Below are 101,393 nucleotides of genomic sequence, written 5' to 3'. Positions count from 1 at the left end.
CTAGGAGCGTGTCTGAGTAACGGGCAACTGGCCGGGAGGTCGTGATGGGCGGGATCGGTCGTGGTCGCTCGGTCAGCGCCTGTGGGGCCGATGAGCGGGTCGGTCGGAGGGGGATTTCGGCCCGCTGAGGCCGGTGTGGCCGGATGGTCAGCCGGCCAGGACGGCGAGTCCTGCGGTTCCGGCGTGTCGGAAGATCTTGCGGAGGTTGTGGCAGGCGGCCAGCAGTCGCCACTCGCCGCGGGCTCCGTCCTCGCCGCGGAGGAGGAGTTGGCGGCCGTTCTGGCAGGTCATGATCTGGCCGAAGACGGGTTCGACGATCGCTTTGCGGCGGCTGTAGGCGGCCTTGCCGGGCTTCGTCCGCAGTGTGCGGGCCATGCGCTCCTTGAGGGTGGCGCTGGCGGGGATGCGTCCGCGGGGTGCGGGCGGGACCTGTTCGTCGTGGCCGAGTCGGCCGGTGGCCATGAACGTATCGGTGCCGCAGGCGAGTTGGCGCTCTTTGGAGGCCTGCAGGTTGGTCTCGGAGCAGTAGCCGGCATCGACGAGGGCCTGCCCCGGGTGGACGCCGGTGTTCTGCGCGGACTGGTCGAGCATCGGGGTGTAGTTCAGCGCGTCCGAGGCGTTGGTGGTGATGTCGGCGGCCGTGATGACCTGGTGCTCTTCATCGACGACGGCCTGGGCGTTGTAGGCCTGGATGTAGGCGCCGTCGCTGTTCTTCATGATCCGCGAGTCGGGGTCGGTGAAGTTGGCCTGGGCCTTGGGCTTGGGCCGGGCCTTGGCTGCTGCCTGCTCGCCCGCGTCGGTGACGGCCCGCTCGTCGCTGGTCCCGGCGCGTTCCTGACGGCGGCGTTCCTTGTCTTCGGCGTGAGCGCGGGCCTTGTCGGCGGCCTCGGTCTCGATCTGCGCGCGGGCGGCCTGCAGCCTGGCCAGGCGCTTCTCGCGCCGGTCCAGCTCGGCGGGCAGGTCGGCCTCTTTGCCGTCCACGCCGAACCGGGCATCTTCGGCGGTATCGACTGCTTCGGCGTCGTCCAGCAGGGACCGGGCCGTGGCCTCCAGGGCGGCGATCTCGGCTTCGATCTGCTCTTCCTTGCCGATCAGGCGGCCGTAGCTCATCGCCTTGTGCTTGGATGCGCTGGCCTCCAGCTTGGTGCCGTCCAGCGCGACGCGGCCCATCTTGACCATGTCCAGCTTCCGCGCCAGGTGCAGCGACTGCAGGAACAGGCCGGCGAGCGCGTCCAGGTGGCGGCGGCGGAACCGGGCGATCGAGCGGAAGTCCGGAGCCTGGTCGGCGGCCAGGAACCGGAACGCGACGTCATCGACACACTTACGCGTGATCGCCCGCGAGGAGCGCACCCCGGTGGTGTAGCCGTAGATCAGCAGCCGCACCATCAGCCGCGGATCGTAGGGCGGGTAGCCGCGCTTTTCGGTGTAGTCCGCCAGGATCGGCGACAGGTCGAGCACCTCGTCGACCAGGTCGGCAACGAACCGGGCCAGGTGATCCTCGGGCAGCCAGTCGTCCAGCGACGGCGGCAGCAGCAGGACCTGGTGCGGGTCGAACGCCCGGAACGTCTTGTCCACCGCCGCCGGACGACCCTGCGGCTGCTCCTTCTCACCCGGCTCGATCTCGAACAGACCATCCCGATCACGCATACCGAGATCATCCCGCATGAATGATCACGAACCGCAAGCGGGGTGTCCGTTACTGAGACACGCTCCTAGCCAGCGGCGGACGGTGGAGGCGGAGATCGAGCTGGCGATGCGGCGGACGACGACCTCACGTGCCAGTTCCGGGCACGACCAGCGCGACAGCGGGGTGCCGGTCTCGGCGGGCAGTTGGCAGGCCAGGGCCTTGACCTCGGCGACCTGCACCGGGGTGAAGCATCGTGGACGGCCGCAGCGCCTGCGATCGGCCAGGGCAGCCAGGCCGCCGTCGGCGAAGCGGACCCGCCAGGTGCGCACGGTGTCCAGGTGCGCTCCCGTTTCGCGGGCGATCGCTGCGTTGCCCCGCCCCCGGGCAGCCTGCAGCACGATCTGCGCCCGCAGGCGGTCACGGTGCGGGGTGCTGTGGCCGTAGGCAGCTTTCTTGAGCCGGTGCCGTTCGGCGGCGGTCAGGACGATCGGGCGCGCGGTGGCTACGGGCAAGGCAGGCAGGCCGTTCAGTAGAAGCGGATCAGAGCACCCGGAGCCTCCCGCATCTAGCCCGGCTGTTGGCCGCCCAGGTCCATCAGATGATGAACAAGCTGTCCGGCCCGCCGATCCGGCGGATCGCCTCCAGGGGATACGGGGTCTGCCTGCTCTCAAAACGGAACTCGCGGTAGTAGTCCGTCATCACTGCGGCGATCGGGGCGTGGCGGGTGAGGATCGCCGCGACCTGCGACGGAATTCCCGTCGGAGGTTCCCCTCGGGCGCAGGCGTGCACGAACGCGCTGCGCTCGTCCCGCTCGTACCCGTACAGGGCAGTGACGAGCCACTGCACAAGGTGGGTGACGGTGTAGCAGCGGTCATAGGTCTGGTGTTCGGCGAAGAAGTCGGCCTCCTCCTTCGACAGGTCGAACCGGGAGGAGATCGCGAGGCCGTAGTCCGTGAAGAACAGACGCTTGCCGTCGGTGAGGATGTTCTGGAAGTGGCCATCGAAATGCAGGAGCCCGCGGGCGTTCATGAAAGAGGTTCCGGCCTCAAGTTCCTTCGCCACCATGGTGCATGCCTGCTCGGCAGTCTCATCGTCGGCTTTGACCTGAATGTCCAGCCAGTCGTGCAGGTTCTGCGGGATGTACTCCAGGAACAGTGCGACGCTCGCCGAGGAGTCCCGTAGCGCCTCGATCCGGTGGCGCACTTGCGGTCCGCCTCCCCAGTAGGCGACAGCCTTCTCCACGTCGGCCAGTTGCTCGGGCAGCACCTGCCCGGGGTGCGGCAGCACCCGCCAGTGGTACATCAATGGAAAGCCTTCATGGTCCTGTGCGAGCACCCAGTTCGTCGTCATGGTGTGCACGGCCAACTCTCGCCAGGCCCCCCATCCAGGGCTTCCGGGAACCCCGAGGCCGGGATGGCAGAAGGTCGGTAGCTCGAAGAGGTTCGCCGTGGATTGGACGTTCTCCGGCTGCCTTTCCAGATCGGTCAGCGGCAGCCGCTTAACCTTGATCCACCGACGTGGTCTGAAAATGATCTTCTGACTGATCCTGAGCCGGTTTCGGGGCGGTGATTGTGGGCGGGCAGGTGGCACCCGCTGGTCTGCCCAGCATTTCCACGTTGTTCGGTTCCGGTTGGGCCTTGGCGGGCGGGGTGGGCAGGGTCGTCAGGCGGGTCCGGGTGGGTCGTGGGCGGCGTCGAAAAGATGTGTCCAGGCGTGCTGCCAGGGCCAGTTGTGTGGCAGGTGCAGGGTGATACGCCGTGCGGAGCGGGCGATCCGGGCCGGAATCTGGACCAGGTGGGCACGGAGAGTGGCGGTGGTGGCCTTGGCGTGGAAGGCGGAGGTGAGCGCGCCGGTGGCCCGCAGCAGGTTGTAGGTCATGGCCCACAGGGTGAGCCAGGCGGCGTTGGCGTGGAAGTGTCCGGAAGGCAGGTGGGTCAGTGCGGAGGCTTTGCTGTCGGCGATGACCTGTTCGACCACCGCGTGGTGGCGGTGTTCCCGCTCGGCCTGGAGGGTGGGGGCGGGGTTGTCGGTGAAGAACGGGTGGTAACGCCAGACGGGGAACAGTTCGCCCTGCTCACCTACGACGGCGGGTTTGGCGAGGTCACGGACCCGGCGGACGATCAGCCGGGCGGTGACTTGCTCGCTCTTCTTGCGGCTCGCGAAGGCGGTGTAGGCGGGCATCTCGGCGACTTCGGCGTCCGAAATGAGTTCGCCGGTCTCGGGGTCTGGCACCGCGGTCGGGTAGGTGATCTGCTGCCATGCTTCGGTGGGAATGGCGAGGACGGCCCGTTTGATGGAGGGGTTCATGCCGGTGGTGATCGAGAAGTGGGCTCCGGCCCGGCGGCAGGCGGCGATCACACCGGCGTTGTAGAACTGCGAATCGGCGCGCAGGATGCGGGTGCCGGTGCAGCCGGCCTCCCGGGCGGTGGCCAGGGCTTCGCTGACGAACTTCGGGGCGCCGCGGGAGTCGGCTGCCTTGCCGCGGCGCATGCGGACTCCGGCGATCACCGGGCGGGAGCCGGGCGTGCAGATGGTGGCGAGCAGGGGGTGGAGGGTGCGGATGCCCTTGAACCGGCCGTACTCGGCACCCTGTTTGGCCCGGCCGTAGACCCGTTTATGGGTGGAGTCGACATCAATGAATGCCATCGCGTCGGCGCCGGGCAGCAGCGGGGTATGCGCGGCCAGCGCGCCAAGGAACCGGCCGTGAACGGCGTGCAGTTGGAGAGCGTGACCGTGGGTGAACGAGCGCAGGAACGTGCCCAGCGTGGACGGGGCACGAATGCCCGCGAACACGGCCGTCATCGCACCATGGCGCAGAACGTTCAGGTCGTCGATGCTGTCCGCACCTGCGGCCATGCCCGCGACGATGCTGGTGACCTTGGCGTCCGCCGCCGCCCCCGCGCTGTTGCTCGCGCCGGTCAGCTTCACGTTCTCGGCCACCAGACGCGAAAGACCGCCCCGCTCGGCCAGGCGCATCACCGGGACCAGCCCGGCATACGCGATCAGATTCGGGTCATCGAACGCAGCGGAGACCGCCGCCGATGTATGGGAAACTTTCATCTCGGAAGTGCCTTGCCGATCGTGCGTGCTGGAAGCCTGAAGAACTCCCATCATCGCAGGTCACAAGGCACTTCCTCGTTTTTCTAGCCGCTATCCACAAGACGCCGGCCGGTGGATCAAGGCTTAACGAAGACTGGGGTTCCGCCGACCTCCAGCAACGCTGAGGTCCCGCCGATGCCAGAACCCATCGGCGCAGCCGTATCCACAAGGTCGCGCAGTTCGCGATCACTGCACAGCGCCAGCGATGTGGAGACGGCACTGTAGGCCGCCAAACGCGCACCACGCGACGCGTCGAAGCTCTCGACGGCTACCTCCACCAGGGCACCAACCTCTCTGAAATACCTGGGCCCGTCCAAAGGGCGCGCACACGCGACGCATAGCCCTGCGGTTCGCCGCCTGGCACGGGCGAAGGGCATCCAGGACTCGTTTGTGAACACGGATCCGAACACCCTTTGGCCGCACTGTACGTGGAGATCGACAACAAGGTCGGGCGAACACGATGCCCCGGCAGACCGCCGCTGCTCAGCGGCTCGGATCTGGTCTGTCTCGCCGTGGTCGAGTTCCATCCGCACCGTCTTCGACGCCCGGACCGCGAACACACCCTCCAGGCCCAGGGGTCAACCCCCGAAGGACTTCCGGAGCCAACCACTTAGTTCGCACCCAGCGATGCCATGGCGAATCCAACGGCTGCTCAGAGCTCATCACCATCATGTGAAAGCAAGGTATTGCAGTGCACAAGCGCAAGCCGCGATGGCGGCTGCCACTCATGATCACGGCAGGTGTGCTGGCAGCAGCGAGTATCACCGCCGTTCCACTGCTGGCCCAAGCCTCCGAAACGGACGGGCAGACTGCCGACCGCCAGCAGGCGTTCGAGCACGCCGCAGCCGAGTACGACGTTCCCGTGTCGGTCCTTCTCGGTGTGGCCTACCACGAGTCGGCCTGGGAAGCGCACCGCGGCGAACACAGCACCAGCGGCGGCTACGGTCCGATGCATCTGACGGACGTGACCCCCGAGATGATGGCCAGTGGTGACGCGGGAGCGGTCGGCCGCGGAGATGTGAAGGAGATGGCCGCCGACCCCTCCCTGCACACCCTCCAGGCGGCGGCGAAGCTGACCGGACTGCCCGCGGAGAAGCTGCGCGACGATGAGGTCGCCAACATACGTGGCGGCGCCGCTCTGCTGGCCTCCTACGCGAAGGCCACGACCGGCGCCAGCCGTCGAACTTCGTCTACCTGCGCACAGCACCCAGCAGCACCGCCCCGCTCTTCGGTGACCAGGCCATTCACACGGACGGTGTCGGCACCAACCGGGTCAACGACTGGGGTAGCACCGCGCAGGCAGGGCAACAGTTCGTCGTCGCGGGCCGCCAGGGTGACTGGACAGCCATTTGGTTCAGCGGTACCAAGGTGTGGTTCCACAACCCGAAGGGATGCAACACGACCCCTGCCCGCGGTGTGACCGTGGTCAAGGCTGCCGGGGCCTCGCCCTCGGCGGTGTACGGCAGCAGCTACCCGGACAAGGACGAATATCCCACCGGGCTTTCGCCCTCCACCCAGGCTCCGTTGAGCTTCTACACCGTTCCCGCTGGTCAGGCGTACGTCGCGACCAGTGACGCTGCGGCCACCGACGACTACTTCCCCTCCAGCGGCAGTGTCGTGACCGGTGGCAAGAAGATGTACACCATTCAGTACAACCATCGAGTCGGGCTGGTGTACGAGTCCGACGTGATCACCGCAGACTGACCGTCTGACTGAGCGTCTTGGGCCGATAGGTGGATCAGGCACAGCGGCCCCGCGGGCGGCGCCGTTCCTTCGGGCGGCGCCGTTTCCGCGTTCGTCCGGCCGTGTGCCGCTCTGTCGTTCCGACAGGCTGGATCCCATGGTGTGATTGCACCGTGTTACAGGCATCCGCCTGGTCCGGACGTAGACCGACCCAACCAATGACCAACAACGTGGCAGTGCTTTAATGACGCCGTTGGGAACGATTCCACGGTCATGGGTCGGCACTATGTGCGGCTTGGTCCTCGTGTGAACCTTTTACCTGAAGGTATGTTTTGACTCGATGAGCCGACGATGAGCCCAGGAAAACACTGTGTTTCTGCCTGATGTCTGCCGTCTTGGTGACGGTCGGCAGCAGCCGACTGCCCCAGTTCTGTCACAGGAACGGGTCGATCCCGGTCTATGGAGCAGAGGCGATTGGAGCAGGCGTGACTATCAGTGACCACAGTCGCAGCACCCGGACAAGCCGTGCGGCGCATATCACCCGGCAGCGCCGCAGCACCCAGAAACATGTCCTGGGACCGATTGTCGGAGCTGTCCGTGCCCACTAGGCCCTGTCGTCAAATTCCCGTCTGCCCTGCGACGCCATGCACGCTCCCCCACTGCCTGAAGGGCGTGGGAGGTGCCCTCACTCGCCGCACCGGGCACAGACCCGAGTACATCCAGTACGAGGGTCTGCGCCCGGCACGCCGAGAGCACGCACCTGACGCCGCCGGGCCCGCCCTCGGGGCGGACGACGGGAATTCGACGACAGGACCTAGGTCGCCGCGTGGGCACGTCATGAGGCAGCCGCAACCGGAGGAACGGAGACCACAGGAGTATGCATTCCGAGCTGTGCCCCACGACAAGCACTCTTGAAGAGGCGGTCGCTGTATTTGTGCAGCACCGGACACGTCTTTTCGGAATCGCCTACCGCGTGCTGGGCAGTGTGGTCGAGGCTGAAGACGTGGTCCAGGAAGTGTGGTTGCGCTGGCAGAAGACCGACCGCTCCGTGGTGATCAGCCCGGTGGCCTTCCTCTCGAGTACGACGACCCGCTTGGCCATCAACGTCGCGCAGTCCGCGCGGGTGCGTCGGGAAACCTACGTCGGACCGTGGCTGCCTGAGCCCATCGACACGAGCTCGGACCCGGAGGTGGGCGCGCAACGTGCGGAGGCTCTGGAGCTGGCTCTGCTGCTGGTCTTGGAGAAGTTGAGTCCCACTGAGCGTGCCGCATACGTACTGCGCGAAGCGTTCGACTACGGCTATCCCGAGATCGCTGAAATCCTTCAACTCAGCCTCGTCAACGTGCGGAAGATCGTAAGCCGTGCTCGCAAGCACCTGTCGGCCGAGCAGCGGGAGAGCGTGGACACGGCAGAGCACCGACGTCTTCTGCACGCCTTCGTCTCAGCGGCCCGAACGGGGGATGTGGCCTCACTGGAGGCCCTCCTCGCCCCGGATGCCGTCAGTCTGTCCGATGGCAACGGTATCCGTGGTGCCGCTCGTATACCCGTCCAGGGCCGTGCACGCGTGGCCAACCTGGCGACCGCCACTCCGAGGTTCTGGCGGGAAGCGGACCCCAGGTTGGTCGACGCCAACGGCCGTACAGGCATGATGATCTACCGAGACGGCGATCCTGCCACGTTCGTGACGATAGCCGCTTCGAAGGAAGGCATCTACAAGCTGATGTGGGTGTTCAACCCGAGCAAGATCGCCGCGTTCTTTGATTCGCGCTCCCGCTTCGCAGTAGCTCAGTCCCCGGCAGATGCTCTGTGACTGCGATGGTGTGATGAGGCGGTCATTGCGGAACAGCTGCCGGGAAGTCACAACCTTCTGCACTGGCCGTCACCCTGTTTCGGTCGGCGTTGGTGTGATCGGGCCATGCCGGGTTTGGGGGTGGGGGTTGGTTCCAGGAGCGGAGTTTGTCGGGGTTGAGGACGACCCAGATCTGGGTGATGTGGTGGTCGGCGATGTCGAGGCTGATGACGGCGGCGACCTGGTGGCCGTAGCGGGCGACGAGGCCGGTGCGGCCGTTGACGGAGTGGGTGGTCAGTGTGGTGTGGGGGCGGCGGGCGAGGAGTGTGAGCAGGCTGTGTGCGACCTGTTCACCGCCGTGTACGGGTCGTACCAGCGCGCGGACCTTGCCGCCGCCGTCGAAGAACGCCGTGGCGTCCGGGCAGAGCAGTGAGGCCAGCAGGTCGGCGTCCTCGGTCAGGCAGGCCTGACGGACGGTACGGGCGAGGGCGTCGTGCTCCTGCGGCGTGGTGGGACGTGAACGCTGTGCCCGAAGGCAGTGGCGTGCCCGGTCGGCGAGTTCGGCGACCTCCGGCTCGGTGCGTCCCACGATGTCGGCGACCGTATCGGGTGCCATCCCGAAGAGATCGTTGAGCACGAACGCCGCCCGCTCGGCCGGGGACAGAGAGTCCAGAGCATCCAGCAGAACCCGGCTGGCCTCTTCCTCCGGTGTGGAAACAGGATGTCCAGCCGCCCGGGACCCTACAGCGGCCCCCGCCGTCCGGCCGGCGTCATCAGCCCGGCCGGGCAGGGCGAGCCGGCTCAGACAGATGCCACCCGCCACCTTCGCGAGCCAGGACCGGGGCGTCGTGATCTGCTCACGGGCCGCCTCGGCCAGCTCGTACCACCGCCGATAGGTCTCATCGACAGCGCTCTCCGCCTCACTGCCGCTGCCCAGCATCCAACGGGCGACGTCCAGCAGATACCGACGCTCCTCAAGCAACTCCGCGATCGGCACCGCGTCACCATGGTCCATACGGCATCCTCACTCTCGCACGGCACCAACACGGCCGCACATATCGACCGCGTCGTAGTTCAGGCGGGCTTGATCGACAACGGCGTAGCGACGGCAGGATGCCACCATGCGTGCTCCGGCACCCCGGGAACGGGGTTGCAGTAGCCAATGGCTGAGTCCTTGCGTACGACGCATCTCTTTCATTTCTCTGCTCAACCCGTTAGACCGAGCATGTATGGATCGTGTGACATGGGCTTCCACGCACGATCATGTGGACTCCGGCACCACCCGCTTACGCCGCGTGCGCTGAGACGCTGATCCCGCACGATTTCTCCGGCATCCCGGCAGGGGGCGGCATAGGCGGGGCTCACCAGCGTGGCTGTCCCCGCGGCTGCGTCCCGGCCAGTCGGCCCAGTGCAGATCATCGCCTTCAGCGCCACGCGGCTGTATGTCACAGATGCGTCGGTCACCCGGTCTCACGTGACAGCTCCCGGCAACTCCTTCTACGGACGCGAAAGACCATGATCGAACTCGGGGGCTTCCTGCCGAATTTCGCGATCACCCGGAACTGTGGAGGTTTCCTGTCCCATGACTGTCGAACGAGCGGATTACACCGTGTACTGGCGCGAACGGGCAGCTTGCCTCCATGAAGACCCTGATCTGTTCTTCCCCATAGGAAACAGTGGTCCGACACTTGAGCAGATCGACGGAGCGAAGGCCGTGTGTGGCCGTTGCCCGGTCGTGGAGCAGTGCCTCAACTGGGCCGTGCAGGTGGGGGAGATGGAAGGTATCTGGGGCGGTACGACGGGGAGCGAACGCCGCGCGATGAGGCGGCGTCAGGCCTACCGGGCCAAGGGCACGGTCGCAACGGCTGCGTGATGTTCCCAGCACCCGTACCGTGCCGGCCTCGAAACGAGACAGCTTCAACGGGCCTGCGACCACAGACTCCGGGAGGAAGCCTGCCGGGGAACGGCCTGGCAGTGCCACGACGGGCGTGTCACATTCACGCCTCATGCCCGGTCATATGGGTGGAAGCAGTCCAGGAGCCTGCCGACGCTAGGAGTGCAGTGATGAGCATGGCCGTTCTTGAGCCCGCGGCTCAGGAGCTTATGGCGGTGACGGGCGGCCCGTCGTTCCCCCATGTGCCCGGTCCAGGAGATGCCCGGCGGGTGCTGGATGACGGGCATTTCGTAAGCGGATGTCACGCATATCGACCGTGACGGGCCGCGTGAAAACGGACGGAAACAAACGCGATGCCCAGCCCGTCTCAAATTCGCGACCAGTAGGAACCGGCGCTGCCGCAGGAGACGTGAAATCTGCGAAATCTGACGCATTTCCTTTTTGGCGATTTACGAATGGTGGTAGAGGCATGGGTGACGGGAGTCAGGAAAAAGAAGTGCGGCAAGAACGCAAGGGTGAAAAGGTTGCAGAATGGGCCGATGGGCGCCTGGGTGTATACAGCCGAGTCAGGGCAAATGCGCGAAGAGCGTTCCCTGACCACTGGTCGTTCATGCTGGGCGAGATATGCCTCTACAGCTTCATTATCATCGTGGTCACAGGTGTGTATCTGACGCTGTACTTCCATCCGTCGATGAAGGAAGTGACATATCAAGGCAGCTATGCGCCACTGAAGGGCCAGATGGTGTCAGAGGCGTTCGCCTCAACTATGCACATATCTTTTGATGTGCGTGGTGGCCTGCTGATCCGACAGATCCACCACTGGGCAGCCCTGGTCTTTGTCGCCGCCATACTCGTCCACATGATGCGCGTATTCTTTACGGGCGCGTTCCGTAAGCCTCGTGAGCTCAACTGGATTTTCGGATTCCTGCTGCTGGTGTTGGGAATGTTCGGAGGGCTGACGGGATATGACCTTCCGGATGACCTCCTGTCCGGGACCGGACTCGCGGTCGTGAACGGAACAATCCTTTCCATCCCGATCGTCGGAACCTACCTCTCGATGTTCCTTTTCGGAGGCGAGTTTCCGGGAAACGATCTAGTGGCGCGCTTCAATGCAATCCACGTTCTGCTCATCCCCGCCCTCATGGTGGGACTGCTTGCGGCCCATCTGGTGTTGGTCCTCTACCACAAGCACACACAGTATCCGGGTCCGGGACGCAGCAACAAGAATGTTGTGGGCCTGCCGCTTCAGGTGCGCGCCGTGAAGTCCGCAGGATTCTTCTTCCTGGTTGCCGGCGGCATCTTCATCATCGCTTCCGCCGTGCAGATCAACCCCATCTGGCAGTATGGCCCCCACCGTGCCGACCAGGTTTCGGCAGGCTCGCAGCCCGACTGGTACATGGGCGTGGCAGATGGACTTCTGCGCGTCATGCCTGGCTGGGAAATCGCCTTCTGGGGCCACACCCTGGCTCTGGACAACCTGATCCCGCTGTTGGCGGGCGTTGGTCTCTTCCTTGCCATGGGTGCGTACCCGTTCATCGAGTCCTGGGTGACCGGTGACGATCGTGACCAGCATCTCCTCGACAGACCACGCAACCGCCCGGTACGAACGGGACTTGGCGTCGCGTGGATCAGTTTCTATCTGGTAGCCCTGATCGGTGCCGCGAACGACATCATTGCCATTCGTCTTCACGTCGCGGTTGAGTCGGTGACGTGGGCAGTTCGGATCGGTCTCTTCATCGTGCCCCTCCTGGCCTACGTCGTGGCGAAACGGTGCGCACTCGGGCTCCAGCGTCAAGACCGCGAGAAAGTGCTGCACGGTCGCGAGACCGGCATGATCAAGCGTTTGCCGAACGGCGAGTTCATCGAAGTGCACGAGCCACTCGGGCAGGAACAACTGCACGTTCTCACACAGCATGAGCAATACAAGCCGATCGGTCCCGACTCCACGGGAAACGAGGGAGGACCGGATACCAACTCCAGCCTTACCCGGCGTCTGCGTGCCCGCCTCAGCCAGAGGCTCTACGGTGAAGGCACGCAGATCACCAAGCCGACGGCGCAGGAGTACGAGGAGATCACCAGCGGGCACCGACACTGATCACATCGCGGGTGCCGGTCCTACCTCGCCGGGGTACGGACCGTTGCTCGCTCCGGGGCCCGTGTTGCTCGGGGCGGTGTCTCTGCGCTGTCCGCACAGCGCCGTCGAGGGCCGTCGCACCCAGCAGCAGGTCTGGACGGTCACAGCAGAGCCGCCCTCGTGGGGGCCATACATCTGCCCGCCTGCTGCTCCTCTGGGAGTTCCTCGCTTTTGCGTCGGCGGTGCGGCATCACCAGCCGGTGCCGGGACAGCCGCCGTCGGCGATTGTGGTCGCCCGGCCGACGGCGGCCTCCGCGCCGGATTCCGCGCATGCCTTGCAGTCGTTGCGGTTGCCCGGCAGTGGCCCGCCGACCACCACGACCAGGCGACGGTGTCGGCGTCGGCGACGACCTGATGGTTGGTGGAGTACCGATAGTTCTTGGACCGCTCGGCCACCGTGTGGTCGTGGGTGGGCACCAGAGTTCCGTCCACGATGAGCACGGTGTCCGTGTGGAACCGCTTGCGGGGCTGAAGCGCCAGTAGCGGACCGAGGTGGTCGACTATTCGGTCAGCCGCGGACTTTGAGATACCGAACGCTGGGGCGAACTGGCGCAATGTCAGTGACAAAGCAGCGTGGGTTCAGTCCGGTGAACGGGGAAATCCAGGACGGCTCCGACGCCGTGATCACAGCAGCCACGCCTTGATAGTCTCACCGCGCCTGCACGCTCCCTTCGGAGCCTCAACGGCGGACCACGGTGGGAAGGGCGGCCTCGTGACGGACCCTGCAGACCTGGAACTGGCGCACCGCCTCGCCGACCAGGCGAATGCCATCGCCCGACGCTACTTCTCGACCGCCACCATCGAATCCCGGACCAAGAGCGACGGGAGCCCCGTCACCGACGCCGACCGGGAGATCGAAATCGTCCTTCGCTCCTTGATCCGCCAGGAGCATCCCGACGACGCGTTCATCGGTGAGGAGTTCGGCGCCCATGGGCACGGCAGACGGCGTTGGATCATCGACGCCATCGACGGCACCGCGAGCTTCCTCGCCGGTGAACCGGAGTGGAGCACACTGATCGCTGTCGAGGAGGATGGCCGCATCACCCTGGGCATGGCCTCCGCCCCTGCCCTGGGCCGTCGGTGGTGGGCTAGGCCGGACTCGGGCTCCTGGACAGGGCCATGCCCCTCCAACCCGGCGGCACCGGCGCACCGGTTGGCCCTCATCGAAGGCGGTAATGCCCAGAACGCAGCCATCGGCATCTGGCCGCCTCCGTCCAGACTGAACCAGCGGGAACGAGTCGTGGCCGCGAGACTGACCAGTGAACGTCCCGATGTGCGGCCGCCTTCCCGTTCGCGGCGTCCGTCGGCTGTACGGGTAGCCGTCTTTGGGCCGTCGCTCCGCGGCCGACCGTGACGGAACCTCTGCCGCCGCCGCTGCCGCTGTCGCGGTTCTCGGCGAGTGGGTGTTGACGGTGCTTACATCGCGGGTTAGCCTCATGTGGGCACTGCTAACATGTGAGTGAGGGAGCTGCACGGCTGCCATCGCCTCAGCAGGAAACAATCAAGGTCGACCTGGGTGGCCGTACGGTCAGGGTCCCCAGGGGGGGTCTGTACGACCGCTATCGGATGAACACGGAACTCGACGCGGTCGCGCGTGATCCATGCGTCAGCGGAGTGGACTTCTTCCGGCGGTTACCGAGGCCGCCGTCGGGATCGGCGCCACCGTCCTTGCCGGCGGTAGGGCGCGGCCGGACCTGGGGCCGCTGTTCTACGAACCGACCATCCTCACTTCGGGTCCGTCGTCTCGGTCCACCCCTTCCGCACCGTGGATGAAGCGGTCGCGCGGGCCAACGCCACGCCGTACGGGGTCAACGTCAGCGTCTGGACCCGCGACGGAGCCCGGGGCCGGGCCGTAGCCGCCCGCGTGCACGCGGGCACCGTCAACGTCAATGCGGCTTTCGCCGCCACGTGGGGGAGCATCTTCCCGCAGCGTTGGTCCCGCGACGCGCGCCCCGAGGCCTTCGCGGCCTCGGCGCTTCCCTGTGCTGATCGACGATCCGCGCCCTACCGGCCCAGGCCGGTCGGCCTCTGACGCCCGCCGCAGGAGGAGACCGGCCGGAACCTCGGGGCGCGCATGCGGCCGCCTTGTTGAAGGTGTAGATGCACGGGGGCGGGGCGCGGCAAGCTCCGGCGCGCGGGCTTTCGGCCGATGCCGCTGGAACTCCACGACCCCGAGGACTTGGACAGCGAGAGTGGCCACCCGCCTGCGCTTGATTTCACGCGGCGGATGGCCACCGGGGTTTCACGGGGGAGGAGTTCGCCCGCCGCCGCACCGTCGGGTGGGCCGTGAACCGGTTCAAAAGTCCCGAGCCGCTGGTCCCGCTCGCGATGAGCGCGGCAGATGCGGCCGGGGGTGGGTACGGGTTCGCCCGCTGGATCGGCTATGCGCGGCTCGCGGTGGTGGTTTCCCGCGAGGTGAGCCACGCGCGGTAGTGGCGCAGCGCCTTTCGCTGCCGGCACCATTCGGTGAGCAGGGCGTACGCGGGGTGGGTGTTGGGCCTGGGGCGGCTTCCGCGCGCGATGCGGCGCAGCTGGTGACGGACCTGCGCGATGCTCGCGGCGGAAGCCAGCGCCTTGTCGGACCAGGTCACCGGCCGCAGCTGCCGGTCGGCCTCACGGTCGTGGCTCCAGCGGTCCGGCAGGTTCGGGGTGAGGGCGAGAGCGGTGCCCATCCCGACGAGCGCCACGCCACTGCCGAGGACCTTCTCGGCGGTGTCGCGCCGGCTGATGCCGCCGGTGAGCATCAGCGGGAGTGGACTGGTCGTGACCAGGTCCCTGGCCAGGTCCAGGAAGTACGCCTCACGGGCCTGGGCGCGCGCGTCGGCGGGGCGGCCGGACATCGCGGGACTCTCGTAACTGCCGCCAGAAAGTTCGACCAGGTCGACGCCGAGCCGTTCGAGCATCGCGATCACCTGTCGCGCGTCGTCGGCGTCGAATCCGCCGCGCTGGAAGTCGGCGGAGTTGAGCTTCACCGCGACCGCGATGGACGGCGAGACTGCGGCGCGCACGGCGCGGACGACGTCCAGCAGCATCCGGGCCCGGTTCTCCAGGGACCCGCCCCACTGGTCGGTGCGCTGGTTGACCAGGGGGGACAGGAACTGCGAGAGCAGGTAGCCGTGCGCGGCGTGGATCTCCACACCGTCGAACCCCGCCTTATCGGCACGGTGGGCCGTGACCGCGTACCGCGTCACGGTGGCCTCGATCTGCTCGGGGGTCATGGCGACAGGGCGGCCGAAACGGCTGCTGTGTTTTCCCAGGTCGACTCCCACCGCGGACGGGCCCCATACGACTCAGGGCATGTCCGCCTGGATCTGGCGGCCCGGGTGATTGATCTGCATCCATATCGCTCCGCCGCCGGACTTGCCGGCCCTGGCCCATTCGGTGAACGGCTCCAGCGGGACGGCGTCGTCGAGCACGACGCCGGCGGGACCGGTCAGCGCCTCGGCGTGCACCATGACGTTCCCGGTGATCAGCAGTCCGGCGCCGCCGGTGGCCCAGTGCCGGTACAGCGACAACAGCTGCCCGTCGGGCAGCTGGCCGTCGCCGGCCATGTTCTCCTCCATGGCCGCCTTCGCGATCCGGTTGCCCAATACCTGCCCGGAGCGCAGGGGCAGCGGTGAGAACAGCTCGCTGGCCATCCGGATTCTCCTCTTCATCGACTACAATGTTTGCACCGTTCACATTTGGCGCCCAATGTTCACGGTGTAAACATGAGAGAGAGTGTCCCATGCCACAAGCGAGCGACTCGTACCACCACGGCGATCTGCGCGCCGCCTGCCTGCGCGCTGCACGGGAACTACTGGAGGAGGACGGCAGCGCCGGACTGTCCCTGCGCGCGGTCGCGCGGCGGGCCGGTGTGTCGGCGACGGCCCCGTACCGTCACTACGCGGACCGCGACGCACTTGTCTCCTCGGTCGCCGCCGAGGGATACCGGGAACTCGCCGGATATCTGTCCGTGGCCCATCCCTCGCCGGCGACACCTGACGACCTCGCCGCGGTCGCCGTCGCCTACGTCCGCTTCGCACTCGACCATCCGGCGATGTTCCGGGTGATGTTCGCCGAACCCTGCGATCCCGGCAACGAGGAACGCGCCGCCGCGACCGCCGCCCTCTCCGAGTACGTCCGCGCCCTCGTCCGCAGCGTCTTCCCCGGCGCCGACCCGGAGGCGCTGGCGACCCCGGTGTGGGCCCTGGTCCACGGCCTGGCCTTCCTGCACCTCGACGGCAAGCTCGACACCTCCACCCCCGAAGTGGTCGCCCACCAGGTCCGTACAGCCGTTTCTGCGCTGATCGCCATCTCCCAGGTGACGTCAAAAGCGGTGGCCGCGGCGCCGGAGCAGGCAACGGCGTAGTCGGCGCATGACCGCGGGGCCGCCCAGGCGGGCAGGAGAGGCGGTCTCAGCGGTAGGTGAGCAGCCGACGCTGGTGACCGGCGAAGTGGGCGTGATCGTTGAAGGTCAACAGGCTGGTCCCGGATCTGCCCACCGCAAGCGTCGTGATGGAGGCGTTGACGGTGACACGGTTGAGCGCGACGACCCCCTCGGGTGCCAGTGGCAGCAAGGTCCCGCACAGCGCGGCGAGAAGGCCGCCAGAGGTGACGACGACCGCGTCACGGCCCCGCCCGAGCGTGGCGGACAACTCGGCTTGGGCGGCCGCCGCCCCCTCGGCGAAGGAGTCCCAGGTCGTGCCGTCGACCGCGCCGGGCTCCGCCATCCATGCCAGCAACGCGCGATCGAGCACATCCTGAACGGAATGGGTGTGGCTCGCCGATGGTGCGTAACGGGCAAGCAGGGCGACGTGGTCGTACTCGTTCCAGCGCGGATCCTGGCGGAGAGGCTGCCTGAAGCGGGCAGTCTCCGCGATGAGGCGCGCCGTATCGCGTTGGCGGGTGAGAGTTCCCGATACGAGGTGCGGGTCGCGCAGGTCGCGGCGGGCCAACTCCCGTCCGACCGCGACGGCTTGGGCGCGGCCGAGGTCGGACAGGGCGTCGTAGTCCTCCGCACCGAAGGACGCCTGACCATGACGGACGAGACGGATGAGCGGCACAGAGATACTCCCGCGTCGGCCTGCTGATGTGCGCAGTGTACACATCGTGTTCCCCGGTGAACCACGGCACCCGCCGGACGTTATCGGGCGTCTCGTGCCGCCGCTCATCTCCGTGTCGGCGACCGACCTCGCGCACCGATGGCAGCGACGGGATGCCGCGCCAGATCCGCGAACGGCGACATTCGTGGGGTTCAGGCTGTCGCCGCCGCGCTGCGCAGCGGGGTTGCGTACCCCGTGCCGCCGGGAACGTCGCCGTATCCGGGACTGGAGGTCTCCGGCCGCATCGGCGCCCTGAGCGAGAACGTATCCGGCTGGCAGGTGGGCGATGAGGTCTGCGCATTGCTGACAGGCGGCGGCTACGCGCAGAAGGTCTCCGTCCCGGCAGGGCAACTGCTGACGGTGCCCAAGTCAATCGGACTGGTCGAGGCTGCGGGCCTGCCGGAGGCGGCCGCCACGGGGTGGTCAAACATCGTCATGACCGCAGTACTGAAGGAGGGTGAGACCTTCCTCATGCACGGCGGCGCCGGAGGGGTCGGCACCTTGGCGATCAGATCGCCAAGGCGCTGGGCGCCCACGTCGTCACCACCGTCGGCAGCTCTGAGAAGGCCGCCCGGGCGCGGGAGTTGGGCGCTGATGTGACGATCGACCACCGTCGGCAGGACTTCGCCGAGTACGGCCCCTACGACGTGATCCTGGATGTCATCGGCGGCCAGTACCTCGAACGGAACGTCCGGACCCTGGCCGCCGACGGACGGCTGGTCATCATTGGCCTGCAGAACGGTCTGGAAGGCCAACTCAACCTTGCCGAGCTGGTGTTCAAACGCATTTCGGTGCATGGCACCACCCTGCGCACCCGGTCTGCGGCGCAGAAGGCCGCAATCATTGCCGAAGTCCAGAAGGAAGTCTGGCCGATGATCGAGAACGGATCGGTGCAGCTGGTTGCCGACCGGACCCTGCCCATGGCAGAAGCCGCCGAAGCGCACCGTCTCATGGAGACAGGCCGGCACGTCGGCAAAATCCTGCTGGTGAACGGCTGAAACGCAATCCCAGGCCAGGGTGATCGAACAGCGACGCCCTGTCCGTCTGGGAGGGAGTGCCATACCCGGACCTGGTCGACCTGCACCTGGCCCACACCCGCACCTACCGGGCCCTGGTCAGTGCGTCTCCTGGCTCACGGCCGCTGAACGGGGGGAAGCTGCTGCAGAGCGTCGGAGACGGTTCTCATCCGCTCGGTGAGGTGTACGAGTTGCCGACGAAGCTCGTTGACACGGGCCTCCAACTCGGTCGCTTCAGCGGCTAGCGACACGACTGTGGCTGCGATGTCGCTTCGGATCTCAGTGGCTCGGCTCATCGTATGTCCTTCTGCGGCAGGGACCGGATGAATGTGGGTATCACGCCCCCACGGAATCGTGTGACGCGTGGGAAGGCCTGTCCCGGCCGGGGACCGGGCGGAGACGGTATGGCGCGGCATCCCATAGGGGTGCCCGGTGAGAAGTGCTGCCGGCGCATGTCACGCTTGCTGAGCCGGGCAGCTGATGCTCTGACAGGCGCTTCCCGGTCTAGGCGGCTTCTGTCTGGACCAGTTGTACAGCGGAGACGCCGAGAACCAACTGCACCTTGTCGCTGACCAGGACCCCACCTGTCGCCAGTGCCGTGTTCCAGCCAAGCCCCCAGTCGGAGCGGTTCAGGGTGGCCGTACCCTCGAAGCCGACACGGTTCTGTCCATGGACGTCCCGGCTCGCTCCACCGCACTCGAGGTCGATGTGAAGGGGCAGTTCGATGTCCTTGATCCGGAGGTAACCCAACAGGCGGAATCGGTCGTCTCCGGCATCGACGATTCCGGCGGAACGGAAGCTCATGAGAGGGAACGACGCTGAGTCGAGGAAGTCCGGGCCGGTGATGTGCGCGTCCCGTTCCTGAAACCCCGTGTCCACACTGCCGGTCTGGACACTGAGATAGGCCTCGGAGCGGGCGGGATGGAGCCCATCGAGCTTGAGGAGCCCTTCGAAGGCGGTGAATCTTCCACGCACGTCGGTGATCATGGCGTGCCGGATGGAAAATCCGATCGTGCTGTGGACCGGGTCAATGGCGTAGACGCCGGTCAGCCCTTCAAAGGGAGCTGTACGAGAAATAGTGGTTTCCTTGCGGTTGAACATGGGGAGCCGGTTCCTTCGTGCGGGGAGTTCAGATAGGGGCGAATTTCGGTGCACTGCGGCCGTACAGTCGAATTCAGGGCTGCTTTTCGAGCGAAGTGCTGCCGGTCATGAACGTCGAAGCCTGGACCCACGAGAGATGAAGAAACGGATCGTCCTGGCAAGGAAGGCCAAGGCAGTGGCCGTGTATGCGGTGGAGTGAACCTGCGGCCGGAGCGCAGGGGTGGCCCCTGCGCTCCAGCAGGGGCCACCCGCAGGACTTACGGCTGCTGCGCGACCCAGTCGGCGAACCGGGTCTCGGCGATGTGCGCGTCCGGACCGGGCAGGAGCGTGGTCTCCTGCAGCTGGGCACCGGAGTACGGGGCCTTCGGGTCCGTAACGACCGTGCGGGGGTCGTTCTTGCTGGCGAGTGCCTTGCGGAGGAGCTCGTCGAGCTGGAACACGTCGGGGCCGGCGACCTCCACCACGCCGTTGGCCGGGGCGCCGACCGCAGCGCGGCCGACAGCGGCGGCCACGTCGTCGGAGTGGATGGGCTGGATCTTGACGGGGGCCAGAAGCACGGTGTCGCCCTCGGTCGAGATGTCCGCGAGCCCCTTCATGAACTCGAAGAACTGCGTGGCGTGGACGATGGAGTACGGGACGCCCGACGCCTTGATCAGCTCTTCCTGGGCCTGCTTGGCACGGAAGTACCCGCTCTCCTGCAGGCGGTCGGTGCCGACCACGGACAGCGCCACGTGGTGTGTCACGCCGGCCTCGGCCTCCGCCTTCAGGAGGTTGGCCGTGGAGGTGCGGAAGAAGTTCATGACGTCTTCGTCCGACCACGAGGGGGAGTTCGACACGTCGACCACGACCGACGCACCCTGCAGAACCTCGGCCAGACCCTCGCCCGTCAGAGTGTTGACGCCGGTGTTGGGCGAAGCCGCGACCGCCTCGTGACCGTGCTCGTTGAGCTTGCCGACCAGCTTCGAACCGATGAGCCCGGTTCCACCGATCACTACGACCTTCATAATGGATTCCTCTCGGAGGTTTTCATGGTGCGGCGCGCATCCTGGGATGAGTTGCTCGCCGTGACTGAAAAAATTCTGTCTGCACTAGAAGTGACAGGACAGCGGATCTACTTGTGACGCGGGTTCGCCGGCATCGAGAAAATTTCTTGACGCGGCCCTCAGAGGCCCGGCTGTACGAGGCAGCGCTGCTGTTCATTCGCTCGCCTCACGACTCCGTCGGAGGTCACTTGGCGTGCTCGAGCCAGGGCACACGGTCATGCCGCCCTTGCGTGCCTCGTAGGGTTGTACAAGGGTTATTCGACGAGCTTTCCATGGGTCGAGACCTCCTGCATCAGAGAGGCAACCTCGTCCGGGATGGCCGGAATGCTCTCGCGGGTGATCCCAGTCGTCGGAGACCACACGAGATTGACCTGCAGAGCGGGATCCATGTCCGGATAGTCGCTGCGGTTGTGGCAGCCCCGGGTCTCACGACGCTCAAGCGCTGCTTCGAGCGTGGCCCGGGCTGCCAGAGCGGAGGACTTGAGGTCGAAGGCGTGCGCGAGATCCTGGTAGCCGGCGATGTCGGGATGGATGCCGACGTTCTCCATCCTCTTCTCGATCGCACCGAGCTCTGCCAGTCCGGCGCCCAGGCCCTCTTCGTCGCGTACGACTCCCGCATGCTCGGTCATGGTGTTGCGGATGGCACGCTGCAAGGCGCGCACGTTCTCCGGCCCGTCGGCTGCGAGAAGATCGTCGATTTCCGCGCGAGCCTGCGCTATCGCCGATGCCGACCGCGGCTGTGCCGTCAGTGACTGCGAGTAGGCGGCGGCCGCCTGGCCCGTGATGCGGCCAAAGACCAGCAGCTCTATGAGGCTGTTCCCACCGAGGCGGTTGGCGCCGTGCAGCCCGCTCGATGCCTCACCGATGGCGTACAGGCCACGGACGTCGGTGCTGTGGTCCTCGGGACGCACCCACACCCCGCCCATCGAGTAGTGCGCGGTGGGTGCGATCTCGATCGGTTCGCGGGTGATGTCCAGCATCTGCAGGTCCAGAAGAGTCTGGTAGACGCGGGGGAGCCGTGTCATGATCGTCTGCCGTGGCAGGTGCGAGACGTCGAGCCACACACCTCCCTTGGGGGTCCCCCGCCCCTCCTTGATCTCCGTGTAGGCGGCCAGCGCCACGCGGTCGCGGGTGGACAGTTCCATCCGGACGGGGTCGTAGCGGTTCATGAACCGTTCCCCGAGCGCGTTGCGCAGAATCCCGCCTTCACCCCGGGCGGCCTCGCTGACCAGGGTGCCGGCCGCGTTCTCCGGCTCGATGATCCCGGACGGGTGGAACTGGACCAGTTCAGGGTCGCGCAGGCGGGCTCCGGCCTCCACGGCCAGGCGGAAGGAGTCACCCGTGTTCTCGTCGCGGCGTGAGGACGTACGCCGCCAGATACGGGTATGGCCACCCGCCGCAAGAATCACGGCGTCGGCGTGGATCAGGTAACGCTTTCCATTCGTGAGGTCGAAGCCATAGGCACCGAAGACAGCGCCGTCATGCACCAGGAGCCGGGTGATGTAGACGCCGTCGAGCACGGGGATCTTGAGCTGGTCCGCGCGCCTGATGAGCGTGCGCTGGATCTCCAGACCGGTGTAGTCGCCGGCGAAGGCGGTCCGCCGGAACTTGTGGGCGCCGAAGAAGCGCTGGGAGATACGGCCGTCCTCTTCCCTGGCGAAGGCCATGCCGTAGCGCTCCAGGTCGCCGATGCCCCGGGCGGCACCCTGAGTGACGATCTCGGTGGTGCGAGGGTCGGCGAGGAGATAACTCTCCTTGAGAGTGTCCGCTGCGTGCTGCTGCCAGCTGTCCTCGGGATCCATGGTGGCCAGGGCAGCGTTGATTCCCCCGGCAGCGAGTGCCGTATGGGCGTCCTCCTTGGGGCGCTTGCCGACCGCGAGGACGTCGATGCCGGACTCAGCCAGTTCGATTGCCGCTCGCAGCCCAGCGCCTCCGGTGCCGATCACCAGCACCATGGTGGAAAGATGTTGTTCGGCGATAGCCACGGTCCACTCCGATCGTCTGGGTTGTCACCCACTACGACCGGATCGTCCCCGGGTTTGTGACAGCCCTCCGCTGTCGGTGCGCCGGTGAATCCGTGGCGGGCAGTGCCCACCGACGCCGACGAGAGCGAGAGCCGACCTGCGTCCGGCCCGCTCTCGCTCGGGCCGCGGCGTCACGGCAGGATGTGGTCCAGGGGTACGTCCGGGTCGGCGAGAAGCGCGTCGTCGATGTCCGAGCCCGATGTGATGAGGGACCGGATCGGGTCAATGACATCCCACACGTTGACGTTCATGCCTGCCAGCACGCGGTTCCCCGCCATCCAGAACGCGATGAACCGCCGTTCGGACGGCTCACCGCGGAACACCACGCGGTCGTAGCCCCCTGGTTTCGTGTAACCCGTGTACTCCATTCCGAGGTCGTACTGATCGGTGTAGAAGTACGGCAGCCTGTCGTAGACAGCGTCCTTGCCGAGCATGCTGAGCGCGGCCACCTCCGGCTGATGCAATGCGTTGGCCCAGTGCTCGACCCGGAGGTGGCGGCCGAGCCGCGGGTGGTACGCGTTGGCGACATCGCCGGCGGCGTAGATGTCGGCTGCTGAAGTCCGCAGATGCTCGTCGGTGACGATGCCGTTCTGCACGTCCAGGCCCGCCTCCTGGGCCAGTTGGACGTTGGGGGTGATGCCGACGCCCACGACCACGGCATCCGCGGCGAGGTGTCTGCCGTCGGCGAGCCGCACCCCGTCCACCTGGCCGTGCGTTCCGGTGAGGGACTCCACCTGCACGTTGGGCAGCAGATGGACTCCGTGATCGGTATGGAGAGCGGCGAACACTTCGGCCGCTTCGCGCCCGAGTACCTTCAGCAGGGGAAGCTCCGAGTGCTCGAGCACAGTTACCTCGGCGCCGGCCATCCGGGCGGCCGCGGCGGTCTCGAGACCGATCCATCCTGCACCGATCACGACGATCTTCGCCCCTGCGGTGAAGGCGGACTTGAGCCGTTCGCTGTCTCCCACACGGCGCAGATACAGAACGTTGTCGAGGTCCGCTCCGGGGACGGTCAGACGACGTGGGGACGAGCCAGTGGCCAGGAGCAGCTTGGTGTAGGAGACCTGACGTCCGTCGTCCAGGTGCACCTGCCGTGCCCGAATGTCGACCGTGCGCGCAGGGGTGTCCAGCATGAGTTCGACGTTGTGCTCCCTGTACCAGTCATCAGGGTGCACGAAGATCGAGTCGCGCTCCTCTTTGCCCAGCAGGTAGCCCTTGGAGAGGGGCGGCCGGATGTAGGGCTTCTCACTCTCGTCGCCGATGATGACGAGCGGGCCGTTGTGGCCGTGCTCGCGCAGCGCCTCGGCCGCCTTGGCCGCAGCCAGACCGCCACCGACAATCACGAAAGTGTTCATAGGGTTCCTCATCTCAGATGTCGCATGCTGCGAGTCATGTTGGAATGGTCATCCATCGGACCGTGAAGTCCTTCGTACTGTGACAACTCCGCCACCGCCCGGGCGGGATACACGCCGACTGTCACAACATCTTGAGCGTCATGGTCATACTTTCAGCCGGATGACTGCCCGTCGTGAGCCGGCCGACCGCTGATGATCTCCGTCGGACGGAGGGGGAGAAGATGACGTACGTGATTGCGGAGCCTTGCGTCGACGTCAAGGACAGAGCGTGCCTCGCCGAGTGCCCTGTGGACTGCATCTATGAGGGCGGTCGGACGTTCTACATCAACCCCGCGGAGTGCGTGGACTGCCATGCTTGCGAGCCGGTCTGCCCGGTCGAGGCCATCTTCTACGAAGAGGACGTCCCACAGCACTGGGCGCAGTACACAACCATCAACGCCGAGTACTTCGAGACGTCCTCCGGTCAGCAGAGCGAGCCGTACGTCGTTGAGGGCGATCACCGCCTGATCGCCCAGTTGCCACCGCGGAGTTCACACAAGAAGGACAGGCGGAGTCAACCGGTTGATGCAACAGCTGCCGCGAGCCTATCAGCGGGAGTTTCGAACCCGAGGGTCTGCCGGGGGCGGGTGTTCAGCTTGAGGGCGACGGCATCCAACTCGGCCTGGGAGTATCCGGACAGGTCGGTTCCCTTGGGAAAGTACTGGCGGAGGAGTCTATTGGTGTTCTCATTCGATCCCCGCTGCCAGGGGCTTTTCGGATCGGCGCAGTAGACCTTGACGTCGGTGGCCATCGTGAACCGCTTGTGGTCGGCCAGCTCAGTACCCCGGTGCCAGGTCAGTGAAGTCATCAACCCATCGGGCAGATAACGGACTTGATGACTCAGTGCGGAGATCACACTGGTGGTGTCCTTGCCTGCGACCCGGACGAGCATGACGTAGCGGGAGTGCCGTTCGACCAGTGTCGCGATATGACTGTTCTTCGCACCGGTGATCAGTCGGGTAGCGGGGACGCATTACTGCGTCCCCGCCCCCTCAGAACCGTGCAAGCAGCTATTCACCGCACACGGCTCAAGCAAGTCCCGGAGGCTCGCTGGCAGGCAAAAGTGCTGGTCTCGTCATCGCAGCGGCTCCATTCCGCCGTTGACAATGGGTGTGGAGGAGACGGAGTCGTTGACCGTCCGGCGTGCTCCAGTTCCGGAAGGCGATGTATTGCTTGGAGATCGCCTTCCGGATGACAACCCGCCACGCTTCCCATTCTCCTGGGCTTTGCGGCGGGTGGTCGGCGTGCAGCAGGAGCCCTCCGCAGATCGAGCAACGGCCGTGCTGTGCCTGTAGTAGACGCACGGTCATAGCATCGACTGGTAAAGGGGTTCCTTTGCGGCGACGCTGAGCCCAATAGGATTCCAGAGCAGGGTCGTCCGGGGACGCCTTCCCCTTGACTAACTGGTGCCGGACTATCTTCGTCCAGGAGAACTTGAGCAGGTAGGCGCCGCTGTCGCGGTCACCGAACACCCACCGGTCGTTCCTGGACTTGTTGAACCGGCCGAAGTACTTGTCGGATATCCAGTGCTTCGGCTTGTTCGGATGGCTGTGTTTGGCCCACTTGTAGGCGAGCTTCCACATGTGATTGTCCAGCGCCGTGAAGATCTCGCTGGACACCACCGTCCGGTAATAGGCTGACCAACCCCGCACGATCGGGTTGATCTTCTTGAGTACCGCACCGGCGTTGGCCCCTCGCAGGGCCACCATTTCGGTGCTGAGCCGTTCCCGGATCCGTCTCTGAGCCGCTCTGCTCGGCTTGATCAGCAGTTTGCCGTGATAGCGGCGGACGTTGAACCCCAGGAAGTCGAACCCGCTCTCCGCGTGGACGATTCGTGTCTTGTCCTCGTGGAAGGCGAGTCCCCTGGGCGTCAGCCATGCAGCCAGCCGTTCCTTGACCTGTTCGGCCTGTTCACGACTGGTGCACATCGCGACAAAATCATCTGCGTACCGCACCAGCACGGGGCTGCCGCTCTGTGCACTCCCGACATCTCTGCCGGTGGTGTAATAGCGGACCCCTGCGGCTTCCTCCATCCCGTGCAGGGCCACGTTGAAGAGCAACGGGCTGATCACCCCACCCTGCGGAGTTCCCTCCTCGGTCGGGGCGAACCGACCGCGATTCACAACCCCGGCCTTCAGCCACTGACGGACCAGTCCCCGGGCGGGGAAGGTGCCGAGAGCGGCCATGAGCCGATCATGGTCGATGCGGTCGAACGCCGCCGTCAGGTCTGCGTCGAGTACCCACGCACGCTGCGGGTTCTTCCCGTTGAGCGTGGAGTAGATGGCCCCGATCGCGTCGTGACAGCCGCGGCCGGGCCGAAAGCCGTACGACTTCGGCTCGAACCGCGCTTCCCACTCGGGCTCCAATGCTCCCAATGCCACAGTTTGCAGACACCGGTCAACAATCACGGGAATTCCGAGTCCGCGCTTCTTCATGGTCCCCGGTTTGGGGATAAACACCCGCTTGACGGGCTTGGGAATCCACGGTCGGGCGCGATGCTGGACCCATTTGACCAATGCGGCCTTGGACTGGGAAAGCAACACGACTTTTCCGTCGACTCCCGCCGTCGCGCGTCCAGCATTGATCTCCGTGACCCGTCGCACGCTCAGGAGCGTGTTCGAGCGGGACCGGAGCATCAGCTTCTGCAAATTGCGGACCTTCTTCAGGTCCCCTGCCTGCGATGCCGTGAAGATTCTCTGCCGCAGACGCCGTACGTCCTCCTCGACCCGCCGCCAGTCAATCGACGCCCAGTCCAAGTCTTCGCCCTCGGGTCCGTTCACCGGCACAGAAGCAGTCGGAAGGGCCGAGGCCGGTTCGTCCGCTATCTGCATTGTGTCCAACTTGCCCCTCGGTTCCGTCGTCGTCGTTCAGTGATTCTCCACAGGCTCACCCGGCCCACGTCAGCACCCTTTCGGGTCCGGGCAGTTCACCCGTATCCGGACGGTTGTGCGGGGCGACCGGCGGAGAGTCCGATCGTCCGCCCCGGGTTCCCGATTCCTTTCGGCTTCCGGCATTGGCTTCTTGGGCCGTCCTGTTCCCGCTGGGGAGTTGAGCCTTCCTTACGGTCGGCTGACCAAGCCAAAAAAAGGCCCGGACCCCAACGGGGTTTCCACGTTCCACACGAATGAGATACGACCGGGGTGGGTGCTCCCTTTACCCCGAGGCGACGGTGTCTACCTGGCCGGAGTGACCTCTACCGGCCAGCGCCTGCCGCTTCTCAACGGCTAGCCATACACCCCACTCACACATTCCATCGGCAGGGCTTGGGATCACGAGGCATCATCGGGAGTTCATGTACTTCACCCGTCCGGTCTTCCCCTTGCCGGTAACTCCCGGATGGAACGGAAGTCCTTGGGCTTTCCCCTGAGCTTCGCACCACGCCGTTACCGGCATCGCACGTCAAGGGTGGGGACGGGTCATACGGACACGGACCCGTGACTGCACCTACAGCTTCATCAACTGCCTCTCCAATCGGTCAGTCCACTCAAATTCGTGCAACTTCGTGTCGCACGGTCGCCTTCCCAGTGGCCGGGAACAGCCCGGTCCTCGGCCTCGGCCGGACGCTCGCGGATGGAGACCGCGTCACGGATGCAGCCGCGCTGCTGACCTGCGGTGGAGGCGTTCTTCGAGCGGCGCATCGTGCGTCGGCGGCGCAGATGGGAGACGAGCTCCTTCTTCAGTACGCCTCGAGCCTGGATGAACAGGCTCTTGTAGATCGTCTCGTGAGACACGTACATACCGTCCTTGGGCGCGAACGTGCGGGCGAGCCAGCCTGCGATCTGACGCGGCGACCAGTCCTCCTTCAGCTTGCCCGCGACCGTGTCCCGCAGGGCCGGACTCTGTTGCAGCAGACAGGACTTCGGGCGCCGGGCATTGCCCCAGGCCCCCTCGTCCGCGCGAGCAGCCCGGTACTTCTCACGCCCGCCGTGACGCCCCACCTCGCGGCTGATCGTGGACGGCGCCCGCCCCACCCGGCCCGCGATCGCCCGGAAGGAGTCGCCGGCGGCCAGACCCCGGGAGATCTCCTCCCGCTCCGCCAGCGACAGCACTCCGGCCGATCGGGTCCTGACCGCCGGGACGAAACCGCCGTTCGCCGCGACCACTCCGTGGATTGACCCGGGCACCTTGCCCAGCGCACGCCCGATCTCGCTCAGCGACTGCCCGTCACGCCATCGCCGCCACACTTCACGCTTCTGCTCGTCCGACAACCCCGGACGCCCGATCCTCGCCACCCAGCAACACCTCCAGTAGCCGTTCTACCTGGGATGTTGCACCGACCCATTGACCTCACCCATCGCTGTTTTCAGCATTCGCAAGGAAGAGGCTGACCACGCCCCCAACGTAATGGGTAACTTCTGCTTCGAGGTGACGCTCAGCTACCGTCGGCTGGAACTCCTTCCCCGCGCGGAGGGTAAGGGGCGTCACAATGGGTAGTAGGTTTGTGACATGGTGCGTGGTGATCGTGTCGATAGCGTCGAGTACGCCCGGCGGGTCAACGCCGCCGCGGATCTGGCCACAGCGGGTGTGCCCGTGGCCGCAGCCGCCCGCACGTTGGCGAGCAGGTACGGGGTGTCGGTGCGTCAGGCACGCCGGTATCTGGAGCAGGCCGTGGCTGCTGGACATCTCGAAGTCCCCGAGTCGAGCGTGGTGTTCACCGTCAAGCTGCCGGAATCTCTGGCAGGACAGATCCGCGCCCGTGCCCACGAGAGCGACCGGGCGATCTCCGCGGTGGTGGCCCAGGCTCTGGCCGAGTTCCTGCAGCGGGATGCCCCGGAGGGCCGGCCGGGCAGGTGAGCGACCGGCCGGTGGAGGTGGAGGCGGTCTTGGACCGCCATGCGGCGGCGGACTTGGCCGCGGCCTACGCGGCATTGGTTCCGCAGCGGCGAGCCCGGATACCGGATCGCCTGGAGCAGGCAGGAGTGAGCGATGACCAGCGTGGCGATCTACGCCCGGGTGTCCTCGGCCCGGCAGAAGAAGGACCAGACGATCGGCTCGCAGACCGCGGCCCTGCGCGCGCACGCCGCCGAACAGCGTCTTGAGCTGCCCGAGGAGTGGGTGTTCGAGGACGAGGGACATTCCGGGGCGACCCTGGTGCGGCCCGCGCTGGAGCGGCTGCGTGACCTGGTCGCCCAGGTCGGTGTGGACGTCGTGCTGTGCTACGCGCCTGACCGCCTCGCCCGTAAGTTCGCCTACCAGGCCCTGCTGATCGAGGAGTTCGCCCGCGCCGGCACCCGGGTGGAGTTCGTCCGCGGCCCGCGCGGCGACAGCCCCGAAGACCAGCTGATGGTCCAGTTCCAGGGCATGTTCGCCGAATACGAGAAGGCCCAGCTGATGGAGCGCTACCGGCGCGGGAAGACCTACCGGGCCCGCTCCGGATCGGTCAACGTGCTGGGCGGCGCTCCGTTCGGCTACCGCTACCTGCGCAAAACCCCTGAATGCGGGGCCACCTACGAGATCGTCGAGTCCGAGGCGATGCTGGTGGTGGAGCTGTTTCGCCGCTACACCGACGACGGGGCCTCCATCGCGGACCTGACCCGCTGGCTCACCAGCAGCAACACCCACACCCGCACCGGCAAGACCCGTTGGGACCGCAGTGTGGTCTGGGGCATGCTCCGCAACCCCGCCTACGCAGGCCAGGCGGCCTTCGGCAAGACCCAGATCCTCCACGAGTCCCCGGCCCTCAACCGCCGGGCCCGCCTGGAGGGCCGCTCCACCCCGCGCGCCGTCAAGGCTGCCGACCGCCCCCACGAGGAGTGGATCACCATTCCCGTTCCCGCGCTCATCACCCCGGCCACCTTCGAACGCGCCGCCCAGCGGCTCGCCGACAACAAACGCTTCGCCTCCCGCAACAGCAAGATCCCTTCCCTCCTTCAGGGTCTGTCGGCCTGCGTGAGCTGCGGATACGGCTACTACCGCACCTCGACCACCACCTCCTCCGGCAAGAAGATCTACTACTACCGGTGCCTGGGCTCCGACGACTACCGCTACGAGGGCGGCCGGGTCTGCACCAACAAGCCCGTCCGCGCCGACTACCTCGACACCGTCGTCTGGGACCACATCATCGGCATGATCGCCGACCCTCACCTGATCCGGACCGAGATCGACAAGCGGCTGGAACGAGCCCGCACGTCCGACCCCGCCACGCGGCAGCGCGGCCGGCTCGAACTGGCCCTGGCCAAGGCCACCGCAGCGATCACCCGCGTGATCGAAGCGTTCCAGGAACAGCTGGTCACCCTCGACGAACTCCGCTCCCGGATGCCCGATCTGCGCGCCCGCGAGAGCAACCTGCGCGGCCAGCTCGCTGCTCTGGACGCATCGATCGCCGACCGGGACGCCTACCTCAAGGTCGCCGACGACCTTGAAGGCTTCCTCGCCCAGCTCCGCGACAACGCCGAAAGCGCCGAGGTTCCCGAGCGTCAGCGCGTCCTGCGACTCCTCGTCAAGGACGTGCTCATCGGCCCCGAGAAGATCACCATCCGGCACCGCATCCCCGTCCGCGAACACGCCGCCAACGACGGCCAACATCAAGATCAAGACGCTACGGAGGGTGACTCATGCCCGGGTTACCCATTGCGTTGGGGGCGTGCTGACGCCGACCTGTGGTTCCCGTCCTGACAAGACGCCGTCCAGGGCCCGTCTCATGGTCGACTCCTGGGGTCATCCCGGCAGTGTCCGGCCGCGGGATACGCGGGGCCTCGTCAGAACAGTGGGAACCGTGACGATCGAGACCTCCCTGGACAGGAGACGTTGCACAGGACAGCGACCGGCGACCGCCAGCAGTTGCCTTATGTGGTCAGGCTCCAGATCGCCGGTCAACTGAACGTTCTTGACGATCTGCCCTTGCGCATCGAACCGCACTGCGACCTCGACATGGTCGAGCGGCCAGCTGTGCCTGTCCGCGAACGCCCGGACGGTCATGGAGGTACAGGACCCGAGCGCGGCCAGGAGCAACTCTTTGGGGGTGGGGCCGGTATCGGTGCTGATGGGCTGTGGTTCGTCCGCGGTCAGCGTGTGAGGGCCTACTGTAATGGAGCGGGCGAGACGCGGGCCCTCTTCTACTGACACGGTGCGTGCGCTCATCAGTCTTCCTTTCGGGGGAGGTATACCGCTGTGCGACCGGTGATCACCAAGCGGGGTGGCGGGTTACGGCGGGGTGCAGTGACTCGCCCTTCACTGCTAAGACAGGAGGGCTCGCGCTCGTGTGACACATTCCCCGGACGACTCCGGGCGAGGCGTCGCCGCCAGGTGCCGGCGGCGGGGTGAACGAGGCCTGCCACAACGAAGATGGTCGGAGACTGTCGCACCGCGCAGCACTGCCTGGTCTTACAGACGGACCAGGCCCGAACGACACTGCGGAGAGAGAGAACCACGCGCGACGAATCCCGAGTCATCGGTATCGGGCCTGAGGACGTCGAACGCGCTGCGGCCATGCACCTCAGGTGCTCCGTGCATACGTTGTGGAGCCGGTATCACCGGGCGATGGGTGATCCCCGTTCCCACCTGCGTACACTCCTGACACGTCCGGGCTCGGCGCATCGCGCGGTGTAGCAGACGTCGTGCAACATCGTGGCGGTGGGACATCTGATGCCAGACAGACGGAGCGCAGAGGCGGCACTCCTTGTGGAGGACGCGAGGCAGGACAGCGGGCTCGGCACCCGTCTCCTGCACCATGCCGGTCGGTAGCGGAGCGTTGTTGCGCAGAGCCGTCGTGTGCTGTCGTGCTGCACACGACGGCTACGTAAACAGCCTGAAACGGCGCGCAGTCGAGCAACCGGCGCCGATGTCCTTGGCCGACGGCCGTGTGGTCATCAGCATCGGGCGATCGGGGACCTGCCCGGCTAGGTCCTGTCGTCAAATTCCCGTCGTCCGCCCGGAGGGCGGGCCTTGCGGCGTCAGGTGCGTGCTCTCGGTGTGCCGGGCGCAGACCCTCGTACTGGATGTACTCGGGTCTGTGCCCGGTGCGGCGAGTGGGGGCACCTCCCACGCCCTTCAGGCAGTGGGAGAGCGTGCATGGCGTCGCAGGGCAGACGGGAATTTGACGACAGGGCCTAGGAAGCCAGGGTGATGGTCGTCGGCGTTCCCTGCCAGGCCATCCTCGCGTAAGGGCACAGCGAATCGGCCTTCTTCAGGAGCGGAGAGGCGACCTCGGAATCGATGCCCGGCCACTTGACCACCAGGTCCACGCACAACAAGTAGCCGCCGTCTTCCGGGTCCCGCCCGAATGCCACGGTCGCGTCCACGCAGATCGCGGCAGGATCGAGAGCCGCCTGTCGTGCCACCAGGCTCAGTGCTCCGTGGAAGCAGGCGGCGAAGCCGGCGGCGAACAACTGCTCGGGATTCGTCCCCTGGCCGTCTCCTCCCAGTTCGGCAGGCATGCGCAGGTTGAGATCCAAGAGTCCGTCGTCCGAGCGCGCTCTCCCCGATGCCCGCCCGTGACTCGCTACCCCGCCACTCACCGTCACCGTCGTGGTGTAGATGGGGGCGAAGGACTCTCCGTCGAAGTCCTTGTCGGTGGACAGATCGGGCAAGCGGATCTGCTCGTTCATCGCGCGGCTCCGTCAACGGTGCCACACACGGTCGGGCGCGGAGCCGGTATCCGTGCGGAAAGGCCGGTGTCCGTCGGTGCCGGCATCTCAGGCTTACCCGCGATGCCGGACTCACGACCATGGGCAGAGCGCTCCAAGCCAGCTATTCTAAATGCCATACTTTATTCACCTTTCGGCGCGGCGAACTTCCGGGTTCCACTTCCAGACAATTAGTTGACCGACAAGCCGCTCTGCTTGTGACACCCCGGCCGAGAGGAGATCGGCCGATGTCGGGACCGCGGCGGAGAACGCGAGCCCATTTCCGGGCACTCGGGCGCAGAGCCGGTGGAGAAGCCGCCTCAGCTGCCGAGTGAAGACACGTAGGGGGCCAGTTTGGCTGGATTCATTACCCACATGATGCGTTCGATTCCTTCTGCCGACACATCGATGGACAGCAGCGCCACCGTGTTTCCATCGGCTGAAATCAGGACGGACGGACTGCCGTTGGCCTCGACCCAGCGAACGTCTGCCTGCGGCCAGAAACGTGGGGCGAAAGCGACAAGGTACTTGGAGACGTGTGGACGCCCGACGACCGGAATCTTGGATGCGCCACGCATCCCTCCGCCGTCGGTGTAGCTGACCACGTCCGCGGCGAGAACGTCCTCGAGCGCGGACAGACTGCCGGTCTGTGCCGCGGTGAGGAAGACCTCCAACAGCCTCCGGTGAGCGGTGGAGTCGACCGGCTCTCTGCGTTCCGCCGTCAGATGCTTCCGAGCGCGGCTCACCAACTGACGCGTATTGGCTTCGCTTGTCTCCAGGATGTCCGCGATCCGCTTGTACGGGTAGTCGAAGGCTTCCCGCAGAACGTAGGCGGCCCGTTCCACGGGGTTCAGCTTCTCCAGGAGGAAGAGAACCGCCAGGTCGAGTGCCTCTGCCCGTTCCGCACCCAACTGTGGATCCACGCTTGTGTCGACCGGCTCCGGAAGCCAGGGGCCGATGTAGGCCTCACGCCGCATCCTGGCGGACTGGGCGTAGTTGATCGCCAGACGGGCGGTGACCGTAGCCAGGAACGCCCCCGGATCCTGGATGCCGGAGCGGTCGGTGTTCTGCCACCGCAGCCACGCCTCTTGCACGATGTCCTCGGCTTCCACAGAGCTGCCGAGCACGCGGTACGCGATGCCGAAGAGCCGAGGACGTGCTGCGACGAACTCCCTCGTCGCCTGGTCGAGGGAGCCTGTGTCGTCTCCGGCGCTCATGGATCTCCTCCAGCTCTGGATCACCATGCTACAAGCCGTCACAGCAGGACGCGCGTCTCAGGCCCTGTAGTGAGAGGGCCGGGAGGCGATCATAGATGTGATAGTGGCCAACGCACTGTTTGCCCAGCAAACGCATCTCTGGAGCGATGTCTTCTTCCTGCGCCCACACCGTGTGGGGAGGACTTCATGGCCGCCTCCATGTCGCCGGCGCGAGCCGAGGGCCGGAATCGCGCCGGGTCTGTTTCCGGTATGCGAGAAATGGACGGCGACCAAGGTGCTCACCCCTGCCAGCCGTAGCGAGCGCGCGCTTCGACAACCGTCTCAGGGCCGACGGCACCGGCCCGCGCCAACTGGTCCAGGGCGGCGACCACGATCGACTCGGCGTCCACTCGGAAATAGCGGCGCACGGCATCACGGGTGTCCGACAGGCCGAAGCCATCTGTTCCCAGCGACGAGTAGTCCTGCTCGACCCACTGGCTGATCTGATCGGGCACCTGCCGCATCCAGTCGCTGACCGCCAGAACGGGCCCTCGTGCGCCCGACAGCGCCGTCGTGACGTACGGGATGCGCCCCTCACCCCGCAGCCGTGCCCTGTCGGCATTCAACGCATCGCGGCGCAGCTCCGTCCACGACGTCACTGACCAGACGTCAGCGTGGACTCCCCACTGGGACACGAGAAGCTCCTGGGCCTTCAACGCCCAATGGATGGCCGTACCAGAGGCGAGCAACTGGATTCGCGGTCCTGCGTCGAGGGGCTCTGCCTCCTGGAACCGGTAGATGCCCCGCACGATCCCCTCTTCGATCGATGGCCCGGTGGGCATGGCCGGCTGCTGCTTGGGCTCGTTGTAGACCGTCAGGTAGTAGAAGATGTCTTCGGGCTGGTCCCCGTACATCCGCCGCAGGCCCTCCTTGACGATCACCGCGATCTCATAGGCGAAGGCCGGGTCGTAGCTCACGGCGGCGGGGTTCGTGGAGGCCAGCAGATGGGAATGCCCGTCTGCATGCTGCAGACCTTCGCCGGTCATCGTCGTACGGCCGGCCGTCGCTCCGACGGCGAAGCCGCGGCCCATCTGGTCTGCCAGGGCCCAGAACTGGTCGCCCGTCCGCTGGAACCCGAACATGGCATAGAAGATGTAGAAGGGGATCATGGGTTCGCCGTGTGTGGCGTACGACGTCGCAGCGGCGGTGAACTCGGCCAGTGAGCCGGCTTCGGTGATGCCCTCGTCGATGAGCTGGCCGTCCTTGGCCTCCCTGTAGTGCAGGAGCTGATCGACGTCGACCGGCTCGTAGTTCTGACCCTCCGGCGAGTAGATCCCGGCCGTCGGAAACAGGGATTCCATACCGAATGTACGTGCCTCGTCGGGGACGATGGGCACCCAGCGTCGCCCCGTCTCCTCGACCCGCATCAGGTCCTTGACCAGCCGGACCAGAGCCATGGTGGTGGCCACCTCTTGTTTGCCGAAGCCCTTCTGGAGGGCTTCGAAGGGGCCGGACGGCGGCTGCTTCAGCGGCTTGGCCACCACCCTTCGTACCGGGACGGGGCCTGCCAGAGCAGAACGCCGGTCGCGCAGATACCGCACCTCTTCCGAGTCCTCACCGGGGTGCCAGTACGGCACCAGGTCCCCGCTCAGCGCGCGGTCCGGGATGGGCAGTTCCAGCGTGTCACGCATCTGACGGAACTGGGCCATGGTCAGCTTCTTCATCTGGTGGTTGGCGTTGCGGGACTCGAAGTGCGACCCCAACGTGTGGCCCTTCACCGTCTGGGCGAGGACGACCGTGGGCTTGCCCCTGTGCTCGACCGCGGCCCTGTAGGCGGCATAGACCTTGAGCGGTTCGTGTCCGCCCCGTGAGTCTTCGAACAGGTCCGTGAGCTGAGCGTCACTCAGACTCGCAGCGAGGCGGGACAGCTCATCGCCGACAAAGAAGTGTTTGCGTATGTAGGCGGCGTCCCGTGCGGCGTACGTCTGGAGTTGGGCATCGGGTATCTCGCCGAGCCGGTGGACGAGGGAGCCGTCGGTGTCGCGCTGCAGCACGGGGTCCCAGGCCTCGCCCCAGAGAGTCTTCACCACATGCCAGCCCGCGCCGTGGAACCGGGCCTCGAGCTCCTGCACAATCTTGGAATTCGACCGCACCGGACCGTCCAACCGCTGCAGATTGCAGTTGATGACGAAGGTGAGGTTGTCGAGACCCTCACGGGCGGCCAGAGCCAGCGCGGCCGTCGCCTCGGGCTCGTCCGCTTCCCCGTCTCCGAGGAAGGCCCATACGTGCGACCCGGAGGTATCCTTGATGCCCCTGTTGTGCAGATAGCGGTTGAATCTGGCCTGGTAGATGGCGCCAAGAGGGCCGAGCCCCATGGAGACGGTCGGAAATTCCCACAGCCAAGGCAGCCGCCGGGGGTGCGGGTAGGACGGCAGACCGTGACCGTCGGCCTCCCGCCGGAAACCGTCCAACTGCTCCTCGCGCAGTCGGCCCTCCAGGAACACCCGCGCGTAGATGCCGGGCGAGGCATGCCCCTGCAGGTACAGCTGGTCCCCGGAACCGTCCCCCTCTTTGCCTCTGAAGAAGTGATTGAACCCGATCTCATAGAGCCATGCGGCCGAGGCGTAGGTCGAGATATGGCCGCCGAGGCCCAGGTGGGAACCGCGGGTGACCATCGCGGCCGCGTTCCACCGGTTCAAGGCGGTGATGCGGGACTCCATGGCGATGTCGCCCGGGAAGGCAGGCTGGGACGACGCCGGGATCGTGTTGATGTAGTCCGAGGACAGAAGCCCCGGGAGGGCCACTCCGGACCTGGCCGCGTACTCGTGCACACGCCGGAGCAGGTACACGGCGCGTTCGGGGCCAGCATGTCTGATGACGGCGTCGAGTGATGCCTGCCATTCCCGCGTTTCCTCGGCGTCACGGTCGGGCAGCTGGTCGAGCTCACTTGTCGTGGAGGATTCTGTGGGCCGAGTCGGATCGCTCATGGGAGAGTTCCTGTCAAAGCGTGGGGAGGGGAAGACGGACGGCGCTGGGGGTGCAGAGGCGCCTTCGGCGGCCGCCGGGAAGAGACATACGTGGGGAAGTCGCCGCCACGTCCGCGCACGTCAGCGCTGCGCGAGCCACTTGCTGAAGGGCGTGTGAGCGATGTGGAGAAGGGCGCGTTCCTCGAACTCGTCACCGAAGAGCCCGGCGTGCTCGTCGATGACGACGATCCGCGTGTCCCTCCGGGCGGCCAGGACCTTCACCGCGAGGTCATCGAGGCGGTACTCCTCGGGGCCGACCACATCGAGTGTGCCGAACAGCGGCAGTCCCACCGCGACATGCGCGACCGCGGCAGCGACATCCGCTGTCGCTACGGGACGTACCAGAGCCGGCGCGACGTGGAACCCGTCCTGGTGCGTGTCAGCGAGAGCCATGGCCTCCACGGATTCGAAGGACAGCGAGGCACGCACGATCGAATGAGGGATCGGAGAGTGCCGTACCTGGTCCTCCTGCAGCAGTTTCGCGCGGAAGTAACCCGACCGCAGCCGATCTGCTCCCGCCATCGACAGGACCACATGATGCTCGACGCCTGCCAAGGCCGCCGAGGCCAGGAGGTTGGCTGTTGCGGTACTGAAGAACTGCAGAGCGGCTTCCTCCGTGCGCACAGGCGCATCGGTGACGTCCACCACCACCTCAGCGCCGCGCAAGGCCTCGTCGAGACCGTTCCCCGTGATCACGTCAACCCCATGGCGGCGTGAAACGGGCACGACCTCCACACCATGGTCACGGAGCCTGGCAACCGTTTCGGAGCCGATCAGCCCCGTGGCTCCTGCGACAACGACTCTCATCTGGGTCCCTTCCCATCGAGGGGTCAGCGACCCCGCTGTGTCATCTTGGTGACGGCGAAGTCAGCCACGTGCACTACATACGACAGAGCGCGAACCGCTGTTGTGACACTGAGCGGATCACTGGCACGACACACCCACTGGACATGGCGGCCTTCGTGCCTGCGCGGCGTTCACCCGCGCGGACAGTTCCCCGGCCTACGCTTCGAGCGGAGCACAGAAGGCACCGGCATGTGTCACAGGAGTGCGGTGTGTTCGGTCTTCACCAAGAGGTAGCCGAGTGAGCCGCCTGGAACGCACGGGCGCTGTTACCGCCGAGCGAGAGGCGGTACACCACCTTCGCAACCTGGCGGCACATGTCATCTACTTGACAGGGCAACAACTACGGAGGTGGAACACGGGTGCCCGCGAGGGCGCAGGCGTCTCTTTCCCGGCCGCAGCAATGTGGTTGCCCTGGTTCGAGACACCAGACTCCGGTGGTCCATGCAGGTCACTCGCTGGGCGACCCAATAGCCCACGAGGCAGGCACAGGGATACGACGGTCGTGATGCTCCTCCAGCATCAGTGATGCTCCTTCCGTATCAATGACAGCCCACCCACCGGCCCTCTCCAGACCGCAACTCAGGGGCACTGCTGCCCGACGTATGACCGGGCCTCGCCGACGCGCGACTCGATGTCACCAGGGCCCAGCACATCCCAAGACCGAACATCCCAAGGACATGTGTGAACGACAGCCCCGACGCCGGCTGGAACGGGTCTCCGACGCCCCGCAGGCAGCTCCGCGCACGCTGTCTCCTGCGAACCTCCGCACTGGTGTGGCTCGCTCTGCTGACTCTGGCAGCGATAGTGAGCACGGCCGCCTGCGATCGGGCGGGCGGGCAAGCGACGGGCGATCGCGTAGCCGTAGGCCGGGAATGCCGCTCCACACTGGCGCAGGGTCTACAGCTCTCCTGCGGAACATACGGATTCGGGGACCTTCGCTATGTCTGCCGGACCACGGATACCAGCGGCCATCGGTGCCTTCCGACCACGGCCGTGACGGTGCGTAACACAGGGCGCTCCGCCGTCCTGGTGACGGTCGTCAAAGGGCCCAGGCAGGGCATCCGTGAACAGAGCGGAGAACAAGCGCTCGCTCCCGGTCAGTCGGCGGTTCTCCGCCCCGGTGCACGAGAGTTCCTCTTCGATATCACCCTGGGCAACACGGGGAGCGCACGGGGAAGCCTGCTGGTGATGAGAGTGCAGTAATGCCTGTGCACAGTGAAGACTGGTCGATAGGTCGCCCCAAATGACGGTCTTGACACGGCTGTTGTCGGTTACTCCACGAAGTACGAGTCGTGCTTGTCGAAGAACTGGGAGCGCTCCTCGTCCGTGGCATCGGCCAGCTGTGAAAGTCCCTCGAAATACTCTTCACGCGGTGCTCCAGGAGTGAAGAGCAGAAGCATGTCGGCCGGCGCGTCGGAGTCGTTGCGGAAGGCGTGCAGTCCGCCCTGCGGCACATGCAGGAAGTCGCCCTGCTGAGCGTCGATCCACTGTTCGCCGTTGAAAAGACGAACCGTACCGTTGAGGATGAAGAAGGACTCCGAGATGGTCTTGTGGAAATGAGTCTTGGGGCCACCCGCCCTCGCGCTCATCTCGACTCGGTAGAGTCCGTATTCGCCTCGTGTGGTGGTTGTGGTCGCCAGGTAGTGAATGGCGTCCTTACCGGCCGTGCCGACATTCGGGGGAGTGTCTGCCGGCCTGAAATTCGCGTTGATCTCGCCTGTATCACCCGTGTACACCTGCTTGGGGTACGACATGCGAACCATCCTTTCGGTACTTACACAAGAGACCGAGCACCCCCAGCGGGTGTGACACCTCTTCGGCTGCCTGTCGGCGGTAGACCGCCATTGCGATCGGCTACTCCTCAGTGCGGCGTGGTGTGAGATGAGGATCATGCTCATGGCATTTCCTTCCTCCCCTCGGCGCTGTCTCAGCGTGAGAGTCCACAAACCAGGCTATCTTCACGACCGACGCCGCGCCGAGGGCGAACACGGCAATCGGCAGCGTCTCAGACGAGCTCAAGTCCCCCGTCAATCGTCAGCACTTGACCGGTGACGTGTGTGCTCAGGGGATCGGCGATGCGCAGGATCCAGTTCGCGACATCCCTCGGGTTGCCGAGACGGCCCGTCGGGATGCGGTCGCGTTCATAGGTGAACATCTCGTCGATGGTGTCCTGGGCGAGTCCCGCCGCGGCCAGGACATCGGTCTCGGTGGGGCCGGGGGCGATCGCGTTCACCCGCACCCCTTCCGATGCGAGCTCGAGCGCCCAGCTCCGGGTCAGTTGCTCCATGGCGCTCTTGGTGGCGGCGTAGTGGGCACCTCCGGCCATGGGGCGGTGACCGTAGGTGCTCAAGATGTTGACGATTGAACCCGACGAGTCACGCAAGTGCGGCAGGGCCGCATGGGCGAGCATGCTCGGGGCCGTCACGTTGAGGGCGAACAGTCTGGTGATCACTGCTCGGTCCGTCTCGGCCAGGGGCATCACGGCCGTGGTGCCGGCGTTGTTCACGAGCAGGTCGAGTCGGCCCCACCGTTCGACGGCGGCGGCAACGACTGTGTCCGCAGCGCCCTCCTCGCAGATGTCGAGCGGCAGAATCGCGATATTGGTGTGCGCGCGAGCCGTTTCCTCCAGGGGGTCCTTGCGGCGTCCCACACCGAGGACGTGTGCCCCTGACTCGGCCAAGGCGATCGAAGTGGCACGACCGATGCCGGATCCGGCCCCTGTGACGATTGCGACGCGGTCCGCGAAGTTCAGCGGTGTGGTGCTGGGCATTGCTTCCCCCTGTCCGATGTTCTATGTTCGTAGAACATAGAACAACGTAACAGATGCCTACGTGTGGAATCGTGTGAAAAGGTGTGCCACGTGCGTTGGCGATGGGGAGCCCGTTGAGGAAAGTGGGACGGCAATGGCCCAGTGCACGCGGTGACTGGGTCGCGGTATGCGTAGATCGATCAGAGTTGGTGTGTTCGCCGCCCGCCGAAGCCGTTCAACGGTGATTGCGTGCTGCGAAGTGGCGCAGCCAGGGTCCAGTGGGACCGGTTGACGCCGGTGGTCCGTCTCCCGCTGCAGGTCGGGGTGGCGCGGAGACGGACCGTATGCGTCCGGGATGGCGGCCGGTCAGCCGAACTGGCCGGGCTGGTAGTCCCCGGCGGGCTGCTGGTTGATGACGTTGATGCGGTTGTAGGCGTTGATGACGGCGATGAGGGAGATCAGCGCGACCAGCTGCTCCTCGTCGAAGTGTTTGGCGGCGTTCGCCCAGACCGCGTCCGTGACACCACCGGCTGCGTCGGCGATGCGGGTGCCCTGCTCGGTCAGTTCCAGTGCGGCGCGCTCGGCCTCGGTGAAGACCGTGGCCTCGCGCCAGGCCGCGACCAGGTTGAGGCGCTGCGGGGTCTCGCCCGCCACGGTGGCGTCCTTGGTGTGCATGTCGGTGCAGAAGCCGCAGCCGTTGATCTGGCTCGCGCGGATCTTCACCAGTTCCTGGACAACGGCTGGCAGCGTTGAGTCCGAAACCGCCTTGCCGGCCGAGTTGATGTGCTTCAGCACCTTGCCGGCGAGGGGGTTGCCGAAGTAGTTGAGACGCGATTCCATGGTTTATCTCCTAGCCATGTTGCAGGTACAAAGTACTGACCGGGATGACCGGGCGAACTGTGACAGAGAGCCGTGTGACGTGCGTCTCATCCGTCGAGTTGTCGGCGGTCAGGTGAAGGCGACCGGGGTCGCCGACGGCCACCGGTGTGCATGCACCGACCGTGACGACGTACGCCGGGCGTCATCGTCGAACGTGGCGCTCGCAGGCTTTGCCGGGTCTCGGCACGGAGGGTTGCGACACAGACCGGACCCCGGCGGCCGTCTGCGAGATCCCACTCTCATCTGCGGTACGACATTGTTGTTGAGCCGCAAACAGTGGTGAAGCCGACCATCCCTCCAAGAGTCCGACGTTCCGACGTTCGTACGACACCGAACGACCGGTACTCTGCTCGCCATGCCCGCTCCCTCGTCACCACCGTCTCAGCCTTGATCCACCGACGTGGTCTGAAAATGATCTTCTGACTGATCCTGAGCCGGTTTCGGGGCGGTGATTGTGGGCGGGCAGGTGGCACCCGCTGGTCTGCCCAGCATTTCCACGTTGTTCGGTTCCGGTTGGGCCTTGGCGGGCGGGGTGGGCAGGGTCGTCAGGCGGGTCCGGGTGGGTCGTGGGCGGCGTCGAAAAGATGTGTCCAGGCGTGCTGCCAGGGCCAGTTGTGTGGCAGGTGCAGGGTGATACGCCGTGCGGAGCGGGCGATCCGGGCCGGAATCTGGACCAGGTGGGCACGGAGAGTGGCGGTGGTGGCCTTGGCGTGGAAGGCGGAGGTGAGCGCGCCGGTGGCCCGCAGCAGGTTGTAGGTCATGGCCCACAGGGTGAGCCAGGCGGCGTTGGCGTGGAAGTGTCCGGAAGGCAGGTGGGTCAGTGCGGAGGCTTTGCTGTCGGCGATGACCTGTTCGACCACCGCGTGGTGGCGGTGTTCCCGCTCGGCCTGGAGGGTGGGGGCGGGGTTGTCGGTGAAGAACGGGTGGTAACGCCAGACGGGGAACAGTTCGCCCTGCTCACCTACGACGGCGGGTTTGGCGAGGTCACGGACCCGGCGGACGATCAGCCGGGCGGTGACTTGCTCGCTCTTCTTGCGGCTCGCGAAGGCGGTGTAGGCGGGCATCTCGGCGACTTCGGCGTCCGAAATGAGTTCGCCGGTCTCGGGGTCTGGCACCGCGGTCGGGTAGGTGATCTGCTGCCATGCTTCGGTGGGAATGGCGAGGACGGCCCGTTTGATGGAGGGGTTCATGCCGGTGGTGATCGAGAAGTGGGCTCCGGCCCGGCGGCAGGCGGCGATCACACCGGCGTTGTAGAACTGCGAATCGGCGCGCAGGATGCGGGTGCCGGTGCAGCCGGCCTCCCGGGCGGTGGCCAGGGCTTCGCTGACGAACTTCGGGGCGCCGCGGGAGTCGGCTGCCTTGCCGCGGCGCATGCGGACTCCGGCGATCACCGGGCGGGAGCCGGGCGTGCAGATGGTGGCGAGCAGGGGGTGGAGGGTGCGGATGCCCTTGAACCGGCCGTACTCGGCACCCTGTTTGGCCCGGCCGTAGACCCGTTTATGGGTGGAGTCGACATCAATGAATGCCATCGCGTCGGCGCCGGGCAGCAGCGGGGTATGCGCGGCCAGCGCGCCAAGGAACCGGCCGTGAACGGCGTGCAGTTGGAGAGCGTGACCGTGGGTGAACGAGCGCAGGAACGTGCCCAGCGTGGACGGGGCACGAATGCCCGCGAACACGGCCGTCATCGCACCATGGCGCAGAACGTTCAGGTCGTCGATGCTGTCCGCACCTGCGGCCATGCCCGCGACGATGCTGGTGACCTTGGCGTCCGCCGCCGCCCCCGCGCTGTTGCTCGCGCCGGTCAGCTTCACGTTCTCGGCCACCAGACGCGAAAGACCGCCCCGCTCGGCCAGGCGCATCACCGGGACCAGCCCGGCATACGCGATCAGATTCGGGTCATCGAACGCAGCGGAGACCGCCGCCGATGTATGGGAAACTTTCATCTCGGAAGTGCCTTGCCGATCGTGCGTGCTGGAAGCCTGAAGAACTCCCATCATCGCAGGTCACAAGGCACTTCCTCGTTTTTCTAGCCGCTATCCACAAGACGCCGGCCGGTGGATCAAGGCTCAGAGCGAGATGACCTTGCCGCGCCTGCTGGGCGCACTCAGTGACCCGACGCGGCTCGGTATCGTCCGAGTGTTGTCCGACGGCGCCGAACGCGGGTGGGGACAGCTGCGCGCCCCTGTGGCCAAGTCCACCCTGAGCCATCACCTCAAGGTGCTGCGGGAGGCGGGCGTCACGCGGACTCGCCAGGAAGGCACTCGCTGCTTCGTGACCCTGCGCCGCGACAGCCTCGATGCGCGCTTCCCCGGACTGTTGCCGGCCCTGCTGTCCGCGGCCATCGCCGAGGACGTCGGCGCACACGTGACGGAAAGCGACGACGAGGAGTGACTGGGGCGTCTCCCCGTCCGCCTTGCCGCACCGTACATCGCGGGTCTCGGCAGTACTAGCCACAGAGGACGGACAGGAACTGCAGGCTTGCGTGGCTCTCCGTGCCCGGTACCGCGGTGAACACCAGAAGTCGCTGTGACTGGTCAGGGTCGACGAGCGTTTGGCAGTGCACCTCCAAGGTCCCCAGTTCCGGGTGCTGGAAGCGTTTGGGTGCGCAGTACGGGCCGAGAACCGGGTGTTCACGCCAGAGCGCGGCGAATTCAGGACTTGCTGCCTGCAGTGCGCCGACGAGGTCGGCGGTGCGCGAGTCACCACCGTCCCGCACATACGCGCCATAGAGGTCCGCCACCAGCAGGCGGCTCTGTTCGGCGTGGTCGCTCTCGGGACGGATCAGCCGGGAGGCGGGATCGGTGAACCACCGGTAGTGCAGACTGCGGGCCCGTCCGGTGAAAGCAGTCTCGTCACCCAACAGCGCGACCGCCATGCGCGTCTGCTTCAGCGTCTCGCCCAGGTGGTTGACCACCTGAGCGGGAGTGTCTCCGAGCCGGTCGAGGATGCGCATCATCCCCGGGGTGATGTGATCGCCGCGCCGCGCCCTTTGGGGAACGGCGTGGCCGGCGAGGTGAAACAGATGATCCCGTTCCTCAAGGGACAGATGCAGACCGCGGGCGATCGAGGCGAGCATCTGTTCCGAGGGATTGGGCCCCCGCGGTTGTTCGATCCTGCTGTAGTAGTCGACCGACATGTCGCACAGTGCGGCGACCTCCTCTCGACGCAGCCCGCCGGTTCGTCGACGCCGTCCGCGTGGCAGTCCGACGTCCTCCGGCTGAAGGGCCTCACGCCGTGCTCTGAGGAACGCCGCCAATTCGGCTCTGTCCACTGTTGTTCGTCCTGTCCGTTCAAAGAAGATCTTCCTGACCTTCATGACCTTCCTGATGGCACCGGCTTCTCAGACGGCTGCGAACGTGACCCCCGTCAGACGCTCGGAGATCTGCCACAGCCGGGCTGCGTCCGCCTCGCTCCGGGCCGACTTGTAGAGCGTCAGCTCGGTGGGGCCGCCGGTGAACTGCCCGAGACCGTCAGGGCCATAGAGGAGCCCACCCTTCGACTGCGGGCTCGTGGCCGCGTACAGGGGCGGAAGCAGACCGGCCTCGACCGAATGCACCAGGACGCCCCAGCGAGCCAGCTGCTTCATGATTGCCTCATAGGGAGCGGGACGGGTGCGGCCGAGGTTGGGCCCGGAGGCGTAGAGATTGGTCAACGTCGTGCCGGGATGAGCGGCGTTGCTGACAATGCCCCATCCACCCACCGTACTGAGGCGATCCAACTCGAGGGCGAACAACAGATTGGCCAACTTGGACAAGTTGTAGGCACGCACCGGCGAGTAGCGTTTCTCGCTCTGCAGGTCGTCCCAGTCGATCCGGCCGCTGCGCGCGGCGCTGCTGGTCATGGTGGTCACCCGGGCCCGACCGGCCCGCAGCAACGGCATCAGACGCCCGGTGAGCGCCACATGACCGAGATAGTTGGTTCCGAACTGCAGCTCGTACCCGTCCGCTGTCGTGTGCCGGGTGGCAGGTGCCATCACTCCCGCATTGTTGATCAGAAGATCGATCGGCCTTCCTTCTGTCTGCAGCGTGTCAGCGAGGCGTTCGATCGATTCCAGTGAAGCCAGGTCGAGGACGCGGGTGGAGACCTGCGCCCTGGGACCGGCGGCCTGGATCCGCTGAAGAGCGGCGGCGCCTTTGGACGCGTTGCGGACCGGCAGAACCACTTCGGCGCCCGCGCGGGCGAGCCGTTCGGCCAGCCCGAGCCCGATTCCGTCGCTCGCCCCGGTCACCACGGCGAGCTTTCCGTGCAGATCGGGTACGGATACTTCTTTCATCGCTTGCTCCCTGCGTGCAGTCGTGAACGTTGTCAGGTCACAAGGGTCCGCGCAGGGGATGGCATGATCCATGTGGTGCTCAACCATGGATTGACAGGGCATGGCATAGACGAGGGGCCCGTTGCCGCTGGAAGCGGCAGTCCGCCGCAGGGACTGATATGACCCAGTGTGACAAGGTGTTGCTTCACACGGTATGTTCGCCGTGCGCGCCCTCGATACATGGTTGCACAGCTGTGCCGCAGCATCACCGGCATCGGACCGAACGCCGACCCACCGCGACGCTGACCTCGTTGGACTTCACTTCCGCGTCCACGGACGCGCGCGGCTGCAGCACCAGGAGCCAGCCCTTTTGTCTCTGCTCGGAGATCTCTACCGTGAAGCATTCGACCGTGCCGGCAATCTTGATCCACGGCGTCCCTGACACCCATCGTGTATGGGACGGCGTTCGCCGGCACCTGACCCGCACTGACGTGGAGCCCTGGGACCTGCCGGGCTTCGGCGCGGCGCTGCCGCCCGGCTTCAACTCCACCAAAGAGGAGTACGTCGACTGGCTCATCGAACGGCTGGAGCAGGTCGGCGAGCCGGTGTGCTCGGCCTCGCCGTGCGGGCCTCCCAGGTCATGAGGCTCGACTGCAACCACTGGACGGTGCTGCAGAAGCCGGCCGAGGTCGCCGCGGCCCTTGAGGCGCACTGGAACCAGCCCAAGTAGACGTGTACTGGAACCAGCTCAAGTGGACGCGCACGCTGCGGGCGGCGAGTCGTCCTGGATGTGTATGCCCGGCGCCCTCGGCAACAGCCGGTGCCGCCGGACCGGTGAGACCACAGCTGCGGCAATCACCCTTGGGCCAGGTACCGGCAGTGCGCGCTCGCGGGCTGCCCCGGGCGCGTCTCGACAGCGGTTGCGGCCTCGTTGCGCGCACTCAGTTCAGCGCAGAGCGTATTACCTGCCGTGTCATCGGGGTGCGGTCCAACTCCGCCCTGATATCGGCAAGACTCTGGGCGGACAGCGCCTGGCGCCACGCCTGTTCCGCCCGACGCATGGCTGCGTTGACGGCACACGCGTCGGTCGGCGGTGGTGACAGCTCGCCGATCTTGCCGCAGCAACGGATCTCGGTGCAGTGAAAGAGCTGCGTACCGCCCTCGATGGCCTCCACCACATCCAGAAGGGTGATGACCTCAAGGGGCTTGGCCAGACGGAAACCTCCGCGCGGGCCGGGCACCGAGACCACCAGCTCGGCTCGGGCGAGTTGTTGCAGTTGCTTGTTCAAGTATGAGGGCGAGAGGCCGTGAGCCTCGGCGAGCTGGCCGCTGCCCACGGGGCCGCCACCGATCATGTCCAGGTTGAGCAGGGTGTGCAGAGCCCACTCGACCCCTTTAGCCATTCGCATATTACGGACATTACATGTCCAGGACCGAACGGTGTAGCGGGCCCCTGTGTGCAGGCCTCCGCCCCGGACTGTAGAGCGGTGGCGCCGCGAAAATCTTGACACTCAATATCCAGGATATGTAATGTCCAGAATTAGCGATGCGGGCCCCAGCGAGAGGTCACCGCGGCAGTCAGCCCCTGCTCAGAGAGCACCGGCTCATCACTTCGGCTTCGAAAACGGAGAAGTTCATGAAAGATGTCCTGATCATCGGCGGCGGATTTGCCGGCGTGTGGAGCGCGGCAGGAGTCGTACGCGCCGCCCGTGAAGCAGGTGGTTCGGGCGACGAACTGCGGGTGACGCTGGTCAGCGGCGGCGATGACCTGGTCATCCGCCCTCGCCTGTACGAGGAGGCCCCGGAGGGGATGCGGGTCGCTCTGGACCGCGTTCTCGGCCCGATCGGCGTACGCCGCATAACGGCGACCGTCACGGGGATCGACACCGAGGCGCACACGGTACGTGCCGTCGGGCGTACCGGTGAGGAACTGGACCTGGCCTACGACAAGCTGGTGCTGGCCACGGGCAGCCAGCTCGTGCGCCCCGACTTCCCCGGCTCGCAGGAAATTTTCGACGTCGACACCCTTCCTGCGGCGGCCGCACTCGACAACCACCTGCGTCGGCTGCCTGAGCAGGCGCCGTCCCAGGGCCGCTACACGGCCGTTGTGGTCGGTGCCGGCTTCACCGGCCTGGAGATCGCCACCGCGCTGGGGGAACGGCTCCGAGCGATCGCCGACCGCCAGGTCGCGGCGGAAGACGTACGGGTCGTTCTCGTCGACCGCTCCGACGTCGTCGGCCCGGAGCTCGGCGAGGGTCCGCGCCCTCACGTCCACGCCGCGATTGACGAACTGAAGATCGAACGACGCCTGGGGCGCACCGTGGCGTCGGCGACCTGGCAGGACGTCACCCTCTCGGACGGTGAAGTGATCCCCGCGGCAACGGTCGTATGGACGGCCGGCATGGCCGCGAGCCCCCTCACCGCCCAGATCCCGGGCGAACGTGATCGGCTGGGACGACTGAACGTGGACGCGTACCTGCAGGTGATCGGAGTGCCCGACGTCTACGCAGCCGGCGACACCGCACTCGCCCCCGCGGAAGACGGGCACTCCACGCTGCAGTCCTGCCAGCATGCCCTGCCGATGGGTAAGTTCGCCGGTCACAACGTGGCGGCCGAGCTTCTGGGTAACGCCCTGCTGCCCTTCACTCCCGACCCCTACACCACCTGCCTGGATCTCGGTCCCGCCGGCGCCGTCTTCACGGAAGGCTGGGACCGCAAGATCGCGCTGACTGGACAGGAAGCCAAGACCCTCAAGCAGAACATCAACGCGCTGTGGATCTACCCGCCGACTGACGACCCGGAGCAGTTCCTCGCCCAGGCAGGACGCTTCTCCAACGGCTGACAGCCGGCCCCGGCCTAGAAGGTCAGCCGACCACGTACCACCGTCTGACACGGCCGAACCGCCCGGCGCGCAGGGGATCTCCGTCCCGTGCGCGCCGGACTGTCACCTGTACTGCCGGTCGGTAAACGCGCTTCGCGGCGGGAAGCTACCGCAAGCACGCGTGAGAACGTCATAGGAAGTGTGGAGAGGGCCCGGCGGCGCTGCCTCGTCCTCTTCAGGAGACGACCGAGCGCCGCTGTGCACTGCTACTCGTCGGAGGGACGAGTGCGGTGCCGTCAGCTCGCAGCGTTGGGCGGCCACCACCGCCGTCGTCATTGCATGCCACGCGCACGTCGCCTCCTTCGCCCGCCGACCGGTCGCTGGCCGAGTGGATGATTACCTGGGCCCGGGAATTCCACGCTGTCCCGGGTCGGATGCCCGCCCCCGGACGCCGGCGCCGAGCCGAGCACGCTCAGCGCGGCATGTTGGAGCGGCTCCTGCGGCAGTACGCCAGCGAGGTCGACTGGTGGCGTCATGGCATCTGGTCGCTGTGGCTGGACCGGCGCACCCCGCGGCGCGAACACGAACCGCGCGCCAATACCCCGGTCCGCCGGGGCGACAGCATCCTGCTCTGGCTGCGGGAGGGGACGAAGTTCTACTTACGGCCGCAAAATGGTATCCGGGCAGCTGACCTGGTCGACGGTGATGCAGCGCGGCGTGCGCTGGAGCCCCCACCCGACGACCACGTACTCATCTGCTGTGCCCAGCCCAGCACCGACGTCGTCCTCGACCTGCCAGGCCGGCCAACGCCATGACCACACCAGCCCCGCAGCCAGACAGGGCCGAGGACGACAAGCGGATGGCTGCCGTACCGGCCGAGTCGGAGCCAGTCGCCGTCACTCCGGTCAACGGCCCGATACCGACCATCTACATCCCCTACATCCCCGGGTCATCGAACAGCGTATGCGCCGCCGGCCGGATCTGGCACACCGCAGTCCGGACGGCACGCAGGGCGGCTTGGACCGTGCCAGCGGCCTGGTCCGCGCCGGAGTCACCGACTTCGCCCAGCAGACCCTCGGTGACGTGATCGTCGTGGCCCGGCCTAGGCATGGCGAAACGGTGCAGGCGGGCCAGACCTGTGGCGACATCGAACAGCCAGACCACGGTGAAGAAACCGCTGGCCCGATGCCGGACTCGGTCTCGGTGCCGGAGTTCCTCCGCACGCGGCAGCGATCCGTCGGCGGGCCGCTGGGGCCCGATCAGGTGCTGCTGGGGCGGCGGCGGGTAGTTCTCAGGGATGGCGAAGAAGGCGAAGAAGAGGGCGGGTTCCTTCACTGGGCTGGTGCGGCTGACGAAGCAGAAGGTGGTCGATGGCTTACCCGGGTCGGACGGCGTCCGGATCCGGTACGCGGTAGCGGAGGAGGCCGAGGTGGTCACCGTGAAGCTGAAGACGGCCGCCGACCACCTCGAAACCGGCCCCCCGAAGCGCTCGCCCCCGGCCAGTGCGGGACGTGGCTGTCGGACGGGCTCGCGGGCGCCGATCTGATCGCCCCGCTCGTTCGGGCGGGGCCGGCCGGAGGCCTGCAGTCGGCGGCGGCCTCGATACTCCTCACTGCTCACAGAAGGTCACTGTCATGAAGAACGAGCGGGAATTCTTCTCACCGGACGCCATGCAGTGGTGCACCGGGCCGCAGCCCGGGACCGCCGAGAGGATTCTGAGCAGGGACGAGGCCGATCCGGAGGTGCTGACCCGGCTGGTGCGCTGGGAGCCCGGCCTGGACACCTCGCTCTCCGGTGTGATCCGGCACGAGTGGGTCGAGGAGGTCTATCTGCTCGAAGGCGACCTGCACGTCCTGACCCTGGATCAGACCTTCCTCGCCGGAGACTTCGCCGCCCGGCCCCCGGGCATGGAACACGGCCCGTACCGGACAACCGGAGAGTGCGTGATGTTGGAGATCCGCTACCGGCCGTAGAGCCTGTGCCGAGTTCTGGTCTTCAGCGGAGCTACGGAGCCAGCTGATCGCGCCGCCTAGGTGGGGTCCGGCGAGGTAGCTGGTCGGGCTGGGTGAGATGAGTCTGCGCGGTGTGCCGGAAGGAGGCGGGCAGGCACAGCCTGCGGCGGCTGTCGCGGCCGTGCTGTTCGAGGTGGTCGGCGACGTCATGGGCCCGATGGAACGGGAGCCCGGCACGGGGATTACGGCCGAGCTGGTCTGCGGCGCCTGCCGCCGATGGCGCGACCTGCGCGAGGACACCCTCTACGCCGACAAGGAGCATCGTCCGGGTCCGCTGCTGGGAACCACGAGTTACGACTGGGCCGGGCGGGGCGCGACAGCGGTGTGGCGGGCCGAACGCCAGGTCTGCCCTGCAGTACTTCTGGGACTGGCTGGTCGGCCGCACCGCACCGGGGGACGGCGGCGGATGGTCTGTCGGTGGTGTGGGTGGGGAAGCGCGCCTGATGACGGCTGAACCTGGATCCACCGGCTTGATGTCTGTGGACAGTTTCTCGGGGAACGAAGAAGTGCCTTGTGACCTGCGATGATGGGGTTTCTCTAGGACCACATCAGGCACGATCAGCAAGGCACTTCCGAGATGCAATCTTCCCATGCCGCAGCGGCGGTCTCATCCGCGTTCGACGACCCGAACCTAATCGCGTACGGCGGCCTGGAGCCGGTGGTGCGGTTGGCCGAGCGGTGCGGTCTGCCCGCACTGGTCGGGGAGTACATCCGTCTGCCGGCCTCGAAGGACGGCACCGGTGCCTTCCCCACGGCGAAAGTGATGTCGCTGGTGGGCGGCATGGTCGCGGGCGCCGACAGCATCGATGACATGCACCGGCTACGGCACGGCGCGATGGGCCGCCTGTTCTCCGGTGTGCGGGCCCCGTCCACGCTGGGGTCGTTTCTGCGTTCCTTCACGCACGGGCATGTGAAGCAATTGCACGCCGTGGCCCGCCGGTTCCTTCCCGAACTGGCCCGTCACGCCCCGCTGCTGCCCGGCGCGGACCAGGTCGCCTACGTGGACATCGATGACACCATCCGCCGCACCTACGGCTACGCCAAGCAGGGCACCGGTTACGGATACAGCAAGGTCAAGGGCCTGAACGCGCTGCTCGGCATCGTCTCCACACCCCTGGCCGCCCCGGTGATCGCCGCCACGAGGCTGCGCAAGGGACCATCGAACTCCGCGCGCGGGGCGGCAGCGTTCGTCGCCGAGACCATCCGCACCGCCCGCGCCTGCGGCGCGAATGGCCTGCTGGTGATGCGCGCGGACTCGGCGTTCTACGGCGCCGATGTCGTCAACTCCTGCCGGGCGCTGGGCGCGCGGTTCTCCATCACCGTGCGGATGAACGCTTCCGTCAAGGCCGCCATCGCCCGCATCGATGAGGACGCCTGGATGCCGATCAAGTACCCCAAGGCGGTCTGGGACGAGGAGGGCCAGTGCTGGATCTCCGACGCCGAGATAGCCGAGACCGGCTACACCGCCTTCACTTCCAAGCCGAAGAAGCAGCAGGTCACCGCCCGTCTGATCGTGCGCCGCGTCAAACGCCTGAACACTGGCACCGTCCCCGCCGGACAGGGCACGCTGTTTGACACCTGGCGCTACCACGCCGCGTTCACCGACTCCCCGCTCTCCTTGAACGATGCCGAGCGTGATCACCGACGGCACGCTGTCGTCGAGCAGGTGATCGCGGATGTCAAGAACAGCGCCTTCGCCCACGCACCCTCCGGGCATTTCCAGGCCAATGCCGCGTGGCTCGCCCTGGCCGCCCTGGCGCACAACCTGACCCGCGCCGCCGGCGCACTGGCCGGCACGTTCCATGCCAGAGCGACCACCGCCACCATCCGTGACCACCTGATCAACGTGCCCGCCCGCCTGGCCCGCTCCGCCCGCCGCCTCACCCTGCACCTGCCCGAACGCTGGCCCTGGAGCACGGACTTCACCCAGCTCTTCAGCATCGTGCACGCGCCACCAGCCCCCTGACACTCCCCGACCGACCTGCCCGAAAGGGCCCGAGAACTGCGGAAAAGTGGAAAGGCTGGGCAGACCAGCGGCCACCCCACGCCCGAATCCGCAACTCAGCCCCGACACGCCCTGCACGACCCCGAACCGATCACACCACAATCAAGCCGGTGGATCCGGGCTGAAGCGGCCCGGGCACCGGGAGGGCTAGTGCGGTGGATCGGCGCGCTGATCGATGCCGTCCGGTGCGCGCTCTCTGGCCGAGATCTTGGACGTTACTCTCTGGTGGCGGCTGGCTTTGCCGTGTAGCGTCGCTGCCAGATGTCGTGGTTCGCATGATCTGCCCGCGCTCCGGCGTGGGCGTTTTGCTGTGCAGTGCCGGACCAGGACGATCACCTCCGGGTCCGCGCGGTGCGGACCCGATTGCGACTGAAAGGCACCGGCATGGCCAGCGGAACCGTCAAGTGGTTCAACGCCGAAAAGGGTTTCGGCTTCATCGCGCAGGAAGGCGGCGGCCCGGACGTCTTCGCGCACTACTCCAACATCAACGCCTCCGGCTTCCGTGAGTTGCAGGAAGGTCAGGCCGTGACCTTCGACGTGACGCAGGGCCAGAAGGGCCCGCAGGCGGAGAACATCACGCCTGTCTGACCTCGACCTCGCGGCGAGGGATGTCACTAGGGGCCCCGGAGCACGTGCTCCGGGGCCCCTAGGACGTGCCCGGCCGATCATGCCGCAGACGCGGGGTCCCTCGCCGACTGGCCCGAGCTGAGGCGCCGACTCTCGTATCAACCGATGGACGAGCGGCAGGCCTTGTCCCGCACCGCCGCTCCGCTCCGAGTCGTTCACCTAGATGACCGCGCCCTTCGCCTCGTCATCTGCGGCAAGTGCGGATGGCACCTGGACTCCGTTGGTTTGTACGGTGCGTTCGCTCTCGGCACAGCCACCGGTACCCAGCGCTGGGGCCCACTGCTTCCCACCCCCCTGGAGCCCTCAACGCCACCACCGGCGCGTTGAGATGGCGCGTCCCCATGAGCGGTGCCGTCGACTTGTCCTCCTACGCCGCCGACGGTACGTGTGCTTCGGCAGCGAGGACAGCCACCTGTGGGCGGTCGACGCGGAGAACAGCCGGGTGCGGGGCGGGACGCTGGGCGAGTACAGGACAAAGCGAACTGTAGTGGGAGCCCCGGAACCGGACAGTGGCGGCCGGGCGTCAGGACACACGGCACACAACGACAAGGGAGTGGACGAACATGGTGCACATACGTCGACGGCTGCGTACAGGCACGGTTGTCCTCAGCGGCGTGGCATTGCTCGCCGCGGCCCTCACGGGCTGCTCCTCCTCGGGATCGTCCAAACGCTGCGTCGACCGCGGTAGCTACAGCACCGACAAAGGCTACAAGGTCGTCGAGAACAAGAACTGCTCGTCCGTGAAGGCTGCCGTCGACGGCGCCTGGTACTACGGCGGCACGGAGAAGAAGCACTGGGTCAGCGGCGGCTCCTTCACCAAGCCCGCCAAGACGTCCGGCATTTCGCACAGCGGCAAGAAGTCCAAGAAGAGCAAGAGCAGGAGCAAGGTCAAGACCAGGCACTGACCCGGCGCCCGGACCATCGGACGCCGAACACTGCCCGCAGTTGGTCCAGCCCCCCGTCCAGGTCGTCCTTCCGCTTCGTCGCACTCGTCCACCTGCCGGACGGCCGCCAAGCACGTTCAGATGCGCGATGCCCTCATACGGACCGTCTTCGGCCCCCGCCTCCATGAAATGCGTGAGGTGATGGCCGACGTCCAAGTACTCCACCATCTTCGCTTCGTTCGGTTCGCCGAGGATTGCACCTGAGCATTCAGCGGTCTCGCCTTCGCCCGCGACCTCACCCGCTGTCACCACGGCACGCTCACCCTCACGGGCCGGGCACCTGGCGCATGTTCTCTGCTGCGCCTGCCCCAGGCGCCCGCCCAGCCCAGGCGGGGAACAGTGTGCGCTCCGCGGTGCGAACGGCAGGGCCGCCATGGACAAGGACCGCAGGAGAGGGGCGAAGCCCTCACCGAGCACGTCCGCTTGAAACAGCAGCGAGGTTGGACGTCAAGCTCGGCAAGGCCTCTGACGGCGTTGCCCGTTCCGGGGCCCCGTTGGTCAGTCGCCGGTGATCAGGGTGTACCGGACGGTCTGCGCCTGGATGAGGCCATCCCGGAAGACGAAGGTGTCGACGCCGTCCTCCACACGCGCCGTGGGGCTGGTGGCCGACCACTCCAGGAAGAGGACCTCATCGGCGAAACGCGGCGTCAACTGCCAGTCGGCGTCGGGCAGATCGGCCAGCAGGGCACCGATGCCTTCCTTGACGCCTTCCCTGCCTCGCAGGATGCCCCGGGGGGTGATGAAGACCGCGTCGCCCGCGTAGTTGGCACTGATGCTGTCCAGATCTCCCGTGCCGAGTCGGCGCCCATGGTCGGCGAAGACCTCTTCGGGGGTGCGGGAGCCGGCCGGGGTAGGGGGCTTGGTCATGTCGTCGTCCTTCGTTGTATTGCTGGTGTTTCGGCAGTTATGGGCGTCGCAGGTCTCCGCCGCGGGCATCTCTGGTCAGGCTCCCTGAGCGCGTTCCACACAACTGGGCGCCACAGGTGGGCCGGGCCCGTTCGCCAGGAGGGCCGGCGACGGAACAGACGACCTTGCCCGCGGTGGTCGGGTGCGGACCCCGCTGGCGTCCGCGTGCGCGGGACGCGCTGACCTGGCGTGGTGTCCAGAGCCAGGGCCATCTCCTGCCTGGTCAGCCAGGCAAACAGAGTCGGCACCATGCGCAGCCGGACGGCGCCACCGAGCATCCCGTGTCCGTGTTCACGCGTCGAGTGTCTTCTTCAGTGCGGCCAGCCCCTCGGTGTAGATGCCGTGGAACAGAGTGATCGCTTCTTCCTCGCTCGTCCCTGCCGGCGTGAAGGTGCCGGCCCACTCCACGCGGCTCTCACCGCCGGACACTTCGTGCACGGTGAGGGTGGAGCGGTAGCCGGTGACGGGGAACGGGGCCTGGAGAATGGAGTAGCTGTACGTGCGCGCCTGGTTGTCGAACGCTTCGAGGCGTTCGACGATGACGCCGCCTTCGTCGCTCTTGAGGCTGCGGACGCGGCCGCCCTCGCTGAGCGTGCTCACGGGAATATAGGGCAGCCAGTCAGGCAGGGAGTCGAAGCCGCCGATGAGCTGCCAGACGCGCGCGGCGGGCACGGGGAGGTCGATGGTTGCGGTCGTAGTTGCCATGGTCGTCTCCTGAACAGGTGAGGTAGAGGTCAGGCGCTGGGTACGGGGGCGTCCTGAGCGATCAGTCCCTCCGTGCGCAGCGCCGTCCAGAAGGCCGCCGGGACCTTCTCGCCGAGTGCGGCGACGTCCTCTACGATGCGGCTCGGCCGGGAGGCACCGGGGATGGCCGCGGCGACCGCGGGGTGGGCGAGGGAGAACTGCAGCGCCGCCGCCTTGATGCCGACGCCGTGCTGCCCTGCGAGTGCCTTGATGCGCTCCACCTTGGCGATCACCGGGGCAGGGGCCTTCTGGTATTCGAAGTGCTGCCCGCCGGCCAGTACGCCGGAGCTGTACGGTCCGCCGACGACGATGTCGACGTTCTGGGCCTTCGCGGCCGGCAGCAGCCGCTGCAGGGCGCGCTCGTGGTCGAGCAGTGTGTAGCGGCCGGCCAGGAGGAACGCGTCCGGCTTCGGCTCGTCGAGGTCCAGCGTAAGCTCCAGGGGCTCGACCCGGTTGACCCCAAGGCCCCAGGCCCTGATCACGCCGTCGTCGCGCAGCTTCTGCAGCACCCGGAATGCCCCGGTACGGGATGTTTCGTATGCGGCGAGCCACTCGTCACCGTAGAAGTCCTGCGCGACGTCGTGCACCCACACGATGTCGAGGCGGTCCGTCTTCAGTCGCTTGAGGCTGTCCTCGATGGAGCGCAGCGTGGCGTCGGCCGAGTAGTCGTTGACCATCTTGTTGGGGCGTCCGTGTTCGAACAGTCCGCCCTTCTCGCCCAGGTCACGGGCGGAGGGGTCCTCGATCTCGTCGAGGATGACGCGGCCGACCTTCGTGCTCAGGACGAATTCGTCGCGGGGGCGGCCGGCCAGCGCTTCACCGAGCCGGATCTCGGAAAGACCCGCGCCGTAGAAGGGTGCGGTGTCGAAGTAGCGGATGCCGTTGTCCCAGGCGGCGTCCACGGTGGCCGCGGCCTCCTCGTCGGGTATGGCCCGGAACATGTTCCCCAGCGGTGCGGCGCCGAAGCCCAGGTCGCCGGGCAGGAAGGACTTGATGGTCATGGTGTAGATCCTTGCTGTACGAGATGTGACGGATGTTCTTTTGATGCAGTTTGCGCAGTCCGTCGGTCTGACACGTTTGAGGCTAGGATCTAGACTTGAGACTGTCCAAGACTTACTTGGACACACTTGAGTCCTTAGAGGTCTAACATGCTTGACCTGCGGCAACTCCGCTACTTCGTCGCCGTCGCCGAGACTGAACACGTCGGCCAGGCCGCCGAGCGGCTGCACATCTCCCAGTCACCGCTCAGCCGGCAGATCGCGCAACTCGAGCAGAACCTGGGCCTCACCCTGTTCGAACGCGGCCAGCAAAGAATCCGGCTCACCCGGGACGGCCAGGTCTTCCTGGCCGAAGCGCGCGCGCTACTGCGGCATGCGGATCGTCTGGAGAACCTGGGCCGTCGGCTGGGCCGCGGAGAAGAGGGCGGCCTGTGCATCGGCTATGTCTCAGACGCCATGCACACCGGCATCCTGCCCGGCGCACTACGCGCTCTGCACAACGAACGCCCAGGCATACACATCGCTCTGTACAACCTTCCGCCCACCGAGCAGTTCGAAGGCCTGCGGCAGCGCAGCCTCGACATCGCGCTCGTCCATGAACCTCCGACCGCGGATGACCCTGACCTGCTCGCCGCGCCCCTGCTCGAGGACCCGCTGCTCCTCGCTCTGCCCGCAGGGCATCCACTCGTCAACCAGGAAAAAGTGACTCCCGCGGACCTCGACGGTCAGCCGTGGATCGCAGTCGAGAATGCCCAGGACCCGGCCTGGCGGGACACATTCGTCGCCACCTGTACAGCAGCCGGCTTCACGCCCGACATCCGCCTCGACGCCGCCGAGCCGCTGACCGCGCTCGGCCTGGTCGCCTCCGGGCTCGGACTCGCACTCGTGCAGAAGAGCATGGTGCGCGCCACCACTGAGGATGTCGCGGTGCGTGAGCTTCCTTGGCACGACACCTGCATCCAACTGTGGGCCGCATGGCACCGGGTGGACCTGCGGCCCCTGGTGACATCGTTCCGCGCCACGGTCCTGAGCACGAGCAGCACCGTCTAGCCCTCGACTCCCTCATGGAGGTCGGATTCCCGCTTCTCCCGGGCTGGGACGTGGCCGGGGTCGACGAGAGCATGGGCTTCGACATGGACCAATTCCGCCCGGCCGACGAGCACAACCCATGCCTCCTTACGGAGCCTGGGCGCCGAGCCGGTGGCGTACGGGCCCGGACTCGCCCATCGCGTACGGGAGTTGGCGCCGGACAGGGTGGTTGCGGCGCTCGACTTCGCGGAGATCGACGCCGTCGACATTCCACGTTCGGTCCTCGCGCCCGGGACGGGCCCGAACCCCTGCGTGCGCGCACCTGGACGCGCACGCACTGATCGCCCTCAGGCGCGGAGAGCGGCGTCGAGATCGCGAATGAACTCGCCCACACGCCCGCCTCCGGGAGGTGTGGCGGGCAGACGTCCGAGCACCGCGGTGACCGCTTTCGGCGCGTGCTGACGCGCCCATGCAAGGGTCCCCGCAGTGACACTCCGGTCTTCCACGGCTGCCAGCTCCTCTGCTCGTGCCGCATGCGCTGCCGCACCGAGAATGTGTTTCACCTGATGAGCGCTGGCCCTGGGATGAAGGTACGCGGCGGCGGCCGCATGGCTCGCCGCTTGTGCCGCGTCGACCGCAGCGGGTGTAGCGGCCTCTTGTGCCGCTCTGTACGCCGCCCACGCGCTCTGCCGCAGAGCGCCCGTGCGCCGGCCGCCACCAGCGAAGGCGTCCGCTGCGTCGATGGCGTCGCGCGGGCGGGTGTCAGTGGGAAGACTCTGTTCGAAAATCGACAACGCCCTGCGCGCGCAATCAGCCGCGTAGCCCGCGATCTCACGAAGTTCGTGTTCGCGCAGCTCAATCTTGTCTGATTCGGTTGGCACGGCTCCATCTTGCCGCAGGCCGCCAACCGACGCGGAGACGCCCTCATGGCCGCGTACAAATTCGCTGGACATCGCGTAGGCCGGCGGCGAGCGTTGACGGAATGCAGCAGGAGAAGATCTGGGACGCCGATGCCGCCCGGCGCTATGACACGCCCGGCTCAGGCATGTTCGCACCCGAGGTATTGGAACCGACCGTGGACCGTCTCGCCCGGCTCGCAGGGGACGGAGCAGCGCTTGAGTTCGCTGTCGGGACCGGCCGGGTAGCCGTCCCGCTCGCCGGGCGAGGAGTCTCTGTCACCGGCATCGAGCTGTCGCTCCCGATGGTGGAGCAACTGCGAACCAAGGCAGATGAAGCAGCGATCCCGGTGATCATCGGTGACATGGCGACCACCGTCGCCCCCGGCAAGTACACCCTTGTCTACCTCGTCTACAACACGATCTCCAACCTGCTCACCCAGGACGAGCAGGTCCAGTGCTTCCGCAACGCTGCCCGCCACCTCGTGCCTGGTGGTCGGTTCGTGATCGAGCTATGGGTACCCGAGTTGCGCCAGCTCCCGCCGGGCCGAACGGCAACCGTCTGGGAGTCCGAACCCGGCTACATCGGTTTGGACACCTACGACGTTCTGCGCCAGCACGTGGTGTCGCACCACTTCCGCTTCGATGAGAGCGAGCAGGCGCGGTTGTTCCGCAGCCCGCATCGGTACATCTGGCCGGCCGAACTCGACCTCATGGCCCAGCTGGCCGGATTCGACCTGGAGACCAGGCACGCGGACTGGGACGGCGCCGCATTCACCGCCGAGTCGCGTTCTCACGTCTCCGTCTACCGAATCCCGCCAGGGCAGTAGCTCCGCCATGGCCCCGGGATGGACGCCACGTCTCCGGTCTGTCTTGTCCCGTGTGGCTTTGTCAGTGGAATCCACCGGCTACGACGGCGCCGGGTCGGTTGGCACTCTGTTCGGTCGTCGGGATCGAGGTTCGCCCATGCGGCCGAGACGGTGTTGAGGAACTCGGTCCGGTTCGTGTCCGGCCGGTGTGCGCGGGCGTTGGCGGTGTTCTGTCCGCCCACTCCGAGGATGTAGTTCAGTAGCGCGGACACGGCGGTGCACTGGGCGGTGTCGGGTACTCCGAGCGCGAGGGTGCCGCTCGCCGCCAGCGCCAACGTGTCCGCCTCCAAATCGGCAACGCCCTGGGCGCCTGGCTCGGCGGCCTCGCCATCAGCGTCGGCCTCGGCTATACGGCTCCGCTGTACGTCGGCGCCGGCCTCGTCCTGATCGGCCTCGTCGTGATGTCGGTTGCCGCGCGTCGATCGGGTCGGTCAGAGTCCGACACCACGGACCACCGCCCTATGCCCTGACCGGGACGTCGGCGAATCGCTTGTGCGGTTCGGCGGCACCGCGGTCGCCGTGGACGACATGGACGACGTGGACGAGCGCCAGATTGTGCACCTGGGACGCGAACGCCAGCGTGCTGCAACGGGCGGGAATGCGCACCTGCCATGCGCGCCCTCGCCCGAGGCCAAGAGCGGCTGTCTCGGCGAGTCGAGCGCTCAGGACGACGACATCCAAGTCCGTGTTCGTGGGCATCATCCTGCCCTCACCGCTGCTCCGCTCCGGGTACCTCAGGTCTCGCCGGTCCCGAGCCGTCTTCCGTCTCGTTCACGCGGTCGGGTAAAGGAGTTCCAGGGGGCCGGACAGTGCGGCGCGTACCCTTCGGGCGGTTTCGTCCACGAGCACCTCCAACTCGTCGCGGCTGATCGCGTCCATGGTCTGTGCCGCGACTTCCGCAGCCTCCACCTTCGGAGCGTCGACTTCGACGGTGGCGTCGGTGTCCACATAGCCCACGTGCACACCGATGACCATCGTCCCCTGCTCACGCAGTCCCACGCGCAGCGCGTTGGTGATCGACCATTGGGCGGCCTTCGACGCCGCGTAACCGGGGAACCGGTTGTTCGCCCGCCACGAGGCCACCGAGAGCATGTTCACCAGGGCTCCGCCACCGTTGGCGGCGAGGACGGGCGCGAAAGCGCGCGAGACCGCCCAGGTGCCCAGATAGTTCACCTCCAGCTCTTTCCGCGCGCCCTCCAAAGAGCCCTCCAGGAGGTCCGGCCCGGCCTGGATGCCGGCATTGTTGATCACGATGGTCGCGTCGGACGCCGTCATCGCCGCGGCCGCGATCTGGTCCGGGTCGGTGACGTCCAGGCGCAGTGGTTCCAGTCCGGGCGCTTCGAAGTCGTCGGGGCTGCGGACGCCCGCGTACACCTTGGCGGCGCCCCGTGCCAGCAGAGCGTGCGTGAATGCCCGGCCGATTCCCCGGTTCGCGCCGGTCACCAGCGCAACTGATCCTTCGATTTCCATCGGGCACCTCGTTCCACGGTTCACCTGTCCGGGCGTGTGCTGTCCGAACCAAGGCGGCGCCGGCGAGGCGCCGCCTCTCTACTCATCCTGGAGCCTGCGGCGTGGCATCACATCATGTGGGGTTCGTGGTGGTGCCGGCACACGGCTGCGTAACGGCCGGCGGCAGCATGCGCTGACAGCGGAGGACCGACGGTGTTGATCAGGTCCGGTAACTGTGTGGGTGGCGAAGTGCCCTTCGCGGGGCAGGGACTGTCAGCTGAGACCGACAGGCGACGGGATACGACCAGCAAGGTAAGGTAAGGCTAAGTTTACTTGATGGATGTTCGGTTGGGGGTGCCCTCAGCCTTCCTCTGGGCGGGGCGATCACGTCGACTCGCTGACCGCGTCTGCACGTCTCCGGCGTGGTCACATCCATGGCAGTCCCGTCGAGACCGTGTGTCGCCGCAGATGGAGGCTTTATGGCGGACTTCGTAAGCGCCCAGCGCAGGCTCCCAGGAGGAGACCTGTCCCCGGCGACCGCGCTGACGCTCGACCGGGTACGGCTCGGTGCGGGAGGACCGCTCGTCCGCCTGCGTGTGGCGGGCGGCAGCATCACCCATGTCGTCGCGGACGAGGGCGCCGGGGGTCGAGCGATACCGTCCGGCGGTGAGCGGGTCCTCGATCTGGAGGGGCGGGTGCTGCTGCCGGGCCTGTGGGACGCCCACGTACACATGGCGGAGTGGGCGAGCGTCCGGCACCGGCTGGACCTGGCTGGTGCGGCTCATGCGGCGGGCCGCCGCGCATGGAATCGAGCCGGCGGTGCACGCCATCGGCGACCGCGCCAACACCGTGGCCCTGGACGCCTTCGAGGCGGTGCGCTGCCGTGGCCGGATCGAGCACGCGCAGTTGCTGAGCCCCGAAGACCTCCCGAGATTCGCGCGGTTGGGTGTCACGGCGGGGGTGCAGCCCCGGCACGCGACGGATGACCGTGATGTGGCGGACCGGCACTGGGCCGGGCGCACCGAGCGGGCCTTCGCCTACGCCGATCTGCTGGCCGCCGGGGCCCGTCTGGAGTTCGGTTCGGACGCCCCGGTCTCGCCGCTCGACCCCTGGCTCGCCATCGCGTCGGCCGTCAGCCGTACCGATGACGATCGCCCCGCGTGGCACCCGGAGCAGCGCCTGTCCGTCCCGGACGCGCTCGTCGCGGCGGCCCGCGGGCGCCGGCTCATCAGGGTCGGGGACCCCGCCGACCTGGTGGTCGTGGACGTGGACCCGCTGAAGGCCGACACGGACACCCTGCGCACGATGCCCGTGCACGCCACGATGACGGACGGCCGCTGGACCCATGGGCCGTACTGAGGCGGGGCGCGGCGTCGTGCTGTGCGCTCCTGCCACCGTTCGACGACCAGTGAAAGGCCGATGCACATGTCGTCCCCCGACACGGCCCCGTATTCCGTTGGGAAAGGTGCCGGTGTCGTAGTGGATGCCCTTGCCGCGCATGATGGACGCCTCCGATAAGAATCACTGTCTCGCTTACGGCGCGATCCTCGAGTCTCCAGCGGCGTCAGGGTCAAGTCCGGTTGGCGGTCAGTCCTGGTGGTCAGTCCTGTGAACCAGCACGTGCGTCGGAGAGCAGCGCGTCCGGTGTGCGCCGGGGACGGCGGCCGAGGTCATGCGGGCGGCGGGGAGTACCCGGGATTCGCGAAGATCCGGTCCAGATGATGGCGCAGTACCGCGATGGCCGACTCCGGCCCCCGCTGGCCCACGAGGATGCTGGTCCCCATGCCCGCCGCCATGGCCAGGAGGCTGATGGCCTCCGTGCGCGCGTCGATGTCACGGTCGGCCAGACCGGATTCCTGCGCTTGCCGAAGCAGGCGGGTCAGGGCGTTCTCGGCGGCGTCGGGGTTGTCGATGAACGGTTGGGCGGCGAGTGCCTCGTCGGTCACGGACAGGATCGAGTACGAACTGTAGAGCAGGTGGAAGGTGCGGCTCTCCTCGTCGGTCGGGAGTGAGGCCAGCAGCAGCGCCTCGATGGTCGCGCGCGGGCCCGGGTCCTGACCGGCGGCGCGAAGGCGGGCGCCCACGCGCGCGGTGAAGAGGCCGGTCAGATGCTGCAGTCCGTAGAAGAGCAGTTTCTCCTTGGTCTGGAAGTAGTACTGCACGAGTCGGAGCGACACTCCGGCCTCGGAGGCCACGTCGCGCATACCGACCGCGTGCAGCCCGCGCCGTCCGGCGACCCGGATGAGCGCCTCGGCGATCTGGGTGCGCCGTTCCTCGTGGTCCACGAGCTTTGGCATGGGTCGTGTCTCCGCCCGTCGATGGTCACTTCGCCGTCCGGATCTTCCCGGACTCTTTTATGGTACCGCCGTATCACCTTTGTGATACGGTCGTATCACAAAGAGTCGGTCTCCCCGGAGGTGCCCTGTGTCCGCGCACACGACCCGAACCAGCCCACGCCGCGACATCGGTCACTACGTCAACGACACCTTGCGCGACCGGTACTTCGCCGCCTGCGACGTCCTCTACGCCATGGGTGCGCCCGCCCGCTCCGAGACAGACGTGGAGACCAGCTTCGGCACCACGCACGTCTACCGGTACGGTCCCGCGGACCCCGCTGACGACTCCCGTACACCAGTCGTCCTGATCCACGGTTCCGGAGGCTGCTCCGCGCAGTGGTACCCCAACACCCCCGGCCTCAGTGCCGAACGCCCCGTGTACGCGCTCGACACCCCTGGCGACCCCGGCCGCAGCGTCCACCGCGAACCGATGTGGCAGCCGGAGCGTGCGGCCCAGTGGCTCGACGAGGCGCTCGACGCCCTCGGCCTCGACCGGGTTCACCTCGTCGGCTCCTCCTACGGCGGCTGGCTGGTGCTCAACCAGGCACACCGCAAGCCCGGCAGGCTCGCCTCGGTCACCCTGCTCGACCCCGGCGGTCTGGAGAAGGTGGGCCTGCGCTTCTTCACCTGGATCTTCGTCAGCCTCTTCGCGACCTTCGCCCCCAAGGCGCTGCGCACGCGTCTCGCCTCCTGGCTGGAGCAGCCGGTACTCGTGGTTCCTGAGCTGCGCGCGTGGATCCAGGCGAGTGTCCGGGCCTTCCGGATACGCCGCCCCGCGCCGCTGCCGCTGACCGAGGACGAGTTGCGCGGCATCCGCACGCCGCTCTACCTCGTCCTCGGCAAGCGAAGCCTGCTTGTGCACCCGAAGCGGCAACTGGAGCGCGTACCACGTCTGGTCCCCGGAGCCCGCGCCGAGATCATCGCCGACACCGGCCACGGCCCCGCGATCGACCACCCCGACCTGCTCAACGTCCGGATGCTGAGTTTCATGGAGGACATCGACTCCTTCGGCCCGACCACGGATCGCGGCGATGCCGACGCGTGACCTGACGCCCAGCGGAATCGGCGCCCGGCTGGTGGCCGGACGCCGATACCCGTCAGGTCAGGCCGGTGATGTGACGGCCCGGTTCTTCGCCCGGCATCTCGGCGCGTCCAGGGCCGCTTTCCACTCCGGCACGGCGCGCTCCGCCAGATGGGCGTTGTACCGGACGACGAAACGCCGGAACGGGCCGACAGGCCCCGGACAGGGCCCGCCGGTCCGTCCGGCGTCGTGAGCGGATGCTCAGCTCTGGGTTACTCCCGCGGTGGCCGCCTTCTTGGCCTCGGCCCGGGTCGGTGCGCCGAGCGCCCAGAAGATCACACCCGTGATGATGAAGACGGCCAGCGGCACCGCCTCCGTCAGCAGATAGGTCCAGCGTTCGCCATAGCTCCAGCCGTCCGGCCGGAAGTCCGAACTGAACCAGTCGAAGGGTGCGCCCGGGACCAGCAGTTGCACCGATGCGAACAGGATGAGCAGCGTCAGCACGATCGTGATCGGCCAGGCGGCGGGCGCCCGGTAGGCGCGCTCCACCTGCGGGTACTTGCGGCGGAGCACCGGCAGCGCCGGGAAGATGCCGAGGTAGCTGATGAGCGTCGTGGACACGGCGAGCCCGAGTACGGCTCCGAAGAGTTTGCCCGCATCGCCGCCGGTGAGCTGGTGGGCGAGGATCAGCACGCCGGTGGAGAGCACTCCGCTGAGCAGGTTGACCCGGACCGGCGTGCCGAACCGCTCGGAGATCACACCCAGGCCGCGGGGCGCGGCGCCGTCGTACCCGGAGACCGCCAGCGCGCGGTCCGAGCCCATGATCCAGGTGACGCCCGAGGAGAGCACGGTCAGGATGAACATCACTGCGGCCAGATCGCCCAGCACGGTCCCGGCCCCGCTGAGGGTGACCGTGCCGTCGGAGGCGACGTGGCCGCCGTAGACGGTGAACACCTGCCGGATGGCGTCGAGGAAGCCGCCGAGACCGGTGATGGCCTTGACCGGGAGGACCAGCAGGATGCCGAGAATCGGCAGGCCGTACAGCAGTACGCCCAGCCCGGCGGCGCGGAAGATGCCGTACGGGATGTCCTTCTGCGCGTCGGTCATCTCGTCGCCCGCGGTGTTGGGCAATTCGAAGCCGACGTAGTTGAACATCAGGACCGGAACCAGGCCGACGAAGCCGGCATACGTCGGGGAGAAGTCACCGAAGCCAAAACCGTGCAGGCCGTGTTTGAGGGCGTAGATGACCACGGTGAGCGTGAAAAGGCCGAGCAGTACGAAACGGGACCACGCCCCGGCGGTGGGGATCCACTTGCCGACATCGAAGGAGAGGATCGCCGCGAGCACGCCCACCCAGATGAATATCAGGGTGAAGACGTAGAAGGCGGGGGTGCTCAGATCCTTTCCGTCATTGAAGAAGGTGGTGAACGCGGCGACCGCCGAGACGGAGAGGGTGCCACCGAGCCAGACCGGATTGGTCACCCAGTAAAGGAAGTTGTTGACCGCTCCGGCCAGCCGCCCGAAGGCCCGGCTGGTCCAGATGTACGGGCCGCCCTCCTCCGCGAAGGCCGTGCCCAGTTCCGCGGTGAGCAGCGCTGACGGCACGAAAAAGATGACCGCCAGCACGATCAGCCAGGTGAACGCCTCCGCCCCGGAGGCAGCCACCGTACCGATGGTGTCGAGGCCGACGAGGGTGCAGACCAGGAAGAACAGGATGTCGAAGCGGCCGAAGTGTTTGCGGAGTTTGTTCCGTTCGGACGCCGCCGCGAGAGTGGTGGTATCCACCTCGATTTTGGACAGACCAGCGGACACCCGGACCTCCTGCTGATAAGCAACGATATGTTTGCCACATCGTGTAACGGCGTTCCGACGGGCGACAAGGGTCGAATCCAATTCTTGACCAAATCCCAAGTTCGGCGCACCATCGGAAACGTCGACGAAATGTACTCGCTACGTTAGGGGGAAAGCCGGTAACAGTGTGGAGTGACCGCCCGAATCGGTCCACACATGGCGATTTCGAACGCGGCGGCTCGGGTTGACCGCGGTCACACGGTCGGGGTTCTCGGCCGGATCGTCGGCGGCATCACCGGCCGACGCCTGCGTGCCCGTGTTGTTGAACGCCGGGACCGGCCCAGTCCGCGGTCCTCCTGCTCGGTGCGCATACCGTCCGGCGGTTTCTTCTGGGCCTGTCCGTCGTGTGGGCGCCTGTGGCGTGCTGATACGGCAGGCGGATCGCGGAGTCGACGCCGGCCTCCCGCGTGATCAGCCCGTCAGCGTCCGCGCGTCGAGTGGTCCGACGAGCCGCTCGGAGGTGCGGGGTCAGCCCAGTTCCGCGTCCAGCCATGCCAGGACCTCGGGGGTCACGGGCTCGGTGATGTCGGCGAACTCGTCGTGCTTCTTCAGGAACTTCGCGACGTAGGGGCACACGGGCACGATCCGCATGCCCAGGTCGCGCACGTCGGTGAGCGCGTACTGGACCAACTGCGCGGCCAGGCCCTGCCCGGCGAAGGCGTCGTCGACCTCCGTGTGGAAAAAGACGCGCTGTTCACCGCGGTCGCGGTAGGCGGTGAGGCCGGCCCGCTTGCCGTCGACCAGGATTTCGTAGCGATGCCTGGCGTCGTTCCGCTCGACGGTCGCGGCGGCGGGAGACGCGGGAGACTCGGTCATGGGGTGTCCTTCGGGTGCGGGGCGGCGACGCGGCGGGTTGCCGCGCGGTGTGATGACGGCATTCGGAAGAACGGGAGCGGGAAGACGGTCCCCCGGGTATCCCTCGACGGCGCCGAAGCGATCGGAGGCGTTCGCCCAGTCCTCCCGGGCACGGACAATGTCCTCGTGGCTACGGCCGATGAAGTTCCACCACATGACGATCTCCTCCTCGAACGGGGTTCCGCCGAGCAGCACGGTGCGAGCCGGGCCGTCCGACTCGTTCGTCAACGTCAGAGCGGTGGCTCCGGGCTGGGCGTAGCCCAACTCGGCCGGACGCAGCAAGGTGTCGGCCATGCGGACGTCTCCGTGGTCGACGAGCAGTCCGTGCTCGAAGCCGGGGTCCACGGCGAACGTCACCGTCGCGCGAGGCTCGAGGACGATCTCGGCGCCGAGCAGGGGTGTGAAGGTGGCCACGGGGGACTCCTGACCGGCGAGGGAGCCCAGGAAGACCCGGATCTCGGCCCCGTCGACCCGTAGGGGCTCCGGTACGTGGTGCTGGAAGTTCCGCTCGGCGTGCCGGTGTTCTTCGGGCAGCGCCACCCACAGCTGGACCCCGTGCAGGATCGTGGTCCGCGGCGTGGACACCTCCGAGTGGCTGATGCCGTGCCCGCCCGTCATGAGGTTCAGCTCGCCGGGCCGTACGTACGCGTGGCTGCCGAGGCTGTCGCGGTGCTCGATCTCTCCGCTGAACAGCCAGCTCACCGTCTGCAGCCCGGTGTGCGGATGCGGGGCGACCTCCATGCCGCCCGTCTCGGCGACGTCGTCGGGACCGTAGTGGTCGGCGAAGCACCAGGCTCCGATCAGGGTCCGCGCGCGCTGCGGCAACGTACGCCGCACGGTCATCGCGCGCGGGCCGCCCAGGGGTACGTCACGTGGGGAGAGGACGTCGACATCGTTCACTGGGGGACCGCCTTCCGTCGCCATGATAGTTTCATATTCAACCATGCTTGGATCATAGTAGGACGGAGTCCGGGGTTGAGCGGCCACGCGACAGGATCCGCGACGCGGCGGATCTTCATCGACAAGCAGAGTCCGAAGGCGTACCACGCGCTGGTCCAGACGTCGGAAGCGGTGCGCGCGACAGCCGCCGACGCGGGGCTCGACCGAAGCCTGGTGGAGCTGATCAACCTCCGCGTGTCGCAGATCAACGGCTGCGCCTACTGCCTCAACGCGCACACCCGGGCCGCCCTGCGCGCGGGCGAGACGGTGCAGCGACTCGGAGTGCTGGCCGCCTGGCGGGACACGGAACTGTTCACTCCCGCGGAACGGGCGGCCCTCGCGTTGGCGGAGGCGACGACCGAGCCGACCGACGCCGCCGCGCAGGAATCCGCCTGGGCGGCCGCCCGTGACGCCCTCACCGACGACCAGATCTCCGCGGTGATCTGGGTGGCGGTCACCATCAACGCGTTCAACCGGGTCTCGATCATGAGCAAGCATCCGGTGCGTACGGAACAGTGATCCCACTGGGGGCCACCGCGGCTCGGCGGGCCCCCTTCATCAGTTCTTCGGGCAACTCCCTGTCGCGATCTGCGCGGGCCCCGGGGTGCGGTGCTGCGGCGTCACCGGTCAGTCCGACAGGATGCCGTGCTGCAGCAGGTCGACGAGCTTCGCCGCGAGATCGGGCCGACCCTCGGTGCCGGCGATGAGGCTGATTCCGCCGAGCGCCGTGAGTACGTCATGAGCCCCCACTTGCGCCCGGGTGACCCCCTGGTCGGCACCGGCGGCGAGGAGGTGGTCGATCGCCCCGGTGAGGTTGGCGCGGGTCTGCAACCGCTCGCCGTCGTCGGTCAGTACCACGCGGAGCGCGTCGGCCATGCCGTGCTTGGCGGCCATGAAGTCCATGAAGCGCTCCATCCATGTCTTCAGGGCGCGCGCCGGGGGAGTGAGGCCGCGAGTTCGGGCGCCGCTTCGCACAAGAGTTGCACTTCGTGGCGGTACGTCGCCTCGATCAGCAGTTCCTTGGAAGGGAACCGCCGATAGAGCGTGCCGACGCCGACGCCGGCCTCGCGGGCGATGTCCTTGACCGAGGCGTCGAATCCGTCGCGGGCGAAGGCGGCTGCCGCGGCTTCGAGCAACCGGTCCTCGTTGCGCTGGGCGTCGGCTCGCAGCGGCCGGTGCCGCCTTGTTGCGTCGTTCTTGTTGTCGGCCGATCCCCGCTCCATCCTCTGACACTTGCAACCGGAACCAGTTCCGCTTATGGTCCAGCCGGAACCGGTTCCGGATAACAGATTACTGCGGCTCCGGGCATGGTCGCGTGTACGGCCGTATCCGGCCGCATCTCCGAGACGCATGACCCTTCCTCGCCCGCACACGGGCAGGGGACACGCGCCCAAGGCGGGCCGGTGCCGACCCGGCAGACCCCCTTCGTCGGCTGCGGAGCGGCGACATTCTCGCGTCCTGGCACCTGCGCGCCGCGGAGGACTCCCCGCGGCGGGTGGCGGACCTGGTCAACATCAGTTCAACCGCGGGCCGGGTCGCCCGGCCCGGGACGGCCGTCTACAACCTGACGAAGTTCGGCGTCAACGGATTCACCGAAGCCCTGCGGCAGGAGGTCATGCACAAGCGCCTCCGGGTGAGCGTGGTCGAGCCCGGCACCGTGGACACCGAGTTGAGCACGCACCTCCGCGACGGTGTGCGGCAGGCGATCGAGCGACAGATCGCGACGGCATGGAACTGCTGCGCCCCGAGGACATCGCCGACGCGGTCTCCTACATCGTCACTCGGGACCGCCGGGTGGCCGTCAACGAGATCCTCGTACGCGCCGGGGAGCAGACCTGGTGACGAGGCGGAGGTGAGGTTCGGCCAACCCGCCCCGAGCCGTCGGGGCCGCACATGGCAGTCGGTGGCGGCCCCCGTACGAGGCGCTCAGGAAGAGTCGGGCTTCGCAGGAACAGCCGTACCGCCGCCCGGGTATGAGGCTCGTGCTCGTACGACTTCATGGTGGTTATGGAACCCCGAGTTCGAACAGGGCGTACCCCGCGTACGAGCCGGAGGCGAGCGCGGCGATTCCGAGGACTGCGCACAGCACCGGCGTGCTGAGCCGGCGCATGGCGACGGCGCACGGGATGAACAAGGGGAAGGCCGGAAGAAGGTAGCGGGAGATGTTGCCGAAGATCTGCTGGCTACCCAGGACGAGCGCGATCGTCAGGAAGGTGTGGACGACGAGGACCGCCGGCGGGCGGAGCCGGAGCAGCAAGGGCAGGATGATCAGGGCCAGCAGGACGGTACCGACGCCGATGAGGTCTTCGTAGGGGTACGCGAAGAGGTAGTCGAAGTGACCCACCGGGAGGGAGGTGAACACGTCGAGGGTGTGCTTGCCGTAGTCGAACGTGTGGGCCCAGGCGCCTTCCTGGAGTTTGAAGTACCCGCCGTAGTCGCCCATCCGGTGTCCCACCCAACCGAGGTAGCCGAGCAGGCCGAGGGGGGCGATCGCGACGGCGGCCAGCGGGCGCACAACCGCGGCCCGACGCCTCGTCCGGTCCGGGCCGGGGGCATCTCCCCAGCGGCGGACTTCCCGCCGTTGCCGGCGTATGGCCAGCAGCGCCGCGACGGTGAGCGCCGCGATCAGCGCGGTGGCCGTCGGACGAGTGAGACCCGCGGCGCAGGTCAGGATGCCGGCGGTGAGCCAGCGGTGGCGCATGACGGCGTAGCAGGCCCAGGCCGCGAGGGCGACGTAGAGGGACTCCGAGTAGGCCGACCACTCCATGCCGGATCCGGGCCACACGGCCCAGAGCCCGGCCGCGGCCAGTCCGGCCCGTCGACCGCCGATCCGCGCGCTGACGGCGTGGATCGCCAGCGCGGCGACGAACGAGGCGGCGACCGAGACCAGCAGGCCGGCGCCGAGCAGACCCAGGCCGGTGCCGGAGGAGACCAGCCGCATCAGGGCGGGGTACAGCGGGAAGAACGCCGCGGAGTTGCCCTCGATGGTGATCAGGCCGCCCGCACCGGGTACCGGCACGAGCGCGGGGTGGTAGCCGTGCGCGGCGATCTGCTGGTACCACCAGCCGTCCCAGGTGGCCAGGACGTCCCAGGCGTGGGCACCGCCGCCGAAGCGCGGGTTCTTCTTGCGGAAGTCCCCGGAGGAGTCCAGCAGATACATGAAGACGCAGAAGCCGATGAGCTTCAGCGCACCGTACAGCGCGAGCACCGGACCGTAGTGCTCGGCCGCCCCGCACAGTCGCACCCACCACCCGCGGGCGGTGGCGGCGAAGGTGGGGGAGGGGGCAGGGGCGGGGGCCGGGCCGGAGTCGTACGGCGGCTCCGTCATGGGCGAACGGCCGTCGGTGCGGACCTCGTTGCCCCCGTACGACGGAGCGTTCGCGAGGATCGGGTCGTTCATCGGGGCGCGGCTCCCGTTCCGTTGCCGCGGGAGGCGGCGGTGAACACCCAGCCCCGCAGGAGCAGGAAGCGCAGCAGTGTCGCGACCAGGTTGGCGATGACGAGCACGGCGACTTCCGTGGCCCGCCCGGGCCCCGGCGACCAGCGGTGCAGCGCGGCGAGCGAGCCGCTGGTGAGCGCCAGGCCGAGGCCGAAGACCGCCAGACCCTTGGCCTGCTGGCGCAGCGCGCCACCCCGCCCGCGCAGCCTGAAGGTGAGCCGCCGGTTCGCGGCCGTGTTCGCGACGGCGCAGACCAGCAGCGCCCACGCGTTGGCGCCCTGGGGTCCCGCCACCGGTCGCAGGGCCGCGTAGAGGAGGACGTAGCCGACCGTGCTCACCACGCCGACGGCGCCGAAGCGCAGCAACTGGGCGGCCAGGGGGCCCGGCGGGTCACCTCCGGTGGTGCGCCGCAGCTCCGCCGTCGGGAGCGTGCCACGGGCGAGCGCCCTGCCGATCCTGGCGATGCCGCGCAGGTCGGCCACGGCCGTCGAGACCAGGTCGACCCGGCTGTCGGGGTCGTCCACCCAGTCGACGGGCACCTCGTGGATGCGTAGCCCGGCCCGCTCGGCGATCACCAGCAGTTCGGTGTCGAAGAACCACTCCGAGTCCTCCACCAGGGGCAGCAGCCGCTCGGCGACATCGCGCCGGACCGCTTTGAAGCCGCACTGCGCGTCGGAGAAGCCGACGGCCAGGGTGGAACGCAGCAGGACGTTGTAGCAACGGGAGATGATCTCCCGTTTGGGACCGCGTATCACCCGGGAGCCGCGGGCCAGTCGGGTGCCGATGGCCATGTCGGAGTGGCCGGAGATCAGCGGGGCGACCAGCGGGAGCAGCGCGTTCAGTTCGGTGGACAGATCCACGTCCAGGTAGGCCAGCACCGGGGCCCGTGAGCGCGACCAGGCGACGCGCAGAGCTCGGCCGCGCCCCTTCTCGGCCAGCCGTATCCACTCGGTCTCCGGCAGCTCGGCGGCCAGCCGGGCCGCGATCCGCGGGGTGTCGTCGGTGCTGGCGTTGTCGGCGACGGTGATGCGGAACGGGTACGGGAACGTCTCACGCAGGTGCGCGTGCAGCCGCCGCACGCTCGGCTCCAGATCCGTCTCCTCGTTGAACACGGGGACGACCACGTCCAGTACGGGTTCCGGGTGGTCCACCGGCAGCGGCAGGCGGAGCGGCAGTCGGTCCATGGGCAGTCCCGTCACGAGGTTCATCGAGGCGGACCGTACGGTCTTTGTCATGTTTCGTCCAGATTTCTGTGCTGCGGCAGGGCATGCCGAAGGCGCTCACGGCGGAGCCGCGATGACTGAGTACGTCCGGGGCGGAGGAGGGGTAAGGGGCGGTGCGGCAGTACGAGAGGGAGCGGCCGGGACGACGGTGTGGCTCGGCGGCCGGTGAGCGGCGGCTACCCGGCGGCGGCCGTGCTGACGAACGACGACGGCTCGAGGGTCGTCGTCGCCGGCGACGACGGCGTGATACTCCCGCTCGGCGAGGCCGGGACGGTGGCCGGAGGGCTGAGGGCCGCGGTCCCGGAGGGATCGACGGCGACCGAGTTCGAGCTCTCCACCGCGCTCCCTGTCGTGGTCGGTGCCGTGGGCGTGGCCGGTGCAGTGGGTGTGGTGGGGGCCGACCCGGTGGGAGCTCCGCTGAAGGGCTTGGTCGGTGACGGCGTGACGGTCGGGGAGAAGGAGCCGGTCGCCGGCCGCGGCGAGGGGGCCTGGGGCTGGTCGCTGTCCGGCGTGTGCGGCAGCAGGAACAGGCCGAGGCCGAGCCCGGCGGCCACCAATACGGAGCCCACGGCCCTCTGCGCCGCGCGGACCCGGCGGCGGACGAGGACGCCCGTCCTGAGTCGGTCACGGTGCGCGGGCTCAAAGGGGGTGTACTCCTGGGCGTCGCGCATGATCCGCGCCAACTCCCGCTCGAAGTGATCCATGCTTCCCTTCACCCCACCGGCTCGATGACATCGGCCAGGATCTGACGCAGGCGCGCCACACCGCGTGACGCGTGGGACCGGGCGGTGCCCAACGGGCATCCCAGAACCTCCGCGACCTGTCTTTCGGGCAGGTCCTGGTAGTAGCGCAGCACCACGGCGGCCCGCTGCCGGGCCGGCAATTGAGCGAGGGCCGCCTCCAGCCGCGACCGCTCCACCACGGCGGCGGACTCGTCCTCCGTCTGCGCCAGGTCGGGCAGTTGCTCCACCGGGCGCTCACCCCACCACCGCCGACGGGCGGATCGAGCGGCCGCGCGTGCCAGGACCTTGCGTACGTACGCCTCGGGCGCCTCGTCCGCGACCCTCGGCCAGACGAACCAGAGCTTGACCAGGGCTTCCTGGAGCAGGTCCTCGGCGCGGTGCCGGTCACCTCCACAGAGCAGGCGCGCGAGGTGGAACAACGCCGACCAACGGGCCGCAACGAACCCGTCGAAACCCTCGGCCTGAGCCTGTTCCATCCGCACCGTCCCCGCCCTTGCCAGCTTCGTACACCTGGAGAAAGACGTTGATGGGCGTCTCGCTATGCACCTCGGGCACGTGATGCGTGTCACGTCCGGTGGGGAGGTCGCAGTGCGGGCCCCTAGCCTTGGGCCGTAGGTGACACGGTGTACGACCATCACGGCCCGCGGCTATGACTCTCAGGACGCGGCACTCACCCCCGCCTGGCCCGCAGGGGCATCGAGTTCTCCCGGCACCTGGGCCGACGCTCCGAACTGGGCTGCCACGCCTTCTTCATCGTCCTCGGCATCAACACACTGCTCGACGCCCGCCGAGGGCACGGAGAGGACGACGGCCAGGAGGCACTGGCAGTGCGCTCCAGGTCCCATGTGCGGCCCGGTTGCAGACGCGCTGAGGCTGTCCGGGACGGCGCTCGGGTGCCGCCGCGTACACCACGGAATGCGCCGGATTACACGACGACATCTCATCCGGAGGCCGCAGTTCTAGGAGCGCGGCGCCGATGTGCTGCGGCGGACGACGAGGCGGGGCGTCATCGTCGTCTGCACCGCGTGTTCCCGGCGTCCCTCCACCCGTTCGATGAGCAGCCGCGCCGCGGTGGCGCCCATGTTGTGGCCGGCCTGGTCGACGCTGGTGAGCTGGACGGTGGCGAGGTCGGCGACTGCGGTGTTGTTGTAGCCGACGAGGGAGATGTCTTCGGGCACGCGCAGCCCCAGTTCGTGCCCGGCTCGCCACACGCCCAAGGCGGCGACGTCCGCACCGGCCATGATCGCTGTCGGCCTGTCCTCGCTGGTCAGCAGGTTCATGCCCGCTTTGTAGCCACCCTCGTCGGAGTAGGCCGCGCGGCAGATGCGGGTCTGTGCGGCCAGACCGTGGCGTCCCATGGCCTCCGCGTATCCGCTGGACAGCACGATCTCAGGGGTGCGTGCCCAGCGGCTCGACCGGGTTCCGGGCGAGGAGACCAGGGCGATGTCGCGATGGCCGAGCGACACCAGGTGGTCCACCACCAGTCCGGCGCCCGCCGCGTCCGCGTCGACGACCGAGTCGTGGTGCGCGGAGATGTCGTGGTGGCCGATGACGACCGTGGGCGTGGACTGGGCCGTTGCCAGCACCTCCGCCCGCTGGGTGCTGGGGGCGATCAGGATCAGGCCGTCCATCTGGCGGTCGACCATGGACTCGATGGTCTTGCCCTGGGCGGCGGCGTCGAATCCCGCCGCGCCGATGAGCACCGTGTACTCGCTGTCGTGCAGCTCGTCGCGGATGCCGTCGAGGATGTCCGCGAAGAAGGTGTTGCGGATGTTGTCCAGCAGGACGCCGATCGTGTAGGTACGGCCGCGCATGCCGCGTGCGGCCGCGTGCGGCCGGTAGTCGAGTTCGGCGATGGCCGCGCGGACCTTCTCCTGCATGGCCGCGCTGACGCCGTAGGCGTTGCGCATCACCTTGGAGACCGCAGCGGTCGACACCCCCGCGTGCCGCGCGACATCCGTGATCGTCACACGCTTCTTCCGCGGCTGCGAGTCCTGCTGCATGCGTGCTGCCCCCTGCTTCTACTCCTGCTGGAGATAACGGTCTACACGATGAACTGTCCTCGGCGCCATCTGTGGGCGCCTTCTCTTCGATGTTACGCCCGGATGTCTTGACGGCTGCGAGTGCTGCGTGCACTGTGGTGCGCACTTCGGAGTGGAGAACGTTCCACAAAAATCTTCCGTTCAGGCTTTCGTGGCAAGCGCCCGCCGACCGCCTTCATTTCAACGATGACAGGGAGCATGTTGTGATCACCGACTCGTCCCGTGCCAGGAGAGCCCGCACCGCCGGTCTGACCGCGAGTGCCGCCGCGATGGCCCTCTTCGTCTCTGCCTGCGGAGGTACGGGCGGCGGCTCGGCTTCGTCGCCGAAGAACTTCAGTTACCTGACGAACGTGGAGAACACGACGGTCAAGACGGCGCTGACCACGCTGTCCAAGGGAGTATGCGCCGCGGACAACAAGGCGCTGCCCCTGAAGGTGGAGACCGTTCCGCAGACGAGCCTGGACCAGAAACTTCAACTGCTCGCCGGTCAGAACGCGTTGCCGGTCCAGTTCGCCGCCGGCAACGCACCCGCGCTCACCGATCGGCTCTACAAGTCGGGCAAGGTCGCCGATCTGGAGACGAAGCTGAAGGAGCTCGGCGTCTACGACCAGGTCGAGCCCGCCGCGATCTCCACCATCAAGGCGTTGTACGGCGGCAAGATGGAGGTCCTGCCGTACGAGTACAACATCGAGGGGATCTTCTACAACAAGAAGATCTTCAGTGCGAACGGCCTTTCCGTGCCCACCACTTGGGATGAACTGGTGACGGACGCCGCCAAGTTGCAGGCCAACGGTGTCCAGCCGTTCTCCGCGTCGGGGCAGCAGGGCTGGCCGATCACCCGCCTGGTCAGCTCCTACCTGTACCGCAGCCTGGGCCCGGACGCGCTGAAGGACGTGGCTGACGGCAAGACCAAGCTGACCGATCCCGCCTATGTGAAGGCCGCGCAGGAAGTCGCCGATCTCGGCAAGAAGGGCTACTTCGGCAAGGGCGTCGGCTCGATCGACTACGACACCGCGTTCAACCAGTTCCTGACCGGCAAGGCAGCCATGTTCTACATGGGCACCTGGGCGCTGACGAACATAGCCGATCCCAAGCAGGACCAGGTGGGTGCCGCGAACATCGGCTTCATGCCCTTCCCCGCTGTGTCCGGCGGCAAGGGATCCATCGACCAGTACCCGTCCAACGTCGGCCTGGCGATGACCCTCGGCAAGGGGACTTTCGACAGCAAGGTCGGCAACTGGGTCAAGTGTGCCGCCAAGAACTACGGCAGCACCGCACTCAAGGACCAGGGTTCCATCTCGGGCTTCAAGGCCAACACCCCGGTCAAGGACCCGAACGAACTCACCACCCAGGTCCGTAAGACCATCGGCGACTCGAAGCAGAACGTGCTCTGGTTCGAGGCCCTGTTCAGCACCAAGGCCACGACCGTGAGCCAGACCAACGCGGCCGGCCTGGTGAGCGGCAGCCTGAGCCCGGAGAAGTTCATGGGGGTCGTACAGGACGCCCTGTCCGGCAAGTGAGGTCGAGCACTGATGACTCGGGGGCCATATCGACCGGCCCCTGAGCAGCGCCCTCCACTGCCAGGCATGCCTCTTCGACGAAGTGGACTTTCCGTCATGCACCGCGTACTCGGTGACCGCAGGGCCATTCTGATCCTGGTAGGTCCCGCTCTCCTCGTCTACTCCCTGATCATGTTGGTTCCGATGGTGTGGTCACTGGGCTATTCCTTCACCAAGGGCAACACCATCGACGGCTTCACCGGCAATGGTGTGGAGAACTTCCACCGGCTGTTCACCGACCCGGCTGTACGGGACGCTCTGTGGTTCACCGCCAAATACGCGGTCACCGTGACCATCGGTCAGGTCCTGGCCGGCTACCTCCTGGCCCTGCTCTACGTCTTTTTCCTCAAGCGTGCCTCCGCCCTCATCCGCACCCTCGTGTTCTTCCCCGTGGTGCTGCCCACCGTGGCGGTCGGCCTGCTGTTCCAGAAGTTCTTCCAGGTCGCTCCGCAGACCGGCCCGGTCAACTCGCTGCTCAACGCGATCGGTCTGGAATCCATCGACTGGTTCGGCAGCGCGGGCCACGCCTTCTGGGTGCTGATCATCATGGACATCTGGCGCTCGATGGGCTTCTACGCCGTCCTGCTGTTCGCGGGTTTGGTCGACATCCCCGAGGAGATCCTCGAATCGGCGCGTCTGGACGGCGCCTCGGGACTGAGGCTCGTACGCCACATCGTGCTGCCGATGTCGTTCCCGGTGCTGATGTCGTCGCTGATCTTCAGCATCAACGGCACGCTCAAGGCCTTCGACTCCATCGTCGCCCTCACCAACGGCGGCCCCGGCAACGGCACCACGCCGCTCACGCTCTACATGTTCCAGACGTCGTTCACCTACAGCGACTACGGCTACGGAAGTACCATCGCCCTGCTGCTGACCGTGGTGTGTCTGCTGGTGACCCTGGTCGTCTTCCGCGTCTCGCGCCGCGACCTCACGAAGGGCTGACCCCATGGCCATCGACACGCCTCACAAGACCACGGCGGCCACGGGCGACAACCGTACCCGGGCCGGCTTCTCCGCCCGTCCTCGGCGGCGCCGTCCGGGACGCCTGTGGGTCAAGATCGTTGTCGCCCTGCTGCTGGTCGTCGAGGTCTACCCGATGGTGTGGATGTTCCTGACCTCGCTGAAGTCCAACAGTGACTACCTCAACCACTCCACCTGGAGCCTGCCGACGAAGTGGGAGTGGGGCAACTACAGCGAGGCCTGGACCACCGGCCACATCGGGCTCTACGTCAGGAACAGCCTGCTGGCCGTCCTCCCGTCCCTCGCGCTGATCCTCCTGCTCGGCACCGCTGCCGGATTCGCCCTGCAGGTCATGGTCTGGAAGGGCCGCAGCCTGACCCTCCTGATCTTCCTCGCGGGCATCATGGTGCCCTCCCAGATGATCCTGCTGCCCCTGTTCACTGTGTACTTCCAGTCCGGACTGTCGGGCACGCTGTGGCCGCTGATCCTCACCTACACCGGCACGGGCCTGCCGCTCACGGTGTTCATGATGGCCACGTACTACAAGACGGTGCCCCGTGAGCTGTTCGAGGCGGCCACCATCGACGGCGCCGGCATCCTGCGCTCCTTCTGGACCATCAGCATCCCCATGGTCCGCAACGCGATCCTGACCGTCGGCCTGGTGCAGTTCTTCTTCATCTGGAACGACCTGCTGATCGCGCTGACCTTCACCAACAACCAGGACCTGCGCACCATCCAGGTTGGCCTGCTCAACTTCACCGGCGACTTCGGAGCCACCCAGTACGGACCGCTCTTCGCCGCCATCTGCATCAACGTCTTCGGCACCCTCGTGATCTACCTCTTCCTCAACCAGAAGGTGATGAAGGGCCTGACCGGCGGAGCCGTGAAGGGCTGACGACCGCCGCGTCCCCCTCCTCGGCACCGCGCGGGTCGTCCCATGCCCACCTCAAGGAAGGTCTCCCACTTGATGTCCCCCCAGCCTGCCCCGGTCACGTTCGAGCACCTGCGTGACGGTCTCGGCATCGGCGTCGCCGAACCCCGCCTGTCCTGGGTGCTGCCGCCCGGCAGCGGGACCCAGGAGGCGTACGAACTCGAACTCGACCGCGACGGCGTCACCTACCGAACCGGCCGGATTCCCGGCGCCGACCAGGTCCTCGTGCCCTGGCCCGGACAGCCCCTGGCCTCCCGGCAGTGCGCGAGCGTCCGCGTGCGTGTGTGGACCGCCGACGGCACAGAGCCCTCCCCGTGGAGCGTGCCCAGCACGGTCGAGGCCGGACTGCTGCACGCATCCGACTGGAGCGCCGTCCCCGTCGGCGCCCCCTGGCCCGAGGATCCGGGCAGCGATCGGCGCCCGGCCCGCGTCCGCAGGGACTTCACCCTCGACGCGTCTGTCGCACGCGCCCGCCTGTACGTCACGGCACATGGCCTGTATGAGACAGAGATCAACGGCCGTCGCGTCGGCGACGACGCGCTGTCCCCGGGCTGGACGGTGTACGGCGAGCGCCTGCGCTACCGCACCTACGACGTGACCGACCATCTCACCGAGGGCGCCAACACCATCGGCGCCTGGCTCGGCGACGGCTGGTACCGCGGCCGTATCGGTTTCGACGGCGGATACCGCAACCTCTACGGCACCGACCAGTCCCTCATCGCCCAACTGGAGATCACCCACGACAACGGCACCACCACCGTCGTCGCCACCGACACCGAGTGGAACGCCGCCTTCGGACCGATCCTCACCACCGGTCTCTACGAAGGCGAGACCTTCGACGCCCGTCTGCACGACCCGAACTGGTCCACCCCGCAGCCCTGGACCGCCGGCGACTGGACCCCCGTCACCACCGGCCGGCGGGACCCACGCACCCTCATCGCCCCCAAGAGCCCCCCGGTGCGCTGCACCGAGGAGATACCGCCGGTCACGGTCACCGCCGAGCGCGACGGCCGTCACCTGCTCGACTTCGGCCAGAACCTCGTCGGCCGGCTGCGTGTCACCGTCGACGGCCCGGCAGGCACAACCATCACCCTGCGGCATGCCGAGGTCGTCGAGGACGGCGAACTCGCCACCCGCCCGTTGCGGGGAGCGGCTGCCACCGACACCCTCATCCTGGCAGGCGACGGACCGATCACGTGGGAGCCGCGTTTCACCCTGCACGGCTTCCGCCACGCCGAAATCACCGGATGGCCGGGCGAGTTGGCGGACGACGCCGTTGTCGCCCGGGTGTACCACACCGACATGCGACGCACCGGCTGGTTCGAATGCAGTGATGACCTGGTCAACCGGCTGCACGAGAACGTCGTGTGGAGCATGCGCGGGAACTTCGTCGACATCCCCACCGACTGCCCCCAGCGCGACGAGCGCCTGGGCTGGACCGGCGACATTCAGGTCTTCGCTCCGACCGCGAGCTTTCTGTACGACTGCGCCGGCATGCTGGATTCCTGGCTCGCCGACGTCGCGGTGGAACAGCTCCCCGACGGCACCGTCCCCTGGTATGTACCCGTCATCCCCGGCGGTCCGCAATGGACCCCCATCCAGCCCGGCGCCGCCTGGGGCGATGTCGCCACCCTCACCCCGTGGGTGCTCCACCAGCGCTTCGGCGACCTCGAACTGCTGCGCCGCCACTTCCCCATGGGACGCGCATGGGTCGATCTCATGGAACGACTCGCGGGCCCGAGCCGCCTGTGGGACACCGGCGCACAGCTGGGGGACTGGCTGGACCCCATCGCGCCGCCCGACGACCCGGCGGCCACTCGAACCGACCGCCACCTCGTCGCCACCGCCTACTTCGCCTGGTCCGCCCGCCATCTTGCCTGGTCGGCAGGCAGGTTGGGCTATGCGGAGGTGGCAGACCAGTACGGAACGCTCGCTGACGAGGTTGCCGAGGCCTTCCGCCGGCACTACGTCCTGAACTCCGGCCGCATGACCAGCGACAGCCCCACCGCCTACTCGATCGCCTTGGTGTTCGGGCTCCTCGACGACGCCGCCCAGCGTCGGCTCGCCGGTGACCGCCTGGCGGAACTGGTACTTGAGGACGACGCCCGCATCGCGACCGGCTTCGTCGGTACCCCCCTCATCTGCGACGCCCTCACCGACGCGGGGCACCTCGACGTCGCCTACCAGCTGCTGACCCAGACCGAATGCCCCTCCTGGCTGTACCCGGTCACCATGGGCGCGACGACCATCTGGGAACGCTGGGACAGCCTCCGCCCCGACGGCACCCTCAACCCCGGCGGCATGACCTCCTTCAACCACTACGCCCTCGGCGCCGTCGCGGACTGGCTCCACCGTGTCGTCGGCGGCATCGAACTCACCGCGCCGGGCTACCGCACCATCACCTTCCGGCCTCGCCCGGGAGGCGGCATCACCTGGGCCAAGGCCCGCCACGAAACCCCCTACGGGACGGCCGCCGTGTCGTGGCAGCTGACCGCGACCGGCATGACCGCACACATCACCGTGCCCGATGGATGCGAAGGCCGCGTCGAACTGCCCGGCTGCGTACCTCTCGCCGTAGGCCCTGGTGAGCATCACCTCGACACCAGCGACCTCGACCGCGCTGCCGCCTGACCTAGCCTCGGCCCACGTCAGGCATACCCGCACACCTGAAGCTCTTCTCCCGCCGCTGGCCATGCCTCCCGCACCAGGCCGCGCTGCGGACGACGAGCGGCCGCCACGTACCAACTCGTGTTCCAGCACCCGCTTCCACTCGAAGGAGAGTGTGACGTGAACCGTCCCAGAGGTATGACTCGACGCGAAGCCGTGGCCGTGTCCGTAGCCGCTCTGGGAGGAGCCGCGGTGATGACCGCCGGACTCCACACCGCCGCAGCCGCGGCACCCCTGACCGCTGCCGAGGCCGACCAGCGGTGGCAGGACAGAAGGAAGTCCGCCGCCCGGCGCGCCGACGCATTGCTCGAAGCCATGACCTTCGAGGAGCAGGTCGTCCTGGTCACGGCCGTCGAAGTCGCCGACTCCAAACCCCTGGAGCACCTCGGCATCCCGGCGATGACCCGTGTGGACGCCTCCGACGGTCTGCGCGGCGACACCGGAGTGACCGCCTTCCCCGCCCCCAACGCGCTGGCCGCCACCTTCGACACCGACCTCGCCGAGAAGTACGGCACGGCGATCGGCGTCGAGGCTCGCGGCAAGGGCTGGAACGTCCTGCTTGGCCCCACCGTCGACATCGACCGCGACCCACGCAACGGCCGCCAGTCCGAGGCCTACGGAGAGGACCCCCTCGTCAGCGGCCTGATGGGAGCTGCCGTAGCCAAGGGCTTCCAGAAGAACGACGTCATCGCTCAGCTGAAGCACTTCACGGTCTACAACCAGGAAGCGGGCCGCAACTCCCTGGACGTGATCGTCTCGGAGCGGGCGCTGCGCGAGGTCTACTACCCGGCGTTCGAGCACGCGATCCGTGACGGCGGCGCGTTGTCAAAGCGAACCGCCCGTCAGCGTGACCATTTGCGTGTTCCGCAGTCCAGCGGGCCATCGCCTTGCGCATTCCGCAACCCGCCGGGCCCCCCGCGCACGGGGCGCTTACGACGGGGTGCGCGATTGAGGTCGGGCCGTGTTGGCCTGGCGGGTTGGCTGGTGGTTGATTACCGCATGGCCGCGCGGTCGGAGACCAGGCCGGCGATGGCCTGGTAGGTCTGGTCGAAGTACTCGCGGCGTCCGATCCAGCGTTGCAGGGGCCGCCACTGCTTGTGCTCGGCGTTGGCGTGCTCGACGCAGATCCGCTCGGAGGACTGCTGCTTGCGCGCTTCCTCCCAGGCCGCCAGGTCCTCGGGCGGGGCATCCTTCTTCGGCTTCAGCGGCGGCGCTTGGACCTGGGCGGGGAACTGCTTGGCCAGTCCCCGGTAGCCGGCGTCGACCTTGGCCTTGACCTGGGGGAACCTCTCGAACAGGTCGCAGATGCCCTCGGTCTTCAGCGCGGTCTGGTCGTGCTGGCGGCCGGGCCGGAAGGCACCCGCCCACAGGGTCCGGCCCTTCTCGTCGGTGACGACGGTGGCCTTCTTGGTGTTCTGCCGCATCTTCCCGGAGATGAATGCCCGGCGTCCGGGCTTGTTCGCCCGTGGACGTCGGACCCGGACCTCGGTGGCGTCGATCCGCAGTTCCACTCCGTGGGAGGCGGCGTAGGCGAAGACATCGGCCAGGGTGCGAAGGCGCAGGTCGGGACTTCCAGGGACGGCGAAGCCGCGGGCGGCGAGCAGGGGGCGGATCTCGTGGACCGCGCGGGTGATCGTGGAGCGGTCCACCTCGTAGAACAGGGCGAGGACGGCATGCGGAAGCTGGAAGCGCAGGATGACCAGGGTGGCGACGACCCGGTCGGTGAAGACGAGTTGGTGGTCGGGACCCGCTCCGGCGGCGCGCTGCCGGTCATGGCCCCGGCGTTCACGCAGCTGGGACTCCTGCCCGGCCACCCACGGCCCGGCCAACTCCGCGACCAGCTTGCCCAGGCGACGGCGCGGGATCCCGGTGCAGATACGATGGCTCAAGGCCGTGCGGGCCCCTCTTGACGTCACAATCATGATCGTCCCGCACGGCCGTTCGCATGCTCAGACCGGGGTTTCAGCTACCGCGCACCACGTCGTTAGCTTGGGCGCATGAACCAGCCCTCCCCGCACACAGCGCACCACGGCCCGCACCATGTTCACCGGTACGAGTACGAGTACGAGCACGACGCAGGCGACCAGGCGGAGATCCTCGACCTGGACGCGGAAGTGCTTGCCGAACACATCGCGTCCATCACCGCTTGGCTGTCCATCGGGGCCAGCCCCCGCCGCATCGTGGATCTGGGCTGCGGGACCGGAGCCGGCACCCTCGCTCTGCTCGAGCGCTTTCCCGAGGCAGAGGTGACGGCCGTCGACGTCTCGGCCGCCCACCTGCACCGCCTGCGGGAGAAGGGCAGCCGCCGCTGGAGCGGACGACCGCGTACGTGTCGTACAGGCCGATCTCGACGCGGCGGCGTGGCCCGAACTCGGCAGGCCGGAGCTGGTCTGGGCATCGGCCTCCATGCATCACATGCCCGACCCCTACCGCACCCTGCGCCAGGTCCACGACCTGCTGGCGCCGGGCGGGTTGTTCGCCGTCGTCGAGCTGGCAGGCTTCCCCCGGTTCCTGCCCGAAGGCGCCCCTGAAGACGCTCCCGGTCTCGAGGAGCGCTGCCATGCGGCGCTCGACCACCACCACGCCGAGCAGGTCCCCCACCTCGGCGCCGACTGGGGACCCAAGCTGACAAGGGCCGGCTTCACCGTCGACGGCGAACGCACCGTCACCGTCGACATCGGCCCACCCCACACCGACGCAGCAGGCCGCTACGCGCTCAGCAGTCTGCGCCGCATGCGCGGCGGCGTCGCATCCGCCCTGACGGTCGAGGACCTGTGACCGCTCTCGACCAGCTGCGCGACACCGACAGCCCTCACAGCATCCTGCGCCGCAGCGACCTGAGGGTGCGCACCGATCGCACGGTGTGGGCCGCACGCCGCACCTGACCCTCGCCGTCCCGGATACGCGGGTTCCTGGATGTCAGAGCGACGTCATGACGTGCTTGATCCGGGTGTAGTCCTCGAAGCCGTACGCGGAGAGGTCCTTGCCGTAGCCGGACTTCTTGAACCCGCCGTGCGGCATCTCGGCGACCAGGGCCATGTGGGTGTTGATCCACACACAGCCGAAGTCGAGGCTCTTCGACATCCGCATCGCCCGCGCGTGGTCCTTCGTCCACACCGAGGAGGCCAGTGCGTAGTCGACGCCGTTGGCGTACCGCACGGCCTGGGCCTCGTCCGTGAAGGACTGGACGGTGATGACCGGACCGAAGACCTCGTTCTGGATGATCTCGTCGTCCTGCTTGAGGCCGGAGACCACGGTGGGGGCGTAGAAGTAGCCCTTCTCGCCGACGCGGTGGCCCCCCGCCTCGATCCTGGCGTGCTCGGGGAGACGCTCGATGAAGCCGCTGACCTGGGCGAGCTGGCCCGCGTTGTTCAGCGGTCCGTACAGCACGTCCTCGTCGTCCGGCTGTCCGGTCCTGGTGTCGGCCGCGGCCTTGGCGAAGGCGGCGACGAACTCGTCGTGGACCGACTCGTGCACCAGGACGCGGGTCGCGGCCGTGCAGTCCTGACCGGCGTTGAAGAAGCCGCCGACCACCAGGTCCTCGACCGCCTTCGCCAGGTCGGCGTCCTCGAAGATCACGGCCGGGGCCTTGCCGCCGAGCTCCAGGTGGACCCGCTTGACGTCCTTGGCCGCGCTCTGGGCGACCTGTATGCCGGCGCGCACCGAACCGGTGATGGAGGCCATCGCGGGGGTCGGGTGCTCCACCATCAAGCGGCCGGTCTCACGGTCGCCGCAGATCACGTTGAAGATTCCGCGGGGTAGTGCCAGCTCCTCCAGGACACCGCCGATGATCTCGGCGATCAGCACCGTGGAGGCCGGGGTGGTGTCCGAGGGCTTGAGGACCACCGCGTTGCCTGCCGCGAGCGCCGGGGCGAACTTCCACACCGCCATCAGCAGCGGGTAGTTCCACGGCGCGACCTGCGCGCACACACCGACCGGCTCGCGGCGGATGATGGAGGTCATCCCCTCCATGTACTCGCCGGCCGAGCGGCCCTCCAGCATGCGGGCCGCGCCCGCGAAGAAGCGGACCTGGTCGATGGCGGGGGAGAGTTCCTCACTGCGGGTGAGGTGGAGCGGCTTGCCGGTGTCCCGGCTCTCGGCGGCGACCAGTTCGTCGGCCCGTGCCTCCATTGCGTCGGCGACCTTCAGCAGCGCGCGCTGCCGCACGGACGGGGTGGTGTCGCGCCAGACGGGGAACGCCGCGGCTGCGGCCGCCATCGCCGCGTCGACGTCCGCCGCCCCCGAGAGCGGGGAGGTCGCGTAGACGTCACCGGTGGTGGGGTCCACCACATCGAGTGTGCGGCCGTCCGAGGCGTCCGCGAAGGCACCGTCGATGTAGTTGCGGAAGATGGTGCTCATAGAACGTCTCTCCTGGTCAGGCGGCGGTACGGGCGGACAGGTGCTCGTGGACGGCGACCCAGCCGCCGTCGTCGGCCCGGGCGAAGACGATGGTCTCCCGCTCGTGGACCGTCTCCTCCCCGGCGTTGGTGGCGACTCGGGTCTCGACGTCGTGGCTGAAGACGGCCGTGTCGCCGAAGGGCTGGATCAGCTGTGCGGACGAGATGCACCCGAGGATGCGGAACCGGTCCTGTTCCACCCACTGCTGCCAGAGCGCGCGGTACTCGGCCGTGGTGCCGAGCCGCTGCGGGGTGGTGTGGAAGATGAAGGTCGCGTCGGGGGCGAAGGCGCCGAAGTAGTCATCGAGGCGGCCCTCGGCGAAGGCGGCGACGAGCGCGTCGGCGGCGGTCCGGACTTCCTGGACGGTGGTGGTGCTCATGCACGGCTCCTGGTCAGGGGCGTACGGCGGTCGGGGCCGGAACGCCGGGTGTTCGGTTACTGGGGGTGATGATGAGGTCTCAGCGGGCCACGACGGGTTCGGTGACGGTCTCCTCGACGCCGCCGGTGATCGGCGGCACCGGGGCATCCGACGCCCGGACGAAGCGGGGTCCGGCCGGTCCGTACGCGGCGCGCGGCTCGGGGAACAGGGTGAGCAGGGCGAGGTAGAGCACGATCGCGAGGGCGAGGCCGACCGGCAGCGAGATGTCCGTACCGCCCGCGAGGTTGCCGAGCGGGCCGACGAACTGGCCGGGCAGGTTGGTGAAGAGGAGGGCCACGACGGCGGACACGAGCCAGGTGGACATGCCGCGCCAGTTCCAGCCGTGCGTGAACCAGTAGCGGCCACCGCGCTGGCGCCGGTTGAAGACCTGCAGCGCGTCCGCGTCGTACCAGCCGCGCCGGGTCACATAGCCGAGCGTCATGACGATCATCCACGGTGCGGTGCAGGTGATGATCAGCGTGGCGAAGGTGGAGATGGACTGTGCGAGGTTGAGCGCGAAGCGGCCGACGAAGATGAACGCGATGGACAGGGCGCCGATGAAGAAGGTGGCCTGGACGCGGCTGAAGCGGGTGAAGACGCTGGAGAAGTCGAGCCCCGTGCCGTACAGGGACGTCGTGCCGGTGGAGAGGCCGCCGATCAGGGCGATCAGGCAGAGCGGCAGGAAGTACCAGCCGGGTGAGATCGCGAGCAGTCCGCCCACGTAGTTCGGGGCGGCCGGGTCGACGTACTTCGCGGCCTTCGACGCGATGATCGACGCGGTGGTCAGGCCGAAGAGGAACGGCAGCAGGGTGGCGATCTGGGCGAGGAAGGCGGCCCCCATCACCCGGCGGCGCGGGGTCCCGGCCGGGATGTAGCGGGACCAGTCACCGAGGAACGCGCCGAAGGAGACCGGGTTGGAGAGCACGATCAGCGCGGCGCCGATGAACGACGGCCAGAACAGCGGGTCGGCGGTGGAGGCGAAGGTCCCCGGGTAACCGGGGTCGAAGTCGCCCGCGAAGGCGAAGGCACCGAGCACGAAGAGGGCCGACGCCGCCAGTACCGCGATCTTGTTGACCAGCAGCATGAAGCGGAATCCATAGACGCAGACGACCAGGACGAGCCCCGCGAAGATCGCGTACGCGATGCTGTAGCTGGCGTCCGACTCGGGGACGTGGACGAGCCGGTGCGCGCCGCCGACGAGCGCGTCCCCCGAGGACCACACCGAGATCGAGAAGAACGCGATCGCGGTGAGCAGGGAGAGGAACGAGCCGACGACCCGGCCGTGCACGCCCAGGTGCGCGGAGGAGGAGACGGCGTTGTTCGTGCCGTTGGCGGGGCCGAACAGTGCCATCGGGGCCAGCAGCAGCGCACCCGCCACCAGGCCGAGGACGGTCGCCGCGACACCCTGCCAGAAGGAGAGGCCGAAGAGGATCGGGAAGGCGCCCAGTACACAGGTCGCGAAGGTGTTGGCACCGCCGAAGGCGAGCCGGAACAGATCGATCGGGCGGGCCGTGCGGTCCGTGTCCGGGATCCGCTCGACACCATAGGTCTCGATTTCGGTGATCGAGGTCGTCACGGGCGCTCCGCCTTCCGTTTATGCAGGGGACGGTTTCACAGTCTGTGGCCCACGGATGACCAGCGACAATTGTGTCCATCACAGAGGCGTACGCTGTTTTGTGTGGCCAGCAACAAACTCACCGTCCGGGATCTGCTCTCGTTCCCGGCACTCCAGCTCTCCGTGAAGGCCGGCAGCGGTGGTCTGGACCGGTCGGTGTCCTGGGCGCACGCCAGCGAACTCACCGATCCGACGCCCTGGCTCCTGGGCGCCGAGGTGATCATGGTACGACGGGCCTGGCGGTCCCCCGTACCGCGACCGGACAGCGCGCCTACCTGGAGCGGCTGGACGACGCCGGGGTATCCGCTCTCGCGCTCTACGCGCAGCTGGACATGCCCCCGCTGCACGACGCGTTCTTCCGGGCGGCGGAGAAGCGGGACTTCCCCGTCCTCGAAGTACCGCTCGCCGTCCCGTTCATCGCTGTCGCCCAGGAAGTCGCGGCGGCGGCCCAGGAGGACGCCCGGCACCGGCTGGGCGCGCAGCTCCAGGTCTTCGGCGCGCTGCGCTGGCTAGTCGCCGAGGACCTCGACACGCCGACACTTCTGCGCCGTCTCGAAGGCCTGTCGGGTTACGACGTCTACCTCTGCACACCGCAGGGCCGCCCGCTCCTGCCCGGCGTTCCCGTGCCGGATCCCGCTGTTCTGCCCGCTTCCGTCGACGCTCCACCCACGATCCCCGGCGGATTCGTCCTCCCGGTGCCCGCGCCCGGCGGCCCGGCGGGCTTTCTCGTCGCCTACGAGCGTCAGGGCGCCCAGCCCGGGGGACTCGCCGTCGTCCAGCACATCGCCACCGTGGCGGCGCTGCGACTGGCGATGGTCCGCAACGAGCGCGAGACGCTGCGCCGCGAGGGCGCGGAGACGCTGGCTGAACTACTGCAGGAGGTGCTCGACCCGGAGGCGGCGCGCCGTCGGCTCGCCCGGCACGCGATCGAGGGCGACACCGTGCTCCTCGTAGTACGCCACACCACCGACGAGGCGCTGTTGCGCTGTCTGGAGGACCAACCGCATCTGCTGCTCACCCGAGGTGAGGACCGCTACGTCCTGGGGGCACCGGAGCTGGCCGTGGCCGTCGGTGAGCTGTCGGGCGTGGCAGCCGGGATCAGCCGCTCCTTCCTGCCGGGCACCGCGCTGAAGGTGGCTCAGCGCGAGGCGCTCTGGGCGGTCTCCAAGGCCGTGGAGTCGGGTCGGCCCGTCGTTCGGTACGGCGACGACTCGACGGGCCGGTGGCTGCCCGACGATCCCGCTGTCCTGACCGCGTTGGTCGAGCACGTGCTCGGCGGGGTCCTGCGCTACGACGAGGCCCATGACTCGCAGTTGCTCGTCTCCGCCCGCACCTGGATGGAGCGCGACCGCCGTACCGAGACGGCTGCGGCGGCGCTCCACATCCATCCCAACACCCTCGCCTACCGGCTCCGCCGCTTCGGCGCTCTCACCGATCGTGATCTGACGTCGACGGGGGCGCTGGCCGAGGTCTGGCTGGCGATCCAGGCAGCGGGGGCGCTGGGCCTCACCGACTGAGCGGGTTCACCGCCTCGACAGTAAGGGCGGCAGTGCGGGCCGGGGCTGGGAGCGGGTTCCCAAGTCTCCTGCCGGGCCACCGTGGCGGAGGAGTTTCCGGCGAGGGCAGGGCCGGATTCGGCCACCGGCCGGCTCGGCCGGGAGCGCCCCCACGGCCGACCGCCGGTCGGCCATCCGGCAGGCCGCGCTGCGGCTGTTCGCCGCGCAGGGCTGTCGGTCCACCACCAGATGTGCGGGAGCAGTCGCGCCGCGCCGTGGAGGCGCACGGCAAGAGACACCTGAGCCCTATGCCCGGGGTGTGCCGTCCCAGCGCCATGTGGTCAGACGAGGGCGCCCATGCAGTTCGGCGCGTCCGGTGGCCCACAACAGGGTGGGCCAGGGATCCGTGGACCCCGGGGCGTTCGGAAACAGCCGGGCGAGCACCCGCGCGCACAGATCGGCGGGCGGGTTCCAGGCCAGCCCGAGCCCTTGGGTCAGGTCGTGCGTGTGCACCAGCGTCTCCACGATCCCCATCGCAGCGAAACCCTCGGCGTCGGAGATGCCGAAGACGTGGTGGGCGCGCACCTGCGGCGGCGTCGAGCGCACCATGGCGACCAGCAGCGCGCCGCTCGCCTCCAGGACCTGCAACAGTCCGGTCGGCCCCGCCTTGCGGTCCGCGTGAATGACGTTCGCCGGGCCGCCGGGCCGCCGACTCTCCCACACGAAGGGCACCTCGCCGTCCAAGGGCGGTGTTCTGGGACCCAGTTGCGCGGCGTATGCGAAGAGGTCGTCGCTGAGGTGCTCGACGGTCTCCCAGCAGTCCCATTCCAGCGAACCCGCCTTACCGTCCCACGCGGCTGGGGGCGCCTTGCGAAGGACCGCAACAGCGAGCTCCACGGCAAGGTCGAGGTCGTCCGCGGTGACGGGTGACGGGGAGGGGCCAATCTCGGTTGATCGGGACATGGCACGACCGTATCCCGACTGGAAGGAGTCACTCCCTCCCCTTCGAGTAGCAAGGACCGGTGACGACACGTGTGCCACGGCCGATGCGTGGTACATGGCAGGCGCGCCCGGTGCGGAGGAGCGCGCCAGCGGGTTACCGCCGGAGCGCCGACGCCAGCTGCGCCGCCGGTGGATCCCCCTTGAGGAAGTCGAGCAACTCGCCGAGGGTCGGTCCGGTGGCAGGGCCGTGCCGGGTGACCGCGAAGGCGGCCGCGGCGTTGGCGCCCTGCGCGGCGGCGGTCACGTCCAGCCCGTGGCCGAGGAGGGCCAGGAAGGCTCCCGCGTGGGCGTCGCCCGCGCCGTTGCTGTCGACCGCGGTCACCCGGCGGCCGGGGATGTGCTGGGCGTCGCCGCCGGGCGGGACCAGCCAGCAGCCGTCCGTGTCGGCCCGCAGCAGCACCCCGGTGCGGGGACCCAGCTGGGCGGCGAGCGCGGCTGCCGCGTCATGAGCGTCGGGCAGTCCGGTCAGCAACCGCCCTTCACGCTGGTTGCAGCTGACCCAGTCGCAGCGCGCCAGGACGGGTTTCAGCACCTCCTCGGGGATCTGGGCGACCAGCGGCCCCGGATCGAGGAAGACCTGGGTGTGCTCCGGCAGCCGCGCCACGAGTGAGGCCAGGATCGGGCCGTTGACCGGGTAGGCAAGCCCGTATCCGGAGATCTGCACCATGTCGCCGGGGCGTAGCGCGGCGAGCACGGCCGTGGCGTCGGCCTCGGTCAACCGGGCCTCCGCGCCGAGGCTGGTGGTGAAGGTGCGTTCGCCGTCGTCGTCGACGAAGGCGACGCGGAATCCGGTGTCCGTCTCCGTGACCGGAGACAGCACCAGTTCGATGCCTTCGCGGGTGAGGTTCGCCCGTACCCGGTCGCCGAACGGCCCTGTGCCGTGGGCGCCCGCGTACAGAGCCGGCAGGCCCAGGCGGCGGGCGGCGGTGAGGGCGTTGAAGCCGCCGCCCGTGGTGAGGGCGGTGTCGCTGGAGATGATGTCGCCGCCGCGTTCGGGCAGTGCGGGCACCCGCATCACCAGGTCGACGATGGCATTGTCGACCAGGACCAGCCGGTTGCCCGTGACGTCGCCGACGACGCCGTTCTGACTGTTCATGAGGTCTCCTGCGCGGCCGGTGCGGAAAGGACCTGCTCCTGGGGATGCTGTTCGGACGTGTCCCGGCGGGCGGTGCCGTCCAGCCCGCGCAGCAGCGCGTAGACGCCGGCCGCGAGCGCGAGGGTCACGACCCACCCCAGCCCGTTGGTCCCGATCCAGCTGTGGGCGAGCGGCCCGGAGAACCACACGTCGGTCGCGCTGGTGCCCGCCTCGGTGAACAGCAGGCCCACCACGATGGCCCGCCGCCCAGGAGATCATCGCGGCCCAGGCCACCCCGCCGCGGAACCAGTAGCGGCTGGAGCGTCCGAGGTTCATCAGGGCGTCGTTGTCGTAGGACCGACGGCCCATGAGGTCGACCGCGAAGATTCCCACCCAGGCCGTGCCGGTCGGCGGCTGTGCCTGGCGGGCGTTGCCGCCTGGCTTCGGGGTCTCGAAGTCCGCTGCCCATCAACGGTTCCTGATCTGGTCCAGAGCCGGCGTCTGGGGCCGCCTGCACGAAGTGGTCTTGCACCGGCTCGACGACGCCGGCTTCATCGACGTCACCCGTGTCGTCCTGGACACCGCCCACGACCGGGCGAATAGGGGGCGAACACACGGGTCCGAGCCCCGTGGACCGGGGCAAGCCGGGTTCCAAGATGCACGTCCTGCCGGACGCGAACGGACTGCCCCTGGTCGTCGGCGTCTCGGCCGGCAATACCCATGACAGCGAGGGGCTGAAGCCCATGGTGGCGGTTCACCAAACGAGACAGGCCCCGGATCGCGGTCGCCACTTCAAGCCTCAGCGCCTGCACGCGGACAAGGCATACGGCAGACCGGACCTGCGGAAATGGTTACGCGGCAAGCGCATTGGAGTCCGAATCGCCCGCAAGGGTATTGAGTCCAGCGAACGGCTGGGCTGTCGCAGGTGGGTGATCGAAAGGACGACATCGTGGCTGTTCGGTTACCGCAGACTCAGCCCTCGATACGAGCGCAATCCCCCGCAACTACCACTTGACGACGGCGCCAACAGGTAAACGCAAGGTGTTGCACACAGCGGGACTCCATCTTCAGGTGGCGTTGGAGCAGTCGTGAACTCGGGTGGTGTGCAGCGGAATTGGCGACTAGTCATATGCTCACCCCACCTGGGAAGTTCCTCATGGTTGATGCACTTCTTCTTTCACGGCTTGGGAAAATCTTGGTGCGACCGAGGGATCACACCATCCTTCCTCGCCGTGGGTTTGCACAGGGTAAATGTTTCGAAAGAGCGGTATCGGACCGCTTCGGTCCGACGCCACAAGTGACGGTCTTTGACGTCTCTTTGGGAACTTCCGAGGTTTGCCTTGAGGTCCGCTGAGGTCTCGCGGGTGTACCTTCGACCCGCCTGTTACGTTCAACGCCGCCCGCGATCACAGTGCCCCCACAGAAACCGCACATCGGGCTGCGGCGGGGTGCTGCGGGAGACGGACCAGGCACATATCCGGCCGTTGTACCTGGCGGCCGGAACGGGGAGGGGAAACATGAAGCGCGTTCCTGTGTGGGTGAGGACTTTAGCCGTAGCCGTCGCACCCGCCGGTGCGGTGGTCTACGGCGCTCTCCGCCCCACTCACGAGGCGAGTGTCGCACCGCTGCGGCCGTATCACGGGCCATACAAGTTGCTTCAGGTCCCCTTCGCCATCACCAACAACGGCCACGCGGGCGCCCCGTACAGCGTGTACTTCACCATGTCCGTCGGGGACGGCGCTGCCAAGAAGTCCTACCGGCAGGTGGCCACCAGCGACGGCCTCGCGCCTCACCACACCCAGGCCACGACCGGGGGCGTCAGCAGTGTCCGGAGCGGGGGCCGTCCGCATCGCGATCACCAACGTGCAGAAGCGGAGCCACGGTGACCTCCCTTTGCAGGAGGACCGCAGCGGATCCCGCCGTTGCAGCGTGTTCGCGAAACGACTGACTCCTGCCGTCCGTGCGGTCACGGCTGCTGCCGCGGTGGGTACGGCGCCTGTGGGCGCGGTGGTCCACGGCGGCGTCCGCTTCGCCCGGAGCGTCCCTGACGACGTCGCGGCCCCGCTCCCCTCTCCGGACTCAAGCAGCACCTGGTCGGCGGCGCCGTACGGCACACCCGGTCCCGCGCGGTGCCACTTCGGGGAAGCCGTCGTGTACGCCCTCGGCGGGGGATGTGATCGCGTATGCGCCGCGGCGGCGTCCGCGGTCGCGTGTCGGCCGTTCCGTTCGGCCTCACCCACCACGGCGGGTCGCCTCGCGACGACGAGATCACGGTGATCGTCACCGGGGCGACCCGTCCCGGGCCGCCTCAGAGGGCGTGTGTCTCCAGTGGCGGAACGCCGCCGCCGCACGCCACTCGAGCGCTGAGATCGACTTCGAGCCGTGACGCCGGTCTGGGACACATCGATGTCCGCATCACCCAAGTAGAGAAAAAGGGGACAAGTGATAGCCCGTCAGAGACGAAGCGCGGTGACGGTTCTCGCCGTTACCGCCGTGGTGGTGGGGCTGATACAGGCCCAGTCCGCCACCGCAAGACCCACCAGCCCCAAACCCGCGCGTGCGGCCTCGAAACCCACGGCCTCGACCGGGGCCGTCAAGGCCCCGGACACCACGCTGGGCAAGGGATGGAAGACCTCTACCGACCGGGCCGTGACCACCGCCGCCGACAGCGACGGACTTCACCTGCTCGTCGCGGACAGCAAGAAGGCCTACGCCTGGAAGACCGCAGCCGTCCTGAGCGAGCCTCAGCTTCCGGCCGACACCTGGATCGGCAACAGCTGCGTCATGGACGACCACCATGTGGCCGTCGTCTACGCACCCCGCACCTTCACCAACAAGCCGGACCTGATGATGGGCGGCGCGTTCACGGCGATCGTGAACCTCGATGACGGCAGCGTCACCAAGCTGCCGTTCACCGCATCGCTGGCCTACTTCGACCCGACGTGCAACCCGGCCACGCACACCGCCGTCTTCACCGCGCTCCGGGACGCCAAGACGCGCCTGGTCACGGTGAACACCAAGGGCGCCACCGTCGCGGACACCACTGCGAAGGGCGAGATCACCTCTGCCGTGCCCACCAAGGACGGTGTGGTCGCCGCCGCCGGGGATCGGCTCGTCCACGTCGACCGCAAGGGCAAGACGGCCAAGCTCGCCGCCACGAAGCACGCTCCGTACGGTATTCGTGTGACCGGTGACGGCACGGTCAGCTACATCGACCGCACAGGTGACACCGACGCCAACGTACAGACCTACGTACACGGCAAGAAGACGACCGTCGCGAGCGGCAAGCTCGCCGCCATGAACCTGCGCCAGGGCACGGACGGCACCGTCTACCTCACCGGCAAGGGCAGCCACGACAAGGGCTTCGCGGCCAGCGGCATCAAGGCCCTGAACGTCTCACCCGACGCGGAAATCTCCACCCATGGACGCCTGGCCGTCGACCCGGTCGTCTCCCCGGCCGTGCTGGCGGGCGTCGACCGCATCAACAACGCCGGGCGCGGCTTCACCAAGACCGCGAGCAAGGAACCCGCAGCCGAGGCGACGCCCGGCCACATCAGCCATACGCTGACCATCACCGGAGCGGTTCCGGGCACGGGTAAGCACACGAAGCAGAAGGCCGCGGAACCCGGCAGCACCGCGGGCGGCAGGCGGTCGCCGGCGCTGACCGGTTCCTCGAAGCCGCAGATGTCGACGATGAGCATGATGACCACGGCCGACGACGACTCCAGGGCCAACGATCCGGTCGACAGCGACCGCTGGTGTTCGGTGCCCCGTAACGACGTCGCCACCCAGGCCCTTCAGCCGACTCCGAACCAGGTCGAATGGGCCGTGGACATGGCCGTCCAGGGCAACCTGCGTTCCGGCTACCTCACGCAGGGCGGCTGGCGATCGCAGACCGGGATCTCCACGATCGACCCGCAGGGCTTGTTCCCGAAGCCGGCGCTGACCGGTGGAGGGCGCATTCCCGCACAGGTCCAACTGGGCATCCTCGCCCAGGAGTCCAACCTGTGGCAGGCCGAATCCGGTGCCATCCCCGGCCAGATGGGCAGCCCGCTCGCGGCCGTCGACGGTTTCTACGGACACCAGACCGGAGGCTCGCTCTCCGACTTCTGGACCATCCGCTGGGACAAGTCCGACTGCGGCTACGGCGTCGGACAGGTCACCGACGGCATGCGCAAGGCCGGATACGAGAAGGAGGGCGAAACCTCCCTCCCGGCCAGCACCCAGCGCGCGGTCGCCATCGACTACGCCACCAACATCGCCGCGTCGCTCTACATCCTCGCCGACAAGTGGAACGAGGTCCACGAGTCCGGCCAGACGATCGCCGTGAACAACGACGACCCGGCCAAGCCCGAGAACTGGTTCACCGCCGTGTGGAACTACAACCTCGGCTTCAACAAGAAGGCGGACGAGGCAACCAACGGCAACTGGGGCCTGGGCTGGTACAACAACCCCGCCAATCCCGTCTATCCGGCATCCCGGCTGGCCTTCATGAACACCGACCTCGACCCGCTGGCCGCCAAGGACGCCGCGCATCCCCAGAACTGGCCGTACGAGGAGAAGGTGATGGGCTGGGCCTCCTGGTCCATCGACACCGGCCACTCCTACGCCACCTCCGGCCGCCAGGACTGGCCGGGCGAGTCCGGCTTCTCCTCCGCCGGCTTCCGCCCCGCCTACTGGAACGGCACCACCGGGACCGTCATAGACCCGGCCAGCGCAAAATACCACCGGGCGCACGCCACACCGCCGCTCGACGCGTTCTGCAACACCAAGAACAACTGCAATACGGCCAGCCCGCCCGACTGCCCCGACGCCGATTGCTACAAGCAGTACTGGTGGCACGAGTCCAACACCACCTGGAAGTCCGACTGCGCCACCAGTTGCGGCTTCGAGAACATCAAGTACCAGACCCTGATCAGTGAACCCGGCCGCGGCACCCGACTCCAGCACGGTACCCCCGTCTGCTCCGGAGCACCTGGCAACTCCCTGGTCGTCGATGACGTACCCGCGGGCACCAACACCTGGAGCAACTGCGGCACCACCACAACAGACGGCTCGTTCCAGTTCACCTTCTACCCCGACCCGAACGCGACCGGACCGGGGCTCGGGCAATACGACGCGAAGGCCGACCTGCACCAGATCGGCGGCGGCTACCAGGGCCACTTCTGGTACGCACACTCCCGCGACGCCGACCACCTCGGCGGCGACGGCGGACGCATGACCGTCCTCGGTGACTGGAAGCTCAGTGCCCCCATCGCTGGCGGCCAGGCCAAGGTTTGGGCTCACATCCCCGACACCGGCGCCCAGACCAACGAAGCCATCTACTCCATCGTCACCCCGTTCGGAACGGTCAAGAAGACCATCGACCAGAGTGCCTCCGAAAGCAATTCTTGGGTCTCTCTCGGCGCCTACCGCTTCAACGACTCGATTCCCGAAGTCCAGCTCTCCAACGCCAACAGCAATGGATCAGCAACGGACGACCTCGCCTGGGACGCTATCGCCTTCACCCCCGGGGACTACAGTGGCATGCCGCAGGTCAACTTCGCGGCGGAGAATCCGGACGCCCCAGATATCGACGACATCTCCGCCCAGGAGCCAGAAGATGCCCCGGCTCCCACATCTGAAGGCATATCCGCCGATACAAAGAGCACTGCACAAGCCAACGGCACAGGCGAATTTGGCAAGTGCTCGAAGGGCAGCAACGGAATCCAGCTGTGCATAGGATCCTACAAGCCGTGGAGCGAGCTTCCGAAAACCCCAGCCAAGGCAGCGACTAAGAAATCTGTCGCCACTGCTGCGGCAGGATCCGAGCCCGTTCCGTGGTGCAAGACTGCTCCAGGCTCTCCCTTCCAGTACACCCGCACCCAGGGATGCCTCCGAGGCGGCTATGCCCTCTACGCCAGAAACACCGACGGCGACGTCATCGGTGGCGGCAATGTCAAGATCGTTCAAGAGATCGATCTCGATCCGAATTCTGAGAAATTCACTACCTGGACAGAATTCTCCTTGCCGGACCTGGTCGGAGTTCCATCCGCAACGTTGGACCAGTACTTCGAGAACTGCTGGGCCATGAGTGACTGCACTGCAGACCCGCCGGGCGCCTGGACCGGCAGCACCACTTGGACACAAGGAGACGAGCACACCGCCTCACGAACGGACACGTACAGCTGGAACAAGGTCGCCGGAGGGGAGGCGAAGCTCGGTCTGGACTGGAACACCAGCTGGAGCGCTCCCGGGACCTCCGTCACCGCGAACAATCAGTGGAGGGACACAGCATTCACCATCCGCTGTGACAACAAAGTCGGCGGAAACAGTGGCTGCGTGTTCTCTAACGTGACCCCGACCATGTTCCTCGAACGTGCCAAGTATCCGGCGGCAGCCGCGTACTACTGGATTCTGATGGAGAAGTTGGCCTCCCATCCGGGGAGCAAGAAGTACAACCAGCCTCTTCACCGCCTCGCTGACGATGCAGTCGCGAAGGACAACCGTAATAAGATGTGCAAACTCGCGGTCGCTGAGTGGAATCCTCCCACAGCGGCAATCGGGGCAAGCTGCGACGAGTACCCTTTCGCGAAGTCACGGGAAAGCGGTGGCATGACACTCGCCTCTGGCAAGTCATGCGTTCAGATGTACGCGGTGAGTAACTCCGACGGCACCTACACGCTCAAGCTCGATAAAAATTACGCCCTCCCGTCATGGAGCGAGGCCTGTGGGCGTGCTGCCATCACAGCCACCCAGAATACGGCAGCAGGCGGGAAGTTGGGTAGGTTCACCACTGAGGTGAGGCTGCTGGACAACGACGCCTACTACGTCAACACTGGTTACGAGAACTGCCATCTCGACGACGTCTGCGACTTGAGCTGATCCGGCCTCGAGGTTAAGTGTGCGGCCCACTGGATGAGAACATTTCCAGTGGGCCGCTGCACGCTTGGTAGGGATTATTCCTGCACCCTTTGAACGCCCCACTCAAGCATCCGCCCTTCATGCACGTAAGGAATTCTAGGAACAGCGGTTACCGGAGTCTGGTTCTCCACCGAGTTGCAAAGATCCTCCAACATGAGATCCATGCGGGGCCACAGCATCTGGTACTCCGGATCACCGAATGATATCTCGCCTATTTCTCCCGCATAATGATGACGGTGATCAACGAACAGCAAATCACCTGTTACGCATTGAGCAATGGGAACCCATCGAGTGTCGGCAATACGCCCGACAACCAACTGCTCATCACCTTCCGCGTGTGAATCTTCAACCATAGACACGAGATCACGATGCGAATTGATGATGCTGTCGACGTCCAGGAGGCTGTAACCGAGGAGGAACGCACCAGGCTGCGTACTCGACCTCCGTTTGGTGACTCCGTTGTGCAGCCTGATGATTCCCCTGACGTCTTCATGGAGGGGGAACCCCAGGTCACCTTCAAGGCGCTTGATCTCGTCGTCCGAAGCTCCCGGCAACAAGGACTCGTAGTCTTCGCGAGCATTTTCGGCCAGCCAGTGCTCAAGGCGGTTCCACAGCGGAATGAGGCCAGGTGTTTCAGTTGTCATGGTGCCTTTTATATCAACTGCGGCGGCGCTTGGGACCTTTACCCTCTTCGAGGACCAGGCCGGGTTCTCGGCGACGCCGCCCAACGCCCGTACCTGGAGCCGTCGCGCGGGCATTGCGTGGAGCACGATCAGGACCAGAGAGCTCAGGATCAGGCGGACCCCCTCCTTCGGGAAACGGCTGCCGCAGCCTCGCGTTCCACGTGTCGGGTATCGAGGCGTCTGAGCTTGCGGCGCACCCGCTCCCCAAGTTCTTCCGGACGCGCAGCACCGGTGTGAAGACGAGCGGGTGGCCTCCCCATCGGATGCCTTGCCCGCTACGGACGTTGGTGCGTTCGCATCGCCGGCATGGCAGTAGGGTGAAACGGTGGCCCCCTTACCGGAAGACACGCCGCCGCTGATCGGCGAAGACGACCGCGATACAGCCGTGCAGCGCCTGCAGGAGACGTACGCCGAAGGGCTCATCTCGCATGGGGAGTTGGACGAACGTCTCCACCATGTGCTCACCGCCAAGGCGCACAGCGAGCTCGTGTCGGCTCTGGCCTCACTCCCGGAGGAGCACCCGGGCATCACGTCAACAATCGCCGCCGCCGGCGGACGGATCCAGCGGCGCGGCGCATGGCGGGTGCCTCGGATCCTCAAGGTCGAGTCCGCCTTCGGAAGGGTGCGCCTGGATCTGTCCCGGGCGATCATCGAGCATCCGGTCGTCGACATAGAGCTGCAGCTTGGAATCGGCGGGGCCAGAATCACTGTGCCTCGCGACGCGGTCGTTGACGTCGAGGGTTTGCGCACTGAGTGGAAGGATCTGCGCTACAAGGCCCCGCGGCGTTCCCGCCCCGGCGGACCGAAGATTAGAATCTTCGGAGCCATGGGATTCGGACGATTGAAGATCCGGGTGACTTCGGGGACGCTCGCCAACGCACGGCTGACCGGGCAGGTCGCCTTCGCCGATTCAGCGAACTCACGGAACTCGGCCGGCCCGACCCCAGGGACCCTGCCCCGCGTCACGAGCTCGATCTTCGTGATCGTCGGAGAGCCGTCGACCGGCCGCAGTGTCACCGAAGCATCTGTCTCGATCGACTCGGCGGGGAAGCCCGCGCTCGCCAGCGCGCTGGCGAGGGCCATCGAGAAGCACGTGGCGTGAGCTGCACCGATGAGCTGCTCCGGGTTGGATCCGGGGCCGCCCTCGAAGCGGGACTTGTACGTCACGCCCCCGGCGATGCTGTCGCCGGCGGTGAAGTTCCCAGATCCGCTGGGGATGTCGCCGTTCCAGGTTGCATGTGCCTTCGAGACAGGCATGTGCCCTCCAAGCTTTGGATCGTTGGGTCGGCAAAGACGCCCATGCAGGCATCGTTGTCGATGGTCGGCTCTCCGCGACATCGCATATAGAGGTGAGCGGGGGTGACCGTGGTCAAGCTGCTACTCCTTCTTCGACGCGGCGCTCTCGGCGAGCTGACCGCGGGTGGCTGCCAGGCGGTCGGCTCCAGGAGCGCAGTGAATAGAGCCGATGGTCACAACATGTCTTCCCCGTCGACCCGGTGCCGCTCGAAGACCAGCCGTACCGCTGCGGATCCCTCACCGACCGCTGTGGCGACACGCTTGACACTCCCGCTTCGCACGTCGCCGACGCAGAACACGCCACGGACACTCGTTTCGAAAGGGAATGGCGCTCGATGGCCGGTCGCGAGAGCGTCGAGGTCGTGTCCCGTGAGCAGGAAACCCTCGGGGTCCATCGCCAGCTGGTTGTCGAGCCAGCCGGTGCAGGGCGTGGCGCCGATGAACACGAAGACCGCGGCGACCTCCAGGGCGGAGCGCTGACTGGTGGTCCGGTCCACCACCTCGAGCCCTGTGACCGAGGAATCCGCCGTGATGCCGACCGCTTCCGTTCGTACTCGTACATGGATCTTCGGATTGGAGGTGATCGCGTCTATCAGGTAGCGGGACATCGAATGCTCGAGGTCGTGTCCCCGTATCAGGAGGTACACCGGATCGGACGTCCGGGCCAGGAACATCGCCGCTTGGCCTGCCGAGTTCGCGCCGCCGATCACGGCCACGGGCCGCCCGGGCGCGTACCTTGCCTCAGCGACCGTCGCGGAGTAGTAGACGCCGTTGCCTTCCCAGGTTTCGATCCCGGGGACAGCCAGGCGCCGATAGTCGACTCCGCTGGCGATGACGACGTCGCGCGCCCTGAAAACCCGTTCGTCGTCGCAGGTGACGGTGTGTATGCCGTTCTGACTGGCGAAGGCCGCCGCCCGGGCGCTCCGGTGGAGCCGGACCCCGAACTTCGCCGCCTGGATCGTCCCCCGCGCAGCCAGCTCGGCACCCGAGAGACCGGCCGGAAATCCGAGGTAGTTCTCAATTCTGGAGGACGTACCAGCCTGGCCGCCGAAGGCCGCGGCATCGATGAGAGTGGTCTGTAGCCCTTCCGAGGCGCCGTACATCGCTGCCGCCAGACCGCCGGGGCCACCGCCGACAACGAGCAGGTCACCGACATCCTGGTTGTCGTCATCGACCGAGGTGAGCGGCTCTCCGAACTCCGCGGCGATGTCGGCCGGCTGTGGATTGCGCAGCATAGGCCG

Annotated in this window: 80 protein-coding genes and 16 pseudogenes (1 of these 96 running past the window's edge); 40 read left to right on the top strand and 56 right to left on the bottom strand. The window is 67.3% G+C overall.

Features of this window, described 5'->3' with window-relative positions; translation table 11 throughout:
* Positions 1-147 precede the first annotated feature (147 nt).
* The 5 genes and pseudogenes from OG819_RS57165 to OG819_RS57145 form a co-directional block, all read right to left on the bottom strand.
* Positions 148-1,629, bottom strand: a complete 1,482-nt coding sequence (locus tag OG819_RS57165; RefSeq protein WP_266652810.1) for an IS1182 family transposase — start codon at positions 1,627-1,629, stop codon at positions 148-150.
* A gap of 42 nt (positions 1,630-1,671) precedes the next feature.
* Positions 1,672-2,139 carry a helix-turn-helix domain-containing protein gene (locus OG819_RS57160; protein ID WP_266652488.1) on the bottom strand — a complete coding sequence of 156 codons (468 nt, stop codon included), beginning with the start codon at positions 2,137-2,139 and terminating at the stop codon, positions 1,672-1,674.
* Positions 2,140-2,221: 82 nt separating this feature from the next.
* Positions 2,222-3,130 (bottom strand): annotated as a pseudogene (locus OG819_RS57155) (protein kinase family protein); the annotation flags it as partial.
* A gap of 159 nt (positions 3,131-3,289) precedes the next feature.
* Positions 3,290-4,687, bottom strand: a complete 1,398-nt coding sequence (locus tag OG819_RS57150; RefSeq protein WP_266652490.1) for an IS1380 family transposase — start codon at positions 4,685-4,687, stop codon at positions 3,290-3,292.
* A 122-nt stretch (positions 4,688-4,809) separates the two neighbouring features.
* Positions 4,810-5,004 (bottom strand): annotated as a pseudogene (locus OG819_RS57145) (protein kinase family protein); the annotation flags it as partial.
* 449 nt (positions 5,005-5,453) lie between these two features.
* Here OG819_RS57145 and OG819_RS57140 point away from each other — a divergent pair.
* Together OG819_RS57140 and OG819_RS57135 are read left to right on the top strand one after the other, a co-directional pair.
* A pseudogene (locus tag OG819_RS57140) lies at positions 5,454-6,430 on the top strand (hypothetical protein).
* Positions 6,431-7,286: 856 nt separating this feature from the next.
* Entirely contained in the window at positions 7,287-8,219 is a 933-nt protein-coding gene (locus OG819_RS57135) for an RNA polymerase sigma-70 factor (protein ID WP_266638449.1), read from the top strand.
* Positions 8,220-8,241: 22 nt separating this feature from the next.
* On the opposite strand, the gene OG819_RS57130 is transcribed toward OG819_RS57135, so the two are convergent.
* Positions 8,242-9,213, bottom strand: coding sequence for a sigma factor-like helix-turn-helix DNA-binding protein (locus OG819_RS57130; protein ID WP_266652496.1), 972 nt, complete (start codon positions 9,211-9,213; stop codon positions 8,242-8,244).
* 567 nt (positions 9,214-9,780) lie between these two features.
* Between OG819_RS57130 and OG819_RS57125 the strand changes: the two genes are divergently transcribed.
* On the top strand, positions 9,781-10,071 hold the full coding sequence (locus tag OG819_RS57125; RefSeq protein WP_323138076.1) for a WhiB family transcriptional regulator: 291 nt from the start codon (positions 9,781-9,783) through the stop codon (positions 10,069-10,071).
* Positions 10,072-10,561: 490 nt separating this feature from the next.
* Positions 10,562-12,187: a cytochrome bc complex cytochrome b subunit gene (locus OG819_RS57120; protein WP_266638447.1), complete on the top strand. Its 1,626-nt coding sequence runs from the start codon at positions 10,562-10,564 to the stop codon at positions 12,185-12,187.
* Positions 12,188-12,378: 191 nt separating this feature from the next.
* Here the strand turns inward: OG819_RS57120 and OG819_RS57115 are convergent.
* Positions 12,379-12,863 (bottom strand): annotated as a pseudogene (locus OG819_RS57115) (transposase); the annotation flags it as partial.
* A 75-nt stretch (positions 12,864-12,938) separates the two neighbouring features.
* Here OG819_RS57115 and OG819_RS57110 point away from each other — a divergent pair.
* The 3 genes and pseudogenes from OG819_RS57110 to OG819_RS57100 form a co-directional block, all read left to right on the top strand.
* Positions 12,939-13,580: an inositol monophosphatase family protein gene (locus OG819_RS57110; protein WP_266638446.1), complete on the top strand. Its 642-nt coding sequence runs from the start codon at positions 12,939-12,941 to the stop codon at positions 13,578-13,580.
* A gap of 122 nt (positions 13,581-13,702) precedes the next feature.
* A pseudogene (locus OG819_RS57105) lies at positions 13,703-13,867 on the top strand (acetoacetate decarboxylase); the annotation flags it as partial.
* Between the two features lie 2 nt (positions 13,868-13,869).
* Positions 13,870-14,147: pseudogene (locus tag OG819_RS57100) on the top strand (aldehyde dehydrogenase family protein); the annotation flags it as partial.
* A 460-nt stretch (positions 14,148-14,607) separates the two neighbouring features.
* Here OG819_RS57100 and OG819_RS57095 read toward each other — a convergent pair.
* A pseudogene (locus OG819_RS57095) lies at positions 14,608-15,864 on the bottom strand (NADH:flavin oxidoreductase/NADH oxidase family protein).
* Between the two features lie 89 nt (positions 15,865-15,953).
* Here OG819_RS57095 and OG819_RS57090 point away from each other — a divergent pair.
* Positions 15,954-16,577, top strand: a complete 624-nt coding sequence (locus OG819_RS57090; protein ID WP_266638444.1) for a TetR/AcrR family transcriptional regulator — start codon at positions 15,954-15,956, stop codon at positions 16,575-16,577.
* A 46-nt stretch (positions 16,578-16,623) separates the two neighbouring features.
* Here OG819_RS57090 and OG819_RS57085 read toward each other — a convergent pair whose 3' ends face one another.
* Positions 16,624-17,271, bottom strand: a complete 648-nt coding sequence (locus OG819_RS57085; RefSeq protein ID WP_266652498.1) for a histidine phosphatase family protein — start codon at positions 17,269-17,271, stop codon at positions 16,624-16,626.
* Between the two features lie 228 nt (positions 17,272-17,499).
* On the opposite strand from OG819_RS57085, the pseudogene OG819_RS57080 reads away from it, so the two are divergent.
* Together OG819_RS57080 and OG819_RS57075 are read left to right on the top strand one after the other, a co-directional pair.
* Positions 17,500-18,308, top strand: a pseudogene (locus OG819_RS57080) (NAD(P)H-quinone oxidoreductase); the annotation flags it as partial.
* Between the two features lie 56 nt (positions 18,309-18,364).
* Positions 18,365-18,571 carry a hypothetical protein gene (locus tag OG819_RS57075; RefSeq protein ID WP_266638442.1) on the top strand — a complete coding sequence of 69 codons (207 nt, stop codon included), beginning with the start codon at positions 18,365-18,367 and terminating at the stop codon, positions 18,569-18,571.
* Between the two features lie 259 nt (positions 18,572-18,830).
* On the opposite strand, the gene OG819_RS57070 is transcribed toward OG819_RS57075, so the two are convergent.
* The 4 genes from OG819_RS57070 to OG819_RS57055 all read right to left on the bottom strand — a co-directional run bounded on the left by OG819_RS57070 (position 18,831) and on the right by OG819_RS57055 (position 23,849).
* Entirely contained in the window at positions 18,831-19,427 is a 597-nt protein-coding gene (locus OG819_RS57070) for a YceI family protein (protein ID WP_266638441.1), read from the bottom strand.
* Between the two features lie 257 nt (positions 19,428-19,684).
* Positions 19,685-20,431, bottom strand: a complete 747-nt coding sequence (locus tag OG819_RS57065) for an SDR family oxidoreductase (RefSeq protein WP_266658122.1) — start codon at positions 20,429-20,431, stop codon at positions 19,685-19,687.
* Positions 20,432-20,724: 293 nt separating this feature from the next.
* Positions 20,725-22,425, bottom strand: a complete 1,701-nt coding sequence (locus tag OG819_RS57060; protein WP_266638763.1) for an L-aspartate oxidase — start codon at positions 22,423-22,425, stop codon at positions 20,725-20,727.
* Positions 22,426-22,625: 200 nt separating this feature from the next.
* Complete coding sequence (locus tag OG819_RS57055; RefSeq protein WP_266658120.1) at positions 22,626-23,849, bottom strand: FAD-dependent oxidoreductase; 1,224 nt, start codon at positions 23,847-23,849, stop codon at positions 22,626-22,628.
* A gap of 221 nt (positions 23,850-24,070) precedes the next feature.
* Between OG819_RS57055 and fdxA the strand changes: the two are divergent.
* Positions 24,071-24,379: pseudogene (gene fdxA, locus OG819_RS57050) on the top strand (ferredoxin); the annotation flags it as partial.
* Positions 24,380-24,402: 23 nt separating this feature from the next.
* On the opposite strand, the pseudogene OG819_RS57045 reads toward fdxA, so the two are convergent.
* The 3 genes and pseudogenes from OG819_RS57045 to OG819_RS57035 all read right to left on the bottom strand — a co-directional run.
* Positions 24,403-24,843, bottom strand: a pseudogene (locus OG819_RS57045) (IS30 family transposase); the annotation flags it as partial.
* A gap of 73 nt (positions 24,844-24,916) precedes the next feature.
* Positions 24,917-26,719: a group II intron reverse transcriptase/maturase gene (gene ltrA, locus OG819_RS57040; protein WP_266647716.1), complete on the bottom strand. Its 1,803-nt coding sequence runs from the start codon at positions 26,717-26,719 to the stop codon at positions 24,917-24,919.
* A 624-nt stretch (positions 26,720-27,343) separates the two neighbouring features.
* Positions 27,344-28,120, bottom strand: coding sequence for an IS30 family transposase (locus OG819_RS57035; protein WP_266658118.1), 777 nt, complete (start codon positions 28,118-28,120; stop codon positions 27,344-27,346).
* A 214-nt stretch (positions 28,121-28,334) separates the two neighbouring features.
* Here OG819_RS57035 and OG819_RS57030 point away from each other — a divergent pair, with 214 nt between their 5' ends.
* Both OG819_RS57030 and OG819_RS57025 read left to right on the top strand, forming a co-directional pair.
* Entirely contained in the window at positions 28,335-28,682 is a 348-nt protein-coding gene (locus OG819_RS57030) for a hypothetical protein (protein ID WP_266624609.1), read from the top strand.
* A gap of 132 nt (positions 28,683-28,814) precedes the next feature.
* Positions 28,815-30,503: a recombinase family protein gene (locus OG819_RS57025; protein WP_266658116.1), complete on the top strand. Its 1,689-nt coding sequence runs from the start codon at positions 28,815-28,817 to the stop codon at positions 30,501-30,503.
* 42 nt (positions 30,504-30,545) lie between these two features.
* On the opposite strand, the gene OG819_RS57020 is transcribed toward OG819_RS57025, so the two are convergent.
* The 9 genes from OG819_RS57020 to OG819_RS56980 form a co-directional block, all read right to left on the bottom strand.
* Positions 30,546-30,968: an OsmC family protein gene (locus tag OG819_RS57020; protein ID WP_266658114.1), complete on the bottom strand. Its 423-nt coding sequence runs from the start codon at positions 30,966-30,968 to the stop codon at positions 30,546-30,548.
* 968 nt (positions 30,969-31,936) lie between these two features.
* Positions 31,937-32,434, bottom strand: coding sequence for an Ohr family peroxiredoxin (locus OG819_RS57015; RefSeq protein WP_266638437.1), 498 nt, complete (start codon positions 32,432-32,434; stop codon positions 31,937-31,939).
* Positions 32,435-32,772: 338 nt separating this feature from the next.
* Positions 32,773-33,669 (bottom strand): RNA polymerase sigma-70 factor, encoded by an 897-nt coding sequence (locus OG819_RS57010; protein WP_266638436.1) that lies wholly within the window; start codon positions 33,667-33,669, stop codon positions 32,773-32,775.
* A gap of 278 nt (positions 33,670-33,947) precedes the next feature.
* Entirely contained in the window at positions 33,948-36,635 is a 2,688-nt protein-coding gene (aceE, locus tag OG819_RS57005) for a pyruvate dehydrogenase (acetyl-transferring), homodimeric type (protein WP_266638435.1), read from the bottom strand.
* Between the two features lie 120 nt (positions 36,636-36,755).
* A complete protein-coding gene (locus OG819_RS57000) occupies positions 36,756-37,481 on the bottom strand; it encodes an SDR family oxidoreductase (protein WP_266638434.1) in 726 nt (241 codons plus the stop codon).
* A gap of 1,310 nt (positions 37,482-38,791) precedes the next feature.
* Positions 38,792-39,274 carry a cupin domain-containing protein gene (locus OG819_RS56995; protein WP_266658112.1) on the bottom strand — a complete coding sequence of 161 codons (483 nt, stop codon included), beginning with the start codon at positions 39,272-39,274 and terminating at the stop codon, positions 38,792-38,794.
* A 251-nt stretch (positions 39,275-39,525) separates the two neighbouring features.
* Positions 39,526-40,290 (bottom strand): SDR family NAD(P)-dependent oxidoreductase, encoded by a 765-nt coding sequence (locus OG819_RS56990; RefSeq protein WP_266638433.1) that lies wholly within the window; start codon positions 40,288-40,290, stop codon positions 39,526-39,528.
* A 345-nt stretch (positions 40,291-40,635) separates the two neighbouring features.
* On the bottom strand, positions 40,636-41,109 hold the full coding sequence (locus OG819_RS56985) for a carboxymuconolactone decarboxylase family protein (RefSeq protein WP_266638432.1): 474 nt from the start codon (positions 41,107-41,109) through the stop codon (positions 40,636-40,638).
* A gap of 584 nt (positions 41,110-41,693) precedes the next feature.
* A complete protein-coding gene (locus OG819_RS56980; protein WP_266652490.1) occupies positions 41,694-43,091 on the bottom strand; it encodes an IS1380 family transposase in 1,398 nt (465 codons plus the stop codon).
* A gap of 133 nt (positions 43,092-43,224) precedes the next feature.
* Here OG819_RS56980 and OG819_RS56975 point away from each other — a divergent pair, with 133 nt between their 5' ends.
* Positions 43,225-43,539: a helix-turn-helix transcriptional regulator gene (locus OG819_RS56975; RefSeq protein ID WP_266638431.1), complete on the top strand. Its 315-nt coding sequence runs from the start codon at positions 43,225-43,227 to the stop codon at positions 43,537-43,539.
* 55 nt (positions 43,540-43,594) lie between these two features.
* Here the strand turns inward: OG819_RS56975 and OG819_RS56970 are convergent, their stop codons facing one another.
* Together OG819_RS56970 and OG819_RS56965 are read right to left on the bottom strand one after the other, a co-directional pair.
* The gene (locus OG819_RS56970; RefSeq protein WP_266658110.1) at positions 43,595-44,419 is read right to left on the bottom strand and encodes a helix-turn-helix transcriptional regulator; all 825 of its coding nucleotides are present in this window, start codon (positions 44,417-44,419) and stop codon (positions 43,595-43,597) included.
* Positions 44,420-44,488: 69 nt separating this feature from the next.
* Positions 44,489-45,421 carry an SDR family oxidoreductase gene (locus tag OG819_RS56965; RefSeq protein ID WP_266638762.1) on the bottom strand — a complete coding sequence of 311 codons (933 nt, stop codon included), beginning with the start codon at positions 45,419-45,421 and terminating at the stop codon, positions 44,489-44,491.
* Positions 45,422-45,810: 389 nt separating this feature from the next.
* Here OG819_RS56965 and OG819_RS56960 point away from each other — a divergent pair.
* Positions 45,811-46,008, top strand: a pseudogene (locus OG819_RS56960) (alpha/beta fold hydrolase); the annotation flags it as partial.
* A 333-nt stretch (positions 46,009-46,341) separates the two neighbouring features.
* Here the strand turns inward: OG819_RS56960 and OG819_RS56955 are convergent.
* The gene (locus OG819_RS56955) at positions 46,342-46,803 is read right to left on the bottom strand and encodes an Rrf2 family transcriptional regulator (protein ID WP_266638428.1); all 462 of its coding nucleotides are present in this window, start codon (positions 46,801-46,803) and stop codon (positions 46,342-46,344) included.
* A gap of 233 nt (positions 46,804-47,036) precedes the next feature.
* Here OG819_RS56955 and OG819_RS56950 point away from each other — a divergent pair, with 233 nt between their 5' ends.
* The 8 genes from OG819_RS56950 to OG819_RS56915 all read left to right on the top strand — a co-directional run bounded on the left by OG819_RS56950 (position 47,037) and on the right by OG819_RS56915 (position 53,770).
* Entirely contained in the window at positions 47,037-48,242 is a 1,206-nt protein-coding gene (locus OG819_RS56950; protein ID WP_266638427.1) for an NAD(P)/FAD-dependent oxidoreductase, read from the top strand.
* A 413-nt stretch (positions 48,243-48,655) separates the two neighbouring features.
* Positions 48,656-49,036: a hypothetical protein gene (locus OG819_RS56945; protein ID WP_266658108.1), complete on the top strand. Its 381-nt coding sequence runs from the start codon at positions 48,656-48,658 to the stop codon at positions 49,034-49,036.
* Complete coding sequence (locus OG819_RS59485; protein WP_353962874.1) at positions 48,927-49,859, top strand: hypothetical protein; 933 nt, start codon at positions 48,927-48,929, stop codon at positions 49,857-49,859. The genes OG819_RS56945 and OG819_RS59485 overlap by 110 nt, the downstream gene beginning before the upstream one ends.
* Positions 49,856-50,194 (top strand): cupin domain-containing protein, encoded by a 339-nt coding sequence (locus OG819_RS56935; protein ID WP_266638424.1) that lies wholly within the window; start codon positions 49,856-49,858, stop codon positions 50,192-50,194. The genes OG819_RS59485 and OG819_RS56935 overlap by 4 nt, the downstream gene beginning before the upstream one ends.
* A 97-nt stretch (positions 50,195-50,291) precedes the next feature.
* Positions 50,292-50,687, top strand: coding sequence for a hypothetical protein (locus OG819_RS56930; protein ID WP_266658104.1), 396 nt, complete (start codon positions 50,292-50,294; stop codon positions 50,685-50,687).
* Positions 50,688-50,810: 123 nt separating this feature from the next.
* Positions 50,811-52,199: an IS1380 family transposase gene (locus OG819_RS56925; RefSeq protein WP_266622617.1), complete on the top strand. Its 1,389-nt coding sequence runs from the start codon at positions 50,811-50,813 to the stop codon at positions 52,197-52,199.
* A gap of 423 nt (positions 52,200-52,622) precedes the next feature.
* The gene (locus OG819_RS56920; RefSeq protein ID WP_266422220.1) at positions 52,623-52,826 is read left to right on the top strand and encodes a cold-shock protein; all 204 of its coding nucleotides are present in this window, start codon (positions 52,623-52,625) and stop codon (positions 52,824-52,826) included.
* A gap of 602 nt (positions 52,827-53,428) precedes the next feature.
* Positions 53,429-53,770: a hypothetical protein gene (locus OG819_RS56915; protein ID WP_266638422.1), complete on the top strand. Its 342-nt coding sequence runs from the start codon at positions 53,429-53,431 to the stop codon at positions 53,768-53,770.
* A gap of 537 nt (positions 53,771-54,307) precedes the next feature.
* Here the strand turns inward: OG819_RS56915 and OG819_RS56910 are convergent.
* The 3 genes from OG819_RS56910 to OG819_RS56900 form a co-directional block, all read right to left on the bottom strand.
* Positions 54,308-54,676 carry a nuclear transport factor 2 family protein gene (locus tag OG819_RS56910; protein WP_266638421.1) on the bottom strand — a complete coding sequence of 123 codons (369 nt, stop codon included), beginning with the start codon at positions 54,674-54,676 and terminating at the stop codon, positions 54,308-54,310.
* Positions 54,677-55,006: 330 nt separating this feature from the next.
* Entirely contained in the window at positions 55,007-55,420 is a 414-nt protein-coding gene (locus tag OG819_RS56905) for an SRPBCC family protein (RefSeq protein WP_266638420.1), read from the bottom strand.
* 29 nt (positions 55,421-55,449) lie between these two features.
* On the bottom strand, positions 55,450-56,460 hold the full coding sequence (locus OG819_RS56900; protein ID WP_266658102.1) for an aldo/keto reductase: 1,011 nt from the start codon (positions 56,458-56,460) through the stop codon (positions 55,450-55,452).
* 147 nt (positions 56,461-56,607) lie between these two features.
* Here OG819_RS56900 and OG819_RS56895 point away from each other — a divergent pair, with 147 nt between their 5' ends.
* Together OG819_RS56895 and OG819_RS59480 are read left to right on the top strand one after the other, a co-directional pair.
* The gene (locus tag OG819_RS56895) at positions 56,608-57,507 is read left to right on the top strand and encodes a LysR substrate-binding domain-containing protein (RefSeq protein ID WP_266638418.1); all 900 of its coding nucleotides are present in this window, start codon (positions 56,608-56,610) and stop codon (positions 57,505-57,507) included.
* A 126-nt stretch (positions 57,508-57,633) separates the two neighbouring features.
* Positions 57,634-57,771 (top strand): annotated as a pseudogene (locus OG819_RS59480) (NADP-dependent oxidoreductase); the annotation flags it as partial.
* 62 nt (positions 57,772-57,833) lie between these two features.
* On the opposite strand, the gene OG819_RS56885 reads toward OG819_RS59480, so the two are convergent.
* Positions 57,834-58,367, bottom strand: a complete 534-nt coding sequence (locus OG819_RS56885; protein WP_266658100.1) for a putative immunity protein — start codon at positions 58,365-58,367, stop codon at positions 57,834-57,836.
* Positions 58,368-58,468: 101 nt separating this feature from the next.
* On the opposite strand from OG819_RS56885, the gene OG819_RS56880 reads away from it, so the two are divergent.
* Positions 58,469-59,212, top strand: coding sequence for a bifunctional 2-polyprenyl-6-hydroxyphenol methylase/3-demethylubiquinol 3-O-methyltransferase UbiG (locus OG819_RS56880; protein ID WP_266638415.1), 744 nt, complete (start codon positions 58,469-58,471; stop codon positions 59,210-59,212).
* Positions 59,213-59,710: 498 nt separating this feature from the next.
* Here the strand turns inward: OG819_RS56880 and OG819_RS56875 are convergent, their stop codons facing one another.
* Together OG819_RS56875 and OG819_RS56870 are read right to left on the bottom strand one after the other, a co-directional pair.
* The gene (locus OG819_RS56875) at positions 59,711-59,950 is read right to left on the bottom strand and encodes a hypothetical protein (protein WP_266658098.1); all 240 of its coding nucleotides are present in this window, start codon (positions 59,948-59,950) and stop codon (positions 59,711-59,713) included.
* A 72-nt stretch (positions 59,951-60,022) separates the two neighbouring features.
* Positions 60,023-60,721: an SDR family oxidoreductase gene (locus OG819_RS56870; RefSeq protein ID WP_266638413.1), complete on the bottom strand. Its 699-nt coding sequence runs from the start codon at positions 60,719-60,721 to the stop codon at positions 60,023-60,025.
* Positions 60,722-61,366: 645 nt separating this feature from the next.
* Between OG819_RS56870 and OG819_RS56865 the strand changes: the two genes are divergently transcribed.
* Complete coding sequence (locus OG819_RS56865; protein WP_266658096.1) at positions 61,367-62,059, top strand: amidohydrolase family protein; 693 nt, start codon at positions 61,367-61,369, stop codon at positions 62,057-62,059.
* 311 nt (positions 62,060-62,370) lie between these two features.
* Here the strand turns inward: OG819_RS56865 and OG819_RS56860 are convergent, their stop codons facing one another.
* Complete coding sequence (locus OG819_RS56860) at positions 62,371-62,997, bottom strand: TetR/AcrR family transcriptional regulator (RefSeq protein WP_266638409.1); 627 nt, start codon at positions 62,995-62,997, stop codon at positions 62,371-62,373.
* Between the two features lie 127 nt (positions 62,998-63,124).
* On the opposite strand from OG819_RS56860, the gene OG819_RS56855 reads away from it, so the two are divergent.
* Entirely contained in the window at positions 63,125-64,081 is a 957-nt protein-coding gene (locus tag OG819_RS56855; protein ID WP_266658094.1) for an alpha/beta fold hydrolase, read from the top strand.
* A gap of 237 nt (positions 64,082-64,318) precedes the next feature.
* Here OG819_RS56855 and OG819_RS56850 read toward each other — a convergent pair whose 3' ends face one another.
* Together OG819_RS56850 and OG819_RS56845 are read right to left on the bottom strand one after the other, a co-directional pair.
* Positions 64,319-65,869, bottom strand: a complete 1,551-nt coding sequence (locus OG819_RS56850; protein ID WP_266658092.1) for an APC family permease — start codon at positions 65,867-65,869, stop codon at positions 64,319-64,321.
* Positions 65,870-66,376: 507 nt separating this feature from the next.
* Positions 66,377-67,663 (bottom strand): bifunctional pirin family protein/GNAT family N-acetyltransferase, encoded by a 1,287-nt coding sequence (locus OG819_RS56845; protein WP_266658090.1) that lies wholly within the window; start codon positions 67,661-67,663, stop codon positions 66,377-66,379.
* 75 nt (positions 67,664-67,738) lie between these two features.
* Between OG819_RS56845 and OG819_RS56840 the strand changes: the two genes are divergently transcribed.
* Positions 67,739-68,221, top strand: coding sequence for a carboxymuconolactone decarboxylase family protein (locus OG819_RS56840; protein WP_266638405.1), 483 nt, complete (start codon positions 67,739-67,741; stop codon positions 68,219-68,221).
* 108 nt (positions 68,222-68,329) lie between these two features.
* Here OG819_RS56840 and OG819_RS56835 read toward each other — a convergent pair whose 3' ends face one another.
* A complete protein-coding gene (locus tag OG819_RS56835) occupies positions 68,330-68,605 on the bottom strand; it encodes a hypothetical protein (RefSeq protein ID WP_266658088.1) in 276 nt (91 codons plus the stop codon).
* Positions 68,606-68,625: 20 nt separating this feature from the next.
* The gene (locus OG819_RS56830; RefSeq protein WP_266658086.1) at positions 68,626-68,925 is read right to left on the bottom strand and encodes a TetR/AcrR family transcriptional regulator; all 300 of its coding nucleotides are present in this window, start codon (positions 68,923-68,925) and stop codon (positions 68,626-68,628) included.
* Positions 68,926-69,197: 272 nt separating this feature from the next.
* On the opposite strand from OG819_RS56830, the pseudogene OG819_RS59475 reads away from it, so the two are divergent.
* Positions 69,198-69,377 (top strand): annotated as a pseudogene (locus OG819_RS59475) (SDR family NAD(P)-dependent oxidoreductase); the annotation flags it as partial.
* A gap of 330 nt (positions 69,378-69,707) precedes the next feature.
* On the opposite strand, the gene OG819_RS56825 reads toward OG819_RS59475, so the two are convergent.
* From OG819_RS56825 to OG819_RS56800, 6 genes are all read right to left on the bottom strand, one after another.
* A complete protein-coding gene (locus OG819_RS56825; RefSeq protein ID WP_266658084.1) occupies positions 69,708-71,102 on the bottom strand; it encodes a hypothetical protein in 1,395 nt (464 codons plus the stop codon).
* Positions 71,099-72,325, bottom strand: coding sequence for a bifunctional glycosyltransferase family 2/GtrA family protein (locus tag OG819_RS56820; protein ID WP_266658125.1), 1,227 nt, complete (start codon positions 72,323-72,325; stop codon positions 71,099-71,101). The genes OG819_RS56825 and OG819_RS56820 overlap by 4 nt, the downstream gene beginning before the upstream one ends.
* 215 nt (positions 72,326-72,540) lie before the next feature.
* The gene (locus OG819_RS56815) at positions 72,541-73,068 is read right to left on the bottom strand and encodes a hypothetical protein (RefSeq protein WP_266638401.1); all 528 of its coding nucleotides are present in this window, start codon (positions 73,066-73,068) and stop codon (positions 72,541-72,543) included.
* 8 nt (positions 73,069-73,076) lie between these two features.
* On the bottom strand, positions 73,077-73,583 hold the full coding sequence (locus OG819_RS56810; protein WP_266638400.1) for a SigE family RNA polymerase sigma factor: 507 nt from the start codon (positions 73,581-73,583) through the stop codon (positions 73,077-73,079).
* Positions 73,584-73,763: 180 nt separating this feature from the next.
* Positions 73,764-73,952 (bottom strand): hypothetical protein, encoded by a 189-nt coding sequence (locus OG819_RS56805; protein ID WP_266658082.1) that lies wholly within the window; start codon positions 73,950-73,952, stop codon positions 73,764-73,766.
* Between the two features lie 114 nt (positions 73,953-74,066).
* Positions 74,067-75,110, bottom strand: a complete 1,044-nt coding sequence (locus OG819_RS56800) for a LacI family DNA-binding transcriptional regulator (RefSeq protein WP_266658080.1) — start codon at positions 75,108-75,110, stop codon at positions 74,067-74,069.
* A 242-nt stretch (positions 75,111-75,352) separates the two neighbouring features.
* Here OG819_RS56800 and OG819_RS56795 point away from each other — a divergent pair, with 242 nt between their 5' ends.
* From OG819_RS56795 to OG819_RS56775, 5 genes are all read left to right on the top strand, one after another.
* Entirely contained in the window at positions 75,353-76,669 is a 1,317-nt protein-coding gene (locus OG819_RS56795; protein WP_266658078.1) for an extracellular solute-binding protein, read from the top strand.
* A gap of 96 nt (positions 76,670-76,765) precedes the next feature.
* Positions 76,766-77,650 carry a carbohydrate ABC transporter permease gene (locus OG819_RS56790; protein WP_266658076.1) on the top strand — a complete coding sequence of 295 codons (885 nt, stop codon included), beginning with the start codon at positions 76,766-76,768 and terminating at the stop codon, positions 77,648-77,650.
* 4 nt (positions 77,651-77,654) lie between these two features.
* Complete coding sequence (locus OG819_RS56785; RefSeq protein ID WP_266658074.1) at positions 77,655-78,563, top strand: carbohydrate ABC transporter permease; 909 nt, start codon at positions 77,655-77,657, stop codon at positions 78,561-78,563.
* A 72-nt stretch (positions 78,564-78,635) separates the two neighbouring features.
* Positions 78,636-81,230, top strand: a complete 2,595-nt coding sequence (locus OG819_RS56780; RefSeq protein WP_266658072.1) for an alpha-L-rhamnosidase — start codon at positions 78,636-78,638, stop codon at positions 81,228-81,230.
* Positions 81,231-81,461: 231 nt separating this feature from the next.
* Positions 81,462-82,307, top strand: a complete 846-nt coding sequence (locus tag OG819_RS56775) for a glycoside hydrolase family 3 N-terminal domain-containing protein (RefSeq protein ID WP_266658070.1) — start codon at positions 81,462-81,464, stop codon at positions 82,305-82,307.
* Here the strand turns inward: OG819_RS56775 and OG819_RS56770 are convergent.
* Both OG819_RS56770 and OG819_RS56765 read right to left on the bottom strand, forming a co-directional pair.
* Entirely contained in the window at positions 82,259-83,188 is a 930-nt protein-coding gene (locus OG819_RS56770) for a transposase (RefSeq protein ID WP_266647792.1), read from the bottom strand. The two genes, OG819_RS56775 and OG819_RS56770, sit on opposite strands and share 49 nt — an antisense overlap.
* A 27-nt stretch (positions 83,189-83,215) precedes the next feature.
* Entirely contained in the window at positions 83,216-83,395 is a 180-nt protein-coding gene (locus tag OG819_RS56765; RefSeq protein ID WP_266658131.1) for a hypothetical protein, read from the bottom strand.
* Between OG819_RS56765 and OG819_RS56760 the strand changes: the two are divergent.
* Positions 83,360-84,151, top strand: a pseudogene (locus tag OG819_RS56760) (trans-aconitate 2-methyltransferase). The gene OG819_RS56765 and the pseudogene OG819_RS56760 overlap by 36 nt on opposite strands.
* A 34-nt stretch (positions 84,152-84,185) precedes the next feature.
* On the opposite strand, the gene OG819_RS56755 reads toward OG819_RS56760, so the two are convergent.
* The 3 genes from OG819_RS56755 to OG819_RS56745 form a co-directional block, all read right to left on the bottom strand.
* Positions 84,186-85,625, bottom strand: a complete 1,440-nt coding sequence (locus tag OG819_RS56755) for a gamma-aminobutyraldehyde dehydrogenase (protein WP_266658068.1) — start codon at positions 85,623-85,625, stop codon at positions 84,186-84,188.
* 16 nt (positions 85,626-85,641) lie between these two features.
* Positions 85,642-86,043: a nuclear transport factor 2 family protein gene (locus OG819_RS56750; RefSeq protein ID WP_266658066.1), complete on the bottom strand. Its 402-nt coding sequence runs from the start codon at positions 86,041-86,043 to the stop codon at positions 85,642-85,644.
* A 79-nt stretch (positions 86,044-86,122) separates the two neighbouring features.
* Positions 86,123-87,658: a cytosine permease gene (locus OG819_RS56745; RefSeq protein ID WP_266658064.1), complete on the bottom strand. Its 1,536-nt coding sequence runs from the start codon at positions 87,656-87,658 to the stop codon at positions 86,123-86,125.
* Between the two features lie 71 nt (positions 87,659-87,729).
* Between OG819_RS56745 and OG819_RS56740 the strand changes: the two genes are divergently transcribed.
* Entirely contained in the window at positions 87,730-89,214 is a 1,485-nt protein-coding gene (locus OG819_RS56740; RefSeq protein WP_266658062.1) for a helix-turn-helix domain-containing protein, read from the top strand.
* A 285-nt stretch (positions 89,215-89,499) separates the two neighbouring features.
* On the opposite strand, the gene OG819_RS56735 is transcribed toward OG819_RS56740, so the two are convergent.
* From OG819_RS56735 to OG819_RS59040, 3 genes are all read right to left on the bottom strand, one after another.
* Positions 89,500-90,156: a maleylpyruvate isomerase N-terminal domain-containing protein gene (locus OG819_RS56735; protein ID WP_266638390.1), complete on the bottom strand. Its 657-nt coding sequence runs from the start codon at positions 90,154-90,156 to the stop codon at positions 89,500-89,502.
* A 133-nt stretch (positions 90,157-90,289) separates the two neighbouring features.
* Positions 90,290-91,291, bottom strand: a complete 1,002-nt coding sequence (locus OG819_RS56730; protein WP_266658060.1) for a PfkB family carbohydrate kinase — start codon at positions 91,289-91,291, stop codon at positions 90,290-90,292.
* Complete coding sequence (locus tag OG819_RS59040; protein WP_323138075.1) at positions 91,288-91,524, bottom strand: hypothetical protein; 237 nt, start codon at positions 91,522-91,524, stop codon at positions 91,288-91,290. The genes OG819_RS56730 and OG819_RS59040 overlap by 4 nt, the downstream gene beginning before the upstream one ends.
* Before the next feature lie 158 nt (positions 91,525-91,682).
* On the opposite strand from OG819_RS59040, the pseudogene OG819_RS56720 reads away from it, so the two are divergent.
* Positions 91,683-92,278: pseudogene (locus tag OG819_RS56720) on the top strand (IS5 family transposase); the annotation flags it as partial.
* Positions 92,279-93,739: 1,461 nt separating this feature from the next.
* Complete coding sequence (locus tag OG819_RS56715; protein WP_266658058.1) at positions 93,740-98,134, top strand: Tat pathway signal protein; 4,395 nt, start codon at positions 93,740-93,742, stop codon at positions 98,132-98,134.
* A 74-nt stretch (positions 98,135-98,208) separates the two neighbouring features.
* Here OG819_RS56715 and OG819_RS56710 read toward each other — a convergent pair whose 3' ends face one another.
* A complete protein-coding gene (locus OG819_RS56710; protein ID WP_266638388.1) occupies positions 98,209-98,817 on the bottom strand; it encodes an SMI1/KNR4 family protein in 609 nt (202 codons plus the stop codon).
* Between the two features lie 364 nt (positions 98,818-99,181).
* Between OG819_RS56710 and OG819_RS56705 the strand changes: the two are divergent.
* Positions 99,182-99,709 (top strand): annotated as a pseudogene (locus OG819_RS56705) (DUF1707 domain-containing protein); the annotation flags it as partial.
* Here the strand turns inward: OG819_RS56705 and OG819_RS59470 are convergent.
* Together OG819_RS59470 and OG819_RS56700 are read right to left on the bottom strand one after the other, a co-directional pair.
* The gene (locus OG819_RS59470; RefSeq protein WP_353962873.1) at positions 99,625-100,113 is read right to left on the bottom strand and encodes an OsmC family peroxiredoxin; all 489 of its coding nucleotides are present in this window, start codon (positions 100,111-100,113) and stop codon (positions 99,625-99,627) included. The pseudogene OG819_RS56705 and the gene OG819_RS59470 overlap by 85 nt on opposite strands.
* 212 nt (positions 100,114-100,325) lie before the next feature.
* Positions 100,326-101,393, bottom strand: the 3' portion of a protein-coding gene (locus OG819_RS56700) for an FAD-dependent oxidoreductase (protein ID WP_266658056.1). It continues 606 nt past the right edge of the window; 1,068 of the gene's 1,674 nt are visible here — the last part of the coding sequence; its start codon lies off the right edge, out of view; it ends in the stop codon at positions 100,326-100,328.

The sequence above is a fragment of the Streptomyces sp. NBC_01549 genome (assembly GCF_026339955.1).
Classification (GTDB): domain Bacteria; phylum Actinomycetota; class Actinomycetes; order Streptomycetales; family Streptomycetaceae; genus Streptomyces.
The sequence above is the reverse complement of the archived record's forward strand: the minus strand, read 5'-3'. Positions and strand labels throughout refer to the sequence as shown.

Excerpts from the sequence above, each read along its gene's own strand:
- OG819_RS57090 (WP_266638444.1), top strand. The coding sequence starts at position 15,954 with ATGCCACAAGCGAGCGACTCGTACCACCACGGCGATCTGCGCGCCGCC.
- OG819_RS57120 (WP_266638447.1), top strand. The coding sequence starts at position 10,562 with ATGGGTGACGGGAGTCAGGAAAAAGAAGTGCGGCAAGAACGCAAGGGT.
- OG819_RS59485 (WP_353962874.1), top strand. The coding sequence starts at position 48,927 with ATGCAGCGCGGCGTGCGCTGGAGCCCCCACCCGACGACCACGTACTCA.
- OG819_RS57125 (WP_323138076.1), top strand. The coding sequence starts at position 9,781 with ATGACTGTCGAACGAGCGGATTACACCGTGTACTGGCGCGAACGGGCA.
- OG819_RS56710 (WP_266638388.1), bottom strand. The coding sequence starts at position 98,817 with ATGACAACTGAAACACCTGGCCTCATTCCGCTGTGGAACCGCCTTGAG.
- OG819_RS56875 (WP_266658098.1), bottom strand. The coding sequence starts at position 59,950 with ATGCCCACGAACACGGACTTGGATGTCGTCGTCCTGAGCGCTCGACTC.
- OG819_RS56915 (WP_266638422.1), top strand. The coding sequence starts at position 53,429 with ATGGTGCACATACGTCGACGGCTGCGTACAGGCACGGTTGTCCTCAGC.
- OG819_RS57130 (WP_266652496.1), bottom strand. The coding sequence starts at position 9,213 with ATGGACCATGGTGACGCGGTGCCGATCGCGGAGTTGCTTGAGGAGCGT.
- OG819_RS56735 (WP_266638390.1), bottom strand. The coding sequence starts at position 90,156 with ATGTCCCGATCAACCGAGATTGGCCCCTCCCCGTCACCCGTCACCGCG.
- OG819_RS56990 (WP_266638433.1), bottom strand. The coding sequence starts at position 40,290 with ATGCCCAGCACCACACCGCTGAACTTCGCGGACCGCGTCGCAATCGTC.
- OG819_RS57055 (WP_266658120.1), bottom strand. The coding sequence starts at position 23,849 with ATGAACACTTTCGTGATTGTCGGTGGCGGTCTGGCTGCGGCCAAGGCG.
- OG819_RS56980 (WP_266652490.1), bottom strand. The coding sequence starts at position 43,091 with ATGAAAGTTTCCCATACATCGGCGGCGGTCTCCGCTGCGTTCGATGAC.
- OG819_RS56920 (WP_266422220.1), top strand. The coding sequence starts at position 52,623 with ATGGCCAGCGGAACCGTCAAGTGGTTCAACGCCGAAAAGGGTTTCGGC.
- OG819_RS56800 (WP_266658080.1), bottom strand. The coding sequence starts at position 75,110 with ATGCAGCAGGACTCGCAGCCGCGGAAGAAGCGTGTGACGATCACGGAT.
- OG819_RS56860 (WP_266638409.1), bottom strand. The coding sequence starts at position 62,997 with ATGCCAAAGCTCGTGGACCACGAGGAACGGCGCACCCAGATCGCCGAG.
- OG819_RS56935 (WP_266638424.1), top strand. The coding sequence starts at position 49,856 with ATGAAGAACGAGCGGGAATTCTTCTCACCGGACGCCATGCAGTGGTGC.
- OG819_RS56925 (WP_266622617.1), top strand. The coding sequence starts at position 50,811 with ATGCAATCTTCCCATGCCGCAGCGGCGGTCTCATCCGCGTTCGACGAC.
- OG819_RS56955 (WP_266638428.1), bottom strand. The coding sequence starts at position 46,803 with ATGGCTAAAGGGGTCGAGTGGGCTCTGCACACCCTGCTCAACCTGGAC.
- OG819_RS57065 (WP_266658122.1), bottom strand. The coding sequence starts at position 20,431 with ATGAAGGTCGTAGTGATCGGTGGAACCGGGCTCATCGGTTCGAAGCTG.
- OG819_RS56775 (WP_266658070.1), top strand. The coding sequence starts at position 81,462 with ATGACCGCCGGACTCCACACCGCCGCAGCCGCGGCACCCCTGACCGCT.
- OG819_RS56950 (WP_266638427.1), top strand. The coding sequence starts at position 47,037 with ATGAAAGATGTCCTGATCATCGGCGGCGGATTTGCCGGCGTGTGGAGC.
- OG819_RS56825 (WP_266658084.1), bottom strand. The coding sequence starts at position 71,102 with ATGAACGACCCGATCCTCGCGAACGCTCCGTCGTACGGGGGCAACGAG.
- OG819_RS57010 (WP_266638436.1), bottom strand. The coding sequence starts at position 33,669 with ATGAGCGCCGGAGACGACACAGGCTCCCTCGACCAGGCGACGAGGGAG.
- OG819_RS57150 (WP_266652490.1), bottom strand. The coding sequence starts at position 4,687 with ATGAAAGTTTCCCATACATCGGCGGCGGTCTCCGCTGCGTTCGATGAC.
- OG819_RS56805 (WP_266658082.1), bottom strand. The coding sequence starts at position 73,952 with ATGGGACCTGGAGCGCACTGCCAGTGCCTCCTGGCCGTCGTCCTCTCC.
- OG819_RS56785 (WP_266658074.1), top strand. The coding sequence starts at position 77,655 with ATGGCCATCGACACGCCTCACAAGACCACGGCGGCCACGGGCGACAAC.
- OG819_RS56880 (WP_266638415.1), top strand. The coding sequence starts at position 58,469 with ATGCAGCAGGAGAAGATCTGGGACGCCGATGCCGCCCGGCGCTATGAC.
- OG819_RS57025 (WP_266658116.1), top strand. The coding sequence starts at position 28,815 with ATGACCAGCGTGGCGATCTACGCCCGGGTGTCCTCGGCCCGGCAGAAG.
- OG819_RS56830 (WP_266658086.1), bottom strand. The coding sequence starts at position 68,925 with ATGGAGCGGGGATCGGCCGACAACAAGAACGACGCAACAAGGCGGCAC.
- OG819_RS59470 (WP_353962873.1), bottom strand. The coding sequence starts at position 100,113 with ATGCCTGTCTCGAAGGCACATGCAACCTGGAACGGCGACATCCCCAGC.
- OG819_RS56985 (WP_266638432.1), bottom strand. The coding sequence starts at position 41,109 with ATGGAATCGCGTCTCAACTACTTCGGCAACCCCCTCGCCGGCAAGGTG.
- OG819_RS57060 (WP_266638763.1), bottom strand. The coding sequence starts at position 22,425 with ATGGTGCTGGTGATCGGCACCGGAGGCGCTGGGCTGCGAGCGGCAATC.
- OG819_RS56930 (WP_266658104.1), top strand. The coding sequence starts at position 50,292 with ATGAGTCTGCGCGGTGTGCCGGAAGGAGGCGGGCAGGCACAGCCTGCG.
- OG819_RS56770 (WP_266647792.1), bottom strand. The coding sequence starts at position 83,188 with ATGATTGTGACGTCAAGAGGGGCCCGCACGGCCTTGAGCCATCGTATC.
- OG819_RS56905 (WP_266638420.1), bottom strand. The coding sequence starts at position 55,420 with ATGGCAACTACGACCGCAACCATCGACCTCCCCGTGCCCGCCGCGCGC.
- ltrA (WP_266647716.1), bottom strand. The coding sequence starts at position 26,719 with ATGCAGATAGCGGACGAACCGGCCTCGGCCCTTCCGACTGCTTCTGTG.
- OG819_RS56730 (WP_266658060.1), bottom strand. The coding sequence starts at position 91,291 with ATGAACAGTCAGAACGGCGTCGTCGGCGACGTCACGGGCAACCGGCTG.
- OG819_RS56810 (WP_266638400.1), bottom strand. The coding sequence starts at position 73,583 with ATGGAACAGGCTCAGGCCGAGGGTTTCGACGGGTTCGTTGCGGCCCGT.
- OG819_RS56870 (WP_266638413.1), bottom strand. The coding sequence starts at position 60,721 with ATGGAAATCGAAGGATCAGTTGCGCTGGTGACCGGCGCGAACCGGGGA.
- OG819_RS57135 (WP_266638449.1), top strand. The coding sequence starts at position 7,287 with ATGCATTCCGAGCTGTGCCCCACGACAAGCACTCTTGAAGAGGCGGTC.
- OG819_RS56835 (WP_266658088.1), bottom strand. The coding sequence starts at position 68,605 with ATGGACTTCATGGCCGCCAAGCACGGCATGGCCGACGCGCTCCGCGTG.
- aceE (WP_266638435.1), bottom strand. The coding sequence starts at position 36,635 with ATGAGCGATCCGACTCGGCCCACAGAATCCTCCACGACAAGTGAGCTC.
- OG819_RS56750 (WP_266658066.1), bottom strand. The coding sequence starts at position 86,043 with ATGAGCACCACCACCGTCCAGGAAGTCCGGACCGCCGCCGACGCGCTC.
- OG819_RS56975 (WP_266638431.1), top strand. The coding sequence starts at position 43,225 with ATGACCTTGCCGCGCCTGCTGGGCGCACTCAGTGACCCGACGCGGCTC.
- OG819_RS57000 (WP_266638434.1), bottom strand. The coding sequence starts at position 37,481 with ATGAGAGTCGTTGTCGCAGGAGCCACGGGGCTGATCGGCTCCGAAACG.
- OG819_RS56820 (WP_266658125.1), bottom strand. The coding sequence starts at position 72,325 with ATGGACCGACTGCCGCTCCGCCTGCCGCTGCCGGTGGACCACCCGGAA.
- OG819_RS56965 (WP_266638762.1), bottom strand. The coding sequence starts at position 45,421 with ATGAAAGAAGTATCCGTACCCGATCTGCACGGAAAGCTCGCCGTGGTG.
- OG819_RS57020 (WP_266658114.1), bottom strand. The coding sequence starts at position 30,968 with ATGAGCGCACGCACCGTGTCAGTAGAAGAGGGCCCGCGTCTCGCCCGC.
- OG819_RS57070 (WP_266638441.1), bottom strand. The coding sequence starts at position 19,427 with ATGTTCAACCGCAAGGAAACCACTATTTCTCGTACAGCTCCCTTTGAA.
- OG819_RS56910 (WP_266638421.1), bottom strand. The coding sequence starts at position 54,676 with ATGACCAAGCCCCCTACCCCGGCCGGCTCCCGCACCCCCGAAGAGGTC.
- OG819_RS56755 (WP_266658068.1), bottom strand. The coding sequence starts at position 85,625 with ATGAGCACCATCTTCCGCAACTACATCGACGGTGCCTTCGCGGACGCC.
- OG819_RS57015 (WP_266638437.1), bottom strand. The coding sequence starts at position 32,434 with ATGAACGAGCAGATCCGCTTGCCCGATCTGTCCACCGACAAGGACTTC.
- OG819_RS56895 (WP_266638418.1), top strand. The coding sequence starts at position 56,608 with ATGCTTGACCTGCGGCAACTCCGCTACTTCGTCGCCGTCGCCGAGACT.
- OG819_RS56995 (WP_266658112.1), bottom strand. The coding sequence starts at position 39,274 with ATGTCGTACCCCAAGCAGGTGTACACGGGTGATACAGGCGAGATCAAC.
- OG819_RS56815 (WP_266638401.1), bottom strand. The coding sequence starts at position 73,068 with ATGGATCACTTCGAGCGGGAGTTGGCGCGGATCATGCGCGACGCCCAG.
- OG819_RS56790 (WP_266658076.1), top strand. The coding sequence starts at position 76,766 with ATGCACCGCGTACTCGGTGACCGCAGGGCCATTCTGATCCTGGTAGGT.
- OG819_RS57030 (WP_266624609.1), top strand. The coding sequence starts at position 28,335 with ATGGTGCGTGGTGATCGTGTCGATAGCGTCGAGTACGCCCGGCGGGTC.
- OG819_RS56780 (WP_266658072.1), top strand. The coding sequence starts at position 78,636 with ATGTCCCCCCAGCCTGCCCCGGTCACGTTCGAGCACCTGCGTGACGGT.
- OG819_RS56900 (WP_266658102.1), bottom strand. The coding sequence starts at position 56,460 with ATGACCATCAAGTCCTTCCTGCCCGGCGACCTGGGCTTCGGCGCCGCA.
- OG819_RS56945 (WP_266658108.1), top strand. The coding sequence starts at position 48,656 with ATGCCCGCCCCCGGACGCCGGCGCCGAGCCGAGCACGCTCAGCGCGGC.